This is a genomic window from Rhodovarius crocodyli (assembly GCF_004005855.1).
Lineage (GTDB): Bacteria > Pseudomonadota > Alphaproteobacteria > Acetobacterales > Acetobacteraceae > Rhodovarius > Rhodovarius crocodyli.
In genome coordinates this window covers 947,953-1,058,075 of sequence record NZ_SACL01000001.1, presented here as the reverse complement: position 1 = coordinate 1,058,075, position 110,123 = coordinate 947,953, and the positions used below count along the sequence as shown (strand labels likewise).

Below are 110,123 nucleotides of genomic sequence, written 5' to 3'. Positions count from 1 at the left end.
CCGCGCCATCATCCCCGCCAACATCAACCACCCCGAAGTCGAGCCGATGATCATCGGCCGCAACTTCCTGGTGAAGGTGAACGCGAACATCGGCAATTCCGCCGTCTCCTCCTCGGCCGAGGAAGAGGTCGAGAAGCTGGTCTGGTCGATCCGCTGGGGTGCGGACACCGTGATGGACCTCTCGACCGGCGGCAACATCCACAACATCCGCGGCTGGATCCTGCGCAACTCCCCGGTGCCGATCGGCACCGTGCCGATCTACCAGGCGCTGGAGAAGGTGGGCGGCGACCCGGCGGCGCTGACCTGGGAAGTGTTCCGCGACACGCTGATCGAACAGGCCGAGCAGGGCGTGGACTACTTCACCATCCACGCCGGCGTGCGCCTGCACCATGTGCCGCTGACGGCCAAGCGCGTGACGGGCATCGTCTCACGCGGTGGGTCCATCATGGCGCGCTGGTGCCTGGCGCATCACAAGGAAAGCTTCCTCTACGAGAACTTCGCCGAGATCTGCGAGATCATGCGCAAGTACGACGTGTCGTTCTCCCTCGGTGACGGCCTGCGCCCCGGCTCCATCGCCGACGCCAACGACGCGGCCCAGTTCGCCGAGCTGGAGACCCTGGGCGAGCTGACCCAGATCGCCTGGAAGCACGGCTGCCAGGTGATGATCGAGGGCCCCGGCCATGTGCCGATGCACAAGATCAAGGAGAACATGGACAAGCAGCTGCGCGAATGCGGCGAGGCGCCCTTCTACACGCTCGGGCCTTTGACCACCGACATCGCCCCCGGCTACGACCACATCACCAGCGGCATCGGCGCTGCCATGATCGGCTGGTTCGGCTGCGCCATGCTTTGCTACGTCACGCCCAAGGAGCACCTGGGCCTGCCGAACCGGGATGACGTGAAGACCGGCGTCATCACCTATCGCATCGCGGCCCACGCCGCCGATCTGGCCAAGGGCCACCCGGCGGCCAAGCTGCGCGACGACGCACTCTCCCGCGCGCGCTTCGACTTCCGCTGGCAGGACCAGTTCAACCTGGGCCTCGATCCCGACACCGCGCGTGCCTACCACGACGAGACCCTGCCGAAGGACGCGCACAAGGTGGCGCATTTCTGCTCCATGTGCGGGCCGAAGTTCTGCTCGATGAAGATCACGCAGGACCTGCGCGAGGAAGCGTCGCGCATGGAGGCGATGGCGGCCAAAAGCGTGGAGTTCAAGGAGAAGGGCGGCGGGCTGTACGTGGCTGGGGAGTGAGGAAAGGGGGCCTTGCCCCCTTGAACCCCGACCAGGGGCGCCGCCCCTGGACCCCGCCAGGAGATAATATCTCCTGGACCTGATAGGAGTTTGGCGCCCTACCTTCGCAGGTGGGGCGCCTTTTTATTATAAAAATCAATAAGAAACACCTTCCCAAGCGAAGGCGCCAACTCCCCTAGGTCCAGGACCGAGCACGGTCCTGGCGGGGGTCCAGGGGGCGGAGCCCCTTGGCCATCTTCCCCTTGCGCCCACCCCCACCCGCGCTACATCGGATCGTCCAAGGAGAGTTCCGCATGTCTCGCGACTTCGATCTGTTCGTCATCGGTGGTGGTTCCGGCGGCGTGCGCCTGGCGCGCATTTCGGCGGGCCACGGCGCGCGGGTGGGTGTGGCGGAGGAACGCTTCTGGGGCGGCACCTGCGTGAATGTCGGCTGCGTGCCGAAGAAGATCATGGTCAACGCCGCCGAATACGGCGCCTGGGCTGATGAAGCTGCGGCCTTCGGCTGGACCATCGAGAAGGGCGCGCATGACTGGGCCAAGCTGGCCGCCGCGCGCGATGCGGAAGTGTCGCGCCTGAACGGCATCTATGCGCGCCTGCTGGGCGGCGCGGGTGTCACCAGCTTCGACGCGCGCGCCACCTTCATCGACGACCACACGCTGCAGGTGGGCGACAAGACCATCACGGCGGACCGCATCGTGATCGCGACCGGCGGGCGCGCCACGCGCCTGACCATCCCGGGCGCGGAACATGGGCTGATCAGCGACGACCTGTTCACGCTGAAGGCCCTGCCGAAGCGCGTGGCGGTGTTCGGCGCGGGCTATATCGCGCTCGAATTCGCCTGCCTGCTTCAGGGGCTCGGCGCGCAGGTGGATGTGTTCTACCGCGCCTCCCTGCCGCTCACCGGCTTCGACCAGGACATCCGGGAGGTGCTGCCCGAGGCGCTGACCGCCAACGGCCTGCGCCTGCACCCGGGCGTGACCCCCACGGCCCTGTCCAAAAACGGCGAGGCCACGGTGGTGCACCTGCCCGGCGACGCGACGCTTGAGGTCGATGCCGCCTTCTTCTGCACCGGCCGCGTGGCCAACACGCGCGACCTGGGCCTGGAGAAGGCCGGCGTCGAGGTGAATGAGAAGGGTGCCGTCATCATCGACGACGACCACGCGACCAACATCAAGCACATCTACGCGCTGGGCGACGTGATCGACCGCATGAACCTGACGCCCATGGCCACCGCCGCCGGCCATGCCCTGGCGGACACGCTGTTCGGCAACAACCCGCGCAAGGTTTCCTACGAGAACGTTCCCACCGCCGTCTTCACCTCGCCCCCGATCGGCACGGTGGGCCTGACGGAGGCCGAGGCCGCTGCCCGCGGCCCCTGCGACATCTACGTCGCGCGCTTCACCCCCATGCGCCACACCATCAGCAAGAAGGAGGGCCGCAAGACCCTGATGAAGCTGGTGGTGGACCAGAAGACGCAGAAGATCCTGGGCGCCCACATGCTGGGCGAGGATTCCGCCGAGATCATGCAGGGCATCGGCATCGCCGTGGTGATGGGCGCCACCAAGCAGGATTTCGACCGCACCATCGGCATCCACCCGACGGCGGCGGAGGAGTTTGTCACGCTTCGCACGCGCACTAGGGTTGCGGGCGGCTGAGCAAGCCGAGAGTAGCGCGCGCCATATTTCCGCCATATGGTGCGCCCCTTGCCCAACTACTGGGCCCTCTAGGAGGAGCGCAAACAATGGCACGCGCATGGAGCCCGCAGAGCTGGCGGGACATGCCCATCCGGCAGGTGCCGGATTATCCCGACATGTCCGCCCTGACGGCCATGGAGAAGAAGCTCGCGTCGTTTCCCCCGCTGGTTTTTGCAGGCGAATGCGAACGCCTGAAGGCCGCGCTGGCGGAGGCCGGGCAGGGCCGTGCTTTTGTTTTGCAGGGCGGCGACTGCGCCGAGAGCTTCGGCGACTTCCGCGCCGACCCGATCCGCGACAGCTTCCGCGTGCTGCTGCAGATGGCCGTCATCCTCACCTTCGGCGCCACGGTGCCGGTGGTGAAGCTCGGCCGCATGGCCGGCCAGTTCGCCAAGCCGCGTTCGTCCGACACCGAGACGGTGGACGGCGTCACCCTGCCTTCCTATCGCGGTGACATCATCAACGGCCCCGAATTCAGCGCCGAGGCCCGCATCCCCGACCCGTCGCGGATGGAATTCGCCTACATGCAGTCGGCCGGCACGCTGAACCTGCTGCGCGCTTTCGCGACCGGCGGCTTCGCCGACCTGCACGAGGTCCATAAGTGGAACCTCGATTTCGTCGGCAAGAGCGACGCCTGGGCCCAGTACCAGGGCCTGGCGCACCGCATCGAGGAAACGCTCTCCTTCATGGCCGCCTGCGGCATGAACAGCGAGAACGCGCCCCAGATCCGCGAAACGGCCTTCTACACCAGCCACGAGAGCCTGCTGCTGCCTTACGAGGAAGCGCTGACCCGCATGAGCTCGACCCACAACAAGCACTACGCCTGCAGTGCCCACTTCCTCTGGATCGGGGACCGTACCCGCCAGCTGGACGGCGCGCATGTGGAGTTCCTGCGCGGGGTGGCCAACCCCATCGGCATGAAGGTGGGCCCGACCACCGAGGCCGAGGACCTGATCGCGATCACCGAACGCCTGAACCCCAACAACGAGATGGGCCGCCTCACGCTCATCACGCGCATGGGTGCGGCCAAGGTGGCCGAGAAGCTGCCCCCCCTGCTGCGCGCGGTGCGCGATGCCGGCCGCAACGTGGTGTGGCTGTGCGACCCCATGCACGGCAACACCACCACCCAGGCCGGCTACAAGACCCGGAACTTCGACGCCATCCTGGACGAGGTGAAGGGCTTCTTCGACGCGCATGAGGAAGCGGGCACCATCGCCGGCGGCGTGCATGTGGAAATGACCGGCCAGGACGTGACGGAATGCACGGGCGGCGCCAACCGCCTGACCGCCGCCGACCTGTCGGCCAACTACGCCACCACCTGCGACCCGCGGCTGAACGCCGCGCAGTCGCTGGAACTGGCCTTCCGCCTGGCGGAGGGCCTGAAGGCCCGCCGCCACCCGCCCATCGTCGCGGCCCGCGCCGCTGAATGAGCGACACTGAAGCTGAATCCGACGCGTCCATCCGGGCGCGCACGGATGCCTACTTCAACCGCACCCGGGCCATCGTCGAGAAATTCGGCGATGCCCAGGTGACCTACGCGGTGTTCCTGCGCCGGCCCGTCATCTCGGCGCCGCGCATGGCGGTGGACTGGCTGCGCGCCGTCGCCGCCCGCCGCGGCACCAGCATCAGCATCGAGGTGCTGCACGAGGAAGGCACCTGGGTCGGCGCCGGTGACCCGCTGCTGTACCTCAGCGGGTCCTTCGCGCAGCTGTCGGACCTTGAGACGCTGTACCTGCAGAAGCTGGGCGCGCCCTGCGTGGCGGCCCACAACGCCTATCAGATGGCCCTCGAACTGCCCAACGCCACCTTCCTGGCGATGGAGGCCCGGCACTGCGCCGGCGCCGAGATGCAGGACATGATGGGCTATGCCGCCTCCGTCGGCAGCCGCGCCGCCCAGAAGGAAGGTGCGAAGGGCTTTATCGGCAACGCCAACGACTTCACGGCCCACTGGTTCGGCCAGCCCAAGGGCTTCGGCACCATGCCGCATGCCCTGATCGGCTATGCCGGCAGCACCGTCCGCGCGGCCGAGATGTTCCACGAGGCCTTCCCGGACGAGAACCTGACCGTCCTCGTCGATTATTTCGGGCGCGAGATCACCGATGCGCTGGCCGTCTGCCACCGCTTCTCCGACCTCGCGAAGGCCGGCCGGATGTCCTTCCGCCTGGACACCCATGGCGGCCGCTTCCTGGAGGGGCTGGACCCCGCCGAGAGCTATGCCGTGCTGGAACGCCACGCGCCGGGCGCCGTGCGGCGCTACCGCTCCGAGACGGAGCTGCGCCACCTGGTGGGCACCGGCGTTTCCGCCGCCGCCATCTGGCGCATGCGAGAGGCACTGGACGAAGCGGGCTTCCCGGCGGTGAAGATCGTGGCTTCCTCGGGCTTCGGCGTGGGCAAGTGCCGCGTGATGCATGAGGCCAAGGCCCCCGTCGATGTGGTGGGCACCGGCAGCTTCATCCCCGAGATCTGGAACGAGACCTATGCCACCGCCGATATCGTCGAATATGACGGCGCGGCGCGGGTGAAGATCGGTCGCGAATTCCTGCTGCGCCACGCCCGGGCGCGCCAGAAAAAGGACGGCGGCGGCCAGTGATCACGAGGCCGCGAGCCACCGCCCGCGCCCCGCACCGCCTTGGAACCGCCGCAAAGCGTCCCTAACTCGGCACGGTAAACCCGTGTCGGCCCTGTAATTGTTGCAACCATCGGGGCCGGTATGGTGTTGTCTTTGTGATGCAACCGCGGCCCGTGGGGCCGCAATGGAGACGCCATGTTCCGCAAGCTCGCGCTGCCGCTGGTTCTGGTGGGCGCCCTGGGCGCCACCGCCTGCACCAATCCCTATGACCCCGGCCAGCGTGCCGCCGGTGGCGCCCTGATCGGCGCGGGCTCCGGCGCGGCGCTGGGCGCCATCGCCGGCGGTGGCCGTGGTGCGGCCATCGGTGCCATCGCGGGTGGCCTGGTCGGCGGCGCCGCCGGCGTCGTCACCACCCCGCAGGCCCCGCCGCCGGCCTATGCGCCGGCCCCGGCCTACTCCTCGCCCTACGGCAAGTAAGAACGGAAAAGGCCCCCTCGGGGGCCTTTTTTTATGGGCGCGCGTGGGGGCTTCGCCGTCTCAGAACGGCAGCTTGAACCCACCCGGCAGCCCGCCCGGCAGGTTCAGCCCGGCGGTGGCCTTCTGCATTTCCTCGGCCATCATGCCTTCCACCTTCTGCTTGGCGTCCGCATGGGCGGCCATGATCAGGTCTTCCAGCACCTCGCGCTCATCGGCCACCATCAGGCTGGGGTCGATGCTGATGCGCTTCAGGTCGCCCTTGCCGGTCAGCTTCACCTTCACCATCCCGGCGCCGGCCTGGCCTTCCACCTCGGTGGCCTCAAGCTTGGCCTGCATCTCGGCCATCTTGCCTTGCATCTGCTGGGCCTGCTTCAGCATGTTGGTCAGGTTCTTCATACCTCGTTCCTCATGGGCTCAGTCCTCGTCTGAAGGGGCTTCATCGTCATCATAGGCCGGCATGGCGTCCGGCGGGGCGAATTCGGGCAGGTCGTCGGGCGATTCAGCCACGCGCCCCAGCAGGGCCGCGCCGATCAGCCCGTAATTGTCGGCGCGGGTGTCGCGCACATTCTGCACCTCGGCACCCGGAAACGCCGCCAGAATGGCCTGCACGAAGGGATGAACGCGCGCGGCGGCCAGGCGTTCGGCCTCGGCGGCCTTGCCCTGGTCGCCCAGTGTCGCGGCGCCCTGGTCGCGGGAAATGGTGACCACCCAGCGCGTGCCCGTCGCCTTTTCCAGCAGCAGCGACAGCTTGCCCGCCAGGTCGCGCGGCGCGGCGGGGCGGGGCACGATCTCGATCTTGCCCGGCGCCAGGGAAACGGGATGCACCTCATGCCGCAGCTGGGCGTGCAGGGCAGGGTCCGGATCGGCGGCCAGGGCCACCACCTCCTGCCAGGTCGTGGGCATCGGCGCGAATTGCGGCGCGGCCTCGGGTTCCGCCACCACCACGGCACCGCCGCCCGCGATGGCGCGCAGGGTGGGGCCGCCGCCGCCGCCATTCGGGTTCGGGCGCGGCGCGGCGGGGGCACCGCCGCCCTCGGTCAGGCGCCGCACCAGATCACCCGGCGTGGGCATATCCGCCACATGCGCCAGCCGGATCAGCACCATCTCCAGCGCCGCGCGCCGGTCGGGGGCCTCAGCGATCTCTGGCACACCCTTCAGCAGGATCTGCCAGGCGCGGCCCAGCACGGGCACACTCAGCTTCTGCGCCAGCGCGGCACCGCGCGTGCGCTCATGCTCAGGCAAGGAAAGGTCGCCCGCCAGCCCAGGCACGGCGTGCAGCCGCGTGAGCGTGTGGGTCAGCTCCAGCATGTCCGCCAGCACCACCCCGGGCTCGGCCCCGCGCTCATGCGCGCGGTCCAGGTGGCCGATCAGCGCCGGCATGTCGCCGGTCAGCGCCGCCTCCAGCGCGTCCAGCACCAGGGTGCGGTCCGCCAGGCCCAGCATTTCCCGCACCGTCTCACCGGTCACGGCCCCGGCCGAGAGCGCGATCGCCTGGTCCAGCAGCGACAGCCCGTCGCGCACCGAGCCATCCGCCGCGCGGGCGATGATGGACAGCGCCTCTTCCTCGGCTTCCACGCCCTCTTTCGCGCAGATATTGCCGTAATGGGCACGCAGCGTCGCTTGCGGCACGCGGGGCAGGTGGAAGGTCTGGCAGCGCGACAGGATGGTCGCGGGCACCTTGCGCAGTTCCGTGGTGGCGAAGATGAACTTCACCGCCGGCGGCGGTTCCTCCAGCGTCTTCAGCAGCGCGTTGAACGCCGCGTTGGACAGCATGTGCACTTCGTCGAGGATATAGATCTTGAAGCGCGCCTGGGCAGGCCGATAGCGCACGGCCTCCCGCAGCTCACGCACATCGTCCACGCCGTTGTTGCTGGCGGCGTCCAGCTCCATCACATCCGGGTGGCGGTCGGCCAGGATGGCGGTGCAGTTGGCGCACACGCCGCAGGGCTCGGGCGTGGGCCCGCCATTGCCGTCCACGCCGATGCAGTTCAGCGCGCGGGCGATGATGCGGGCCGTGGTGGTCTTGCCCACGCCGCGCACGCCGGTCAGCATGAAGGCGTGCGCCACGCGGCCGGTGGCGAAGGCATTGCGCAGGGTGCGCACCAGCGCGTCCTGGCCCACCAGCTCCGAGAAATCCCTGGGGCGGTATTTCCGCGCCAGCACGCGATAGGGCTGGCCATCGGCGGCGGGCTTCGGCGCGGCCACCGGTGCCGGCGCCGCGGCAGCCACGGGCGGCGGCGGCGGATCGTCGAATCCGAACAGGCCGGGGCCTTCGGGGGCAGGGGGCTCGGGGATGGCGTCTTCCGCCGGATCCGGCGCATCGGCGCCGAACATGTCGCTCGTCATCGACCCCCGCTTGCAAAGCCATGTGCGTGGCCTGCTGATCCGCTCCGTTCGCTGCCAGCAGCGACCTGCGCGGGCAGGACACGGGTGGAAGGCCGGCTGAGCGACCCGAGCGAGAACCCGTTACGGCTGCTTCCTTCCGGACCTGACCGGGTTGGCGAGGAGCCCGTCCGCCGCCGACCTTCCGCCCCCCATATCGCGTGCCGTGCGCCTGAGGGCAAGGGCAGCGGAACCGATGACCGCCATTCGGCGTATAAGGGGCATGACCCGCATGATCCTCCGCCGCGCCGCGCTGGCGCTGCTCGCCCTGCTGCCCTCCACCGCCTTCGCGCGCCAGAACCTGACGCGCGGCCTGGCCATCCAGGGCTATGACCCCGTGGCCTATTTCACGGAAAACCGCGCCCGGCGCGGCCGGTATGAGATCAGCACCCGCTGGAACGGCGCCACCTGGCGCTTCGCCACGGCCGAGCACCGCCGGCTGTTCCTGGAGGATCCTGCCCGATATGCCCCCGCCTATGGCGGCTTCTGCGCCTATGCGGTGTCCGAGGGCTATACCGCCACCGTCGACCCCACCGCCTTCACCATCGTCGATGGCAGGCTGTACCTGAACTACAGCCACGGCGTTCAGGCCCGCTGGCGGGAAAACCGGGATGAACGCATCCGCCGCGCGGACGGGAACTGGCCGGGCCTGTCGCGCTGAGTTTACGTTGCCCCGGCCGGCGCGGGCGGGTTACACGCGACCATGAGCTTCATCCAGACCTTTGAATTATTTCAGTTTCTTGACAGCGTGATGAGCCTAGGCGCCGCCTTCATCCTGGGCGCGCTGATCGGGGCGGAACGCCAGTACCGCCAGCGCACCGCGGGGCTGCGCACCACCGTGCTGGTCGCCGTGGGTGCGGCTGCCTTCGTGGACCTGGCCCAACGCATCGCCGGCACGACAGAGGCCGTGCGGGTCATTTCCTATGTCGTCTCCGGCATCGGCTTCCTGGGCGCGGGCGTCATCATGAAGGACGGCCCGAATGTGCGCGGCCTGAACACCGCAGCCACCCTGTGGTGCGCGGCCGCCGTCGGCGCCTGTGCCGGCACCGACATGCTGGCCGAGGCCGCGCTGCTGACCGCCTTCGTCCTGCTGGGCAACACCGCGCTGCGCCATCTGGTGAACCTGATCAACCGCACCCCCATCAACGAACGCGACGGCGAGGCCAGCTACAAGGTCTCCGTCATCTCCACCCTGGATGCGATGCCCGAAGCCCGGGACCTGCTGGTGGACCGGCTGGAGGCCGCGAAGCTCGGCATCAGCGAGGTGACCGTGACCGAACGCGGCGAGGACAAGGCCGAGATCGCCGCCCGCCTGGTGCATCTGGCGCTGGAACCGGCGGAGCTGGACAAGGTGCTGGCCGAGGTGGACCGGGCACCCGGCGTGCTGCATTCGACCTGGGAAAGCAGCCGGCTGGGGTAGCCGGCGTCACACCCCCAGCAGGTTCGGCAGCGCCGCCATGCTGGTGAACACCTGCGCCCCGGCCGAGGCCAATGCCTCCGCCGGCGTTTCATGCGCGAAGCCCAGCACCCGGCACCCGGCCGCGCGCCCCGCGCGCACGCCGGTCACGCTGTCCTCGATCACCACACAGTCGCGCGCTTCCGCCCCGCAGCTTTTCGCCGCCGCCAGGTAGATGTCGGGGTGCGGCTTGGGGCGCGGCACGTCCTGGAAGCTGAACACGCGGCTGCCGAACACATCGCCCAGCGCCAGCACGCGGATCTTGGTCTCCAGCTCCTCACGCGAGGAATTGCTGGCGATCGCGACCGTATAGGCGCCCGCCACCTTCCGCAGCGCCTCCAGCGCGCCGGGAATGGGCATGGCCTCGGTCGCCAGCGTGCGCGACAGCTTGTGCGAGAAACTGCCCTCCCACCCCGCCGGCAGGGTGCCGGTATGCTTCTCGATCACCACGCGGATGTCGGGCCAGGCCATGCCCAGGAAGCGTTCCCGCGCCTCGGGGCCCTCCATGGCCCAGCCGCGCTGGGTCAATTCCTCGGCCAGCAGCCGGTTCACCAGCCCTTCGCTGTCGGCCAGCACGCCATCGCAGTCGAACAACACGGCAGCGGGGCGGATCATGCGGCGCGAACCTTGGCGTGGGGGCAGTCGGTATGGGTCTTGGGGCATTGGCGGCCGCCCCTGAAGCTGCACAGCGGGCGTTCGGCCGCCAGGGTGCGCCGCGCCAGCCCCGCCAGAGAGGCGATGAACGCCGCGTCGCTGTTCTGCGCCGGCACCCGGAAATAGCCCGGCACGCCCTTGTGGTCCGCGATCTCGCGGTATTCCACGTCCAGCTCCACCAGGGTTTCCGAATGCTCGGAGACGAAGGCGATGGGGCAGACCAGCAGCGCCACCTTCCCGGCCGCCGCGCGCTCGATCTCGGCTTCCGTGCTGGGCCCGATCCATTTCTGCGGCGTCACGCGGGACTGATAGCACACCACATGGTCCAGCCCGGGCTCATCCAGCGCCTTCACCACCGCGGCCACCGTCTGCTCGACCTGCCACTGATAGGGGTCGCCCTGCTTCACGATGGTCTCGGGCAGGCCATGCGCGCTGAACAGCACGCGCAGCTTCTGGCCGGGGGCCAGGCTTGCCTGGGCCTGGCGCAGGCTTTCGCGCACCATCGCGGCGGTGGCGGCGGCGAAATCATCGTCCGAATGCCAGCAGCACAGGGTCTGGCTCGGCACGGACAGGCCGATCTTCGCGGCGGCCTCATCCCAGGCGGTCTGGCTGCTGCCGGTCGTGGTGGTGGAATATTGCGGGTACAGCGGCAGCAGCAGCACCCGCGTGGCCCCCCATTCCTTCACCTGCCGGGCGGCCTCGTCGCTGAAGGGGTGCCAGTACCGCATGGCGACGAAGCAACGGTATTCGCGCCCTTCCTCACCCGCCAACGCGCCTTCCAACGCCTGTCCCTGCGCTACCGTCAGCTCCAGCAACGGCGAACGCCCGCCGATGATGGCGTAGTTCTCCTGCGCCGGCTTTTCGCGCCGCCAGGCGATGAACTTGCCCAGCCACGGCCGGATGAAGCCGGGCACGCGCAGGATGGCGGGGTCGGTGAACAGGTTTTCCAGGAAGGGCCGAACCGCCTGGGGGCTGTCCGGCCCACCCAGGTTCAGCAGCACGATGGCGACTTTTTCCATCAGCCGCCCCGCACCAGCCGCAGCGCCTGCACCACATGCTCGATCGGGGTTTCCTTCTCGATGCCGTGGCCCAGGTTGAAGATGAACGGGCGCCCACGCATGGTCGACAGCAGCGTCCGCGCCTCCGTCTCCAGCGCGATGCCGCCGGCCAGCAGCGCCAGCGGGTCGAGGTTACCCTGCAGCGCCATGTTGTCCGGCACCACCTGCGCGGCCCAGCGCGGATCGGTGTGGGTATCCATCCCGATGCCCTGCATGCCGGTCTTGGCCGCGTAATCCCCGAGCATGAGCCCCGCGAGGCGGGGGAACCCGATCATCGGGATATGCGGCGCGGCCTGGGCCACCGCGCGCCTGATCGCGGCCGTGGGGTCGATCACCCAGCGCCGGAACTGGTTGGGCGAAAGCAGCCCCGACCAGCTGTCGAACAGCATCAGCGCCTCGGCCCCTGCCTCCACCTGCGCCAGCAGATAATCCACCGTGGCGTCGGTCAGGATGCGGATCAGCCGCGCGAAGAAGGTGGGGTCGGCATAGGCCAGTTCCCGCGTCAGGGCGAAATCGCTGCCGCCCTTGCCCTCGACCATATAGCACGCGACCGTGAAGGGGCTGCCCGCGAAGCCGATCAGGCTGGTGCGGCTGCCGGCCTCGTCCAATGCCTCCCGCACGCGGGACACCGTCTCGAAGATCGGCGCGGCCGTGCCGCGCAGGGCTGCCGGGTTCAGGCGCGACAGCGCCGCCATGTCCTGGATGGGTTCCAGCCGCGGGCCCTCGCCCTCCGCCATCCACAGCTTCTGCCCCATGGCCCAGGGCACCATCAGGATGTCGCTGAACAGGATGGCGCCGTCCATGCCGTAGCGCCGCACGGGCTGCAGCGTGACCTCGGCCGCGAGCTCGGGCGTGGTGGCCAGCGCCAGGAAGCTGCCCGCCTGGGCGCGCGTGGCCTTGTACTCGGGCAGATGCCTGCCCGCCTGGCGCATCATCCATACGGGGGGCGGCCAGACGGGCTGGCCCTGAAGCGCGGCAAGGAGGGGTTTTTCGGTCATCGCGCTCCCCTTCTCTAACAATAAAGAGAATCTAGAAAGAGTTGGGTTGGTGGTGGTGCTGTGGATTATGTGAAACCCCACTCATCCGCGTTCCGCCATCAGGGATGTCCGTTTTGTTCACGTCGCGAACATCGAGGATTCCCCTGGGCTGGCGCAAGCTGTCCACATCATCCACATTTTCCCTCGGCGCCGCCGCCCGGGTTATCAAACTGTGCAATGGATGCCCAGGACTCCCGGCGGCGTGCCGGGCGGGGTGATTCCATCCCCGCTTTTCCACACCATTCACGGAATTCCCCATGGTGAACCGCAGCATCAACCTGCACCTGGTGTCCGACAGCACGGGAGAGACGCTGAACTCCATCGCGCGCGCCGTGCTGTCGCGGTTCGACAACCCGCATGTCATCCATCACCGCTGGTCGCTCGTGCGCTCCCGCATGAACCTGGACCAGGTGCTGGAGGGGCTGGAGGCCGAGCCCGGCCCCGTCATGTTCACCCTGGTGGACCGTTCCCTGCGCGCCGCGCTGGAGGAAACCTGCCACCGGCTGGATATCCAGTGCGTCTCGGTGCTGGACCCGGTGGAGGACATGCTGACCCATGCGATCGGCATGCCCGCCCGGCAGAAGCGCGCCGCCCAGCATGTGATGGACGCCGACTATTTCCGCCGCATCGACGCCATGCACTATGTATTGGCGCATGATGACGGCCAGGGCCTGACCGGCATCGCCAATGCCGATGTCGTGCTGGTGGGCGTGTCCCGCAGCAGCAAGACGCCCACCTGCTTCTATCTGGCCAATCGCGGCGTGAAGGCGGCCAACGTGCCGCTGGTGCCCGGCGCCGCCATCCCCGGGGAACTGGACGACCCCCCCTGCCCGGTGGTGGGCCTGACCATCGACCCGAAATCCCTGATCGACATCCGCCGCACGCGCCTCAAGATCATCGGCACCGGCGGCGTGCGCCAGGGCGAGACGGATTACGTGAACGAGGAAGCGGTGAAGGCCGAGATCATCGCCGCCCGCCGCCTCTGCGCCCAGCGCGGCTGGCCCGTCATCGACGTGACCCGCCGCAGCATCGAGGAAACGGCCGCGACCATCATGCAGCAGATGGAGCTGTGGCATAAGAAACGCGGCAACCACACGGACCACGCGCCCGAGGACCCCGCCGCTATCGTGCTCGGCCGCCCCGATGCCGCAGGCTGAATTTCCGCCGCTGGTCCTGGCCAGCCAGTCCTCCGCCCGGCGCGGCCTGCTCGCGGCCGCCGGCCTGCGCTTCACGGCGGAGGCCGCCCATGTGGATGAGGACGCGCTGAAGGCCGCCGCCCGCGCCGAGGAATACAGCCCCGAGGACGCCGCCGTGCTGCTGGCCGATGCCAAGGCCGAGCGTATCTCCCGCCGTCGGCCCGAGGCGCTGGTGCTGGGCGCCGACCAGATCCTGGAATGCGAGGGCAGCTGGTTCGACAAGCCGGCGGACATGGCCGGCGCCGCCGCCCATCTGCGCGCGCTGTCGGGCAAGCGGCACCGGCTGGTGAACGGCATCGTGGCCTTCCGGGGCGGCAGCCGCATCTGGACGCATCTGGACAGCCCGAAACTCTGGGTGCGCCCGCTGTCCGAAACCTTCATCGAGGAATATCTGGCACTGGAAGGCGAGGCGGTGCTCTCCAGCGTCGGCGCCTATCGGCTCGAGGGGCCGGGCATCCAGCTTTTCGACCGCATCGAGGGCGAACACAGCAGCATTCTCGGCCTGCCCATGCTGGCGGTGCTGGGCTTCCTGCGTCAGCAAGGGGTATTGCCGGCATGAGCGGCTATCGGAAGACCATGCTGCTGACCGGCGCCAGCCGGGGCATCGGCCATGCCACGGTCAAGGTGTTCCAGGCCGCGGGCTGGCGCATCCTCACCGTTTCCCGCCAGCCGTTTTCCGAGGAATGCCGCTGGCCCGAGGCCCGCGACAGCCACCTGCAGGCCGATCTGGAAAACCCGCAGGACGTGGCCTCGCTGGTCGATGTCGTGCGCAACCGCCTGCCGGACGGCAAGCTGCATGCGCTGGTGAACAATGCCGGCATCTCCCCCAAGGGGCCGGGCGGGTCGCGGCTGGGCGTGCTGGACAGCGACCACGACCTCTGGACCTCGGTGTTCAACGTGAACCTGTTCAGCACGGCGCTGCTGGCGCGCGGGCTGTTCCGGGAATTGAAGCTGGCCCAGGCCTCGGTCGTGAACGTGACCAGCATCGTGGGTTCGCGCGTGCATCCCTTCGCGGGGGCGGCCTATGCCTGTTCCAAGGCGGCGCTGGCCGCGCTGACGCGGGAAATGGCACATGAATTCGGCCCGCACGGCGTGCGCGTGAACGCCATCGCCCCTGGTGAGATCGACACCTCCATCCTGTCCCCCGGCACCGAGAAGATCGTGGAGGAGCAGATCCCGATGAAGCGGCTGGGCGAGGCCACGGAGGTGGCGCAGACCATCCTGTTCCTGTGCTCGGGCCAGAGCAGCTACATCAACGGCGCCGAGATCCACATCAATGGCGGCCAGCACGTTTAGGCATCCGGGGTAATCTTTCGACACAAGCCGGTCAAACCGCTGCCACACTTCGCGGGCTAACTCCCCTTCACCGCAACGGGAGTGGAAAAGATGGTCGCCTCGGGCACGCTCTGGCCGACGCTTCTGGCCACCTGGCTCAGTATTTCCCCGGTGCCTGTCAGCACCGGTTCGCAGACGGTGGCCGGCAATCCATCGGTGCCGGCCCTGCCGGTGACGCAGGCCCCGGCAACGCGGCCGGGCAGGGAATAGAAATCTTCTTTTTCTGAAGAAAAAGAAGCAAAAAGACTTTTCTATTTGGTACCCTGATGATGAAGGCGCCCCCCGGCCTCCATCACCCCCTTAAATTCCCAAAAGTTTTTTGGTTCTTTTTTCCAAAAAAGAACATCTACTCTTTCCACCTGCCCAGGGATTGAGGCCCCGCCTCGCCGCACCCATAAGGGTGCCCATGCCTGCCCTGATCCGCCACATCGAAGCCTGCAACAACCTGCGTGACTTCGCCCCCCGCCTGCCATGGCGCATCGCAGGGCGGAATGTCGGCTGGGTGCAGCCCGCCCTGCACCAGGCGCTGCGCGAATTTCCCGAGACCTTCGCGGTGTCCGAGACCGGCGCCGACCTCTCGCCCGCGCTGACCACGCCTGAGGCCCGCACCGCCGCCCTTGCCGCCGTCGCCGCCGCCCTGGCGCCGCGCCGCTTCTTGCGCATCCGGCGGGAATTGTTCGATGTCCGCCCCGATGCGCGCGCCGAGAGCCTGGCCGCGCTGGACCGCGGTGCCATCCCGGCCTTCGGCGTCATCGGCCAGGGCGTGCACCTGAACGGGCTGGTCCGCCGCGCGGACGGGCTGCACATCTGGGTGGGCGTGCGCTCCACCACCAAGGCCGTGGCCCCCGGCCAGCTGGACAATGTCGTGGCGGGCGGCATCCCCGCCGGCTACGCGCCGCTCGCCTGCCTCATCAAGGAAGCCGAGGAGGAAGCGGGCATGCACGCTTCCCTGCTCGACACCGTGCGCCCCACCGCCCGGCTGGACTACATGCTGGACGCGCCCGAGGGCATGCGCCGCGACATCCTGCATGTGTTCGACCTGGATCTTCCCGAAGATTTCATCCCCCGCCCCAATGACGACGAGGTGGAGCGCTTCGAGCTGTGGCCCGCCGCCCGGCTGCTGGAATGCCTGCGGGAGCAAGACAACATCAAGTTCAACGTGAATCTCGTACTGATCGATCTGTTCCTGCGGGAAGGTTTGATCGATCCGGAAAGCGAGGAAGGCAAGACGCTGCGCGCGGGTCTGACGCGGGGGCAGTAGTCCCCCCGCAGATGCGCCCCTGCCGCGCGGGTTTTGCGTTTGACCCTCGGGGGTTAACTGCCCAAAAGCCCGCGCCATGCCTTTCTCCCGTCTGCCTGCGCCGCTTGCGGCGGCCCTGACCGCGCGCGGTTACACGCCCACCCCCGTCCAGTCCGCCGTGCTGGAGGCGCCGACCGACCGCGACCTGCTGGTCTCCGCCCGCACCGGCTCGGGCAAGACGGTCGCCTTCGGCGTCGCCATCGCGGCGAACCTGCTGGGCGATGCCACGCGCCTGCCGCCCGCCGGCGCGCCGCTCGCCCTCGTCATCGCCCCCACCCGTGAGCTGGCCCTGCAGGTCCGCACCGAACTGACCTGGCTGTATGCCGAGGCCGGCGGCCGCGTCGGCGGCGCCGTGGGCGGCATGGACCCGATGACGGAACGCCGCGCCTTCCAGCACGGCGTGCACATCGTGGTCGGCACCCCCGGCCGCGTCCGCGACCATATCGAGCGCGGCAACCTGCCCACCGAGGGCCTGCGCGCCGTCGTGCTGGACGAAGCGGACGAGATGCTCGACCTCGGCTTCCGTGAGGAGCTGGAGGCGATCCTGGACGCCGCGCCGCCTGAGCGCCGCACCCTGATGTTCAGCGCCACCGTGCCGCGCCCCATCGCGCAGCTGGCCAAGTCCTATCAGAAGGACGCGCTGCGGCTCGAGGTGAACTCCGCCAACGAGCAGCACGGCGACATCACCTACCGCGCCGCCCTGATCGCCCCGCAGGACAGCGAGCGCGCGGTGGTGAACGCGCTGCGCTTCGAGAACCCGCGCCTGGCGATGGTGTTCTGCGCCACCCGCGCGGAAGTCGCGCGCCTGTCCTCCTCGCTGGCCGAGCGCGGCTTCCCGGCCGTGGCCCTGTCCGGTGAGATGAGCCAGGCCGAGCGCAACCGCGCGCTGCAGATGCTGCGCGACGGCCGCGCCAAGGTGTGCGTCGCCACCGACGTGGCCGCCCGCGGCATCGACCTGCCGGAGCTCGGCCTCGTCATCCACGCCGACCTGCCGCGTGACCCCGAGACCCTGCAGCACCGTTCCGGCCGCACCGGCCGCGCGGGCCGCAAGGGCGTTTCCATGATGCTGGTGCCCGTGAACAAGCGCCGGATCGCGGAGCGCCTGCTGGCCGCCGCCCGCGTCCAGGCCGAATGGGGCCCCGCGCCCGATGCCGAGGCCGTGCGCGGCCGCGACAATGAGCGCCTGGTCGAGGAAGCCAAGACCCTGCTGGAAACCCCGGCCGAGGAAAACGACGTGGCGATCGCGGGCTTCATCGATGCCCCGCGTGACGCGCTGGCCGCCGCCCTGATCAAGCTGCTGCGCGGCCCGCTGCCGGCGCCCGAGGAACTGGCCGACGTCTCCCCCAACGCCGCCCGGCCCGAGCGCGCGATGCGCCGCGAGGACAACCCGAACGCCGTGTGGTTCCACACCAATGTGGGCCGCCAGGACGGTGCCGACCCGAAGTGGCTGCTGCCCTTCCTGTGCCGCCGCGGCCACGTGACGCGCGACATGATCGGGCGCATCCGCATCCTGGGCAACGAGACGCAGTTCGAGGTCTCCGCCCAGGTCGCCCAGCGCTTCGCGGAGGCCGCCCGCAAGGGTGACGGCAAGGACGCCGATGTGCTGGTGGAGCCGATGGACGCGCTGCCGCGCGCCCCGCATTCCGGCCCCCGCCCGGAGTACCGCCAGCGTCCGCGCAGCGAGGGCGGCTATCCGCCGCGCGCCGCCTCCAGGGCGGAACCCAGGGGCGAAGGGCCGCGTCGCTACCGTAAGTAGTTCATTAGTGCAGGCGATTTCGTTCGGCGCCGATCCGGTCTATCCAGCGTGACCATGTCAGCCCTCGACTGGACAGATTTCCTGCCGGGTGCCTCCAGGGCACAGACGTTGCAGGCGCTGAACGCCCAGCGCGCGGTGGGTGACCGCCGCTACAGCCTGGGCGCGGTGCATCGCGTCAGCCGGGCGCTGATCGCGTGGCGCATGGCCTATGGCCTGCCCGCGCGCTTCCGCCCCGCCCGCATCGTGCAGTTCTGGGACGACGAGACCCCACCGCCCGACGTGCTGGAATGCATGGAATCCTGGCGCGCCACCGGCCTGCCCATCCAGCGTTTCTCCGAGGCATCGGCCCGCGCCTTCATGGCGGAGATCTACCCGCCCCAGATGCTGCAGGCCTTCGATGCCTGCCCGCATCCCGCCTCCAAATCCGACCTGCTGCGCCTGGCCGCGCTCTATCACGGCGGCGGGCTGTATGTGGATGCCGACGACCGCCTGGCCCCGGGCGAGACCGGCGCCGAGCTGCTGTTCGGTGCGCCCCTCGCGCTGATGCCCCTGGCGCATGAGGGGCTGACCATGCTGCCGGTGCGCGACACCCTGCGCGACCGCCCGGACGCGCCCTATGTCGGCTATTACTTCAACACCACGCCCCTGTTCGGCACCCGCGCCCACCCCCTGCTGAAGCTGGCGCTGGAGATGGCCATCATGAACGCGCTGGAATCGGTCGCGGCCGGCCGGTCCGTGGACCCGCATGAGGATGTGGGCCCCACCAGCCTGACCCGCGCCGTGACCGGCCACGCAATGGACATGCTGGAGGCAGGCCGCACGCCCGACCTCGACATCCGCATCGACTGGCCTGAACTGCGCCTGTTCGAGACGCTGGACTACAAGAGCACGAGCCGGAACTGGCGCAACGCCTGATGATCCGCCGGGCCGCCCCCTCCGACCTGGACGGCATGCGGGCGCTGTACCGCCACCTGAACGCCGAGGACCCGGTGCCCGACAACGCGGCGGCCGAGGCCGCCTGGGCCGCCCTCCTGGCCTCGCCGCTGATCCGGCTGCTGATCGCGGAGCGCGACGGCATGCCCGTCAGCTCCTGCACGCTGGTCATCATCCCGAACCTGACGCGCGGCGCCCGCCCCTATGCGCTGATCGAGAATGTGGTGACCCACGCCGATTACCGCCGCCAGGGCCTGGGCCAGGCCGTGCTGGCCGCCGCACTCGACACCGCCTGGGAACAGGGCTGCTACAAGGTGATGCTGGCCACCGGGTCGAAGCAGGCCTCAACCCTGCGCTTCTATGAGCGCGCGGGCTTCGTCACCGGCGAAAAGACCTTCTTCCAGGCCAGGCGGGGCTGACCCCCTTGCGCCCCGGCCGCCCGGCTGGGACAAGCCGCCATTCATTGCGAGAGTGAACCAGATGTCCGGCGACGACGACTACGTGTTCGATGAAGCGACCGGCGAATGGCGCCCCGCCGCCGAGGTCGCGGCCGCCGCCGTGGTCCAGGTGCGCGATGCCTCGGGCAATGTGCTGGCGGATGGGGATGCGGTGACCCTCATCAAGGATCTGAAGGTGAAGGGCGCCAACCAGACGCTGAAGCAGGGCACGGTCATCCGCTCCATCCGGCTGACGGACAACCCCGAGGAAATCGACTGCAGGCACGACACCATCAAGGGCCTGGTGCTGCGGACGGAATTCGTCAGGAAGCGCTGATCACCCCGCCTGCCACTGCCTGACGGCATCCACCGGCCACAGCAGCATCAGCACGTTCAGCGTCAGATTGTCCCGGATCGCCCACAGCGCCAGCAGTTCCAGCCCCAGCACGGTCGCGACCGACAGCCACACCGGCAACCGGCGCGCCAGCGCGAAGCCCAGCCACATCGCGACCACATCGGCCAGCGAATTCACCACGCTGTCGCCGGTATAGCCCAGCGCCATCGTCGCCTCGCGATAGCGGTTGATGACCATGGGGGTGTTCTCGACCACCTCCCACGCCACCTCCACCAGCGTGGCCAGCAGCGCGCGGGGTGCCACGCCCACGCGCCGGCCCATCAGCAGCCACAGCGCGCCATAGAACAGAAAGCCGTGCACGATGTGCGACGGCGTGTACCAGTCGCTCAGATGCTGCGAATTGCCCGAGGAGTTCACCTCCCCGTGCCACAGCTCGATGGTGCCGCAGGTGCAGATCAGCACCCGGCCCATGGCCAGCTGCACCGCCGCCTGCGCCGCCAGCAGCGCCGCCATCAGGGGCAATACCCAGTTCCAGCCCGTACCGCGTGCCATCATGACCTCAAGCGCCAACTGCTCTACACCGGGGGCTGAGACTGGACCGGAGCCCCCATGCGCCTCAACCCCATCCCCTTCTGGTTCCTGCGCCATGGCGAGACCGACTGGAACGCCGAGGGCCGTTCGCAGGGCAGGACGGACATTCCCCTCAACGCCGTAGGCCGCGCCCAGGCCGACCGCGCCGCGCGCACTTTGGCGCCCATCACCATCCGCACCATCGTGGCCTCCCCGCTGTCGCGCGCGCTGGTCACGGCGCAGACGGTGGCGGCCACGCTGAAACTGCCGGTCTCGACCGACATCGACCTGCAGGAAGTGGGCTTCGGTGAGCAGGAAGGCCTGCCGATGGGCGACTGGTACCAGGACTGGACCGACGGGCTGATGACGCCCCCGGGCGGCGAGAGCTTCCAGGCCCTGCGCGACCGCACGGTGGCGGCCATCAACCGCGCCACCGCCCTGCCGGGCCCGGTGCTGGTGGTGGCGCATGGCGCCCTGTGGCGCGCCTTCCGCGCGGAGGCCGGGCTTGAGGCCAATATCCGCACCCCCAACGCGCTGCCCCTGTTCGCGGAACCGCCCAAGGACGGTGCCGCCGCCTGGACACTGACGGCGCTGACCCTGGCGCCCGAGCAGGTTTGAACCTCCGGCGGCTTCTCCGCGGTTTTCTGGCCCGCAAGCCGTGGCGCTGGCGCAGCTTTGCGCTGCGCGCCAGGGCCGATACGGCACGCCGCGCCGAACGCTACGGCGCGGCGCTGGGCCTGTATGAGGAATACCTGAAGCAACGCCCCGACCACGCCATGGGCTGGGTCATGCTGGGCCATTGCCTGAAGGAGCTGGGCCGGCGGACCGAGGCGCTGGACGCCTATGCCCATGCCGCCTCCCTCGACCCGGCCGATGCGTTCATCCCCCTCCAGCGCGCGCATCTGCTCAAGCTGGAAGGCCGCGTGCGTGAGGCGCTGGACAGCTTCACCCATGTCGCCGCCATGGCCCCCGCAGGGTCGCCCATGGCCGAAGCGGCCCGGCGAGAGGCCACGGCCCTGCTGCTGCCGGGCAGCGACCCCGCCCCCGATGCCGGGGTGGGCCAGGCGCGCTGCTGGATCGATGTCTCCGACATCCTGGCCTATCTGATGCACAACCGCACGGTCTCGGGCATTCAGCGGGTGCAGCTGGAAATGGCCCGCCACGCGCTGGCTGCGCCCGACCGGCTGGCCTGTGTCATGACCCGGCCCTGGCACCCCGGCCTGTGGGCCATCCCGAGGGAGCCGCTGCGCGAGGTGCTGCGCCTGGCCGAAGCCGGGCAGGGCGCCAGCCCCGCCATGGCCCGGGCGCTGTCCCTGGCCGTGACGGGCGCGGCACTCGCGGCCCCGGTTCCCGGCGCGGTGCTGCTGTGCAGCGGCGCCTTCTGGCTGCATGGCGGCAACCTGCCCCTCTGGGCCGCCACCCGCCGGCAGGGCATGCGCTTCGTCGTGCTGGTGTATGACCTGATCCCGCTGACGCTGCCGCGCTTCTGCTCCGCCGCGCTGGTCGAGGAGTTCCACCTGGCCTGGGCCGAGCTGACCCACTTCGCCGACGGCTTCCTGGCCATCAGCGAGCACTCGCGCCAAAGCGTGCAGGACAATCTGGCCGAACACGACAGGCCCGCCCTGCCGGTCACGGCCGTGCCGCTGGCGCACGGCCTGTGCGCCGCCCCGCCCGCCCCGCACTGGACCCCCGCGATCCGCCAGCTGCGCGGCAAGCCCTTCGTGCTGTCGGTGGGCACGCTGGAAGGCCGCAAGAACCACGCCTTCCTGGTGCGGCTGTGGGAAGCCCTGCGCCAGGAAGGGCTGGCCCCCCCGCCCCTGGTCCTGGCCGGCAAGCCCGGCTGGCAGAAGGGCGAATTCGACGCCGCCATGGCCGAGACCCGCGCCGCCGGCGGGCTGGTGCGCCCCATCTCCTACCTCTCGGATGCCGAGATCGACACGCTGTACGGCGCCTGCCTGTTCACCGTCTTTCCCTCCCTGATGGAGGGCTGGGGCCTGCCGGTGGGCGAAAGCCTGGCGCGCGGCAAGCTGTGCGTCGCCTCCGACCGTGGCTCCCTGCCCGAGGTCGGCGGCGAATACGCTCTCTACATCGACCCCGATGACCTGCCCGCCGCCCTGCCGCTGTTCCGCCGCCTGCTGACCGACCGGGCCTTCCTGGCACAGGCCGAGGCCCGCATCGCCCAGGGCTTCCGCCCGCGCGACTGGCCGGAAGTGGCCGCCGCCATGATCACGGCCGCCGAGGCCATCCCGCCCTCTTCCCACCCGATCCCGGACTATCCGGCCCTGCCCGCCGGGCGCTTCCTGCGCATCCATCCGGCCACCGACGCCGACCCCTTCATCCACCCCCTGCGCGCCATGCTGCTGGAAGGCTGGGAACATCCCGGCAGCCACGGCACGCGCCTGTCCGGCAAGGACGCACCCCTGCGCTTCGCGGCACCCGGCGCCGGCACGCTGGTGCTGACCATGCAGGCCGGGGTGCTGGAACTGCCGGTCCTGCCCGGCGCACAGGAAGTGCGGGTGCCTGGCCCCGGCACCCTGGTGGGGCTGGAACTGCGCCTGGCGGAACCCGCATCGCCATGACCCGGCGCCCGGAACCCGCTCCCCGGCGGCGCGCCTCAGGGCCGAAGCCGCTCTCGGAGGATGACCGCAACCTCTGGGCCGTCTTCGCGCAGGCCATCACCCCCCTGCCCGGCCGCCGCCGCCCGGCCCTGCCGCCGGCTCCGCCCCCGGCCGCGCCCGCACCGGCAGACCCCGCCCCTGCCCCACGCCCGAAACCCGCGGCGCCGGCCGCGCTCTCCGTCGGCCTGCCCGCGCCCGGCATCGACCGCAAACGCTGGCGCGACCTGACACGCGGCCGCACCCGCGCCGAACGCACGCTGGACCTGCACGGACGCTTCGCCCAGGACGCCCACGCCCTGGTCCACCGCTTCCTGCTGAACGCCCTGGCCGACGGCATCCGCGTCGTCGCCATCATCACCGGCAAGGGCGGGCCCGACGGCGGTATCCTGAAACGCGAACTGCCCCACTGGCTGAACCACCCCCAACTGCGCCACCACATCCTGGCCGCCGCCCACCCCAGCCAGACCAACACCGGCAGCGTCACCCTGCTGCTGCGGCGGATGAAGGCATGAGGGCGGCACCGGACGGCGCGGTGGATGCGAGAGGGCTCTGCCCTCTCGCGCTCTCCCGCCAGGAGCCGAAAGGCCCCTGGACCCCATCTGGTTTTCTGAAAGTCTGGGGAAGGGGCAGCGAAGGCGCGCCGGGCCGAAGCGCGCCCGGTGCCCCTTCCCCAGACTTTCAGCCCCCGGTTTCCAAAGGCCCTTCGGCCTTTGGTGGGGGGAGCGCGAGGGGGGCAAAGCCCCTCTCGTGTCGCCCGTGCCGCCGGGAACCACCCCCATGACCCCATTCGGCCGGAAGCTGCGGGCGTTGCGGCAGGAGCGGGGGGTGACCTTGGCGGAGCTGGCGCGGGCGTTGCAGGTGTCGTCGGCGTATCTGTCGGCGTTGGAGCACGGGCATCGCGGCCGGCCCTCGGCCGGGTTGGTGCATCAGGTGAATGAGTTTTTCGGCCTGATCTGGGATGAGGGCGATGAGATGGGCCGGTTGGCTGGCGTGTCGCACCCGAAGGTGACGCTGGACACGGCCGGCCTCAGCCCCGAGGCGACGGAGCTGGCCAATCTGCTGGCGGAGCGGATCGGCCGGCTCTCGGCGGAGGAGTTGGAGGCGATGCTGGCCGTGCTCAGAGCTGGAGATCCACCCCGCGGGTGAGTTCCGCCCACATATCGCGGGACCGCACGACGGTCTGGCCGAATTCCTGGCTGCCTTGCCAGATCACTTCGGTATCCAGCTGGGCCAGGCGGTTGCGGACGTTCTCGCGCGCCATGGACTGGCGGAAGGCATCTTCCAGCCGGGCCAGGATATGGGGCGGCATGCGGGCGGGCCCCAGCAGCCCCACGAAGCCCGACCAGCCGCGCCCGATATCGGCCCCGTGTTCCACGAAGGTGGGCACGTTGGGCATGCTGGCGGGGCGGGTATCGCCCAGGGCCGCCAGCGGGATCAGCTTGCCGGCGTTCACGTGCTCGCGGCAGATGGTCAGGCTGTTGAGGCCGCAGTCGAGTTCGCCGCCCAGATAGGCCGTGACCATGGGGGCTTCGCCGCGATAGGCCACATGGGTCATGCCCAGGTTCAGCTTTTCGTTGATCAGCAGGCCGAAGACATGGCCGGTGGAGCCCGCGGCGTAGGAGCCGAGGGCCAGCCCGCGCCCGGCGCGTGCCCGTGCGCGGGCGAAGTCGATGAATTCGGGCATGGTGCGCGGCCCGAGGTTGGAGCGCGCCATGAACACCAGCACGGTGGTGCCCATCATGCCGATGGGCGTGAAGTCCCGCACGGCGTCATAGGGGGCGTTGCCCAGCACGATGGGGGCCTGCACCAGCGTGGTCAGGGTGAACAGCAGGGTATGGCCGTCGGGGGCCGCCTTCGCCACCACGTCGGACCCGATCATGGTGCCGGCGCCGGAGCGGTTCTCGATGACGATGGGCACGCGCAGGATTTCGGAGACGGGGTCCAGGCACAGCCTGGCCCAGACATCGGTGGCGCCGCCGGGCGCCAGGGGAACGACGACACGAATGGGCCGGTCCGGCTGCCAGGGCGCCTGGGCGAAGGCCGGGGTAGCCAAGGGCGCAGCCAGCAGCGCGCGGCGGGGCAAACGCATGAGTTCCTCCATCATTCGTATCGTTGTGCGAAACGATAGAGGGGTGCCTTCGCGAAGGGAACCGCAAAAGTTCCATAACCCCCGCGTATGATGCCGATGCCGAGGCTTGATTGGGAAAGCGCCGCGGAACGGCGCATCTCTGCGTCACCGAGAGGGCGGCAAGGCGCCGCCTTCCAGACAGAGACAAGAGAGACCAGAGCCATGAACAAGATCGCCATCGCCGCCGTCGCGGCCCTTCTGACCAGCACCGCTGCCTTCGCGGAGGAAGCCCCCCGCCTGACCGGTGACTTCGCCAGCCAGCATGTCGCCTACAGCGATGCGCAGCGCGGCAACATCGTGGGTGGCGGCGTGGCCGTCATCTCCGGCGTGGACGAGGGCCGGCCGGTGATCAGCTATATCGGTGCGACCGAAGCCCAGCAGGGCATCGCGGGCCAGGTGCCCGTGGTGCAGAACCAGGGCGGCCGTGACCGGACCATCTGGGTGCCCGCCGCTGGTCTCCGCGGGTAACCAGCGGGGGGCCAGCCCCCGCCAGGTGCCATGGACCCGGTGGGGTTCGCCCCCAACGGAACCGGCCCCTCGTCAGGGGGGCCGGTTTTTTATCGTTCGCGATACGGCGGCAGGGACCAGCCGAAGCGGATCGCCGCAGCCCTGATGCCGAAGGCCACCACCATGCCCGCCACCACCGCATGATCCCGCCACACGCCGGTCAACCGCAGGGACACGAAGCACGCCGCCCCGGCCAGCGCGGCCAGCAGATAGATCTCCCGCGTCAGCAGCAGCGGCACCTCGTTGCACACCACATCGCGCAGGATGCCGCCGAAGCTGGCCGTGACCACGCCCAGCAGCATGGCGGCCCAGGGGTCGGCACCCGCCAGCAGCGCGATTTCCGCCCCCAGCACCGCATACAGCGCCATGCCCAGCGCATCGGCCCAGACCAGCAGGCGTTCGCCCATGCGGAAGCGGGGTGCCGCCACGAACACCGCCACCGCCGCGATGGCGATGATGGCCAGCAGCTCCGGCGCGCGCAGCCAGAACAGCGGCAGCCGCCCCAGCAGCAGGTCGCGCAGCGTGCCGCCGCCCAGCCCCGTGATGACCGCGATCAGCACGAAGCCCACCACATCCATCCGTTGCCGCGCCGCCGCCAGCGCGCCGGAGATGGCGAATGCCACCATCCCCACCGTGTCGATCGCCGACAGCACGGAATCAAAGGACAGCATGTGCCTCTTCCCAATCAGGACCAACGCGGTAGGATAACCAGACCCGGTTTTCAAGTCCTTGACGGGGCGTGAAGTTGGGCGCCCCTTCCGATCTCCTTCCACACGCGGAACCTCTCTCCATGCTGGATTCGACGTCCATCGACGGGATGGATGCCTCGTCGCTGCGCGAGTTCCTGAGCCTGTCCGGCGGGGACGAGGCCTGGGGCCAGCGCCTGTCCGCCATCAGCCGCCAGGCGGGCTATACCGGCCGCGCCGCGCAGCAGCGCCACGCGGCGGAGCTGATGCTGCACCGGATGGCGGACCCCGCCCGGCTGCGGAAGGCCGGCGCGCCCGAGCGCCTGCTGCTGGGCTTCACCCAGGAGCTGACGGCCCTCGCGCGTTCCCTGCCCGATGCCCCGCGCTGCCGCCTGCGCCGCCAGCTGCGCGCGGGCCTGCAGGGTGAGGCCACGCTGATCCCGCTGTTCCACCTGGCCCGCACCGCCGCGCGCGCCCGCGCCCAGGGCTTCGACGTGCGCTTCGACGGGCTGCTGCACGGCACCCCCTGGGACCTGACGATCGAGCGTGAGGGCGTCTCGGCCGAGATCGCCTGCGCCACCGTCTCTGCCGAGGAAGGCCGCCCCTTGCAGAAGGGCGCCTGGTTCCAGCTGATGGACCAGATCAGCCCGGAACTGCAGACCTGGCTGGCCGCCCATCCCGGCCGCTACATCCTGAAGGTCACGCTGCCGGACGGCGCGCCGGTGGGCGGCCTGCACGGCCGCATCAGCGCGATGCTGGCCAGCCAGAAGCGCCAGGACAGCAGCGGCGAGGCGATGCTGAAGCTGGACCCGCTGCTGATCGCCGGCGCCCAGGCCGGGCTGCCCGCGGCCCTGCGCCAGCAATTCGGGCATGAGGCGCATCTGGCCGTGACCGCGGACAACGCCAGCGGCAGCGTCTTCGTCATGGCCGCCCGCGCCAGCCGCAGCAACGACATCGCCCTGGCGGTGAAAACCCGCCTGGCCGAGCACGCGGCCCGCCTCTCCGGCGAGCGCCCCGGTATTCTCAGCACCTTCATCGAGGACCTGGACCGCGCCGAATGGCGCGCCCTGCGCGACAGCCTGGAACTGGAAGGCACCGCGCGGCGCTTCCTGACCGAGGCCCCGGCACGCTCGGTGGTGGCCATCACCTGCGCCTCCCGCGCCGAGCTGTTCGGGGTGCCGGATGCGGCGCCGAACGGGGAGCTGCGGTTCCGGAACCCGGGGCACCCGAGTGCCAAGAACGCGGCGCTGGGGCCGGCGGTGGAGAGCTGGGGGTAAGGCCGGGGCAGCGCCCCTGACATGCTGCCAGCGCCCGTCAGCGCTCCCCACCCGGCACCCAAGCCACATCCTTCCGCCCGTCATCGTTCAGCTTCCGCCCTAGCACGAACAGGTGGTCCGACAGCCGGTTCAGGTACTTAACCGCATCAGGGTTAACCTCCTCCACGGCCGCCAGCGCCACCACCAGGCGCTCCGCCCGCCGCACCACAGTGCGCGCCACATGGGCATGCGCCGCCCCCGCGCTGCCGCCAGGCAGCACGAAGCTGCGCAGCGGCGCGATCACGGCGTTCATCGCGGCCAGCTCCTGTTCCAGCCGCAGCGACTGGCTTTCCGAGACGCGAAGCCTGTCGCCCCCCGTGCCCGGCACGCACAGGTCGGCGCCCAGGTCGAACAGGTCGTTCTGGATGCGCGCCAGCATCGGGTCGGCCTCGGCGCCCGCATGCAGGCGCAGCACGCCGATCGCGGCGTTGGCTTCGTCCACCGTGCCGAAGGCCTCCACCCGCAGCGCGTCCTTGCGCACGCGGCTGCCATCCCCCAACGAGGTCTGGCCCCCGTCGCCGCCGCGGGTGGTGATCACATCCAGTCTGACCATGGGTTTCCTCAGTTCAATGAGAAGCGGACATTCGTGTTGACCTGCGACGGCACGGGCATGCCGCGGTCCATGGCGGGCCGGAAGCGCCACTGCGCCACCGTGCGCCGCGCGGCCTCGTCCAGCGCCGGATAGCCCGACCCGCGCGTGACCTCCAGGGTGATGATGCGCCCGTCCGTGCCGATGTTCAGCAGCAGCGACACCACGCCCTGCTCCCCCCGCTCCCGCGAGCCGATGGGATAGGGCGGCGCCATGTTGCGGAACTCGGGGTCCAGTCCCGGCCCGCGCGTGGCGCCGGTGGCCGTGGCGCCGCCGCGCGGGCCGGCGGGGCTTTCCTGGGTGTTGGGGCCGCGCGGCCCTTCCTCCTCGGCCGGAGAGGGCGGGGCCGCCCGGCGTGGCCGGTTCCCCGGCCAGGGAGGCCTGGTCGGGCTGTTCCCAATACAGTTCCGCCTGCACATCCGGCAGGCGCGGCGCGGGCCGGGTCAGGTGCCACCACAGCAGCCCCGCCAGCGCCACCGCATGCAGCAGCAGCGAGGCACCGACCACCCCCACCCGGCGCCGAGGCCGGGAGAGGACGCTTTCCAGCTTCTGCCGGGGCTGGGTCAGAGCACCAGCACGCCGCTGTGCTTGGCCTTGCCCTCCGGCTCCACATGAATGGTGATCAGCGCCTCCCCGATCTCGGCGCGCAGCGCGGCCTCGATGCGGTCGCAGATCACATGGGCGGCGGCCACCGTCATGCCGGCATCCACCACCAGGTGGAACTCCACGAAGGTGCGGCGCCCGGCGCGGCGCACCCGCAGGTCATGCGCCTCGATCGCGCCCTCCGCGCTCTCGCCCACCACCTGGCGGATGCGGTTCAGCTCCTCGCCCGGGGGCGCCTCGTCCATCAGCGCGCCCAGGCTGTCCCGGATCAGCCCCACGCCGGACCACAGGATGTTCAGCGCCGTCAGCGCCGCCAGGGCGGGGTCCAGCCAGTTCAGCCCGGTGGCGGCGGCGGCGATGATGCCCGCCAGCACGCCCGCGCTGCTGACGATGTCGGTCAGCAGATGCTTCGCATCGGCCACCAGCGCGGGAGAGCGCAGGCGCCGCCCGCGCCGGAACAGCAGGAAGCACCAGATGCCGTTCAGCGCGCTGGCCGCCGCGGAAAACGCCAGCGCCGCCGGCCCCAGCTCCAGCCCGCGCGGGGCCTGGAACGCGCCCCAGGCCTCCTGCAGGATCAGGATGGCGGCGGTCAGGATCAGCCCGCCTTCCAGCACGGCAGAGAAATACTCGGCCTTGTGGTGGCCATAGGGGTGGTTGGCATCGGCCGGGCGCGCGGCGAAGCCCACGGCGGCCACGGCCGCCAGCGCGGCCGCGATGTTGACGATGGATTCCAGCGCGTCGGCATACAGCGCCACGCTGTCCGTCAGCTGCCAGGCGACCAGCTTCAGCGCGAAGACCGCCACGGCCACGCCCACGCTGCCCCACGCCATGCCGATAGCGCCGCTCACATTCCCACTCCGGTCGGTGAGAGCGCTGCATAGCCCAGCCGCTGTGCATCGCGAAACCGCAAGTGATGTCATGGAAGCGTCTCGCGCCCGTCATGCCAGTGGAACCCGTCGGGACTAAGCCGCGCCCGTCTGGAATGGGGGTGCGCGTGGCGGGCCTGGTTGTTGAGGATATCCGCAAGGGCTTCGGTGCCACCCCGGTGCTGAAGGGCGTGTCCCTGCGTGTGGAACCCGGCGAGTTCGTCGCCGTGCTCGGCCCCTCGGGCTGCGGCAAATCCACCCTGATGCGCATCGTGGCGGGCATCGAGACGCCCGACGCCGGTCGCGTCACCATCAAGGGCCGCGACGTGACGCGCGCCCATCCCGGCGCGCGCGACGTGGCCATGGTGTTCCAGTCCTATGCCCTGTACCCGCACCTGACGGTGGCCGAGAACATCGCCGTGCCGCTGACCATGCGGCGGCTTTCCGCGCTTCAGCGCGCGCCCTTCATCGGCGGGCTGTTCAGCGGCGACCGCCGCCGCGCCATCCAGGCGGATGTGGAGCGCGTGGCCGGCCCGCTGGGCCTGACGCCGCTGCTGGGCCGCCGCCCCGGGCAGCTTTCGGGCGGGCAGCGCCAGCGCGTGGCCCTCGCGCGGGCCACCGTGCGTGAGCCGCATGTGTTCCTGCTCGATGAGCCGCTGTCGAACCTCGACGCCGCGCTGCGCGTGGCGACGCGGCGAGAGATCGTGGAGGTGCATCGCCGCGTCGGCGCCGCCACCCTGTACGTGACGCACGACCAGGCCGAGGCCCTGACCATGGCCGACCGCATCGCCGTGATGCAGGGCGGCGAACTGCTGCAGCTGGCCCCGCCGGCCGAGATCTACGACAACCCAGCCGACATCCGCGTGGCCGGCTTCATCGGCAGCCCGCGCATGAACCTGCTGCCCGCCGAGGTGCGGGAGGACGGCATGGTGATGCTGGCCGGCCGCGCCACCGGAATGGCGACCCGCGCGCGCGGCCCCGTCACGCTCGGCATCAGGCCAGAGGCGCTGTGCATCGATTCCACCGGCTGGCCGGTGCGCGTGAACCACACCGAATACCTGGGCGAATCCCTGCTGCTGCACACCCGCCTGGGTGAGACCGAGCTGCTGCTGCGCGCCGAGCCCGGCACCCGTGCCGCCCCCGGCGATGTGCTGCACGTGGATTTCTTCCGCGCCGTGCTGTTCGGCGCCGACGGCAAGCGGCTGACCCCTCACACGGCGGCCTTGCAGCATGCGTGAGAGCGCCACCGGCTGGCTGCTGACGCTGCCCGCCGCTCTTGCCTTCATCCTGCTGCTGCTGGTGCCGACGCTCGCGGCGGTGGGCTTCGCCTTCACCGATTTCGAGCTGGGCGCCGGCCCGCCATCCTGGATCGGCCTCGAAAACTTCTACGAGCTGCTGGACGACCAGGGCTTCCTGAAAAGCTTCCGCAACACGCTGCTGTACGTCGGCATCGTCGCCCCGGTGAGCGTGCTGCTGGGGCTGGTGCTGGCGCTGCTGATCGAAAGCCGCGCGCCGCTGCGCGGCTTCTTCCGCGCCGTGTTCTTCCTGCCGGTGGTGTCGCTGACGGTGGCCATGGCTTCGGCGTGGCAATACCTGCTGCACCCCACCATCGGCCCGATCAACGCCATGATCCGCGCCGTGGGGCTCACCGGCCCCAACTGGCTGTCGGACAGCGGCACGGTCATGCTCTCGCTGTCGGCCATCGGCATCTGGGAAGGTGCCGGCTTCAACATGGTGCTGTTCATGGCGGGGCTGACCGCCATCCCGAAGGAGCTGCGCGAGGCCGCCCAGGTGGACGGCGCGCGCAGCGGCTGGGAACGCTTCCGCCTCGTCACCTGGCCCCTGCTGGGGCCGACCACTTTGTTCGTCGTCACCATCAGCCTGATCCGTTCCGTGCGGGTGTTCGACACGGTGGCGGTGCTGACGCGCGGCGGCCCGAACAAGGCCAGCGAGGTGCTGCTCTACACCATGTACACGGAGGGCTTCACCTTCCTCCGCCTCGGCTATTCCGCCGCCATCACCCTGGTGTTCCTGGTGATCGTGCTGGCGCTGATGTGGATCCAGACCAAGGTGCTGGACAAGCGGGTGCATTATGTCTGACGCGGCCATCAGCACCCCAGCCCCGCGCGAGGCGAGTGCCTTCTGGCGCGAGGTCCCGCGCCTTCTCATCCTCTCCGTGCTGGGGCTGGTGTTCCTCGCCCCCTACATCTGGATGCTCTCCGCCTCCGTGAAGCAGACGGACGAGATCTTCCGCGCCTCCATGACGCTGCTGCCGGAAAGCTGGGCCATCATCCAGAACTACGGCCGCGTGCTGCGAGAGGTCGATATCGCCCGCTACCTGCTGAACGGGCTGATCATGTGCGGCGGGATCCTGTTCTTCCAGCTGCTGTTCGCCATCCCGGCGGGCTATGCGCTGGCCAAGCTGCGCTTTCCGGGGCGTGAGTTCGTGTTCGGCTTCGTCATGCTCGGCCTGCTGGTGCCCGCGCATGTGCCCGCCCTGCCGCTCTATATCGGGCTTGCCTCCATCGGCTGGCTGGACACCTTCGCCGCGCTGATCGTGCCTTCCACCATCTCGGTCTTCGCGATCTTCCTGTTCCGCCAGTTCTTCAAGCAGCTGCCCGACGAGATCATCCACGCCGCCCGCCTGGACGGCATGCGAGAGGGCACCATCGTCTGGCGCATCATCCTGCCCAATGCCTGGCCGGCCGCCACCGCCTTCGCGATCTTCTCCGTGGTGGCCCATTGGAACGACCTGTTCTGGCCGCTGATCGTCGTCACGGGCCATGAGCACGCGACGCCTGCGCTCGGCGTGCTGCACTTCCGCACCGAGGAAGCGGGCGACGATTTCGGCGCCCTCATGGCCGCCTCCGTCCTCATGACGGCGCCCCTGCTTCTCGCCTTCCTGTTTGCCCAGAAACGCTTCGTCGAGGGCATCGCAACCACCGGACTCAAAGGCTGATCATGATCGACCGCCGCACCCTGGCCGCCTCCACGGCCGCCCTGTTCGCCCCGCGCGTGCTGCGCGCCCAAGGCGTGACCGAGATCACCGTCCATTACGCCCAGCCGGTGATCTACAAGGAAAGCTACGACGCGATCGCCGCCGAATTCGCGAAGCGTGAGCCCAACATCCGCATCAACTGGGTGACGACGCCGAACTACGAGGAAGGCATGCAGCTGGTGCTGCGCCAGCAGGCGACGAACCAGACCATCGACCTGTCCTACCAGGCGTTCAACCGCCTGCGCCTGTTCGCGGAACGCGGCATCGCGCAGGACCTGCTGCCGATGCTGCGCGCAAGCGGCGATTATGCCGCCGAGGGCTATTCACCCAACATGCTGGCGCTGGCGCATTTCGGCGGCATGCAGGCGGGCCTAGCCTACGCCGCCTCCAACCCCATCATGTACTACAACGCGGACCTGGTGCGCCGCGCCGGTGGCAACCCCGATGCCATGCCCACCAGCTGGGACGGCATCATCGAGCTGGCGAAGAAGATCGAGGCGCTGGGCAACGGCATCGAGGGCATGTGGTATTCCTGGCCCGGCGACGACTGGATGTTTTCCGCCCTGCTGTTCGGCTATGGCGGCCGCATGCTGACCGAGGATGAGCGCGATGTCGCCTTCACCGGTCCCGAGGGGCTGAACGCGCTGAAGCTGCTGGACCGCATGGTCAAGGAAGGCGGCATGCCGAACCTGACGCGCGACGCCGCCCAGCAGGCCTTCGCCGCCGGCCGCATGGGCATGACCTTCTGGACCACCGCCGCCGTGCGCGGCACCATCCAGCAGGTCGGCCGCAACTTCGAGCTGCGCACGGGCCCGATGCCCATCATCGACGCCGAGCGCGGCCGCCTGCCCACCGGCGGCGCCGCCGGCATGCTGATCACGAAGGACGCCGCCAAGCGCGAGGCCGCCTGGAAGTTCCTCCGCTTCTCCACCAGCGCCGAGGGCACCGCGCTGATGGCCCGCAACACCGGCTATGTGCCCACCAACCAGCTGGCCATCGACCAGGACCGCTACCTGGGCGAGTTCTACCGCGCCAACCCGCTGTTCCAGGCCGCCACCCGCCAGGCCTCGCTGATGATCCCCTGGTACGCCTTCCCGGGTGCCAATTCCGTGCGCGTGACGCAGACCATGGTGGACCAGCAGGCCCGCATCGTGGAGCAGTCCGCGACGCCGGAGCAGGTGCTGGCCGACATGGGCCGCGAAGTGCGCCGCCTGCTGCCGCGCCCGCGGGGCTGAGCCGATGCAGCGCCGCACCCTTCTCGCCTCCGGCGCGGCGCTCGCCGCGCCTGCCGTGGTCCGCGCCCAAGGCGTGACCGAGATCACCGTCCATTACGCCCAGCCGGTGATCTACAAGGAAAGCTACGACGCGATCGCCGCCGAATTCGCGAAGCGCGAGCCCAACATCCGCATCAACTGGATCACCACGCCCAACTACGTGGAGGGCATGCAGCTGGTGCTGCGCCAGCAGGCGACGAACCAGACCATCGACCTCTCCTACCAGGGCTTCAACCGCCTGCGCCTGTTCGCGGAGCGCGGCATCGCCCAGGACGTGCTGCCCCTGCTGCGCGCCGAGGGCGACTACGCCGCCCAGGGCTATTCCCAGCGCATGCTGAACTTGGCGCATTTCGGCGGTATCCAGGCGGGGCTGGCCTATGCGGCCTCCACCCCCGTGATGTTCTACAACGCCGACCTGGTGCGCCGCGCCGGCGGCAACCCCGATGCCATGCCGACCGACTGGCCCGGCGTGCTCGCGCTCTCGGCCCGCATCAAGGCGCTGGGCAACGGCATCGAGGGCATGTGGTACGCCTGGACGCAGGATGAGTGGATGTTCTCCTCCCTGCTGCTCGGCCATGGCGGGCAGTACCTGACCGAGGACGAGCGCGACGTCGCCTTCAACGGCCCCGAGGGCCTCGCTTCCCTCACGCTGCTGGGTGACATGGTGAAGGTGGGCGGCATGCCCAACCTGACGCGTGACGCCGCCCAGCAGGCGCTGGCCGCCGGGCGCCTGGGCATGTTCTTCTGGACCACGGCCGCCATCCGCGGCACCCAGCAGCAGGTCGGCCGCAACTTCGAACTGCGCACCGCCCCCATGCCCGTGATCGACGCCGCCAAGGGCCGCCTGCCCACCGGCGGCGCCGCCGGCATGCTGATCGCGAAGGACGCGGCGAAGCGCGAGGCGGCGTGGAAGTTCCTGCGCTTCTCCTCCTCCGCCGAGAGCACCGCCATCATGGCGCGCAGCAGCGGCTATGTGCCGGTCAACCAGCTGGCGGTGGACGACCCGCGCTACCTGGCCGACTTCTACCGCGCCAACCCGCTGTTCCAGGCGGCGACCAGCCAGGCCAACATCATGGCGCCCTGGTATGCCTTCCCGGGCAGCAACACGGCGCGCATCACCCAGGTGCTGGTGGACCAGCAGGCGCGCATCGTGGAACAGACCGCGGCGCCGGATGTGGTGCTGGCGGAGATGGCCAGGGAAGTGCGCAGGTTGCTGCCTCGGGCGCGGGGTTAGTCATTGTTCTTTTTTATAAAAAAGAACCAAAAAATTTTTGTCAGCTGGGGGTGAAGGGGTAACCTTCACCTCCGGCGACCGCCCAGTTCGAAAAGTCTTTTTGCTTCTTTTTCTTCAGAAAAAGAAGGCAAAGGAGCCACCCATGACCGTCCGCATCGCCCAGATCAGCGACGCCCACCTCTCCCCCACCCGGCCCTATTTCAACGAGAATTTCGCCCTGGCCCAGCAGTCGGTGCGCGACATGAAGCCCGACCTGCTGCTGGCCACCGGCGACCTGTCGCTGGACGGTGCCGACAGCGATGAGGACCTGGCCCACGGTGTCGCCGCCCATGCCGAGATCGGCGTGGAGTGGCTCAGCATCCCCGGCAACCATGATGTGGGTGACGAGGCGGTCCTCGGCGGCAAGCAGCCCGTGAATGCGGAGCGCATCGCGCGCTGGAACCGCCTCGCCGGCCCCTCCGCCTGGGTGCATGACATCCCCGGCTGGCGCCTGATCGGCCTGGACACGCAGAGCCTGTCGCTCGGTACCCAGTGGGAGACGATCGAGCGCGGCATCCGCGATGCCGGCGCGCGGCGCATCGCCATGATCCAGCACAAGCCGATGGCCGAGCAGCGGCTGGACGACACGGCCATCAACTACTGGCCGGTGCTGCCGGAACTGCGCGCGCATCTGCTGGGCCTGTTCCGCGGCGCGCTGCCCGCGCTGGTCATCAGCGGCCACATCCACCAGTGGCGCGACCGCCAGGTGGACGGCATCCGCCAGGTCTGGGGCCCCTCCACCGGCTTCGTGGTGGGCGACGGCTTCCAGGAGACGATGGGCAACAAGCTGGTCGGCTGGGTCGAGCACGCCTTCCACGCCGACGGCACGCATGACGCCCGCCTGCGCGCGATCGAGGGCCTGCGCCTGCACGACATCAAGACGATGCCGGAAATCTACGGCGCCCAGAAGAAGGTGGCCGAGGCCGCGCAGTAACGGCGTTAAGCCGCCGCTAACCCACCGATGCGACAGGGATGGCGTGAGCAGCCCCCTGTCCATCGGCGGATCTTCCGCCAGCCCCGCCCCGCAGCCCGCCCGCCGGGCCGCCGCGCAGGGGCAGCAATTCGCGGCGCTGGTCGGCCAGCGCGCCGCGGCCGCCCAAGCCGCGCGCACCGATGCCGCCCAGCCCTGGCGCGGCACCAGCAATGCCGGCTTCCGCGCGCTGATCGCCCAGGCCGAAGGCAGCACCCGCGCCGCGAATGGCGGCTATGGCCTGCGCAACGCCACCTCGGGCGCCCTCGGCCGCTATCAGTTCCTGCCCAGCAGCCTGCAGGACATCGGCTGGCGCAACAGCGCCGGCGGCTGGACCTCACTGGCCGAGGCCCAGGGCGTGCGGTCCGAGGATGACTTCCTGGCCAACCCCGCCGCGCAGGAGGCCGCCATGGGCGCCTATCTGCGCCGGGTGGACAATGCGCTGGACCGCAACGGCAGCCTGGCCCGCGCCGGCACCAGCGTGACCGGCACGGATGGCGAGGCCGTCCCGCTGACCGAGGCCGGGCTGATGGCCGCCGCCCATCGCCGGGGCGCGGGCATGGTCGCGCGCTGGCTGCGCAACCGCACCGAAACGCCCGACGCCACGCTGACGGCGCGCGAACGCCTGGCCTTCGCCCAGGTCGAACGCCGCATCCGCGATTTCGCCGCCACCGCCTATGCCAGCGACCGGCGCCCCACGCCCCGCGCGGTGGCGGCCCTGCCCAGCCCGGCCTCGTGAAGCGCCTCGGCCAATCCCGACTGCCGCCCCTGCTGATGGCGGCCATCATGGGGCTCGGCACGCTGGGCTCCGCCGGCGCCGTCCTGGGCCATCTGCGCATGACCCAGCTGGAGGCCGAGGCCCAGGCGCTGGACAAGGAACGCGCCCAGGCCAGCAACCTGCGCCGCCATCTGCTGCAGGCGGAAAACGGCCTCAACGCCTATGTGCTGCTGGGCCAGACGGACGGGCTGCGCCACTTCCAGCTCGCCTTCGCCGAAATCGAATCACCCCCGGGCCAGGCCAGCCTGGAGCGCCTGCGCGCCTTCGCGGGCCCCGGGGCGCCCGATCTGCTCGTCGCCACCCTGCGCGATGCGGCAGAGGCGCTGCGCCGGCCCGGCGGCGCCCCGGCCTGGCCCCTGCGTGACGAGGCGGCGACCGTCCCCGCCCGCGCCCAGCACGCCATCGAGGACTATGTGGAGGACCGGCGCCACCGCCAGCAGGCCGAGATGGCCCGGCTGCGCCCCCTGCAGGATGGGGTGCTGGCGCTGGTGCTCGGCTCCTCGGTGCTGGCCGGGCTCGGCATCGCCATCGCCTGGGTGCTGGTGCTGCGCGCCGTGGCCCGCGCCCGCCGGCAGGAGGACGCGCTGGCCGCGCGGTCCGAGGAACTCTCGGCCCTGCTGCGGATGAACCAGGCGCTGCAGGCCGCGCAGACCCGCGCCGACGTCCAGCGGGTGGTGGCCGACACCGCCGCCCAGCTGATGGCCGGCGTGCCCGGCAGCCTGTACCTCAAGCCCGGTGAGACGCCCGACTGGCTGGAGCGCGCCGTCTCCTGGGAAGGCTCGCCCGAAGGGCCCGTGCTGCTGGATGCGCTGCATTGCTGGGGGGCGGCCAACGGCTCCGGCATCGGCTGCGAGGGTGTGGGCTGCCATGGCGACACGCTGTGCGTGCCGGTGGCCGCCGGCGGAGAGCTGTTCGGCATGCTGCGCTTCGCCCTGCCCGCCGCCCAGCCGCCGGGCCCCGCCACCCAGCTGCAACGCCGCACCGCGGAGGCCCTGGCCGACGGCGCGGCCCTGGCGCTGGCCAACATCACCCTGCGCGAGAAACTGCACGCCGAGGCCCTGCGCGACAGCCTGACAGGCCTCTACAACCGCCGCTTCCTGCAGGAGGTGACGCCCACCCTGCTGCGGCAGCTGGAACGGCGCGGCGCGGATCTGTGCGTGGCGCTGCTGGACATCGACCACTTCAAGCAGGTGAACGACCGGCTGGGCCATGCCGTGGGCGATGCCGTGCTGCGCCGCGCGGCGGGCGTGCTGACGGCGGGGCTGCGCCGGGGGGACATCTGCTGCCGCCATGGCGGCGAGGAGTTCCTGCTGCTGCTGCCCGACTGCGACATCGGCGGCGCGTATGAGCGCCTGGACGAGCTGCGCCGCCGCCTGTCCGTCCAGCACGAGGGGCTGCCCGTCATCACCGCCAGCTTCGGCGTGGCGGAGCTGCCGCGCGGATCGCACGGCCTGGAACAGACCATCCGCGACGCGGATGAGGCGCTGTACGCGGCCAAGCAGGGCGGGCGGAACCGCGTGGTCAGCGCCGCCCTGTTGAACCGGCTGCGGGCAGGGGGCGTGGCCCCCTGATGCCTTACAGCGACTGGTAGGCCGCCAGGCTCGCCATATCCAGCAGCTGGCTGACACCCAGCTGCATGGGCACGATCTGCGCCGGCTTCTCCAGCCCCATCAGGATGGGCCCGATGGTGGTGGCGCTGGTCAGGTGCGGCACCGCCTTGGTCAGGATATGGGCGGCGTGCAGGCCCGGCATCACCAGCACATTGGCGGGGCCCGTCAGGCGGCAGAACGGGTACAGCGCCCCGCGCAGCGCGGGGTTCAGCGCCACGTCGGCCGCCATCTCGCCGTCATACTCGAAGTCCGGCTGCTCCTGGTCCAGCAGCTTCACGGCATCGCGCACGCTGCCGGGAATGCTGCCCTTCGGGTCACCGAAGGTGGAGAAGGACAGGAAGGCCACGCGCGGCGTCAGCCCCATGCGGCGCGCGGCGCTGGCGGCATCGCGCGCGATCTGCGCCAGGGTCGCGGCATCCGGGCGCTCGTGAATGGCGGTGTCGGCCACCAGCACCGTGCCGGAACGCCGCGCCACCATCATGGTCAGCCCGAACAGCACCTTGCCCGGCGCGGGCTCGATGGCCATGCGCACGCCTTCCAGCGCGACCGAGAAGCTGCGCGTCTCACCCGTCACCAGCGCGTCCACATCGCCGGTGCCGACCATGCAGGCGGCGAACACGTTGCGGTCCTGGTTCACCAGGCGCTGGATGTCGCGGAACAGGAAGCCCTCGCGCTGGCGCTTGGCATACAGCCATTCGGCATAGCGCGTGGTGTTGCCGGAAAGCCGGGCGTTGATGATCTCCACCCCCGGCGGCAGGCCGATGCCGAGTGCGGAGACCACCGCCGCGATCCGGTCCTCGCGCCCCACCAGCACGGCGGTGCCCAGGCCCGCATTGGCATAGGCGATGGCGGCGCGGATGATCCGCTCCTCCTCGCCCTCGGCGAAGACCACGCGGCGCGGGTTGGCGCGCACGGCCTCATGGATGGTCTCCAGCGCATTGGCGGCCGCATCCAGGCGCAGCGTCAGCTCGCGGGAATAGCGCGCGAGGTCCGCGATGGGCTTCTGCGCCACGCCGCTTTCCATCGCGGCCTTCGCGACAGCAACGGGCACGCGGGAAATCAGGCGCGGGTCGAAGGCGTTGGGGATGATGTATTCCGGGCCGAAGGCCAGGCGCCGCCCGGTGCCGGAACGCGCCACTTCCTCGGGCACTTCCTCGCGCGCCAACTGCGCGAGCGATTCAGCGGCGGCCACCTTCATCGCATCGTTGATGGTGCGCGCGCGCACATCCAGCGCGCCGCGGAAGATGAACGGAAAGCCCAGGACGTTGTTCACCTGGTTCGGATAGTCGCTGCGGCCGGTGGCCACGATCGCATCCGGGCGGATGGCGCGGGCTTCCTCCGGGGTGATCTCCGGGTCCGGGTTGGCCATCGCGAAGATGATCGGGTTCGGCGCCATGCGCTGCATCATGGCCGGTGTCAGCGCGCCCTTCACCGACAGGCCGAAGAACACATCGGCCCCCTCCAGCGCGTCGCTCAGCGTGCGCGCGGCGGTGGAGACGGCATGGCCCGACTTCCACTGGTTCATGCCCTCCGTCCGGCCGCGATAGACGACGCCCTTGGTGTCGCACAGGGTCACGTGCTCGGGCTTCATGCCCATGGCCTTCACGAGTTCCGCGCAGGCGATGGCGGCGGCACCCGCGCCGTTGATGACCAGGCGCGTTTCGGACAGCTTGCGCCCTGTCAGGTGGCAGGCGTTGATCAGGCCGGCGGCGGCGACGATGGCGGTGCCGTGCTGGTCGTCATGGAACACCGGGATGTCCATGATCTCCCGCAGGCGCTGCTCGATCACGAAGCACTCGGGGGCCTTGATGTCCTCCAGGTTGATGCCGCCGAAGGTGGGGCCCAGGTACTTCACCGCGTTGATGAACTCGTCCGCGTCCTCGGTGGACACGCACAGGTCGATGCCGTCCACATCAGCGAAGCGCTTGAACAGCGCGACCTTGCCTTCCATCACGGGCTTCGACGCCAGCGCGCCCAGATTGCCCAGCCCCAGCACGGCCGTGCCGTTGGAGATGACGGCGACGAAATTCCCCTTGGACGTGTAGTCGTAGGCGAGCGCCGGGTTTTCCGCGATGCGCAGGCAGGGCTCCGCCACGCCGGGGGAATAGGCCAGCGACAGGTCGCGCGCCGTGATCAGCGGCTTGGTCAGGCGGATCTCGAGCTTGCCCGGCCGGCCTTCTGCATGCATGGCGAGCGCTTCCTCGGCGGTCACGCGCGCGGTGCGGGTATCAGGCACGGGGTTGTTGCGGGTGTCGTCCATGGAATGAGTGCCTTGCATGCAAGTTGCGCCAGAGGCGCGAGGGTCATTCCCTTTGTTGCACAGCAAGGGCCAGCGGCGAAAGCTCGTGGCGGGAAGTGGGTTCGCGGGTGCGAGATAGAAAAACAGGATATTCTTTTCTATAAGAAAGAACCCATAAACTTCTTATTATTAAACAGATAAAAGTCTTTTTGCTTCTTTTTCTACAGAAAAAGAAGATACCCTAAACTAACCCATCAAACAACCGCACCCCAAACCCGGTCGGCACACCTTTCGCAGCCAGGGCCGTATCTTCCTCCGCCGTCTCAACCCCCGCGATATCCAGATGCGCCCAGGGCGTGCTGCCCACGAATTCCCGCAGGAATGCCGCCGCGTGGCAGGCATCGGCCAGCAGCTTGCCGGCCGGCGCGCATTGCTTCAGGTCCGCGATGTCGCTGTCGATGTCCCGACGATGTGCCTCACCGATCGGCATGGGCCACAGCGGCTCGCGCACGGCCATGGCGCCGGCCATCAGGCGGTCGCGCAGCGCCTCGTCATTGCCGAACAGCCCGGCGCGGTGATGGCCCAGCGCCGTCACGATGCTGCCGGTCAGGGTCGCGATGTCGATCACGGCGCGCGGGGCGTGATGGGTGATGGCGTGATGCAGCGCATCGGCCAGCACCAGCCGGCCCTCGGCGTCGGTGTCGATGATCTCGACCGTGCGGCCGCTGGCGGTCTTCAGCACATCGCCGGGGCGATAGGCATCGGCGCCGATCGCGTTCTCGGCCACGCCCAGCACGGCTACCGCCGCGCCCTCGGCATCGCGCAGCGCGAGCGACAGCATGGCCCCGGCACAGGCGGCGGCACCGGCCATGTCGGCACGCATCGCCTCCATGCCGGCGGCGGGCTTGATGGAGATGCCGCCATTGTCGAAGCACAGCCCCTTGCCGACGAAGGCCAGCGGGGCGCCCGCGCGCTTCCACTCCAGCGTGACCAGATAGGGGCCGGTGGGGGCCGCGCGCCCCACGGCGGAAATGGCGCCATAGCCCCGGCGCTCCAGCTCCTCCGGCCCCAGCACGGACACGGCAAGGCCATGCTCCGACAGGCTGCGCAGCCTGTCCACGAAGGTGGCGGGGGTCAGTCGGTTGGCGGGCTCCGCCACCAGCCAGCGCGCGAACAGATTGCCGGCCACCGCGGCCGCCAGGCGCGGCCAGTGGCGGTTCGCCGCATCCGGGTCCCGGCACAACACCAGCAGCTGCGGCTTGCGCGGCGGGGGTGCCGCCTTGGGCATGCGCCAGGCGCGCAGGGCCACCCCGGCCGCGATGCTGGCCGCCGCCATGTCGGGCCATTCGCGCGCGTCGATCTCCAACCCGCGTGAGGGCTCGGCCAGCTTCGCCCAGGCGCGCGCGCCCATCTCCTCGTCCCCTTGGGCGGGGTCGAGGGCGATGGTCTGCCCCAGCCCGTCGAAGCCATCCTGCATTCCCACCCCGGCGCGGGCGGAGAAATGCTCCGTCTCGGTGGCGAAGCGCACCGAGACGGGCAGGAAGGCGTCAGCCTTCGTAATGGTCGGCCACCAGGCGGTCGAGCAACCGCACGCCATAGGCCGTGGCGCCCTTGGGCGTCGTCGCCGTATCCTTGCCCGCCCACGCGGTGCCGGCGATGTCCAGATGCGCCCAGGGGCGGCCCTGCACGAAGCGCTGGATGAACTGCGCGGCGGTGATGGACCCGCCCGGCCGCCCGCCGACATTCTTCATGTCCGCGATGTCGGACTTCAGCTGCTTGTCATAGGCATCGCCCAGCGGCATGCGCCAGCAGGCCTCGCCCGTGGTCTTGCCCGCTTCCAGCAGCTGCGCGGCCAGCTCGTCATCGTTGCTGAAAAGGCCCGCATGCTCATGGCCCAGCGCGATGATGATGGCACCCGTCAGCGTCGCGAGGTCCACCATCCACTTCGGATCGAACTGCGTGATCGCGTAGTGGATGACGTCCGCCAGAACCAGGCGGCCCTCGGCGTCGGTGTTGATCACCTCGATGGTCTGGCCGGACGCGCTGGTCACCACGTCACCGGGGCGCTGCGCGGTGCCGCTCGGCATGTTCTCGACCAGGCCGACCAGGCCCACCACGTCGGCCTTGGCCTTGCGGCCGGCCAGGGCCGCCATCAGCCCGATCACGGTGCCGGCGCCGCCCATGTCCCACTTCATGTCCTCCATGCCGCCGGCGGGCTTGATGGAGATGCCGCCGGTGTCGAAGGTCACGCCCTTGCCGATGAAGCAGATGGGCTTGTCGCCCTTCTTGGGGGTCACGCCCTTCCAGCGCATGGCCACCAGCCGGGCCTCGACCGCGCTGCCCTGGGCCACGCCCAGCAGCGCGCCCATGCCCAGCTTCTTCATCTCCTTCGGGCCCAGGATCTGGACGGTGACGCCCAGCTTTTCCAGCACCTTGCAGCGTTCGGCCATCTCGACCGGGTTCAGCACGTTGGGCGGCTCGGACACCAGGTCGCGGGTCAGGAACACGCCCTCGGCCACGGCGCGGAAGGGGGCGAAGGCGTTCTTCGCCGCCGTGGCGTTGGCCACCGCGACCGACAGCTTGGCCAGCTTCGGCTTGTCCTCGGGCTTCTCGGTGGTGCGGTACTTGTCGAAGCGATAGCTGCGCAGCAGCGCGCCCATGGCGGCGCGCACGGCCACCGGGGCCTCCAGCGCGTCGGTCGCCAGCAGCGCGGCGGCTTCACCGCTGATGGCGGGCCAGGCATTGCCGCCGGCGGCCTCGGCCTGTTCCGGCGTCAGCTTGTCGAGCGCGCCGAGCCCGATGGCCAGCAGCTTGGTCACGCCCGGCACGGGCGCCCAGATGGTGGCGGACTGGCCCTTGCGGCCCTTGAAGCCCGCCGCATCCAGCGCGCGGGCCACATTGCCGCCCGAGGCCTCGTCCAGCGCCTTCAGCAGGCCGGCGGGCTCCGCGCCCTCGGGCAGCAGCGCCACGATCGCGCCCGCCTTGGGCAAGGCAGGCTTCACGAAGGAGATGTCGAGCATCGGTTGATCCATGCTGTTGCCGTTACAGACTGAGAATAGGCCGGTTTGCGGCGCTGCCTACCCTTGCGCGCCCGCACGGCTTGGCGCAACGAAGGAGGCATGGAAAACGCCCACGCCCTGCTGGAACTGGCCGGCACCCTGGCCCGACAGGCCGGACACGCCATCATGGGCGTGCGCGCGCAGGGTTTTTCCGTGACCCACAAGCCCGATGCCAGCCCCGTGACCGTGGCCGACACGATCGCGGAGGCCCTGATCACCGAGGGGCTGCTGCCCACCGGCATCCCCATCGTGGCCGAGGAAGCGGCGGCCGACGGCATCTGCCCGGAACCCGCGCCGCTGTTCTGGCTGGTGGACCCGCTGGACGGCACCAAGGAATTCGCCAAGGGCCGGGACGAGTTCTGCGTCTGCATCGGGCTGGTGCGGGGCGACACCCCGCTGCTGGGCGTCCTCTACCTGCCCGTGACCGGGGAACTGTTCGGCGGGCTGGTGCCCGAGCGCGCGGCCTGGAAGGAAACCAGCACCGGCCGCCACCCCATCAGCACCCGCCCCGCCCCGCCCGAGGGCCTGCACGTGCTGGACAGCCGCAGCCACGCGAAGCCCGAGGCGCTGGCGAAAATGCTGGGCGGCACCAAGGTGGCGGAAACCCGCCCCATGGGCTCCGCCATGAAATTCGCCCGCGTGGCAGAGGGCGCCTATGACCTGGCCCCCCGCCCCGGCCCGACCATGGAATGGGACACGGCGGCCGGCCAGGCGGTGCTGGAGGCCGCCGGCGGCCGCGTCACCACGCTGGACGGCGCGCCCATGCGCTACGGCAAGCCCGGCTATCTGAATGCGGGCTTCATCGGCTGGGGCCGATGACCGCGCTGCTGACCGATGTGGCGGAGGCCGCCCGCCTGCTGCGCGACGGCCAGCTCGTCGCCTTCCCCAGCGAGACGGTCTACGGGCTGGGCGGGGACGCCACCAACGACCACGCGGTGGCCGGCATTTTCGACGCCAAGGGCCGCCCGCATTTCAACCCGCTGATCTGCCATTACCCGGATGCCGAGGCCGCCTTCGCCCATGTGGTGGCCGATGAGCGCGCCCGGAAACTGGCCGCCGCCTTCTGGCCCGGCCCGCTGACCATGGTGCTGCGCCGCCGCCCCGAATGCCCGGTGGCGCTGCTGGCCGGCGCGGGGCTGGATACGCTGGCCGTGCGCGTGCCCGCCCATCCGCTGACGCAGGCGCTGCTGCGCGAAACCGGGCGCCCGGTGGCGGGCCCCTCGGCCAACCGCTCCGGCCGGGTCAGCCCCACCGCCGTCGCGCATGTGCTGGAGGAACTCTCCGGCCGCATCGCCGCCGTGCTGGATGGCGGCGACTGCACGGTGGGGGTGGAAAGCAGCGTGCTGGACCTGTCCTCGGGCGGGGCCGCGCTGCTGCGCCCCGGCGGCATCACGCGTGAGCAGATAGAGGCCGTGATCGGCCCGATCGGCACCGCCCTGCCCATCGCCGCCGCACCCGAGCCGACCCTGCGCAGCCCGGGCATGATGCTGTCGCACTACGCGCCCGGCCTGCCGGTGCGCCTGAATGCCGCGCAGGTCGGCCCCGATGAGGCGCTGCTGGCTTTCGGCCCCCCGCTTCCCGGCGCGGCACTTGTATGGAACCTTTCCCCCGCGGGCGACCTGCGTGAGGCCGCGGCACGGCTGTTCGCCGGGCTGCGCCGGCTGGACGAGGAAGGCACCCGCCTGGGCTGCAAGGGCATCGCGGTGCAGCCCATCCCCGAGACCGGGCTCGGGGTCGCGATCAATGACCGGCTGGGGCGTGCGGCCGCGCCCCGGGAATAGCGTCCTGCCCCCGCCATCGGCGCGGATCGGCAGGGCGCGCAGATAGTTGGGGTGGGGGCGCCATGACGGAACGACATGTGCCGACGACAGGGGAGCTGTTCCTGGCTTTCCTGCAGATCGGCGGACTGGCCTTCGGGGGCGCTGTCGCCTTCGCGCGGTCGGTGCTGGTGGACCAGCGCAAATGGCTGACCGAGCGTGAATACGCCGAGCTGCTGGGCCTGGGCCAGGTGCTGCCCGGCCCGAATGTGGGCAATTTCGCCGTGATCTACGGCCGGCAATGCCGGGGGCTGATGGGCTCCGTCGCAGCCATGGGCGGCTTCATCCTGCTGCCGCTGTTCATCGTGCTGGGCCTGGTCGCGCTCTGGATGGAATACGGCCAGAACCCCTGGCTGGACGCCTTCATGAAGGGGGTGGCCGCCGCCGCCGCCGGGCTCGCGGTGGGTTCCGCGCTGAAGTCGCTCTCGAAGCTGACCCTGCCGGTCGAGCAGCTGGTGGCCGTGGGCGTCATCTGCCTGCTGGCCGCCTGGGCGCGGGTGCCGCTGGGCTGGATCATCCTGTTCTGCACGCCGGTCACGCTGGCGCTGTCGCTCTATCGCGGCTGGAAGAAGAGGAAGGCGGCATGAGCCCGACACCGCTCGATATCCTGCTGCAATTCGCGCTGCTCTCGATCCTGGCGGTCGGCGGTGCCAATGCCCTGTCGCCCGAGATGCACCGCCTGCTGGTGGACAGCCTGCATTGGATGGACGACCAGACCTTCAGCCAGCTGTATGCGCTGGCCCAGGCCGCGCCTGGCCCGAACATCCTGTCGGCCAGCGTGCTGGGCATGCATCTGGGCGGCTTCATGGGCATGCTGGCGGCCACCGTGGGCATCCTGGGCCCGGCCGCCTGCATCGCCTTCGCGGTGGGCGGTGCCATCGACCGGCTGAAGAACGCCTGGTGGATCAAGCCGGCCCAGGCCGGGCTGGTGCCGGTGGCGCTGGGGCTGATGCTGGCCAGCGGCTACATCCTGGGCGACGCCGCCTTCACCTTCTGGGCCGCGCCGCTGATCACGGTGGCGATGGCGGTGTTCGTGTGGCGCAGCAACCGGAACCCGCTGTGGATGTTGCTGGCGGGCGGGATCGTGGGAATGATCTTCGCCAGGTAAATGTTCTTTTTTGGAAAAAAGAACCAAAAAAATTCTGTGAGTCTGGCGCGCGCCTGGGGCCAGGGCGCGCCAAACCCGAAAAGTCTATTTGCTTCTTTTTCTTCAGAAAAAGAAGATTAATACTCAATCATACACCAGCGCCATCGTCTCCGCGACCAGGCAAGGCCGGTCCGCGCCTTCCAGCTCCATCTCATTGGTCATCGTCACCCGCACGCCGCCCTTGATGGGTTCCACCCCCGCGATGGTCAGGTGCAGCCGCACCCGGCTGCCGGCCGGCACCGGCGAGGTGAAGCGCACCTTGTTGCTGCCGTAGTTGATGGAGCGGCTGCGGTTCACGACGCGATAGATGCTGGGCGTCAGGCGCGGCAGCAGGGAGACGGTCAGGTAGCCATGCGCGATGGTCTTGCCGCCCGGCATTTCCTTCGCCGCGCGCTCCACGTCGATGTGGATCCACTGGTGGTCGCCCGTCGCCTCGGCGAACAGGTCGATGGTCTTCTGGTCCACGGTGAACCATTCGCTGGTGCCCAGCTTCTTGCCCACCCATTCGGCGATGGCGCTGGGGTTCTGGATCTCGATCATGGGTTTCCTCCTTGGCGGCGCGGTGAGCAACCGATTGCGCAAGGCTGCATGGGGCACGGCCCTTCGTCCAGTGGGGCGATTTTATCCTGGGGCCGAAAGGTTTCGTTTACCCGGCGCGACTCACACTCTGCCTGCCCGGCAGGATGTCCCGGGCGGCCATTCGTCAACCTGTCCGGTTGGCACGCGGCCCCGCATCACGCGGGGCTCGTCGCCCGTCGGGCCTGCCCTGGGAAAAGCCCATGCCGTTGAACTCGATCAACACCAATATGGGCGCCATGGTGGCGCTTCAATCGCTGAACCGGACCAACGATGAGTTGTCGTCCGTCCAGAAGCGCATCTCCACCGGCTATCGCGTCGCCGACGCGAAGGATGACGGCGCCGCCTTCGCGGTGGCGGAGCGCATCCGCGGCGACATGGCCGCCACAACCTCCGCCAACCAGCAGCTGGGCGGCGTGAAGGGCCTGCTGGAGGTCAGCAACTCCGCGCTGGAGAACGTGTCCACCTCGCTGAACAAGCTGAAGGAGATCACGATCAAGCTGGCCGACGGCGCGATCACCTCCGAACAGCGCACCCAATATCAGGCGCAGGTGAAGGAGCTGACGAACAACATCAAGTCCTTCATCACCGATGCCAGCTACAACGGGCTGAACGTGCTGAATGACCCGGCGGCGCTGGGCGTGAAGGTCGTGAGCAACGGCCAGGGCGGCTACTACACCTTCAGCGGCTACAGCGCCGTGACCAACGTGTACAACGGCGTCTCGGACGCCAACACCTACACCACGGGTGGGGCGGCGGCGGCGCTGACCACCAGCGGCGCGCTGAGCACGGCCATCACCAACACGCTGACGCAGCTGAACAGCTTCGGCAGCTACTCGAACTACATCGAGAACCAGATCAGCTACAACAAGGACATCCTGGACGCGCAGGAAAGCGGCCTTGGGTCACTGATCGACGCCGATCTGGCCAAGGAATCCGCGCGCCTGCAGGCGCTGCAGATCCGTCAGCAGCTGGGCAGCCAGGCGCTGGGCATCGCCAACCAGTCGCCGCAGCTGCTGCTCAGCCTGTTCAAGTAAGCCTTACTGAAGGACCGGCGGCGGCGGCAGCGGCTGGAAGCCGGTCGGTGCCGCCGGCACGCTCGCGGCGCCCCGGTTGGGCGAGGCCACGGGCTGCAGCGCGCTGCGCGCGCCCGGCAGGGGCTGGAAGCCGCTGGGGGCGGCGGCCGGCGCGGCGGCGCCCGGTGGCGGGCTGGTCAGCGGCGCGAAGCCACCAGACGGAACAGAGGCACCACCGGCGGCCGGCATCGGCGGCAGGGGGGCGGCGCTGGGCGCCGGCGCGAAGCGCGGCGCCTGATAGGCGGGCGCGGCCGGCGCGCTGGCCAGCGGGCTGCTCAAAGGCTGGAAGCCAGCCGGAACCGCGGGGGCCGCGGCCACGGGCGCACCCCCACCCAGGATCGAGGAGGCCGGCGGCAGGTTCAGCCCACCCGCGGCAGGGGCGGCGGCCGGCGCCGCGAAGGGGTTGCCCGGCACATTGGCCGTGCGCGCGGGCACGCTGCCCACCGTGCCCAGGTCCAGCGGGCCCGGGGGCGGCGGCGCCTGGCGGAAGGCCTGGCCCGACAGGACGGGCGCATTGCTGTAGCCACCCGGCAGCGGGTTGCTGACCGGCACGCTGCCCAGCGCGGATTGGCGCGTCGCATAGCCTGCGGGCGCCTGGCGCCCGGCATAGCCCGCCGGCACCCGGCCCAGCACACCGCCGGAGGGATTGTTCGCGAAGCCCGCGCCCGTGCAGCGGAAGGCCACCTGGTAGTTGGACGGGTTGATGCGGGTGCCCAGCAGCTCGGTCTGCTTGCTCTGCGCGGCGCAGAAGCTGGTGGCCTCGGTCAGGCCGCGTTCCACGGCGGTGGACAGGTCACGGCCGCGCGTCTCCACGGCGAAAGTGTCCGGCCCGATGGCCACGATGCCCGTCGTCTGCGGATTGCCGCAGGCTGTCAGCAGGCCCAGGCCCGCCAGCACGCCCATCTTGGTCACCATCGCGCGCGCCATTCCAGTCAGCCTCCAGCCTACCCGCAACGATCTATTAGCCTCACGGGCGCGTCATGCCAAACGCCGCTGGCAAGAAACCGCGATATCGGGCATGGAACTGCACAGATTCATACCGAGGAAACATCCGAATGAGCACCCGTCGCGCCTTTCTGGCCGCGCCGGCAGCCGCATTGGCCGCCCCGGCATATGCCCAAGCCCCCGCCTGGCCCGGCCGCGCCGTGACCATGATCGTGCCCTATGCCGCCGGCGGGTCGAACGACGTGGTGGCGCGCATGCTGACCCCCACGCTGGAAGCCAAGTTCCGCCAGCCCTTCGTGGTGGAGAACCGGGCGGGCGGCGGCGGCTCCGTCGGCATGACCATGGTGGCCCGCGCCCGGCCGGACGGGCTGACCATGCTCATCTCCTCCGCCTCCAACCACCTGTTCCACCCGCTCGCCTCGCATGAGCAGCCCTATGACGCGCGGGAGGCCTTCGACGGCATCTCGATGCTGACGGACGTGCCCAATGTGGTGGCCGTCCATCCCTCCGTCCCCGCCAACAACATCCAGGAGCTGATCGCCTGGATCCGCACGCAGGACCGCGGCGTGTCCTATGGCTCCTCGGGCGTCGGCACCTCCAACCACCTGGCGGGTGAGCTGTTCCGCATGCGCACGGGGCTGGAGATGACGCATGTGCCCTATCGCGGCGGCGGGCCGGCCATCACGGACCTGATCGCGGGCAATGTGCTGCTGTGCTTCATGAATCTGCCCACCGTGGCGCCGCCCGCGGCATCCGGCCGGGTGCGCATCCTCGCGGTCTGCACGCAGAACCGCGTGGCCCTGCGGCCGGACCTGCCGACGGTGACGGAACAGGGGGTGGAGAACTATGCCGTGCGCAGCTGGACCGGCGCCTTCGTGCCGCGCGGCACGCCCCGCCCGGTGCTGACCGCCGTGTCCGATGCCATCAAGGAAGCGCTGGAAAGCGATGCCGTGAAGCGCCGCCTGGTCGATATCGCCAGCGAGGCGATCTGGACCGACCCCGCCGGCACCGACACCTTCGTGCGGCAGGAATATGAGCGTTGGACCCCCGTGGTCAGGGCCGCGAATATCAGGCTGGACTAGAAACGCCGGGGGCATGGCCCCCGACGCGGGATCGGGGCGCTGCCCCGATCAGGTGTTCATGGCATCGAAGAAGTCCTGGTTGGTCTTGCTGTACTTCAGCTTGTCGACCAGGAATTCCATCGCGTCCTGCGTGCCCATCGGGTTCAGGATACGGCGCAGCACCCACATCTTGGACAGCGTGCCGCGATCCACCAGCAGCTCCTCCTTGCGGGTGCCGGACTTGGTGATGTCGATCGCGGGGAACACGCGCTTGTCCGACAGCTTGCGGTCGAGGACCAGCTCGCTGTTACCCGTGCCCTTGAACTCTTCGAAGATCACCTCGTCCATGCGGCTGCCGGTGTCGATCAGGGCGGTCGCGATGATGGTCAGGCTGCCGCCTTCCTCGATGTTGCGGGCCGCGCCGAAGAAGCGCTTGGGGCGCTGCAGGGCGTTGGCGTCCACACCACCGGTCAGCACCTTGCCCGAGGACGGCACGACGGAGTTGTAGGCACGGCCCAGGCGCGTGATGCTGTCCAGCAGGATCACCACGTCGCGCTTGTGCTCGACCAGGCGCTTGGCCTTCTCCAGCACCATTTCCGTCACCTGGACGTGGCGGGTCGCGGGCTCGTCGAAGGTGCTGGCCACCACCTCACCGCGCACGGTGCGGGCCATGTCGGTCACTTCCTCCGGGCGCTCGTCAATGAGCAGCACCATGAGGAACACGTCCGGGTTGTTGGCCGTGATGGACTTGGCGATGTTCTGCAGCATCACCGTCTTACCGGTGCGCGGCGGCGCCACGATCAGGGCGCGCTGGCCCATGCCGATCGGCGCCACCAGGTCGATCACGCGGTGGGTGTAGTCCTTGGTCGGGCCCTTGCCCACGCTCTCCAGCTCCGGGTTCTCCATCTGGAGGCGGCGGGTGGGATACAGCGGCGTGAGGTTGTCGAAGTTGATGCGGCTGCGCAGCGCTTCGGGGGGCTCGAAGTTGACGTGGTTGACCTTGAGCATGGCGAAGTAGCGCTCGCCATCCTTCGGCGCCCGGATCTGGCCTTCGACCGTATCGCCCGTGCGCAGGCCGAAGCGGCGCACCTGGGCGGGGGAGACGTAGATGTCATCGGGGCCGGGCAGGAAGTTCGCCTGCGGGCTGCGGAGATAGCCGAAGCCGTCCGACAGGATTTCCAGCGTGCCTTCGCCGTAGATGGCCTGGTCGTTGTCGGCCAGCACCTTGAGGATGGCGAAGAGAATGTCCTGCTTGCGCAGGGTGGAGGCGTTCTCGACACCCACTTCCTCGGCGAAGGCGAGAAGGTCGGGCGGGCTCTTGGCCTTGAGTTCGGAGAGATGCATCGCTGATGGATGTTCCGGAGCATGGGCCGCGCGCAACCTGGGGCGGGGTCCGGCCTGGTTCCCGTAGTGGAAACCGTACCGGCATGCGGCCGCTGCGCTGGCGTTGGGAAGGGCGAGGCCCGAAGGGCGTCGCTGCGCTATGGATTAGGGACGCGGGGGCCCCGCGTCAATGAGTGGTTGTGGTGCGGGGCGTGGTTTTCGCGAAGGAAACCGCCAGGATGGCGAAGGCGATGCCGGCGGTGAGCCAGCTGGAGACATCCCCCACCAGATGCTGCGCCACCACGCTGAACCCGTTATAGGCGGCGTGAATGAGGATGACGGCCCCCATCGGCCAACGCCCGGGCCAGGAGACGCGCCCGAGGCCCCAATGGAAGGCGAGGGAGGCAAGCCCGCCCAGCAGTGCCTGGCTTTCCATCAGCAGGGGTGAGTCGAGCTTGCCCAGCCCCTCATACACACCGAAAACCAGCCCGGTGGCGCCCCAGCGGGCGCGCAGGATATCAGCGAACAGCCGCTTGGCGGCTTCCTCGATGATCGGGCCCAGGATGACCGCCATCATGATGACGGCGAGCACCGGCCCCACCGCGCCGCGCGAGAGTTCCGTGAGCGCCAGGGTCTCGATGAACAGGGAGAGCCCGATGGCGAGCAGGCCGGCGATGAGGGCGCGGATCAACTGCCGGCGTGGCCCGGATTGTCGCTGTGGGAAGAAGGGGATGGCCCGCCCTGGGGCGGTGCCGCCGCGCGCAGGCTGAAGCGCACGGGCAGTATCAGGTTGCGCGCGTTCTGGTGAAGATCGGCCGGCGGCACGGGCAGGGGCGAGGACCGCCGCACCAGCTCCACGGCCTCCTCGTCCAGGCGCTGAAAGCCGGATGAGCGTGACAGGTGCAGGTTGCTCACCTGGCCATCGGCCGCCACCCGGAACGCCACCATCACAACGCCTTCCTCCCGGGCGCGGCGGGACTCCTCCGGATACTGGCGGTTCCGCTGGAACAGCGCCTCGATATGGCGCAGCCAGTCAGGCAGTTGCGGTCCGGGTTGGACCTGCGCGGTGCCCCGGCTCTGCGCCGCGCCGGACGTCGGCTGCGCGGGTGCATCGGGGATGGCGACGGCCATCACCGACAGGAACGCCGCAGCCCGCAGGATCAGTCGCAGCACGTCCGAAAGCCTTTCGAGGTAGGTAGTCGCAGCGGGTCGAAGTCTCGCACGGCCGACATGGCGTTGCGTAGGTCAAAAGATCGGGGGCGTACCGATCCTCAGAACGGCCGCACGATCACCATGATGACGATCACGATCATCAACAGCGTCGGCACCTCGTTCATGAAGCGCCAGTAGCGGCCATTCTTGACCCGCTCCCCCTTCGCAAACCGCCTCTGCGACCTTGCCAGCACGGTATGAAACACCGTCATCCCCACCACGCTCGCGAACTTCACGTGCCACCACCCCGCACCCCAATCCACCACCCCCGGCGTCAGCACCAGCATCAGCCCGAAGGTCCAGGTCGCGTGCATCGCCGGCCCCATGATGGCGCGGGCCAGCCGCCGCTCCATCACCACGAAGCGCGCTTCCTCGGCCGACCCCGCCGCGGTCTCGTGGTGGTACACGAACAGCCGCGGCAGATAGAACAGCGCCGCCATCCAGGCGATCACGCTGATCACGTGCAGCGCCTTGGTCCAGGGGTAGAAGTGGCTGAGGAAATCGAGGGTCATGCCCTCATCTATTCGTCAGCCCGAGTTCCGCCAACAGCCCCCGGTTCACTTCCGCCTCCGCCAGGAAGCGCGCGCGGAACGCCGCCCCGGGCAGGAAGGCCACGCCCGCGTTCAGCCGCTCCGCCGCACTCCGAAAACCTTCGCTCGCCACCGCGCGCTCGCACGCGCGCTCGATGGTGGCTGCCACATCGTCCGGCAGGCCCGCAGGGGCCACCAGCCCGCCATAGGTGCTGCCCACCATTGCAATCCCGGCCTCGGCGGCCGTCGGCACGTTGGGCATGCCCGGCAGGCGCCGCTCACCCAGCACCGCGATCGCCGTCAGCCCCGTGCTGGTCGACACCGCCGCACTCTCCACGAACATCATGATCTGCCCGCCGAGTGCTGCCGTCGCGATCGGCCCCGCGCCCGTGAATGGCACCGCCAGCGCCTGCACGCCCGCCGTGCGCAGCATCTGCGCGGTCAGGATATGCTGGGTGCTGCCCATGCCCGGCACGCCATAGGTCAGCGCATCCGGCCCGCGCCGGGCCTGGCCCAGCATGCCGCGCACATCCTCGAACGGCGCGCCGCGCCCCAGGATCACGACCTGCGGGTTGTCGTACACCTGGCACAGATACCGGAACCCGTCCGCCTGGTACGGCGTGGCCTGCATGAAGGGCTGGGTGGTGATGGCGTTGTTGGGCGACAGCGCGATGGTCGTGCCGTCCGGCCGCGCGCGGAATGCCTCCGCCACCCCGATGGCGCCGGCGGCCCCGCCCCGGTTCACCGCGACCACGGTCTGCCCCAGCGCGCGGGTCAGCTCGGCCTGAAGCGCGCGGCCCATCAGGTCCGTGTTGCCGCCGGGCGGGAAGGGGATGATCAGCTGGATGGGGCGGTTGGGGGTGGCGTCCTGCGCGCGGACAGGCGCGGCAAGACACAGCAGGGCGAGGGCGGCCGTTAAGGCTCTGATGGGACGTTCCATGCCGTGATCAGAGGCGAAAACGCGGCCCCCGAAAAGAGGAAATCCGGGCGGCCGAAGCCACCCGGATGACAGTCGAGGGAAGTAGTAGGTCCGGACGATAGGCGGCCCGGGGTAGTGATCCTCAGAAGCTGAGGATGGTGCCGAAGCTGATCGCCTGGAAACCACGGTTCTGCGTGGTCTGGGCGATGTTGCCGACCTGGTACTGCACCGTGAACTTGATGTTGGAGATCGGGTACCAGTTCAGGGCAGCGGTATAGATTTCCTGGCTGCCGCCGCGCGTCGGCGCGTCGTGCAGGTTGGCGTAGCTGTAGCCGAAGGCCGCCTCCAGCCCGCCCCAGTTGCCGTTGAAATCCAGATCGCGCGAGCGGCCCCGGCGCCAGGTGGCGTTGGAGTTGTTGCGCGTGCGCGGCTCACCCATCAGCGGGATGGCGGTCTGGATGTACCAGCCATTGAAGTTGCGCTCGCCGCCCGTGTTGGCGTTGATGCGGATGTGCTGGTACTCGGCCGCGAAGTGCATGCGCCCGATCATGCCCGACACTTCCGGGCCGACCGCCCAGGCGGAGCTGGCGGGGATGGTGCCGGTGTCGAGGTAGCGGAAGCTGTTCAGCCGCAGCTCCGGGTAGTCACGCAGGCGCTGGGCCTCGCGGTTGTTGCTGCCGGGGCGGTCCTGATAGGCGAAGTTGGCGCCCAGCTGCAGCTTCACGAAGCCGTCGAGCGCGAGGCCGGCCACACGGCCCACCACGCCGCGCTGGCGGTCGTCATGCAGGGTGGAGAGCACGCCCTGGGTCAGGAAGGCCGCGCCGTACAGGCGGCTGTTGAACGCCTCGGCGCCCACGGCCAGGCGGGTATCGCCCGAGGCCAGGCTGGTCGCCATCGCGGCGATCGCCGGGCGCTCCAGCATCATCATCTCGGAGGAGGAGGAGGCGTAGGCGAGGGTGTGCGGCAGCGTCCAGGCGCCGGCCGAAATGCGCAGGCCGCGGATGCCGGTATAGGACATCGACGCCTCGAAGATGCGGCCCCCGCGCGAGGGATCCTGCGGGGTCGAGGGCGCCAGCTCCCAGGTGAAGTTGTAGCTGATGTCCTTCAGGATGGTGCCGCGCACGCCCACGCGCGCCCGGCGGACATTGGCGCCGCTGGAGAAGCGGTCGGACACGTCGCGGTCCTGGTCGAAATAGGAACCCGCATGCAGGTCCAGCCGCGCGACGGGCGTGATGGTGAAGTTGCCGTCAGCCAGGTTCAGCTGCGGGCGGATGCCCGACCAGCTGATGCCGTCGCCCGTGGTCTGGGCCATGGCGGCACCGCTGGTTGAAAGGACAAGCCCTGCGAGGAGGCAAGAACGGACCCGCATAACCCTAGTTCCCGGATGTGTTGTGGCCGCTGTCTACGGATCCGGGCCGGGAAGACCAATGCCATCATGAAGTCAGTTTCATGAAGAAATCGACGTGCAAATAATAAACTGACACCAACCGCAATGAAGTGACATAAACAATATTTCTTGCGTATTCATAAAATGCAGATTGTCCGACTATCGGTCGCGCGGTCAGTGAAAAATTCCATCGTTTCTTTGTGGCGGATTCACCTGGCGGCCCCTGCCATGTCTGGGGCCTGCCCTCGCCTGACCAGCGATGTTGCGGCGCAATATCCGGCGCTTCTCCGCCCGCCCGCCACAGCAGCGATTACATGGACGTTGTGTAATTCCAAGGAAAGGATTCTGGCAGACCCGTGATCGCCAATATTCCGTCACGCGAAAAAAGAACAGCCGGAGGGCGACCAGCGCCCCCCGGCTGACATGTCGCCGCCCCTGTTCAGGCGGTGGGCGCGCGTTGCCCGATCAGGCGGAAGGACCCGTTCTGGATCTCCAGCACATAGGCGGTCTTGAGCGCATCACCGCCATCGGTGAAGCGCGCCAGGCGCCCCTCGATGGTGTCCACGTCGCGCATGGCGCGCAGCGCATCGCGGATGGCGGCACGCTCGGCCGCCAGCTTGCCGCGCTCACCGGTCACGCGGGCGCTGGCCATGGCGCGGGCATAGAAATGCACGATGCTGTGCGCCGTCGCGTCATACATGCCCGGGCGCAGCTCGCCCGTCTCACCGGCGGCGCGGGCGCGCTCGACGAACTTGTCGCTGAACGCCTTCGCAGCGGGGGTGTCGAAGTTGTAGAAGTGGGTGGAGCTGATGAGCGTGCCGTTGCCGTCCGCGCCCATGCGCTCGGGCAGGTTCACGTCCATGATGGTGGTGCCGCCCACCAGACGCGCGGTCATGCCCTGGCGGCGCATTTCCTTCACCAGCGCGATCGCGGGCTCCGGCGGGCCGCCCATGCACACGATATCGGGGTTCTGCGCCTTCAGCTGCGCCACTTGGGCCGACATGTCGAAGGCCGCGACCGGGAAGGACACGGTGCCCGCCACCGGAATGCCGGCCGCCTGCAGCAGCTTGGGGTACACATCCGTGCCCATGGACCGGCCCACCACCTCATCGGTGGTATAGGCGATGGAGGCGCGGCGGATCTGGATGCCGGCCTCACGCGAGACAGGCAGCAGGCGCTCGAACAGATAGGCCTCGTCCGAGGTATTGCGGAAGGCGAAGCGGAACGGCGCGGACAGGCCGGGCGCGGAGCTGGCGATGGCCATCTGCGGGATGCCCAGGCGGTCACCCACCGGGAAGGCCACGCGGCATTCGCTGCTGCTGAACGGGCCGATGACGGCCAGCGCGCCGTCATCCTCGGCGAACTGCCGGGTGGCCACGGCGGCCTGCTCGGGGCGCGACGCGCAGTCGAACATCTTGATCGCGATGGGGCGGCCATTCACGCCGCCGGCCGCGTTCACTTCCTCGACGGCCAGCGAGACCGCGATCTCGTTGCGGCGCGTCAGCGTGACCCAGTTGCCGGACTTGCTGGTGGTGAAGCCCAGCAGCAGCGGCGCGCCCTGCGCACGGGCCGAGACCGCCGGCAGAGCCAGGCCGGCAGCGAGTAGCGGACGACGGGAAATCATGTTGTTAGCCTCCTTGTGATGTTGCACGCGGGGGGCTTTGCCCCCGGAAACCCCCATTGAGGGGCGCCGCCCCTCAAACACCCCGCCAAAGGCCGAAAGGCCTTTGGAAACCGTGAGTGCGGCGCCCGTGCCGGGCAGGCGGCGCGCCATCAAGCCGCCGCCCCCAGATAGGCACCCCGCACCCGGTCATCCTTCAGCAGCGCGGCGGACGTGCCGGCCACCACTTCGCGCCCCAGCTCCAGCACCAGGGCGCGCTGGCTGGCTTCCAGCGCCAGCAGCGCGTTCTGCTCCACCAGCAGGATGGACATCCCCTCCGCGTTCAGTGCCGCGATCAGCGCGAACACCTCGGACGTCAGGCGCGGCGAGAGGCCGAGCGAGGGCTCGTCCAGCATCATCAGCTTGGGGCGGGCCATCATCGCGCGGCCGATGGCCAGCATCTGCTGCTCGCCGCCCGACAGCACGCCCGCCTTCATGTGCCGCCGCGCGGCGAGGTTGCTGAAGCGCCCGTAGATCGCGTCCAGCTCGGCCGCACCCGGCGTGTCGCGGCGCGGATAGGCGCCCATCAGCAGGTTTTCCTCCACCGTCAGCCCGGTCAGCACGCGGCGGCCTTCCGGCACCAGCACCAGGCCGCGCCGCACCCGCTCCGGCGTCGAGAGCTTCGAGATATCCTCGCCGCAGAAACGCACGGTGCCGCCCGCGCCCGGCATCAGCCCCAGCAGGGTGCGCAGCAGGGTGGATTTGCCGGCGCCGTTGGCGCCCAGCACGGCGGCCACCTCACCCTGCGCGACCGTCAGGGAGACCCCGTCCAGCGCCTTCACGGGGCCATAGGCGGCGGCAAGGCCAGTGGCCTCAAGCATGGGCGTATTTCTCCGGCTCATGGCCCAGATAGGCCTCGATCACGGCGGGGTCGCGGGCGACCTCGGCGGGGGTGCCCTCGGCGATCTTCTCGCCGAAGTTCAGCACGATGGCGCGGTCGCACAGGCCGCCCACGAAGTGCATGTCGTGCTCGACCACCATCATGGTCACGCCGCTGGCCGCGATGCGCTGCAGCTCCTCCATCAGCACGCCGCGTTCCTGGGTGTTCAGGCCCGCGCAGGGCTCATCCAGCAGCAGCAGGCGGGGGCGGGCCATCAGCGCGCGCACCACCTCCACCCGCTTGCGCAGCCCATAGGCGAGAGAGCCCGCCAGCGCGCCGCGATGCGCGGTCAGCCCCGCATCCTCCAGCAACCCGCGCGCCTGTTCGCGCAGCTTGCGCCCGCGCCCCATGAACAGCGGCAGCGCCTGCGCCAGCATGCCGCCGGCGTGGATATGCGCGCCGAGCAGCACGTTCTCCTCGACCGTCAGATGCGGGATCAGCCGGATGTTCTGGAAGCTGCGCGCGAGGCCATGGCGGATGCGCAGGCGCGGCGCCATCGGCACCAGGTCCTGGCCATCCAGCAGGATGCGCCCCTCATCCGGCCGGTAATAGCCGTTGATGAGGTTGAACACGGTGGTCTTGCCGGCGCCGTTCGGGCCGATCAGCGCCAGGCGCTGGCCTTGCGCCACCTCCAGCGACACGCCCCGGATCACTTCCAGGCCGCCGAAGCTTTTGCGCAGGTTTTCGATGCGGAACAGGGTCATGCCGCCCTCCGCAGCCGCATCAGCGCGGCACGGGTCACGATGCCCTGCGGCCGCAGCGCCATGATGGCGATGACCCCCGCCGCGAACAGCACGTAGCGCCAGTTGGAGGCACCCCGGAACAGCTCCGGCAGCAGGGTGAAGAAGGCGGCGCCGACCAGCGGCCCCCACACCGTCTGAACACCCCCCAGCACCACCGACAGCACGATGGTGACGGACATCAGCACGGTGAAATACTGCGCCTCGATATAGGAGAAATGATGCGCGTAGAGCGCGCCGGCCAACCCCGCCATCACGCCGCCGATGGTGAAGGCCGCCAGCTGCACGCGCGACACATGCACGCCGAACAGGCCGGTCATGGTCTCGTCCTGCTCGATGGCGTGCAGCGTCATGCCGAAGCGGCTGGCGCCCAGCCAGGCCGCCACCAGGAACACGCACAGCGCGGCGATGGCGATCGGCAGCAGCTCGATATGCGCGATCACCGGATAGCCGGAGGCACCGCCCACCGCATCCCAGTTCAGCAGGATGCCGCGCACCACCTCATTCACCGCCAGCGTGGCGAGTGCCAGATACAGCCCCCGCGTGCGCAGCACGGCAGAGCCCACCAGCAGCGCCAGCAACCCGCTGGCGACTGCACCGGCCGCGATGGCGGCACCCACCGGCCATTCATAGTCGCCGCTCAACACCGCGCCCGCATAGGCGCCGACTGCCATGAAGCCCGCGGTGCCGAGATTCACCTGCCCCGCCGCCAGCGGCAGCCAGGCGGAATAGGCGGCGATCACGTTGATCGCCAGGATGACGAGAATGCCCGCCCAATAGCCGCTCATAGCTTCTGCTGCCCCAGCCCGGCGTCACCAAACAGGCCCGTGGGCCGCACGATCAGCACCGCCAGCAGCAGCCCGTAGACCACCACGCTGACATGGTCGGCCGACAGCGCGCTGATGGCGAAGATCTCGATCAGCCCGATGACCAGCCCGCCGATCACGGCGCCCCACACGCTGCCCATGCCGCCCAGCACCATGGCGGCCAGCCCCTTCAGCGCCACCTGGTCCCCCATGAAGGGCGAGACCAGCTGGTAGCTGAGGGAGAACATCACCCCCGCCAGCGCGCAGAACAGGCCCGCCAGCAGGAACAGCCGCGGCACCACCTTGTTGACCTCGACACCCAGGATGGTCGCGGTCTCGGGGCTTTCGGCCACGCTGCGGATGCCGCGCCCCAGCTTGCTGCGCGCCAGCAGGAACTGCAGCCCGAACACCAGCCCGATCGCGACGACCAGGCAGGCCAGCTGCGGCACGCCCAACACCACCTCGCCGATGCGGATATTGGCGTCGCCGAAGGGTGAGGGGATGGAGCGCGCATCGGAACCCCAGCGCACCAGCACCAGGTTCTCGAACAGGATCAGGAAGCCCAGCGAGGACACCAGCGGGATCAGCGGCGGCCCGCCGCGCTGGATGCGCCAGGTCAGGCGTTCCACGATCAGCGATGCCACCGCCGCCACGGCCAGCGCGCCCAGCACCGCCACCACCCAGGGCATGCCCATCTGCACGAAGGCCCAGGTCAGGAACCCGCCCAGCATGAACAGCGCGGGCACCGAGAAATTCAGGAAGTTCAGGCACCCGAAGAACAGCGTGAAGGACACCGCCACCATCATGTAGATGGCGCCGAGCATGAGGCCGTTGACGAGCTGCTGCGCGACCATCAGGCCGCCCGCCACTGGATGGGCGCCATGGCCGGCCGGTCGTAGCTGGCCATCAGATCATCCACCATCGCCGTCGCCCGCGCCCAGTCATAGGTGCGGAAGCTGTGCCCGCGCGTGACGAAGTTCGCCCCCGCATAGAACATCTCGTATTGCAGGTGCCGCGACGCGAATTCGCTGCCCACCGCATCCCAGGCCAGCTTCATGAACTTCACCTTCTCGTCGCTGCCGGCGGCGGGCGACTGCTGGGTGGTGCGGATGATGCGGGCCATCTCGTCATTGCCGTAATCGGCGGCGCTGGACGGCAGCATGATCAGCCCGCCGCCCGACAGCTCACGCACGATGTTCGCGATCTCGGGGTACAGCGTCTGGGTGATGACCTGGGCGGAATACATCATGTGCTTGTTGGGCACGAACCATTCGCCCTGCTGGCTGCCGCTGGCCTCCATGCCGTGCAGCATCGCCTCCACCATCGCGGTCTGCGCCGCGAGCTTGCCCAGCGCATCCCGCACCGGCGGCATGTTCACCGTGCCGATGGTCTCGGTCACGCGGCGGGCGAGGCCGGTCAGGAAGCGCAGCTTCTCCACCAGGCGGATTTGCGCCTGGTAGTTCTGCATGGTGTGGGCCCAGGTGTCGTGGAACATCGCGCGGCACATGTCAGTGTTGCGGTGAACGAACACGCGCTCCCACGGCACCTTCACGTCCTCGAACCACAGCACCGCGTCATTCTCATCGAAGCGCGAGGAGAGGGGGTTGTCCCACTCGCTGACCGCATGCGCCTCATACGACTTGCGCGAGAGCACCTTCAGCCCCTTCGCGTTCATCGGCAGGCAGCAGGAGAAGGCGAGGTCTTCCTCACCGGGGCGCAGCGGCTGCAGGGAGGCGACGAGCACCTCATTGGCCATGATGGCGCTGGTGCCCAGCATCTTGCCGCCGCGGATGGTGATGCCCTCGGCATCCTCATCCACGATGCGGGCCGAGAGATCGGGCTCCGCCTGCTCGCCCCAGCCCTTCGACTTGTCGGCCTGCGGGTTGATGATGACGTAGGTCAGGAACCAGTCGTTGCGCGTGGCCTCGGCCACATAATCCCGCAGCGCCTTGGCACGGGCGGGGCTGTAATTCTCGAACACGTCGCCGGCCATCACCTGGCCGATCATGCAGGACGCCACATGGTCCGGGCTGCGGCCGATGAAGCCGCAGGAGCTGGCCGCCCAGGCCGAGAGCGACTTGCGGCGGGACACCAGCTGCTCATAGCTGCGCGGCATTTCCCAGGCGCGGGACACCCGCCGCCCGCCGCCGCAATCGAAGGTCATCCAGTCGATGTTCTCGGGCTTGGACTGGATGTCGTAGAAATTCGCCGCCGAGGCCACGGCGCCCCGGAAGGCGGGGTGGGTCGTCACATCGCTGACCAATGTGCCGTCCAGATAGACCTGGCGGCCATCCTTCAGGCTGGCGATGTGCTGTGCGCCGTTCTTGACGTCGGCCATGAGGGTTTCCTTTGTCATGCGACGCCTCGGGCATCGCCGGCGGCCATCGCCGCCTGGAGTTCGAGCGCGCGGTCGGCGGCCGGGATCAGCCGTTCGATCACGCGCAGCATGGTGCGGAATTCGGCGCGGGTGAGCGGGCCGAACTCCACGTCGTTCAGGATGGTCTGCACCGGGGCGAGGTCCGCCAGCAGCGCGCGCCCGGCCTCGGTGACGGAGAGCAGCACCCGGCGCCCGTCCTCCGGGTGACGCGTCTTGGTGACCAGGCCGCGCGTTTCGAGCTTGTTGGTCTCGGCGGTGATGAAGGCGCCGGAGACCTTCAGGTGTTCGGCCACGCCCGAGACGGTGATCGGCCCCTGGGCCGCCAGGTCCCGCACCGAGATCAGGATGGTGTAGGCCGGGCCCGCCAGACCGATGCGCGCGCCATGGCCATCGCGCAGTGCCTCATGCCGGGTGCTGAGGGCGAGCAGCCCGTGCACCAGCTTGCGGAACTCCGCGTCGGACCCGTCGATCAGCAGCGCATCGCGGGATGTCGTGCGCGGGATCGCGGGGGTCGGTGTCGTCTTCAGGCCCATGGACGGAGCCTAGGCTAAGCTACTTCGCAATCTCAATCTGAAATTTCACAGTAGGTTCGCGCCTGCGAAACGAAGGTTGCACGGATTCCGGGCGACCGCGTGCGGCCCTGCATCGGGCGTGGGCAGATAATGTCTAACTTACTTCGCTAATACGGCCGCGCGGAAACCGCTTGACCCAGCCCCTGGGGCAGCGTGGATAGAGCGAGCGCCACCACAGGAGTGCCGCACCATGTCTCTCAGCCTGTCCCAGGCTGCCGCCCGGCTGGGTGTCTCCGTCAAGGCGCTGCGCCTGTATGAGCAGGCAGGGCTGCTGACGCCCGGCCGCACCGCCGCCGGCTGGCGCGCCTATGGCCCCGCCGAGACGGCGCGGGCGGCGGAGATCGCGGCGCTGCGCGCGCTCGGCCTGTCGCTGGCGCAGGTGGGCCGCGTGCTGGCCGGCGACGAGGCGGCATGGACCGCGGCGCTCGATGCCCATGAGGCCGCGCTGAAATCCGAGGCCGCGCGCATCGCCGGCAGCCTGGCGAAGCTGCGTGCCCTGCGCCTGGCGCCCGGCGCGCTGTCCGGCCTGCTGGAAACCGGCCCGTCGCTCGCCTTCGACCTGCCCTGGCCCTGGGGCGGCGAGCCCTTCTCGCTGCCGGCCATCGCCCCCATCACCTGGATCACGGGGCCCCTGGGCAGCGGCAAGACGCGGCTGGCGCAACGCATCGCGGAGGTGCTGCCGGACACGCGCTTCCTGCCGCTGGACCGCCCGCCCGGCCCCTCCGCACGGATGGAATGGCTGCTCGGGGAGGGTGCCACCCCCTCCGACGCCTTGTCGGCCGTCCTGGCCGCGCTGGACAGCCCGGGCGAGAACCTGGTGATCGACCTGGTGGAACAGGGCTGGATGCCGTGACCCAGCAGGCGCTTTCCGCCCATCTGCGCCTGCGCCCCACGGGCAAGCGCTGCCTGTTCCTGATGACGCGCTCGACGGCCATGCTCGACCTGGGCGCGCTGACGGCGCGTGAGGACATCCTGTTCTGCCCCGCCAACCACAGCCCACCGATGCGGGTGACGGCGCAGCCGGGTGCGCCGGGCTATGAGGCGGTGGAGAGTTGTCTGGCGGCGCCCGATGTCCGGGCGCGCACCGAGGATGTGATCGCGGTCAGAACTGCAGCCGTCCGCGTCAGGGAGAGATAGCCCCGCGACCCAGGCGCTGCTGCAACATCATGGTTTCCGGCGTAGTGCGGAGAGGCCCCCCTCCTCCCAACGGTCCCAATGGTCCCGTATGCCCTCCGCCACGCTGAAGTTCATCACGTGCGGCGCAACGAAGTCGCTCGATGTCGGTGCGAGGCGGATCGCATTGCCAGCTGGCCGACAAGCGGTTGGCTGGTGTCAGGGTTGGCGGATCGGCGCTGATGGTGATTATCTCCGCCACCTCTTTAGGCTGAGGCGTTTGCCGGGCTTCGAGAGCGTCGGCCAGTCTGTTCCATAGCTGGTCAAGGCCGTAGCGGTAGGAGACGTGCACGCCGAATGCCAGTGGGCGATCGAATGCCTGCCGCAGCACGAGCGATCCGGAAGTCCCCACCGCTATCGTGGAACTGACACCGGGGACAGTGCCCGAGGACAGTGTCGTGAGCGCCGTGAGAATCTCATTGGCATCGGTTTCCAGGCTTTGCACAAGGCCATTGGCGGCGCTCGGCGTCGCCGCGACCGAGATCCGGTTTCTGATCGCTCTCTGCGACAAAGCGACCGCGGCCTCCGCGACGAGAGCGGTGCGCTGGCCGAAATCATAATCGATGGCCCGGGCATAGAAGACGCGGTTGACGAAAACGACCGTCGAAGGCGGGTACTGGCCTTCTCTACAGGGAACAGCGGCGCCCTGCAGCCGCATCGCACTTTCCATCTCACGAATGCGCTCGGGGTTGAAGGTTTCCAGTGCCTCGGGTCTGTTCAGGTACTGGGCGATCATGTTCAGCATGATGGGCCCAGGTATTTCCAGTTCCTCCACCTGCGAGACGGTAATGGAGGTGCGTTGCTGCCTTTCGCCGCTCAGGCCCAGAAAGCTTCCGAGGCCTCCTCCGCCGCCCAAGGTTCCCGTCAGGGTAGCGCGCTGGAAGCTTGCCACCTCGACACCCGGGAAGGCAGCCAGCCTGCCGCGCAGCACGGTGCGTGGCGTGGCGTCATCAGGCAGGAAGGTTTGCGCCACGGAACCGTCGAGCACGGGCTGCGAGAAGATGGGCAAGGCCTGCGTCGTTGCATCCGGCCTGTTGGGAGCGGGTGCGGATGTTCGGGCTGCGGTAAAACTCGGCGCGAATTGCGGCTGTGTACCGTATGCGCCCAGCAAAGCCTGCCGCAGCAGTGGTAGCGGTACGGAACCCAACCTGGCGGTCTCCGGGGACCGGGAAACGTTCTCACCGCAGGAATTTGGCGTGTAGAGCAGGATGTCTCCCGGATAGAAGCTTTCCCGCATCGGGTAGACGGCCTGTATGCCGAGCGGGGTTAAGGCTCGCCCCCATTGATCTCGCACATTCAGATCTGGTGGTGATACACAGCCAAGTAAGAGAGATGCTGAAATCCCAAGCGTGACGTATTTTAGCATAATCCCCTTCCTTTTGCGGAGGAGATACATTGCGATGGTCACGCTAAGATGATCAATGATAATTGATATGTAAAACAGTGACGAATAATATAGTATTTCATTGATATTAAAGGAAAAATTAATATATTAAATAATATTAATATAAACAGTAACGACTTTTCTTCTCTTGAGTGTCGATATCATTAAAATGAATGATACTCATCCTGAGAGCGAAAACAAAAAACCCGCCCAGGCTCTCGCCGGGCGGGTTCTTCGTTACCGTTGCCGATATTAGCGGCGCAGGCCCAGGCGCTGGATCAGGCTCTGGTAGCGAGCCATTTCCTTGCGCTTCACATAGTCCAGCAGGCCACGGCGCTGACCGACCAGCACCAGCAGGCCGCGGCGCGAATGGAAGTCCTTCGCGTGGGTCTTCAGGTGCTCGGTCAGGTTGCTGATCCGCTCCGTCAGCAGGGCGACCTGCACTTCGGGGCTGCCGGTGTCACCGGGCTTGGTCGCGTATTCGGCGATGAGCGCGGTACGGCGCTCGGCTGTGATCGACATCGTGCCAGATCCTTCAGGGTGCGGACGCCCGAAAGCGTCCTTTGTTGGTGTTATTCCGGCACCGCCATCAACCGCTCGGGGACGAGCATGCCCTCCTCGAGCCGGCACAGGCCGACGAACCGGTCCCCTGCCATCACGCGCACCAGGCCCCCCATGGGGTCGGCGGCGTCAGGAACGCGGCCCATGAAGTCCACCAGGCTGAGGGCCTGGCCTTGCATGAGCCTCGTGGCCTCCTGTTCCGTAACGGCCAGTGCCGGGATGTCGTCCAGCGCGGTCGCGAGCGGAAGCAGAAGGTCCAGGGACGGGGGCGTATCGGCGCTTTCGAGCAGCTTGTCCAGCGAAACCGCATGGGCTTCCTTGAACGGGCCCACGGAAAGCCGCCGCAGCACGATGATATGGCCGAGCGAGCCCACCGCCTTCGCGATGTCGCGCGCCAGGCTGCGCATATAGACGCCCTTGCCGCTCTCCACCTCGAAGGTGGCGGTGTCGGCGTCGGGGCGCTCGACCAGCTCGAAGCGGTCCACGCGGGCGGGGCGGGCCTCCAGCACCACTTCCTGGCCGTCGCGGGCCAGGTCATAGGCGCGTTCGCCGTTCACCTTGATGGCGGAATAGATCGGCGGCACCTGCATGATGTCGCCGATGAACTGCGGCAGGGCAGCGCGGATGGCGTCGTCGGTCGGGCGGGCGTCCGTCGTCTCGATCACCTGGCCGTCCGCGTCGTCGGAATCGGTGGCGATGCCGAAGCGCAGGGTGAAGCGATAGGTCTTGGCCCCGTCCATCACGTAAGGGACGGTCTTGGTGGCCGCGCCGAAGGCCACGGGCAGCAGGCCGGTCGCCAGCGGGTCCAGCGTGCCGCCATGGCCCGCCTTCTGCGCGTCGAAGGCGCGCTTCACCTTGTTCACGACATCGGTCGACCCGATGCCGGAGGGCTTGTCCACGATCAGCCAGCCGTCGATCGGCCGGCCCTTGGGCTTCTTGCGGAAATGGCGGGGCATAGTGTCCGGCGCAGTGATGGAGCGGGGGGTTCTACGGGATACGCCGCGAAAGGGAAGGGCGTTCGTGGCGCAGGGCAGGGCCGCACGCCACGCTGGACTTATCGGCCCGGCATGGCCATGTCTGAAGGCGATGCTGGACCGCCCGACTCACATCCCCGGTAAGCGATCCCTGATCCTGCTGGACGATCCCGCCCTCAACGCCGAAACCCCGGCGCCCCTGCTGGACACGGCTTTGACCCCCAACGAGCTGTTTTTCCTGCGCAACAACGGCACCGTGCCCGAGGAAGTGCCCGGCGACTGGATGCTGAATGTGGAGGGCGCGGTGCGCCGCCCCCTGCGCCTGACGGTGGACCAGCTGCGCACCGGCTTTCCCGTGCATGAGGTCGTGGCCGTGCTGGAATGCGCGGGCAACGGCCGCGCCACCTTCACCCCGCCCACGGACGGCCTGGCCTGGGGCCCGGGTGCCGTGGGCTGCGCGCGCTGGCGCGGCGTGCGGATGGCCGATGTGCTGCGCGCGGCGGGCCTGCTGCCCGGCGCCCTGTACATCGCCCATGAAAGCCCCGACCACGCGATCGGCAAGCCGGACAGGCCCGCCCTGTCGCGCGGGATCCCGCTGGACAAGGCGCTGGCCCCCGAGACCCTGCTGGCCTTCGAGATGAACGGAGAGCCCCTGCCCCGCCTGCATGGCGCGCCGCTGCGGGTGGTCGTGCCCGGCTATCCGGGCAGCGCCTGGCAGAAATGGCTGAACCGGCTGTGGGTGCGCGACTGCGAGCATGACGGCGCCAAGATGACCGGCACCGACTACCGCATGCCCACCCGCCCCTATGCCCCTGGCGAGGCGATGGACCCCGCCGATTTCCGCGTGATCACGGACATGCCGGTGAAGTCGCTGATCACCCACCACGCCCGGCAGGGCGACCAGGTGGCGCTGCGCGGTTTCGCCTGGTCCGGGCATGTGCCCGTGGCGTCGGTCGTGGTGTCGGGCGATGGCGGGGCCAGCTGGGCGCCGGCGGTGCTGGAACCGGGCGAGGGGCCTTGGGCGTGGCGGCGCTTCCGGGGGCTGGTGCCCCTGGGCGGCACGCTGATGGCCCGGGCTACGGACTCCCAGGGCAACAGCCAGCCGATGGCGCCGCCCTGGAACCCGCGTGGTTATCTCAACAATGCGGTGGTGGCGGTGGGGATCTGAAGCTCAGATCTCCCCCTCAACCTTCAGCGCCTTCAGCGTGTTCCGGAAGGCGTCGGTGATGGCCGCCACCTCCGCCTCGCCGTGCTCGGCCGACAGGATGCCGCCCCGGAAGCCCATCGGGTCCACCCCGTTGGTGATCATCCCCAGGTGCAGCTTCTGCGTCAGCGTCTTGCGCGTATCCGGCACGAAGGTGCTGGACGGCACGCTGAACCCGTCGAAGGTCATCGGGTCGATGTCGAGCTTGGCGCCGTTCATGTAGATGAAGAAGAAGCTGAACTCGCCATAGATGCCCCAGGGCACATTCTCCTCGGCCAGCACCTTGCGCAGGTTCCGGCGCACCGCCTCCGCGGCGGCATTGGCCCGCGCGCAGGCGTCGGTGTCGCGGATGGCCTTCAGCGTGACGATGCCGGCCGCGGCCGAGACCGGGTTGGCGTTGTAGGTGCCGGGGTGCTTGATCTTCTCGCGGCCCTTGGCGGCCGAGACGTCGAAATCCAGCTCGTCCAGCAATTCCTTGCGGCCGGCCACGGCACCACCCGGCATGCCGCCGGCCACGATCTTGGCCAGGGTGCACAGGTCGGGCGTGACGCCGCGCGCTTCCTGCGCGCCGCCGGGTGCCAGGCGGAAGCCGGTCACCACCTCGTCCATGATGAGCAGCACGCCGTATTCCTGCGTCACGGCGCGCAGCGCCTTCAGGAAGCTGCCGGGGATGGGCACATTGCCGGTGTTGGCGCCGATCGGCTCGATGATGACGGCGGCGATGTCGTTGTCACGCTCGAACAGGGCGCGCACGGCGTCGATGTCATTGGGCGGCAGCAGCACCACGCCGTCCGCCACGGCCTCCGTCACGCCCGGGGTGGGGGTGCCGTCGAAATGCCCGTCCACGCCGAAGGCCATGGCATCGTGCCAGCCGTGGAAGTGGCGGTGGAAGCGGGCGATCTTGCGCCGGCCCGTGTGCGCGCGCGCCAGGCGCACGGCCATATGCGTGGCCTCGGTGCCCGAGGAGGTGAAGCGAACGCGCTCCGCCGCCGGCACCATTTCCTGGATCAGGTTGGCCCATTCGATTTCCAGCGCGTGGCTGGCGCCGAACTGGCTGCCCTTGCGCATCTGCTCGATGGTGGCTTCCACCACCGCATCCGGGCAGTGCCCCAGCAGGTGGGAGCCATGGCCGCCGAACAGGTCGACATAGCGGTTGCCGTCCACATCCCACTTGATGGCGCCCTTGCCGCGCTCGCAGGACAGCGGATAGGGCTTCAGCCAGCGGCTGTCATGCGTGATGCCGCTGGGGAAGGCGCCGAGAGCCTTGCTGTGCAGCGCGGCACTGCCCGGGGTGGCCGCCATATAGGCGTTGATGATGGCGCTGTTGGACAGGTTGGTATCGGGCATCGGCAAGGCACTCCTTATCCGGCCAGCGCAGCATGGGCCGTGCCGCTCTGCAAGGCCCGGATCAGCGCCGAATGGTGTTCCAGCACCTGCTTGCGCCTGGTTTTCATGCTGGGGGTCAGCAACCCGTTCTCGATGCTGAAGGCCTCATCCAGCTTCGCCCAGCGGCGGATGCGCTCATGGCCCGCCAGGCGCTTGTTCACGCGGCTGACGGCGGCTTCCAGCTCATCGGCGCGGCCCTCTGCCGGAACCAGCAGCGCCACCAGCGCCGCCTCTCCCTCACCGGCCACCACGGCCTGCGCGATGGCGGGTTCGGCCGTCAGCAGGGCTTCCACGCGGGCGGGGGCCACCATCATGCCGCCCACCAGCTTGATGAAGTCCTTCTTGCGGTCCGTGATGCGGATGCGCCCCGCCTCGTCCAGCACGCCGATATCGCCGGTATGCAGCCAGGTTTTCCCGCCGGCATCCGGGCGCAGGGCCTCGGCCGTGGCTTCCGGCGCGTTCCAATAGCCCTGCATCTCCAGCTCGCCGCATACCAGCAGCTCCCCGTCCTCGGCGATGCGCGCCTCCACCCCCGGCAGCGGCTTGCCCACGGTGTGGCGGTCGTTGCTCCAGGGAAGGTTGACGGAGACCACGGGCCCGGCCTCGGTCTGGCCATAGCCCTGCAGCACGGTCAGCCCCATGGCCAGGAAGAAGCCGGACAGTTCCGGGTCCAGCCGCGCTCCGCCCGAGATCATCGCCACCAGTTCCCCGCCGAAGCGCGCGCGCACCTTGGCGCGCACCAGCCGGTCCAGCACGGGGTCCAGCAGGCGTTCCAACGGGTTCAGCGGCGGACCGTCCAGCCGGCGCAGCCCCTGCGACAGCGCGCGGTCGAACAGCCAGCGCTTCACGCCGCCGCCCTCCACCTGGGACAGGATGCGGGTCTTCAGTACCTCGAACAGGCGGGGCACGGTGGTGATCAGGGTGGGGCGGTGCTCGGCGAATTCGCGCACCAGGTGCTCCGCCCCGCGTGACAGCACCAGCTCCATCCCCAGCGCCGGCAGGATGAAGCCGCCCACCGTATGCTCATAGCTGTGCGACATCGGCAGGAAGGACAGGTAGCGCCCGCCCTTGAAGGGAATGCCGCGCCCGGCCAGCCGCACGCCCTGGGTGTTGGACAGCATGGCGCGGTGCGGCAGCATGGCCCCGCGCGGCGCGCCCCCGGTGCCCGAGGTATAGATGATGCAGGCCGTGGCCTCGCCGTCGGTGGCCATGGGCGGCGGCTGGTCGCCGAAGCTCATCACCTCGTCCCAGGCGGAGAAATTCTCCATCCCCGCCTTTTCCATCAGCACCACCGGCAGCGTCACGCCGGCCTGCGCCGCCGCTTCCTTCAGCTTCAGGCCGTTGGCGTGGGTGTCCGTGATGGCCAGGGAAGGCGTGCAATCCCCGATCACATGCGCGTGGTGGCTGACGGTATTGGCCACATAGGTGGGCACCGTGATGGCGCCCAGCGCCATGACGGCATTGTCCGCGATCAGGAATTCCGGCCGGCTGGCGCTGACCAGCAGCACGCGCTGCCCGGGCTGCACGCCCATGGCATGCAGGCCGGCGGCGGCGCGGCGGATGGCGGCGCCGAATTCGCCCCAGCTCATGCTGTTCCAGGCGCCGTCGCGCCAGTGGCGCACATAGGTCGTGCCGGCCTCGCGCTCCGCCAGGGCCAGCATCATGCCGTGCAGGGTGGTGGCGCCCGTGGGGGCGAATTCCTGTGCCGCTCGTTCTGACATAGACTTGCCGTATCCCCCGCTTGGCCGTGGCCCTTTCGGGCATATATGGAAGCTTATGCAGATGTCCCAAGCTTTTCGCCCCCTGCCCCATGCCCCCCTGGATGCTTCCGCCGGCGGCGGCGAGGCATTGCCGGTCTGGGACCTTTCCGACCTGTATGCCGGCCAGGACGACCCCAGGCTGAAGGCTGACCTGGAGAAGGCAAACCAGGACGCGGCGCAGTTCAAGGCGCGGCTGTCGGGCAGGCTGGCGGGCCTCGGCGGTGACGCCCTGGCCGCCGCCATCGCGGAATATGAGGCGATCGAGGAAGTGCTGGGCCGGGCCATGAGCTTCGCCAGCCTGATCTATGCCGGTGACGCGCAGAACACCGCCAACGGCCAGTTCTACCAGTCGGTGCAGGAAAAGGTGACGGAGGTCTCCTCCAACCTGGTGTTCTTCACCCTGGAGGTGAACCTGCTGGACGAGGCGCTGCTGGAAACCTGGCAGGAAGCCAGCCCGGATCTCGCCGGCTGGGCCCCCTGGATCCGTGACCTGCGCCTGTTCCGCGACCACCAGCTGTCGGATGAGCTGGAGCGCCTGCTGCACGAGAAGGACATCTCCGGCCGGTCGGCGTGGTCGCGCCTGTTCGACGAGACGATGGCCAACATGACCGTCACCGTCTCCGGCAAGGAGGTTTCGGTCAGCGCCGCGCTGAACCAGCTCTCGGACCGTGACCGTGAGAAGCGCCGCGCCGCGGCCGAGGGCGTCTCGGCCGCCTTCGCGCAGCGGATCAAGCTGTTCAGCTTCATCACCAACACGCTCGCCAAGGACAAGGAGGTGATGGACAAGTGGCGCCGCTATCCCACCCCCGCCTCCTACCGCAACCGCGCGAACATGGTCGAGGACGAGGTGGTGGAGGCGCTGGTCTCCTCCGTCTGGGCGTATCTGCCCAAGCTCTCGCACCGCTACTACGCCATGAAGGCGAAGTGGCTGGGCATGGAGAAGATGCAGCACTGGGACCGCAACGCGCCCCTGCCTTCCGATGCCGACACCACCATCGCCTGGCCCGATGCGGTCAAGCAGGTGCGCGCGGCCTACCACGCGTTTTCGCCCAGGCTGGCCGAGGTCGCGGCACCCTTCTTCGAGAAGAACTGGATCGACGCCGCCCTGCGCCCGGGCAAGGCGTCCGGCGCCTTCGCGCACCCCACCGTGCCCTCGGCGCACCCGTATCTGCTGCTGAACTACCACGGCAAGGCGCGGGACGTGATGACGCTGGCGCATGAGCTGGGCCATGGCGTCCACCAGCGCCTGGCGGCGGACCAGGGCTACCTGATGTCCTCCACCCCGCTGACGCTCGCCGAAACCGCCAGCGTGTTCGGGGAGATGCTGACGTTCCAGGCCATGCTGGCGGCGGAAACCGACCCGGCGAAGAAGCGCATCCTGCTGGCCGGCAAGGTCGAGGACATGCTGAACACGGTGGTCCGCCAGATCGCGTTCTACCAGTTCGAAACCCGCCTGCACGCGGCGCGCCGCAACGGCGAGCTTTCGCCCGAGGATATCGGCAAGATCTGGATGAGCATCCAGACCGAGAGCCTCGGCCCCGCCTTCGACTTCACCGAGGACTACAACGTCTATTGGGCGTACATCCCGCACTTCATCCACACGCCCTTCTACGTCTATGCCTATGCCTTCGGGGATTGCTTGGTGAACGCGCTCTACGGCGTCTACAAGGACGGCCAGGTGGCTGATTTCGAACAGAAATACCTGGACATGCTGGCCGCCGGCGGCACGCTGCGCCATCAGGAGCTGCTGGCCCCCTTCGGGCTTTCGGCGGCCGATCCGGAGTTCTGGAAGCGCGGCCTCGATGTGATCTCGGGCTTCATCGACCAGCTCGAAGCCGCCGATGGCTGAGGAAAAGCAGCTGTTCGGAGAAGTGCGGCGCTTCGTCCGCACCTCCGGCGCCGTCACCGGCATCGCGGCGCGCGTGGCGGGCGAACGCTTTCTCGGCATCAAGACCGACAAGGCCGCCCATGCGGCGGACCTGAAGGCCGTGCTCGGCGGGCTGAAGGGCCCGCTGATGAAGGTCGCGCAGTTCCTGTCCACCGTGCCCGACGCGCTGCCCGAGGAATACGCGCAGGAACTGGCCGAGCTTCAGTCCAACGCCCCGCCCATGGGCTGGGCCTTCGTGAAGCGCCGCATGACGGCGGAGCTCGGTCCGCACTGGCAGTCGAAGTTCAAGGAATTCGGCCAGGATGCGGCCGCGGCCGCCTCTCTGGGCCAGGTGCACCGCGCCATGCTGCCCGACGGCACGCCGGTGGCCTGCAAGCTGCAATACCCCGACATGCCCAATGTGGTGGATGCCGATCTCAGGCAGCTGCGCATGGCGCTCGGCCTGTATCAGCGCATGGACTCCACGCTGGAGAACAGCGAGGTCTTCCAGGAACTGTCGGACCGCCTGCGGGAGGAGCTGGACTACACGCGTGAGGCCAAGCACCAGAAGCTGTACGGCATCATGCTGCGCGGCTCCACACAGGTGCGCGTGCCCCAGCCGGTCGAGGATCTGACCACCCAGCGCCTGCTGACCATGTCCTGGCTGCCCGGCCGCCCGCTGCTGAAGCGGCTGGAGGAAGACCCCTCCGCCGAGGAGCGCGGCGTCTATGCCCGCGCCCTGTTCGAGGCCTGGTACAAGCCGCTGTATGTCTGCGGCGTGATCCACGGCGACCCGCATCTGGGCAACTACCTGGTGCGCCAGCCTGACGACATGGGCCCCGGCGGCATCAGCCTGCTGGATTTCGGCACCATCCGCGTGTTTCCGCCGCGCTTCGTCGGCGGGGTGGTGCGGCTGTTCGAGGCGATCCGCGACGGCCATGACGCCCGCGCCTATGAGGCGCTGGAGGATTGGGGCTTCACCGGCCTGTCCCAGGAAACCCTGCGCCTGCTGAAATCCTGGGCCGAGTTCCTCTACGACCCGCTGATCGAGGACCGGGTGCGCCCGATCCAGAAATCGGACGACCCGAATTACGGGCGCAGCGTGGCCCAGGCCGTGCACGCCGGGCTGAAGGCCGAGGCCGCGCGCACCGGCAAGCCCGTGAAGGTGCCGCGCGAGTTTCCCTTCATGGACCGCGCGGCGGTGGGGGTCGGCTCCGCCTTCATGCGGCTCAAGACCGAACAGAACTGGCACCGGCTGTTCATGGAGCTGATCGACGGGTTCGATGAGCAGGCGCTGGCCGACCGCCAGGCCGCCGCCCTGGTCGAGGCGGGGCTGGAACCCGCCTGATTATTGGGCGGGGCGCCCAGCCATCCGGCGCCCCGCACCCAGTCCTGCGCAAATTGCACAGCATTCGGGCTAACGGTTACCGGCCCACCATGTTTATGCTGCACCGCAACGAGGGAACGTCCCGCCCGGCTTGGTCGCCGTGGCGTGCCAGCGTTTGTCCTTGGAGCATTCATGCCGTCAGCCATTACGTCCGACGCCCTGGCCGGCGCCACTTCCCGCCGGCGCGGAAACTCAGACCTGCGCTTCATGCTGGTTCTGGCGGCGCTGATGGCCTTCGCTTCCATCTCCACCGACATCTACCTGCCCGCGCTGCCGACGCTGGCGGTCGAACTCAACGCCACCCCGGGCCAGATCCAGCTGACCCTTTCGGGCTTCCTGATCGGCTTCAGCCTGGGCCAGCTGTTCTGGGGGCCGGTGGGCGACCGTTTCGGCCGGCGCGTGCCCGTCATGATCGGGCTGGCCTTGTTCTGCCTGGGCTCCATCGGCTGCGCGCTGTCGGGTTCCGCCGCCGAGATGATCGCCTGGCGCGTGGTCCAGGCGCTGGGCGCCTGCTGCGGCCCGGTGCTGGCCCGCGCCATGGTGCGGGACCTCTATGCCCGCGAGCGCTCGGCCCAGATGCTGTCCACCCTGATGCTGGTGATGAGCGTGGCCCCCCTGCTGGGCCCCATCGTCGGCGGGCAGATCGTCCATTTCTGGTCCTGGCAGGGCATTTTCTGGCTGCTGGCCGTGCTCGGCGTGGCGGTGCTGTTCGGCGTGGGCTCACTGCGGGAAACCCTGCCGCCGGAGCGCCGCCTGATGGAGCGCCCGGCCGCCGTCATCGTCACCTACATCCTGCTGCTGCGGGACCGCCGCGTGCTGGGCTATGCCGTCGCCGGCGGCTTCCTCTATGCGGGCGTCTATACCTTCCTGGCCGGCTCGCCCTTCGCCTATATCGAGTTCTACGGCATCAGCGAGCGCGCCTATGGCCTGCTGTTCGGCATCAACATCATGGGCATGATGCTGGCCAACTGGCTGAACACCCGCCTGGTGCCGCGCTTCGGCACGGATGGGGTGCTGCGGGCGGGCGCCGTCATCGCGGGCATGGCGGGCGTGGTCATGATCATCACCAGCTACACCGGCTTCGGCGGCATCTGGGGGCTGATCGTGCCGGTGTTCTTCCACATCGCCATGCTGGGCTTCATCGTCGCCAACTCCCTGGCCGGCGCGCTGGCGGGGTTTCCGCAGCGGGCGGGGGCGGTCTCGGCGCTGGTGGGCGCGCTGCATTATGGCTCGGGCATGGTCACCACCGCGCTGATCGGCTGGTGCGCGGACGGCACGCCCTGGCCCATGGGCCTGATCATCGGTGCCTGCGGCATCGGGGTGCTGGTGAGTGTGCTGGCGCTGGTGCGGGGAAAATAGCTGTTCTTTTTTGGAAAAAAGAACCAAAAAACTTTTGAGGGTTTAATGGAGTTCCTGACCAAAGGCAGGATGCACTAAACTCGAAAAGTCTTTTTGCTTCTTTTTCTTCAGAAAAAGAAGGCTATTCTATCGGGCCTCATCCCGTCCCATCACCCCACCCATGCGCGATCCCAGGTTGCGCCTGGGCTTTTCCCCCGCTACACCGCCCCCGCGCTGGCACCCCTGGAGGCCGGCGCGATCGCCCATGCTCGCGAGGCAGGGCGGTTTCATTCGTATTTGAGGAGCAACCGCAATGGTCCAAACCGTTCGGATCGAAGCTGCGGCGCGCGCGAATGCTGGTAAGGGGGCAGCGCGTGCGACCCGGCGTGAGGGCTTTGTGCCCGGTGTCATCTATGGCGCCAAGAAGGATGCGGCGCTGATCCAGCTGGATCCCCGCGTCATCATGAAGGAAATGCACAAGGGCTCCTGGCAGTCCCACCTGTATGAGGTGGTTGTCGAGGGCGGTGAGACGGAAACCGTGCTGATGCGCGATATCCAGTTCCACCCGGTGACGGATCGCCCGATCCACATCGACTTCCAGCGCCTGTCCGCCGGCGCCCGCCTGAAGATCCGCGTGCCGGTCGTCTTCCTCAACGAAGACACCTGCCCCGGCATCAAGCAGGGCGGCACGCTGAACGTCGTGCGCCGCGCGATCGAGGTGATGGCCGCGCCCGCGAGCGTGCCCGAGCACTTCGAGATCGACCTGGCCGAGGCCGAGATCGGCGCCACCCTGCGCTGGTCCGCCGTGAAGGACCAGGCCGGCACCAAGGCGACGATCAACCGCGACTTCGTGGTGGCGACCATCGCCGCGCCGGTCGTGGAAGAGATCGTGGCCCCGCAGGCCGCCGCCCCCGCCAAGGGCAAGGGCAAGGGCAAGAAGTAAGGGGTTCCCCCCATGATGCTTTGGGTCGGGCTGGGTAATCCCGGCCCGGAGCATGCACGCCAGCGCCATAACATCGGGTTCATGGCGCTGGACGAACTGGCCGGCCGCTATCGCTTTCCGGCGTGGCGGCGGCAGTTCAAGGGCGAGGCCACCCTCGGCCAGATCGGCACCCAGCGCGTGCTGCTGCTGAAGCCCCAGACCTACATGAATCTGTCCGGCGACGCCGTTCAGGCCGCGGCCTCCTTCCACAAGATCCGTCCCGACGCCATCTGGGCCTTCCATGATGAGCTGGACCTGGCACCGGGCAAGCTGCGCGTGAAACGCGGCGGCGGCACGGCCGGCCACAACGGCCTGCGCGACATGCAGCGCGCCATGGGCAGCGCCGATTTCTGGCGTGTGCGCATGGGCATCGGCCACCCGGGCGACAAAAGCCGTGTAACGGGGCATGTTCTGGGCAACTTCGCCAAGGACGAGACCTGGCTGGCGCCGGTGCTGGAAGCCACCGCCGATGCCGCCACGCTGCTCGCCGAGGGCAAGCCCGAGGAATTCATGACGCGCGTGGCGTTGCTGACACAGGAGCGGTGAATGGAAGAGGATTTCGGTTTCGGCGGCCCCGGCCCTGAGGATCGCGCCAACGCGGCTGCCGCCCTTTCCTCCGCCCTGCGGCGAGAGGCCGCGACGCTTGCCCAGGCCGCCGGTTCCTTGCGCGCCTGCCTGCCCGGCCCCACCGATGGCGGCCCGATCAGCGATGTGCGCCGCGCCCGCTGCGTGGCCGAGGCCGCATCCGAGGCCGCACTCCTCGCTTCCCTGCTGCTGGAGGCCGCGTCCGCCATCGCGGAACTGCCCTCCGACCTGCCGGCGCGGCTGCACAAGGCAGCGAGCCGCGTGGGCCTCGGCCCCGCCCTGCTGGTGCCGCCCATCCGCGCGGCGGCCCTCGCCCTTCCCACCGATGACGGCTCGGCCCGCATCGCGGCCGCCCTCATCGCCGACGAACTCGGCACCGCCCTCTCTCCTCAAGGCTGATTTTCCATGGGTTTCAACTGCGGCATCGTCGGGCTTCCCAATGTGGGCAAGTCCACCCTGTTCAACGCGCTGACGGAAACGGCGGCGGCGCAGGCGGCCAACTACCCCTTCTGCACCATCGAGCCGAATGTCGGCCGCGTGGCGGTGCCCGACCCGCGCCTGAATGAGCTGGCGCGCATCGGCAAGAGCCAGAAGATCGTCCCCACCAGCCTGGAATTCGTGGACATCGCGGGCCTGGTGCGCGGTGCCAGCAAGGGCGAGGGCCTGGGCAACCAGTTCCTGGCCAACATCCGTGAGACGGACGCGATCATCCACGTCCTGCGCTGCTTCGAGGACGGGGACATCACCCATGTCGAGGGCAGCGTGGACCCGATCCGCGACGCCGCCACCGTCGAGACCGAGCTGATGCTGGCCGACCTCGACAGCCTGGAGCGCCGGGCCCAGGGCCTGGTGAAGCGCGCCCGCGGCGGCGACAAGGAAGCCCAGGCCCAGATGGCGCTGATCGAGCCGCTGACCAAGGCGCTGTCCGAGGGGCTGCCCGCCCGCGTGGCCGTGCCGAAGGGTGAGGAGGAGGCCGCCGCCCGCCTGCAGCTGCTGACCACCAAGCCCGTGCTGTATGTGTGCAATGTCGAGGAAGCCTCGGCCGCGACCGGCAACGCCCACAGCGCCCGCGTGATGGAGAAGGCCAAGGCCGAAGGCGGCCGCGCCATCATCGTCTCCGCCGCCATCGAGGCCGAGATCAGCCAGATGCCGCATGAGGACCGGGCCGAGTTCCTGTCCTCGCTCGGCCTGGAGGACAGCGGCCTGGACCGCATCATCCGCGCCGGCCACGACCTGCTGGGCCTCATCACCTACTTCACCGTGGGCCCGAAGGAGGCCCGCGCCTGGACCATCATCAAGGGCATGAAGGCCCCCCAGGCGGCCGGCGTGATCCATGGCGATTTCGAGCGCGGCTTCATCGCGGCCGAGACCATCGGCTATGCCGACTACGTCGCGCTGGGCGGCGAGCAGGGCGCGAAGGAGGCCGGAAAGGCCAAGGTGGAAGGCAAGGAATACGTCGTGAAGGATGGCGACGTCATGCTTTTCCGCTTCAACGTGTAGACATCGCACGTTGTCTCAGGGGAGGATCGGCGGATGAGAAGGATGCTGACGATCGCGGGGATGGGCACGCTGCTCCTCCTCGGCGCCACTCATCTGGCACCTGCCGCCGACGACCATGAACGCGCCCGCCGCGCCTTCGAGGCCGGCGAGATCCGCTCCCTCGCGGAAATCCTGACCACCGTCGAGGAACGCTACCTCGGCCGCGTGATCGAGGCCGAGCTGGAGCGCGAGGACGGCATCTGGCAGTACGAGATCAAGGTGCAGCCCCCCACCGGCCGCCCCTACAAGGTGGAGGTGAACGCCACCACCGGAGAGATCCTGCGCGCCAGCGGCCAGGCGCAGGAACGCCCGCGCTGATCCTTTCCTGTTCAAGGGTTTAAGCGCAGTTCATCAGCCTGCTCACCATTCGTTAGTGATGCCTGCGCCATCTGCTGCCTCATTCAACGGAGGTACGCATGCCCGCCTGGTTCTCCCATTCCCTGTCCCGCCAGATCGGGGCCTTGCTCGGTCTCATGGTCCTGGTCAGCCTCGGCAGCGCCGTCGCCGCCTGGGTGCAGGTCGGCGAGCTGGCCGAGGATCTGTCCGAACAGCGCCGCGCCTCCTCCATGGGCCAGCACATCCAGGCGGTGAACGGCGCGGTGTTCGCCGTGGTGGCCGAAAGCCGCGGGCTGTACATGGCCCGCTCCGCGCCCGAGATCGAGCGCTTCGGCCGTGGTCTGACCGGCCAGCTGGACCGGCTGGACCACCATGCCCGGGACCTGGCGGCCCTGGCCCTTCCGGCGGAGCGCGAGGCGCTGGCCCCGCTCGGCCGCGCCATCGCGGAGTTCCGGCGCTTTCGGATGGAGGTGCTGGACGCCGCCCGGCGCGAAGGTGCCGCCGCCGCCGACCGCATGGGCAACAACGACCTGAACCGCGCCAACCGCCAGGCGCTGAACGCGGCGCTGGAGGCGGCGCTCACCCGCATCGACAGCGACGGCGCGGCCGCCCTGGCCGCCGTGACGCAGCGCGCGGCGCTGACGCGCGTGCTGCTGCCCGGCACGGTCACGGTGCTGGCGCTCGGCCTGTTCGCCCTGGCGCTGGCGGTGCTGCGCCGGCGCGTGGCGGCCCCGCTGGCCACCGTCACCACCCATATCCGCGCCATCGCCGCCGGCGACCTGGCCGAGCGCGCCCAGCCCCCCCGGCGCGAGGATGAGGTCGGCCAGCTGCAATCCGCCGCCGAGGCCCTGCGCGCCCGCCTGGCGGAAGTGCGCCGCGAGGAACAGGCCGCCCAGGCCCGCCAGGCGGAGGCCGAGCGCCGCCGCGCGGCACGCGAAGCCGCGATGACCGCCTTCGAGGGCGACATCGGCGGCGCGATGGACCGGCTGCAGGCCCAGGCCGGCACGCTGGAAGGGCTCGCTGCCTCCCTGACCGGTGCGGCGCGCAGCGGCAGCGAGGCCGGCGCTGGCATGAGCCGCGCGGCTGACGGCGCCGCACAGGAGGTCGGCACCGTCGCCTCCGCCGCCGAGGAACTGACCGCCAGCATCCAGGAGATCGCGCGCCAGGCCGGTTCCGTCGCCGCCGCCGCCCGAGAGGCCAGCCGCGCCGCCGAGACCAGCGACGGCACCGTGCGCGCCCTGGCCGAGGGCGCGGACAAGGTGGGTGAGGTGGTGCGCCTGATCGAGAGCATCGCCGCCCAGACCAACCTGCTGGCGCTGAACGCCACCATCGAGGCCGCCCGCGCCGGAGAGGCCGGCAAGGGCTTCGCGGTGGTCGCCGGAGAGGTGAAGGCGCTCGCCGCCCAGACCGCCCGCGCGACGGAGGAGATCGGCAACCAGATCACCACCATGCGCGACGCGACGGGTGCCGCCGTCCAGGCCATCCAGGGCATCAGCCACACCATCGCGGAGCTGGGCAGCATCAGCCAGGGCATCGCCGATGCGGTGGACCAGCAGCGCGAGGCGACGGCCGAGATCGCCCGCGCCGCCGCCGCCGCGGCCGAAGGCACCAGCCAGGTCAGCGGCCAGGTCCTGTCCCTGCGCGAGACCACCGGCACGACGGAAGGCAATGCCGGAGAGGTGCTGAACGCCGCGAGCGCGCTTCAGCAGGATACCCGCAGCATGGCGGGCATCGTGCAGCGTTTCCGGGCCGCGCTGGCGGCCTGACGCTCAGGCGGTGGGCCGGGCCAGCAGCCGCGCGGTCTCGGCCTCGATCGCTTCCTCCAGCCCGCGCATCAGGGCCGCGCGGGGGGTGCCCGCCGGGATCGGCGGCAGCACTGAAACGGTCAGCGTGCCGCCGCGCTTGGCGAAGGCGTTCCTGCCCCAGAACAGGCCGCTGTCGGTGGCCACCGGCACCACCGCCACCTTCAGCGCGCTGGCCAGGGCGGCCACGCCGGGCTGATAGGCCACGCGCTCTCCGGGGGCGGTGCGGGTGCCCTCGGGGAAGATCACGATCTGGCGGTTGTCGGCCAGCGCGGCCTCGGCATCGCGCACCATCTGCTTCAGGGCGCTGGCGCCGCCGCTGCGGTCCACCGCCACCATCTTCGAATGCCGCGCCAGCCACCCCCAGACCGGGATCTTCATCAGCTCCGCCTTCAGCACGTAGCAGGGGTCGGGCAGGCGGCTGAGCCAGAACACGGTGTCGAAGGCCGACTGGTGCTTGCTGGCGATCAGCACGGGCCCCGCCGGCAGGTTCTCCATGCCCTCGACCCGCACGCGCAGGCCGCAGATCACGGCCAGCATCCCCTCCACCAGCCGGGCATAGAAGGCCAGCATGGCCATGAAGGCCCCGCGCGGCAGCAGCATCAGCGGCAGCGACACCAGGCACAGCACCGTGGTCGCGCCGAAGAAGGCGATGTTGAACAGGATGGAACGCAGCATTCAGGGCAGCCTTTTCAACCACATCCGCACGGCGCTCAGTGCCGTGAACCAGGCGATCAGCGCCGCCGCCGGGATCAGCGCCAGCAGCGCCAGCCAGGGCATCTCCAGCCCGTCACCCAGCAGGGGCGATGCCATGCGCCCCAGGGCGAACAGCAGGGGCAGCGCCTCCGCCACGCCGATCGAGGCCCCGCAGGCGGCCAGCCAGGCCACGCGCTTGGCGAAATGCCGCGCGATGGTGCCGTCGGTCGCGCCCAGCTCATGCAGGATGGTGATGGTGTCCCGCCGGGCGGCGATGCCCGCGCGCGTGGCCACCGCCAGGATGGCCGTGGCCAGCCCGCCCACCAGCGCCAGCGTCATCCAGGCCATGGCCTGCAGGCTGCGCGCCAGGGCGGACAGCCGCGCCACCCACACGCCATGCTGTTCCACCTGCGCACCGGGCAGCATTTCCGCGATGCCCTGGGCCACGATGTCGGCCTCCCGCACATGGGTCAGCCGCACCTCGATCATCGGCGGCAGCGGCAGGCCGGAGGCATCGCCCAGCCACGGGTGCAGCAGGGCCGAAAGCCGCTCCCGGTCCATCGCGATCGCCTCGGCCACGCCGGGCAGGGTGGCGACCTGTTCTGCGGCCGGCACCGGATCCAGCCCGGGTTGCAGCTGCACCAGCATGGCCGCCGCCGCCCCGCCTTCCCAGCGGCGGGCCAGCGCCTCCGCGGCCTCGGCACCGCCGAGCGCGATGGCGGCCAGCAGCGCCATGGCCGCCACCAGCGCCGGCAGCAGCCAGCCCGAGACGGCCCGGCGAAGGCCCAGCGGATCGCGGACGCGCGCGGGCTTAGCCATGGGACAGCAGCCTTCCCTGGTGCAGCTGCAGAATGGGCGCCGGGAAATCCTGGATCAGGTTCGGGCTGTGGGTGGCCACCACCACCGTGGTGCCCAGCCGCTGCATCTCCTGCAGCAGGGACACCACGCGCCGTGCCTGGGGTTCGTCCAGGTGGCTGGTGGGCTCATCGGCCAGCAGCAGAGCGGGGCGGGCGACCACGGCGCGGGCCAGGGCCACGCGCTGCTGCTCCCCGCCCGACAGCGCCTCGGGCCGGTCCTCCATGCGGTGGCCCAGGCCCACCCAGCGCAGCATCTCCTCGGCATCCGCGCGCAGCTGCACTTCGCGCCTGCCGGCGATGCGCAGCGGCAGGGCCACATTCTCCAGCACGGACAGGTGCGGCAGCAGGCGGAAATCCTGGAACACGATGCCGATGCGCCGCCGCAGCCCCGGCAGGGCGCGCCGGCGCGCGGTGTGCACGGCCGTGCCCAGCACCGTCAGCCGCCCGGCCGTGGGCCGCACCGACAGCTGCAACAGCTTCAGCAGCGAGGATTTCCCCGCCCCCGAGGCCCCCATCAGCCAGGTGAAGCTGCCTGCCTCCAGCGCGAAGCTCAGCCCGGCCAGGGCGGGGTTCTCCCCGCGGCGGTAGCTGAGCGTGATGTCCTCAAGCCGTACCATACCCCCTTGTGCCAGCCGGGGGCCGTGCTCGCCAAGCCGTGCGAGGGCATGGGTCGACCCGCGCCGCTTCCCGCCCGATAATGCGCCCGACGCGGTGGAGGCCGCGGCGGCACCCACCAGGCCGGGTGCCGCCCCGTCGATCGCTATCCCGGCACACCACCGCCATTCCCCGCAGGAGCCCGCCCCGATGCCCCATCTGTTCGATCCCCTGACGCTGCGCGGCGTCACGCTGCGCAACCGCGTCGGCATCTCTCCCATGCAGCAGTACTGCGCGGCCGAGGACGGCCGGCCCACCGACTGGCACCTGGGCAACCTGCTGCCGCGCGCCCTGGGCGGCGCCGGGCTGGTCTTCGTGGAGGCCACCGCCATCAGCCCCGAGGGCCGCAGCGGCAACGGCGACATCGGCCTGTGGGAGGACGCGCAGATCCCGGCGCATGCGCGGCTGGCCTCGGCCATCGCGGCGGCCGGCGCGGTGCCGGGCGTGCAGCTGGGCCATTGCGGCCGCAAGGGTTCCCGCCCGCCGCAGTGGCAGGCGCCGCCGCTGACGCCGGGCTGGACCACGCTGGCCCCCAGCGCCGTGGCCTTCGGCGACTATGACGCGCCCCAGGCGATGACGGAGGCCGACATCGCCAAGGTGCTGGCCGACATCGCCGCCGCCACCGCCCGCGCCGTCGCCGCCGGGTATCGCGTGATCGAGCTGCACGCGGCCCATGGCTATCTGCTGCACCAGTTCCTGTCGCCGCTGTCCAACAGGCGCACCGATACCTGGGGCGGCAGCTATGAGAACCGCAGCCGCATCGTGCTGGACGCCATGCGCGCCGCCCGCGCCGCCATGCCGGACGACCATGTGCTGGCGCTGCGCGTCTCCCACACGGATTGGGTGGAAGGCGGCTGGACCACGGAGGAGACGGTGCGCCTCGGCCAGGACTGCAAGGCGGTGGGGGTGGACCTGTTCGATGTCTCCTCCGGAGGCCTGTCGCCCGAGCAGAAGATCCCGATGGGCCCCGGCTATCAGGTGCCGGGGGGCGAGGCGGTGCGCCAGGGCTCGGGCATCGCGGTGGCCACTGTCGGCATGATCACGGAGGCCGGGCAGGCCAACGACATCGTCGGCGCCGGCCGGGCGGACATGGTGCTGATCGCCAAGGCCTCGATGCGCGACCCGTACTGGCCGCTGCGCGCGGCGGCCACGCTGGGCTGCCTCGATCGCATCGGCGTGGCGCCGCAGTATGAGCGCGGCTGGCTCGCCTTCGGCGCGCTGACGCTGGACAAGTCCATCACCGCGCCCCTGCCCGCGCTGGGCTGAGGCGAGGGTTCAGCCGGGCAGCACGGCCGCCAGCACGCGCGCCTGGTTGCCGCCCATCAGCTTGGCCACGCCCGCCGCGTCCATGCCGGTCTCCAGCAGCGCCTGGGCCAGCTCCGGCGCGGCGTCGTAGTTCTCCAGCGCGCCGCGCCCCAGCAGGCCGCGCATGTCGCTGCCGATGCCCACATGGTCGATGCCCACCGCATCCACCATGCGGGCCATGCTCTCGGCATAGCGGCGGGGGGTGGGGTCGCCGTTCACCAGCGGCCAGATGCCGACCACCCCGCCGGTGGCGGCCACCACCCGCGCATGCTCGGCCGAGATCAGCCGGCTGTAGGGGCGGGGCTGGCTGGACAGCGCGGTGTGGGACAGCACGATGGGCTTGCCGCTCACCTCCGCCACGCGGCGCACCATGGCCAGGGTGGCGTGGGCCACATCCACCACGATGCCCAGCTGGTTGCAGCGGCGCACGACCTGTTCGCCGAAGGCGGTCAGGCCGTTGTGGACGGCGTTCACGGTCTGGATGTCGCCCAGCTCGTTCACCCGGTAATGCGTCAGCTGCAGGTGCCGCAGGCGCTGCTCGCGGAAGGCCCAGTCGAGGCGCTCGATCTGCCCCTCCATGAAATCCCCGCCCTCGGAGGAAACCACGACGGCGGGCGTGCCCCCGGGGCGGCGGGCGCGTTCCAGCCCGGCGCGGTCCGTCACCACGGCCAGGCCTTCCTGCGCCACCAGCCGCTGCAGCCGCGCGAAGGCGCGCTGGCCGTGGGCCCACAGCTCTCCGGGGTCCGGCGTGCGATAGGGGGTGATGTAGCGATCGACCACGCGGGTCGCCGGGCTGTCGGGCACGATGGCCAGCGCGATCAGCCCCATCCCGCCCTCCCGCATCGGCGCCGCGACCGGGATGAAGGGCCGGTCCGGCTGGGCGGGGGCCAGGATGACGCGCCCGGCATGGGTGTGCAGGTCCATGCCCGGCTGGGCGGCCAGCAGCGCGCGCCCCGCGCCGGGGGCGGGCTGCGCCCCGGCCTGGCGGGGGGCGGCACACAGCAGGGGCGATGCCGCCAGCAGCGCGCGGCGGCCGGACCATGGCCCGTTCGCCGCATGGGCGGCCAGGCGCGTGGCCTCGATGCGCCAGGGCCAGGGGGCGCCGGGGGCATCGCGCCAGATGCCCGTCACGCGCAAGGCGCGGGCGGCCAAGGTGGTGGCAGGGGTGTCGAAGCGCACCTCCACCGTGCTCTCGGGCGCGGGCACGCAGCCCAGGCAGCAGGCGGCCTCCGGCACCAGCAGCAGGCGGCCGGGCATGGCGCTGCCGGGGAACACCTCCCCTTCCAGCACCACCGTGTCCCCGTCGGCGGGGCGGGTGCGGCCGCGCAGCAGCCGGTTCCAATCGAGCTTCATGGCCTGAGCCTAGAAGCGCCCCGGCGTGCCGGGGAAGCGGAATCCGGCGTCGTCAGGCCGGCTTGAACGGGTCCGCCTCGGTGTTCGGCGCCATCACGAACTGCACGGGTGCCGCGGGCTTCGGCGCCACCATCAGCCCGATGCCCCGCTCCTCGCAGTACCGCTTCACGCGCAGGTTCAGCTCCCGCAGCACGGCCCAGCGCTTGGCGGGCTCGGTCTTGAGGCGCGAGCGCAGGATCACGCCGGCATCCACCAGCTTGTCCACGCCCATGATCTCGATCGGCGCCAGGATGAAGCTGCCGAACTTCTCGTCCTGCCGCAGGTCGTTGCTGACCTGCTTCAGCGCCTCGGAGACGCGCTCCACGTCCTCGCCGTAGTCCACGCCCAGGTCCAGCACGGCATAGCCGTAGTCGCGGGTCTGGTTGGTCACGGTGGTCACGGCGCTGAAGGGCACGATGTGGATGGAACCGTCCAGCGCCCGCAGCCGGATGGAGCGGATGGACAGCTGTTCCACCGTGCCGGACAGCCCGCCCAGCGTCACGGTATCGCCCACCGCCACCGCATCCTCGAACAGCAGGAAGATGCCGGTGATGACGTCGCGCACCAGTGTCTGTGAACCGAAACCGACGGCCAGACCGATGACACCGGCACCGGCCAGCAGCGGTGCGACGTTCACCCCGATTTCCGACAGGATGGTCAGCCCCGCCGTGACCAGCACGACGACGGCGAAGGCCGTGCGCAGCATGGGCAGCAGCGTGCGCACGCGGGCGGAACGCGCGGTGGCGGCGTCGGCCGACAGCTTGGCCAGGTGCCGCTGGATGGCGGAATTCGCCGCCTCCCACACGGTCAGCGACACCGCCAGCGTCAGCAGCACCGACACCACCGAGGACAGCACACGGGACCCGATCTTGCCTTCCCCGAACCAGGAGAAGGCGCCGAGGCCCCAGATCTCCAGCAGCACGATCAGCGTGGCGAGGGCGATGGCGCCGCCCACCGTGCCGCGCAGGGCAGGCAGATAGCGGTTGGCCCGCGCCTCCAGCCCCGGATAGCGGCGGGCCAGGTCGGGGCTGATGCGGAAGGCGCGCTTGATGAGGCGCCGCGCGCCCTCGTCCATCGCCTTCGCGATGGAGAGCACGATCAGCGTGAAGAAGCTGGCGCGCAGCAGCCGCTCGAACCCATGGTCGATGTTCAGCGCCCAGCCGCCCCACAGCGCGACGATCCAGAGGATGGCCAGGATGTGCCAGATATCGGCCAGCCGGTCGCGCACCAGCCGCAGCAGCCGCCGCGCGCGGTCCGGGTGGTCGGTCGGCTTCAGGTTCGGCGCGGCCAGGAACTGCGCCACGCCCAGCTTGTTCTGCAGCACCACGATCACGAAGAAGATCGAGGCGATGAGCAGCCCGGTGCGGAACAGCCCCGACTGCACGCCGCGCGGCAGGCCCAGCAGCAGGGCGAATTCGCTGCTGGCATAGGCGATGACGATGACGAGCGCGATGCGCCGCAGCCAGACCGTGGCATAGGCCGCCGTCTCATCCGCGCAGGGCAGCAGGCGCAGGTGGTTGGAGGCGGGGCTGAACACCAGCCGCACGATCACCATGAAGCCGCGCGCATACAGATAGGCCCGCGCCACCGTCCACATGATGAAGCGCTGGGAAGGCCAGCCCGGCAGCAGGGAGATGGCGACCTTGGCCACCACGCCGAAGGCCACGACCGGGATCAGGTCCAGCAGCAGCCGCACGGCGATATAGGGCAGGCGCCGGAGGAAGGCGTGGCGCACGTCCTCGGGCGGGGTGGCGGCGTCCAGGCGCTCCGTCCAGCGCCGCAGCAGGCGGGTGGCCAGCATCTCGGCCGCGATGCCGGCGCCGAACACCAGCAGCAGCTTCCAGGCCAGGCCCAGGATGCGCGCGCGCGTCAGGTCGTCGGTCAGGGCATCGCTGAACCATTGCAGCACGGCGGGCAGGTCCGCCGCGATCTTGATGGTGTCGATGATGCGGTTCACCGCCTCTCCGATCCGGGCGGAGAGGAAATTCAACGGGTCCGAGGCCTCGGCCGGGACGGTGGCGCCCGGGGTGGCCGGGGTTCCGGCGGCGGCAGCAGGCGCGGCAGCAGGCGCGGCAGCAGGCGCAGCGGTGGCCGGCGTGGGGGCGGCCGCGGGTGCGGCGGCGGCCGGGGCCGCGGGCGGCAGGGGCTGGCCCCGGGCGGCGGCCAGCGCCTCCAGCATGCGGATCAGCTCTGCCCGCTTCGCGTCGTCGCGCAGGGCCGTCACGGCGGCCGCGATGTCGGCATTGCTGGGGCCGCCGGTGGCGGCGGCGGCGGGTGGCGGCGCCGCGGCGGGCTGGGTTGCGGCGGGTTGGGCGGCGGGCGCCGCATGGCCGCGCGCGGGTTGGCCCTGCGCGAGGGCCGGGGCAGCGCCCAGCATCAGGCACAGCAGCGAAATCACGAGCTTCATGGACAATGCAATTCCTTCCGGCAGCCGCCCGGGTCAAGCCATAACCCGGCCGCTCCGTCAGGCGGAAGATGGGCCGGATTCAGGGCTTCCGTAAGGCAGGGCCGCCGCATGGCGCAGGATCGCCTCCGCCTCCGGCGTGAAGCCCGTGCCCTGGTGCAGCACCAGCCCCGGCAGCACCGCGTCGGGCCCGCGCCCGCCCTTGATGGCGTGCAGGATGACGCGCTTGGCCTGCACCCCCGCGCGCGGCCACAGCGGCAGCAGTCGCACCGTGCCGAAGCGCGCGGCCTTCAGCGCGGCCATGGCTTCCGCCACGCGCTGGGCCGGCAGCACCAGCGTGGCCCCGCCCCGGTGGCGCAGCCCGCGCGCCAGGGCATCCGCCCAATCGGCCAGCGTGGCCTCGCCCTCATGCGCGGCGGAACGGCGCAGCGCGTGCGGGGATGCCGTGCCGCGCGACCAGTAGGGCGGGTTGGCGAAGGCCTGGTCGAAGCGCGGCTCCAGCGCATCGCGGATGTCGGCCTGCGAAATGGTGGCGGCCAGCCCGGCTGCCTCGGCGTTATGGCGGGCCAGCGGCACCAGGGCGGGGTCGGCCTCCACGGCCTGGATGGTCAGGCCCGGCACCCGCGCGGCCAGGCACAGGAAGGCCGGGCCGGTGCCGCAGCCCAGTTCCAGCACCGCCTGGCCCGCGCGCGCGGGCACGGCGGCGGCCAGCAGAACCGCGTCGATCGCGGCCCTCAGCCCGCCCGCCGGCTGCAGCAGCCGCACCCGGCCGCCCAGCAGCGTGTCTTCCGTCCATGATTCCGCCCGATTGTCAGTCACAATTCCTCACGGTTCCGGCGCGCCTCTGTAACAGGCAACACCCAGTATTATCCCGTGAGCAAAACCCCAAGGGAGTCTCGCCAAATGACCTACCGATCCACTCTCCGATACCCGCTGGCCCTGGCCGCGATGATGATGGCGGTGCCGGCCTTCGCGCAGGCCCCCGCCGCACCCCCGCCGGCCCCCCCGGCGGCGGCCCCCGGTGCCCCGGCGCGCCCGAACCCCGCGATGCGGATGTTCGAGGCGCTGGACACCAACCGCGATGGCCGCGTCACCTTCGAGGAGACCTGGGCAGGCGTCCAGGCCCGCTTCAGCCAGGCCGACGCGAACCACGACGGCTACCTGACGCCCGAGGAATTCCGCGCGATGCGCCCGGCCCGTCCGCCGCGCCCGCCGCGTGGCGAACCCCGCGCTGAGGGTGAGCGCCGCCCGATGCCCGAGCACTTCCAGCGCATGGTGGAGGCCCGCTTCCGCGCCGCCGACGCCAACCGCGACGGCCGTGTGACGCTGGAGGAGCTGCGCCCGGGTGCCGAGGCCCGGTTCCGCGCGATGGATGCGAACAGCGACGGCGCCATCACGCCGGATGAGCTGCCGCGCCATCCGCCCCGTGGCCACCACCACCACCGCCGCGGCGGGCCTGACGCGCCCCCGCCGCCGGCGCCCGCCCAGTAACCGCGTGCAGTAACCTCGCGCGGCGGTGATGCTGCGCCGCACAGCTATGACGCGGCGCAGCACGGCCATTCCTTGACCCCTCCTTGGCGCGGCGACCAGCATGCAGCTGGCTCAACGCGAGAAGGAGGGGTTTTCCATGATCGGTTCCATCCTGAGGCAGAAGGGCGCGCAGGTCGTCGCGGTCGCGCCCTGTGACCAAGTGGCCTCCATCACCCGCACCCTGGCCCAGCACCGCATCGGCGCCGTGCTCGTGCTGGAGCGCGACCGCAGCGTGGCGGGCATCGTCAGCGAGCGCGACATCGTCCGGGCCCTGGCCGGCGGCGGCGAAGCCACCCTGAACATGACGGCAGGGCAGCTGATGACGCGGGTGCTGCACACCGTGACGCCCGACACCACCGTGCAGGAGGCCCTGCGGGTGATGACCGACCGCCGCATCCGCCACCTGCCCGTGCTGGACCACGACGGAAAGCTGGCCGGCATGGTCTCGATCGGGGACCTGGTGAAGGCCCGCATCGCCGATGCGGAGCGTGAGGCCGAAGATCTGAAGGCCTATGTCAGCACGGCAGGCTGACACCGCGCTGCATCATTATTAAAAATCAGCAAGAAGGCCGGCCTCCGCGCCGGCCTTTTTTGCTGCGTGACTTGGGCAGGCACTGGGCGTTGTGCCCGATTCAGCGCCAGACCGCCGTGCCCGACCCCGGCGGGCGGCCTCACGGCCGGGCTTGCCATCGCACCGCGAAGCAAACGATCCTCCCTGCCAATTCCTGCAGGGAGCAGTTTCATGGACATGACCCGCCGCGCCGCGCTTGCCGCTGGTGCCTCCGTTGCCGTTGCCGGCGCTGCTGCCGCCCCCGCATCGGCGCAGACCCGCTGGCAGATCGCCTGCGCCTATCCGGACAACAACTACTTCACCCGCACGCTGCGCCAGATGGCCACCGACATCGAGGCCGCGACCAATGGCCGCCTGGCCTTCCAGCTGCACACCAACGGCAGCCTGCTGCCCATGCCGCAGATCAAGCGCGGCGTGCAGCAGGGCCAGGTGCAGATCGGTGAGATCCTGCTGAGCGCCTATGGCAACGAGGACCCGTTCTTCGAGCTGGACGGCATCCCGCAGCTGGCCCGCAGCTTCGACGACGCCAAGCGCCTGATGACGCTGACCCGCCCCTTCATCGAGGAGCGTTTCAACCGCCAGGGCCTGTCCCTGCTGTACCTCGCGCCCTGGCCGCCGTCGGGCTTCTACACCAACACGCCGCTGACCAGCCTTGAGGGCCTGCGCGGTTCGCGCCTGCGCACCTACAACGCGATGACCAACCGCTTCGCCACCCTGATCGGCGCGGTGCCCACCCTGGTGCAGGCGGCCGAAGTGCCGCAGGCCTTCGCCACCGGCGTGGTGAACGCGATGGTGACCAGCGCCACCACGGGCGTGGACAGCAGCGCCTGGGACTATGCGCGCATCTTCACGCCCATCGGCTTCACCTACACGAAGAACGCGATCTTCGTGAATCGCCGCGCCTTCCAGGCGCTGTCCGCCGCCGACCAGGCCGCGGTGCGCACCGCCGCCGCCGCCGCCGAGACGCGCGGCTGGGCCGCGGCCGCCGACGCCCAGACCAGCCAGGAGGCCATCCTGGGCCAGCGCGGCATGACGGTGGCCCAGCCCACCCCCGCGATGCTGGCCGAGATGGACCGCGTGAGCGCGACCATGGTGACCGAATGGCTGGCCAAGGCCGGCGAGGAAGGCACCCGGGTCATCAACGCCTATCGCGCCCGGACCTGACCCATGGCACTGCGGCGGGCGCTCGACGCCCTGTACTGGTGCAGCGCGGCGCTCGCCGCGCTGAGCCTGTTCGGTATCTTCGTCATCATGATCGCGCAGATGGTGCTGCGGCAGTTCAACATCCCCCTCATGGGGGCGGACGACGTCACGGCATTCCTGTGTGTCGCCAGCGCTTTCTTCGCGCTGGCCTATACGTTCCGCCGCGGTGAACTCATCCGGGTGGGGCTTTTCATCGAGAAGCTCTCCCCGCAGGCACGCCAGTGGACGGAGGGCGGCGTGCTGCTGCTGGCCGCCGTCCTCACCGGCTACATCACCTACTGGTGCCTGAACGACGTGCTGTTCAGCTACGAGATCGACGACATGGCCCAGGGCTCTGTCGCCTTCAAGCTCTGGATCCCGAAGCTGGCCATGCCGCTCGGCGCCGGCATCCTGCTCATCGCCATCATCGACGAGTTCGTGCGCGTCGCGCGCGGGCTGAAACCCAGCTACCAGGTCGCAGCGGAAGACCGTGCCGCGCGCGGCGATTTCTCGGCGGAGGTCTGAGACCATGGACCTCATCACGATGTCCCTTCTGCTGCTGTTCGTGCTGTGTCTTCTGCTCGGCAGCGGCCTCTGGATCGCGCTCTCGCTGGCCGGCGCCGGCTGGCTGGCCATGACGCTGGTGAACCCCAACCCGGGCCTGTTCCTGGCCAGCGCCTATTGGGAGGCCACGGGCTCCTGGACGCTCGCCGCCCTGCCGATGTTCGTCTGGATGGGTGAGATCCTGTTCCGCACGAAGCTGTCCGAGGAACTGTTCAACGGCCTGGCCCCCTGGGTGCGCCGCATCCCCGGCCGGCTGCTGCATGTGAACATCCTGGCCTGCGGCATCTTCGGCTCGGTGTCGGGTTCCTCGGCGGCCACCTGCGCCACCGTCAGCCGCATCGCCCTGCCGGAGCTGCGCAAGCGCGGCTATGACGAGAGCGTGGCCATCGGCAGCCTGGCCACCGCCGGCACGCTCGGCATCATGATCCCGCCCTCCATCATCATGGTGGTGTACGCGGTCGCGGCCGAGGTCTCGATCGTGCGCGTCTTCATCGCGGGCTGCCTGCCCGGCCTGCTCGTGATGATCCTGTTCAGCGGCTACATCGCCATCTGGGCCAAGCTGAACCCGGAAAAGCAGCCCCCGCTCGACCCCAAGATCTCCTTCATGGAGAAAATGCGCCAGTCCGCGCAGCTGATCCCCTGCGCGATCCTCATCATCGTCGTCATCGGTTCCATGTTCGTGGGCTGGGCGACGGCGACGGAGGCCGCGGCCTTCGGCGTGCTGGGCAGCCTGGTGCTGGCCGCCGTCACGCGCACGCTGTCCTGGTCCAGCTTCTTCGAGAGCCTGGCCGCCGCCACGCGCCTGTCCTGCATGATCCTGTTCATCCTGGCCGGTGCCGCCTTCCTGACCAAGGCGATGGCGCTGACCGGCATTCCGGCGGCCCTGGCGCAGCTGGTGGCCGAGGCCGGCCTCGGCCCCTATTCGATCATCGCGATCCTGACGCTGGTCTATGTAGTGCTGGGTGCCGCGCTGGACGGCGTGTCGATGATCGTGCTGACCACCTCGGTCGTGGTGCCCATCGTGCAGCATGCGGGCTTCGACCTGGTGTGGTTCGGCATCTTCATCGTGCTGCTGGTGGAAATCGCGGAGATCACCCCGCCGCTCGGCTTCAACCTGTTCGTGATGCAGACCATGACAGGCAAGGAACAGACGGAGGTGGCCTGGGCCTCCATGCCGTTCTTCCTGATGCTGGTGGTGACGGTGGCGCTGATCACCATCTTCCCGGTCACGCTGGTGACGGGGCTGCCGGACTGGCTGCTGTCGCGCTGAGCGATCTTCAGGGGCTTCGCCGCGAAGCCCCTGAACCTGTCATCCTTACCAGGCCGGCGGCAGGTCCAGCCGCATGACCCGGCCTTCCAGCCCGGGTGCCGAGGCCGGAAACGCCTTCGTCACCCGCGCATCATGCCCCGCGATCAGCAGGTCCCGGTGCCCGGCCAGCCGGTTCAGCCGGCGATAGCCTTCGATCATCGCCTGCAGGTCGTGGAAGATCGCGAAGGGCCGCTCGAAGTCGGTCTCGTCATAGACATGCACGGCATCCGAGGCGAGCACGACCCAGCCGCGCTGCGTATGTACCCGCAGCACCGCCTGGCCCCGCGAATGCCCGCCCACCAGGATGAACTCGATGCCCGGCGCGATCTCGACATCGCCTTTGTGGAACACCATCCGGTCGGCATAGAGCAGGTCGATCAGCTGCTTCACGTCATCGGGGTGATAGGCGGCGCGGAACGGCCTGATCGTCATGTCGCGGCCGGTGACGTGGATCATCTCCTCGTCCTGGATATGGAAGCGCGCCTTCGGATAGTCCTCCAGCGTGCCGACATGGTCGAAATGGGCGTGGGTCAGGATCACGTCGGGCTCGGAGGCGGCGTCGATGCCGATCTGGGCCAGCGCCTCGGACGGGCGGCAGATGAAGTCATAGGCGCGGCCCATGCGCTTCGAACTCGCGGCCGTCATGCCGGTGTCCACGATCCAGTTCCGGCCGCCGCCCTTCAGCGCATAGGTGAAGAAGTCCAGCCCCTGCACCATCTTCCCGTGCTGGCCGCCCAGGAACATGTGGCTCTCATCCCGCAAATCCTGCGTGGCATAGCGGATGGCGTGGATTTCGTAGGTCGGCAGGCTCATCGGGCGTTTCCGTGTTTGTCGTTGATGCCGCCAAGCTAGAGCAATATCCGGTCGGATTGAATCAATCCCACCGGATTTCTTTCTCTAGAAAACGTAGCTTCTAGAGCAGCTTATCTTTGATCGGGCGGATCACGGCGTGATCCGTCGGATCGAAGGCTGCTCTAGCGCCAAGAGCGCCGCCGGGTAGCAGGCCGGTTGCACAGGAAACGGGCGGAACCATTCCCACCCCTCAGCACACCGCGTATTTTCGGCCTTGCCCTGTATACAGGGGTGCATAAGCATCCCGATGCGATGCCTGCCATTACCGCCGCCGATGCCGCCTATGACGCCCTGCGCGCCATGCTTCTCTCCTTCGAGCTGCGGCCGGGCGAACGCCTGAACGAGGTCCAGCTGGCGGACCATCTGGGCCTGTCCCGCACGCCCCTGCGTGAGGCCCTGAACCGCCTGGTGGCCGAGCGCCTGCTGGAAGTGCGCCAGGGCCAGGGGTTCTTCGTGCGCGACCCCGACCTGGCCGAGGCACGGGACCTGTATGAGCTGCGGGAGGCGCTGGAGGTCACGGCCTTCCGCCTGGCCTGTGAGCGCGCGACACCCGCCCAGCTGCAGCGCCTCTCGCGCGCCTGGGCCACCGGCAGGCGCGCCCTGAAGCGCAGCGAGGACCGCGCGACCATGGTGGCGGAGGACGTGGCCTTTCACGAGGCCATGGCGGCCCTGTGCGGCAACGGGGAAATCCTGCGCGCGCTGGCCGACGTGAACGCCCGCACCACCTATATCCGCTGGGCCTACACCACCGGGCCCAAGCCCGAGCTGAACTTCGACGAGCACGACCTGCTGCTGGATGCCCTCTCGGCGCGCGACGCGGCGCGTGGGGCGGAGATCCTGAACGGCCACATCACGCGCCGCATGCAGGCACTGACCACGCTTCTCTCACCCACGCCGCGTTTCAGACAGGGAAGGCCCAAATGACCACACCCCTCGTGATCGTCCCGCCCGAGGGCGGGCAGAGCTTCTGGCAGCCCGTTCCCGCCAACGGCTTCGTGCGCTGCATCCTGGCCTCGAAGGATTTCGGGGGCGAGACGCCCTTCGCCATGGGCACCCAGACGGTGGCGGCCGGCTGCTTCGTGCGCGAACACGTCCACCCGGACAATGAGGAGATCATCTTCGTGCTGGAGGGCAGCGGACAGGCCCTGATCAACGGCACCGAGACGCACCCGATGGAAAAGGGCGCCTGCTTCTTCTTCGGCCGCGGCCAGACCCACCGCTTCCAGGCGGCCGAGGACGGGCCGCTGACCTTCATGTGGCTGATGATGCCGGGCGGGCTGGAGACCTTCTTCTCCCGCATCGGTCGCGAGAAGTTTCCCGGAGATACAACCCCATCCCCCTTTCCACGACCTGAGGATGTGTTGAAGATCGAGGCCGAGACCGTTTTCGCCTCGCTGCCCGGAAAGGCCTGACCCATGCTGGTCGAGGAACGCGACTATCGCATCAGGCCCGGGAAGCTGGGCCAGTTCGTGTCGACCTATGAGGAACACGGGCTGCCGCTGCAGAAGCACTACCTGGACCGCTTCCTGGGCTATTTCACCACCGAGATCGGGGAGCTGAACCACGTCGTCGCCTGGTGGGGGTATGAGGGGCTGGACGACCGGCTGCGCCGCCGCGGCGCCATGCTGGCCGACCCGGCCTGGACCGCCTACCTGTCCATGGTGACCGATCTGGTCGACACCCAGAACAGCCGGATCCTGCTGCCCGCCGGCTTCTCTCCCATCAAATGATCACGGGCCGTCGCCTGCTCGGCCTGGCGGTGCTGGCCGCGCCCGCCATCCGCCCCGGCGCGGCGGAGGCGCTGATCGAGCTCAAGCTCGGCCATGTGCTGTCGGAGCAGTCCTCCTATCACATCGCGGCCACCAAGCTGGCGCGGCTGGTGGATGGGCATTCGGGCGGGCGGGTGCGCATCGCGGTCTTCGCCAATTCCGCGCTGGGCGGGGAATTGCGGCTGATCCAGTCCGCGCGCAACGGCGCGGTGGACCTGATGTTCAACTCCCAGCCCTCGCTGGAGAACACGCTGCGCGACTATGGCGTGCTGTCCCTGCCCTGGCTGTGGGACAGCCATGAGCAGGCGAACCGCGTGCTGCAGGGCCCGGTCGGCCGGCGGCTGCTGCACCCGCTGGACGGCATCGGGCTGATCGGCCTGTCCTGGTTCAACCTGTTCGAGCGTTCGGTGCTGACCAACCGCCGCTTTTCCACCCCGGCGGAGGCGCGGGGCCTGCGCATCCGGGTCATCCAGTCGCCGGGCTATGTCGAATCCTATCGCGCGATCGGGATGGTGCCCACGCCCACCGCCTATGCCGACCTGCTGCGCGCGCTGCAGACCGGCCGGGTGGACGCGGCGGAACTCGCGCCGGACCAGGTGATCGCGGACCGTTTCGTGGAAGCGGTCCGGTATTATGTGCTGACGCGCACCCACCAGCTGCCGGCTGTGCTCATCGCCTCGCGTTCCCGCTTCAACACCCTGCCGGAGGAAGTGCAGGAGATCATCCGCGCCAGCGTGCCGGAGGCGATCACGATGGGGCTGACCTATTACCAGCGCTTCCGGGAGGACAGCTTCGCGGAGCTGCGTCGGCGCGGCATCGAGATCATCGAGCCCGATGTCGGGGCCTTCAAGGCGGCCGCGCATCTCGCCTACGACAACATCCTCAACAGCGCGCCGAACGGCCGCCAGGTGCTGGCCGAGATCGAGGCGGCGAAGGCGGCGGGCTGAACCCGGCTGCCCGCCGGCACTACCGCTTGAAATAGCGGTAGCGGTACATCTCACCCATGCCCATCCGCGCATTGAGCGCGAGGGAGGCGGTGTTGCTGGCCGAGACCTGGCTCCATTTCCAGATCGCGCCGCGCTGGGCGGCCCAGGCGGCACCCGCGCCCATGATGCGGGCCGCGATGCCGCGGCGGCGGAATTCGGGCCGCACCGCCAGGTCGAACATGCCGCACAGCGTGCCGTCGGCCACGACGAACAGGCTGGCGATGGCCATGCCGTCTTCCTCCAGCACCAGCCAGGCGGCGGGCACGGCCAGAAGCTCCGGCATGCGGGCCTTCTCCGCGCGGCGGGCGTCCACCTGGTATTCGGCGGTGCCCACCACCTCCATCCAGGCGGGGTCGGGGCCGGAAAGCGCGCGCACCGCCGTATCGGGCCGCACCATGCCGCCCAGCGGGCCCAGCAGCACCAGCGTCTCGTCATGGTCGGTATAGCCACGGGCGCGCAGCAGGGCCTCCAGCCCTGGCGGGTCCAGCGGGGTGGAGCGGAAGCGGCAGGTGATGCCGCGCGCGGCCGAGCGCGCCTCCATCCGCGCGATGCGCGGCTGCAGCCCGGCATCGCTCTCCGGGCTCAGGGAAACGATGGAATTGGCGCGCCCGGTGCCGCCCAGGAAGGCGCGGAACAGCAATGGCCCGTCGAAGGCCTGATAGGGCGCCGGAACGGCGTTGAGGCAGGCTTGCTCAAGGGCGCGCAGATCAGGCGGTGCGCCCGGCACGGACCAGATGGTGGAAGCGAAGTCCTGAATCACAGGGCCCGCCCACCGCGCTGGAAGGATTTTTCCATACGCAATGATACCGGGCCTTCGATCAGGATGCACACCCCCGGGGGGGCTTGCATCCGGGAAACTTTCTTCAGCATTGTTTTATGATGCGCCAAGTCAAAACCCCGGCGCATCACTCATTCACGCTATGGGCGGACTTTGTCATCGGCCGCCTTGCCCTAGAATTACCTGTAATACATGTAACACTTTGTTGTTGGTGCGCCCGCTCACATCACGCGGTTCGCCACCAGATCATCGACCACGGCGGGGTCCGCCAGGGTCGAGGTATCGCCCAGCCCGTCCAGCTCATTGGCCGCGATCTTGCGCAGGATGCGGCGCATGATCTTGCCCGAGCGGGTCTTGGGCAGGCCCGGGGCCCACTGGATGGCGTCCGGCGTCGCGATAGGCCCGATCTCCCGCCGCACCCAGTTGCGCAGCTCGGCCAGCAGGGCGTCGCTCGGCTCCTCGCCGGCGTTGAGGGTGACATAGCAGTAGATGCCCTGGCCCTTGATCTCATGCGGCATGCCGACCACCGCGGCCTCGGCCACCTTCGGGTGCGCCACCAGCGCGCTCTCGACCTCGGCGGTGCCCATGCGGTGGCCGGCCACGTTGATCACGTCGTCCACGCGGCCGGTGATCCAGTAATAGCCGTCCTCGTCGCGGCGGGCGCCGTCGCCGGTGAAGTACATGCCCTTGAAGGTGCTGAAATAGGTCTGGATGAAGCGCTCATGGTCACCGAACACGGTGCGCATCTGGCCCGGCCAGCTGTCGGTGATGACCAGGTTGCCCTCGGTCGCGCCCTCCAGCAGCTTGCCGTCATTGTCGACCAGCGCGGGCTTCACCCCCGGCAGAGGCAGCGTGGCGGAGCCGGGCTTCTGCGCCACGGAACCGGGCAGGGGAGAGATCAGGATGCCGCCCGTCTCGGTCTGCCACCAGGTGTCCACCACGGGGCAGCGTTCCTCGCCCACCACGCGGTAATACCACAGCCAGGCCTCGGGGTTGATCGGCTCACCCACGCTGCCCAGCAGGCGCAGGCTGTCGCGGCGCCAGCGCTTCACGGGCTTCTCGCCCTCTCGCATCAGGGCGCGGATGGCCGTCGGCGCGGTGTAGAAGATGTTGACCTGGTGCTTGTCCACCACCTGCCAGAAGCGGCTGTTGTCCGGGTAGCTCGGCACGCCCTCGAACATCAGCGTGGTGGCGCCGTTCGCCAGCGGCCCATAGACGATATAGGTGTGCCCCGTGACCCAGCCGACATCGGCCGTGCACCAGTAGATTTCACCGGGGCGGTAGTCGAACACCACCTCATGCGTGAAGCTGGCCCAGACCATGTAGCCGCCGGTGGTGTGCAGCACGCCCTTGGGCTTCCCGGTGGAGCCGCTGGTGTAGAGGATGAACATCGGGTCTTCCGCGTTCATCGGCTCGGGCTGGCACACGGGGTCGGCGTGGCGGGCCAGTGTCGCCCACCAGTGGTCGCGGCCCGGATGCATGTTGACGGGCGCATCGGTGTTGCGCGCGACGATCACGTGCTTGACCGTGGGGCATTCCAGCAGCGCCTGGTCGGCATTGGCCTTCAGCGGCACGCTGCGCCCGCCGCGCCGGCCTTCATCGGCCGTGATCAGCGCGACGGAATTGCCGTCCTGGATGCGGCTGGCCAGGCTGTCGGGGCTGAAGCCGCCGAACACCACGGAATGGATGGCGCCGATGCGCGCGCAGGCCAGCATGGCCACCGCCGCGTCCACGATCATCGGCATGTAGATGGTGACGACATCGCCCTTGCCGATGCCCAAGCGGCGCATGGCGCTGCCCAGGCGGCAGACGCGGTTGTACAACTCCCGATAGGTCACGCGCTCATCCATCGAGGGGTCGTCGCCTTCCCACAGGATGGCCACGCGGTCGCCGCGCCCTTCCTCCAGGTGCCTGTCGAGGCAGGAGACGGAGGCATTCAGGATGCCGTCCTCGAACCACTTGATCTGAACGTCGTCGTGGAAGCTGGTGTTCTTGATCTTGCTGGGCTTCACCATCCAGGAAATGCGGTTGGCTTCCTTGCCCCAGAACCCGTTGGGGTCCACCGCGGCTTCCCGCACCATGGCCTGTCGCCGCTCCACCGACACATGGGTGCGCGCGGCGGCATCGGCCTTGATGCCGATGACCTCGTCATGGTGCGCGTGCAGATGGGTGTCCATGGACAGCAACTCCCTGTGTGACTTTCTTGCTCTGGTTATCTCGGCCCGTGCGGCATTGCGTCAACAGGCAAAAAATTACCCCGCGGAATGGTTCCGCGGGGCCAAGTTTCGTCAGTCCGGGAGAAAGCGGCCAACCGCCCGATGGTGAGGGCTGAAGGCCGGTAGTACCCGCCCGGGGATCGAGGTCCGGGTGGGGATCTGGTGGGCCGTTCGCGGCCCGGAGGGGCATCGGTGGTTCAGGCGATCGTTCCGGCGCGCCCCAGGTGAGGGCCTGAAGAGGCGCGCCGGTCGCCTTCCCCCGCCGGTGCCGGATGCCACGGCCGGCGGGGGAAACTGTTCACCGGATCAGTTGGTCCGGGGCGCCGCGGGATGGGCCGGGCGGGCCGCCTGCGTCGGCGCGGCGTGCGCCGGGCGGGTGGTCGCATGGCCGCTCACCGCGCCACCGGGCTGGGCCGGGGTGGCGGGCCGGGCCGCCTGGCTGGACGGCACCGCCGGGGTGGCGGGCGTGGCCGGGCGCTGGGCCTGGGTCGCGGGCGTCGCGGGCACCGCCGGGGTGGCGGCGTTGGGCGAGGCAGGGGCCTGGCTGGTCACCGCGGGGCGCTGGGCCGGAACCTGCTGGGTGCTCCCGCTGGAGACCCCGCCCTGGGCGAAGGCCGGAAGGGCCGTACCCATCAGCAGCGCGGTGGCGAGAGAGTAGCGAGAGAAGGTCTTAAGCACCGTTTCCTCCTATGAGCTTGGGGTGCGAGGAGGATATTCGCCACGGCCAGGGGCACGGATTAGGCGCTGCCGGGGTGATGTGATGGCAGGCGCGGCCTTTTGGTGGCGAGTGTGGCGCCGCGCCGCATTCGGGAAACGCCGCCGTTACACCCGAAGGCTAACCCATTGATTTCACGGGGCCGAACTGCATCCGATACTCATAGCGTTCCGGGATGTAGAGCACTTCCATGCGCTCGATCGGCACGCCGCGCGGGTCGCGGCTCAACCGGCGCACCCGCAGCAGCGCCGAGCCCGGCGCCACGCCCAGGGCCCGCGCGGCCTCGGGCGTCGCGGCCTCGGCGCCCAGCACCTGCTCGGCCGATCCGAACTCCGCCCCGGCGCGTTCCAGCAGCTGCACCAGGGGGGTGTGCATCATGTCCTCGCGGCTGAAGCTGCGGCCCAGGGCCTCCGGCACCCAGCTGCGCGCCAGGGAGAAGATGTCGCCGCCCTCCCGCCGGATGCGGACGGCGTGCTGCACGGGCGCGCCCGGCGCGATGTCCAGCGCCGCCGCGATGTCGGCCGTGGCGGGGATATAGGCGAAGTCCAGCAGCTCCACCGCCGTGTCGCGGCCCATCACCAGGCTGGCTTCCACCAGCCCGTCGATATGGGCCAGCACGGGGCGCTGCTCCGGCCGGCGCAGCACCTCGGTGCCGCGCCCGCGGCTGCGGCGCACCAGCCCGGCGGCGGCCAGATCATCGAAGGCGCGGCGCATGGTGATGCGCGAGACGCCCAGCGCCTCTCCCATCTCGTTCTCCGAGGGCAGGAGCGAGCCCTCCGGGCAGCGCCCGTCCAGGATGCGCCGGCGCAGCGCGCGGTGGATCTGCGCATGCAGCGGCAGCGGATGCTCTGGGCGCAGCACAATACCCAAGCCGGCGCCCAACCCGGCAGCACCGGAACGGCTGGCCTGGCTCATCGCCGTGCGGTTTCCAATTGATATATCATTTGCGCTGTCTCACACTCGCCACAGCGACGTAACGGAGGCGAGTATGACCGACAAGCTGGAGAAATGGCGCGGCTATGTGCCGGATGAGGAGCTGGAGACCTATCGCAAGGGCGGCTTCGCCCGGCGCATCGGCTTCGGCCGCAAGGCCGCGCTGCTGAACATCGACACGACCTGGATGTTCGTGGACCCGGCCTTCGCCATGTGCGGCCGCGACATGCCGCAGATGATGGATGACCTGACGCGGCTGACCGAGGCATTCCGCGCGCTGGACCTGCCCATCTACTACTCGCGCCGCGACGACCGCTCCCACCCCACCTACCGGGGCCTGTGGAACGAGAAGCTCGGCACCTCGGGCGAGTACCAGTACACCTCGGACCCGCGCGCGGATCAGTGGCCGGAAGCCTATGCCCCGCGCAAGCAGGACCGCGTGATCCTGAAGAACAAGCCCAGCTGCTTCTTCCAGACGCCGCTGGATACCTTCCTGCGCTATGACGAGGTGGATACGCTGGTGATCTGCGGCATCTCCACCAGCGGCTGCGTGCGCGCGGGGGCGGTGGACGCGTTCTCGCACAACTTCCGCCCCATCCTGGTGGATGAGGCCTGCGGCGACCGCAGCCCAAGCGCCCATAAGGCCAACATGTTCGACATGGACATGAAGTTCTGCGACGTGGAGAGCCTGGATTACGTCCTGGCCGAGCTGAAGGCCCGCTATGGCCGCAAGGCCGCCGCCGAATGAGGGCCACCCGCCGCGCGGTGCTGCTGGCGCCGCTGGTTGCCCCTTTGGCCACGCCTGCCCTGGCGCAGGATGGCTTTCCGAACCGCCCCATCCGGCTGGTGGTGCCCTTCCCGCCCGGCGGGTCCACCGACGTGGTGGGCCGACTGGTCGCGGCCGGGCTGCAGCAGCATCTGGGCCAGAGCGTGATCGTGGAGAACCGCGCGGGCGCGCAGGGCGGGCTGGCCTCGGCCGCCGTGTCGCGCGGCACGCCGGATGGCTACACGCTGCTGCTGACCAACGGATCCTCGCAGGGCATCCTTCCGGCGCTGGCGCCGCAGGCCGCCCCATACGACCCCGTGGCGGGCTTCACCCATATCGGCCTGGCGGGGCTGTACTGGGGCACGCTGCTGATCAACCCGTCCTTCCCGGCGCGAGACCTGGCGGGCTTCATCGCCGAGGCGAAACGCCGCCCCGGGCAGATCAACTACGCCACCAGCGGCAGCGGCTCCTCCCCGCACATGTTCGTGGAGCTGCTGAAGATCGAGGCAGGGATCGACATCGTCCATGTCTCCTACCGCGGCTCCGGCCCCGCGCTGACGGCGGTGCTGGCCAATGAGGTGCCCGCCATGGGCGACAGCCTGCCGAGTGCCACCCCGCATATCCGCAGCGGCGCCCTGCGGCCGCTGGGTGTGTCGAGTGCCACGCGCGTGGCGGCGTTCCCGGACGTGCCGACCTTCGCCGAGCAGGGCTTTCCGAGGCTGGCGGTGGATAGCTGGTACGGCGTGGCCGGCCCGCCGGGCATGGCGCCTGCCGTGACGGCAAAGATCGCCCAGGCGCTGGAGGCCACCATGTCGGACGCCGCGCTGGCGGAACGCATGGCGGGCATGGGCTTCGAGGCCAAGCCGATGAGCGGGGAACCGTTCAAGGACATGGTCGCGCGGCTGTATGCGCTGTGGGCGGAGACGGTGAGGGTGTCAGGGGTGAAGCCGGAGTAGGCAGACCAGGGGGCGCTGCCCCCTGGACCCCAGGCACTTGGCACCCAACCCTGCCAAGATTTTTCCGATTGATTTTAATAATAAAAAAGGCGCCCCGCTTATCCAGCGAAGGCGCCAAACTCCTATCAGGTCCAGGAGATATTATCTCCTGGCGGGGTGCAGGGGCAGCGCCCCTGCGCGGGGGCTCCGGGGGCAAGGCCCCCGCAGCGCCTACTTCTTCGCCGGCGGCATCTTCACTTCGATCGACAGTTCCTTCAGCCGGATCGGCTCCACCTCGGACGGCGAGCCCATCATCAGCTCCTCGCCCTGCTGGTTCATCGGGAACAGGTTCACTTCGCGCAGGTTCGGCTCATCGGCCAGCAGCATCACGATGCGGTCGATGCCGGCGGCCATGCCACCGTGCGGCGGGGCGCCGTAGCGGAAGGCGTTGAGCATGCCGCCGAAGCGCTCCTCGACCGTCTCAGGCGGGTAGCCCGCGATGCCGAAGGCCTTCACCATGATCTCCGCCTTGTGGTTGCGGATGGCGCCGGAGGCCATTTCGTAGCCGTTGCACACCACGTCGTACTGATAGGCGCCGATGGTCAGCGGGTCCTTGGTTTCCAAAGCCTCCATCTCGCCCTGCGGCATCGAGAACGGGTTGTGGCTGAAGTCCACCTGGCCGTTTTCCTCGTTCAGCTCATAGAACGGGAAATCGGTGATCCAGCAGAAGCGGAACACGTTCTTCTCGACCAGGCCCAGCTCATTGCCCAGGCGCAGGCGCGTCTGGCCGGCGAATTTGGCGGCGTCGGCTTCCTTGCCGGCGGCGAAGAACACGGCGTCACCGGCCTTCAGCCCGCAGATCTGGCGGATCGCCTCGGCGCGGTCGGCTTCCAGGTTCTTCGCGATCGGGCCCTTCGGGCCTTCGGCGTCAAACGTGATGTAGCCCAGGCCGCCGGCGCCGCTCTCGCGCGCCCATTCGTTCAGCTTGTCGAAGAAGCTGCGCGGGTTGCCGCCCGCACCCGGCGCGGGGATGGCACGCACCACGCCGCCATTCGCCGCGATCTTGGCGAACAGGCCGAAGCCCGAGCCCTTGAACTGCTCGGTCACGTCGCTGATCACCAGCGGGTTGCGCAGGTCCGGCTTGTCGGAGCCGTATTTCAGCTGCGCCTCGGCATAGGGAATGCGGATCCAGGAGGTGCCGTCGGACCCGTCCACCTGGCGGCCCTCGGCGAATTCCTCGAACACGCCGCGGATGACGGGTTCCATGGTGGTGAAGACGTCTTCCTGGGTGACGAAGCTCATCTCCACGTCCAGCTGATAGAACATCAGCGTGCGGTCGGCGCGGCCGGCCTCGTCGCGGAAGCAGGGGGCGATCTGGAAATAGCGGTCGAAGCCCGCGACCATGGTCAGCTGCTTGTACTGCTGCGGGGCCTGCGGCAGGGCGTAGAACTTGCCCGGGTGCAGGCGGGCCGGCACCAGGAAGTCGCGTGCGCCCTCGGGGCTGCTGACCGTCAGGATCGGCGTCTGGAACTCGTTGAACTGGGTCGCGATCATGCGGCGGCGGATGCTGTCGATGATCTGCGCGCGCAGGATCATGTTCCGCTGCAGGCGCTCACGCCGCAGGTCCAGGAAGCGGTAGCGCAGGCGCATGTCTTCCGGCGCCTCCTGCTCCTGCGCCACCTGGAACGGCAGCACGTCGGCGGCGGATTGCAGCACCAGCTCCTTCACCCGCAGCTCGATGGCGCCGGTGGGCAGCTTGTCGTTCACCAGCCCCGCGTCGCGCAGCACCACTTCGCCGGTCACGGTGATCACGCTCTCGACGCGCAGCGCCTCGGCGGCCGCGAACACTGGAGAGCCGCTGGCGATCACGCACTGGGTCAGGCCGTAATGATCGCGCAGGTCGATGAACAGCACGCCGCCGTGGTCACGCTTGCGGTGCACCCAGCCGGAGAGGCGGACGGTGCTGCCGGCCTGCTCGGCGCGGAGGGCGCCACAGGTATGGGTGCGATAGGCGTGCATAAGAGATGGCCCTGAACTGCTCGGAAGGCGCCCTAGAGGCGGCAGAGAGCCGCCTCTGTCAACCCGGTGACGTCTTGCAACACGCCCGTCTTCGGTCCAATCGGGAAAACATGCAGCCTCGCCGCCCCGAATTCCCGCCCACCCAGTTCATCACCACCAGCATGGAGCTGGCGGAGCTGTGCGACAGGCTCGCGAAGGAACCCTTCGTGACGGTGGATACGGAGTTCATGCGGGAACGGACCTACTGGCCCGAACTCTGCGTGGTCCAGCTGGGCGGCGCCAACGATATCGCGGTGGTGGACACCCAGGCCGAGGGGCTGGATCTGCAGCCGCTGGGCCATCTGCTGGCCAACCCCGCCGTGATGAAGGTGTTCCACGCCGCGCGGCAGGATGTGGAGATCTTCCTGCTGCGCTTTGGCGCCGTGCCCACCCCCATGTTCGACACCCAGGTGGCCGCGATGGTCGCGGGCTATGGCGACCAGGCGAGCTATGACAGCCTGGCGCGCGGCCTGGCCAATGCGCAGATCGACAAGGCGCACCGCTTCAGCGACTGGTCGGCGCGGCCGCTCTCGCCCGCCCAGGTCAACTACGCCGCCGCCGACGTGACGCATCTGCGCGTCATCTATGAACGGCTGGTCGCCCAGCTGAAGCGCGAGAACCGCCTGGAATGGGTGGCCGACGAGATGGACGCGCTGATGGACCCCTCGGGCTATGTCACCGCCCCCGACAGCGCGTGGGAGCGCCTGCGCCCCCGCACCACCAACCGCAAGTTCCTGGGCATCCTGCAGGCCATCGCCGCCTGGCGTGAGCGCGAGGCCCAGCGCGTGAACATTCCGCGTCAGCGCCTGGTGAAGGATGAGACGCTGCTGGAGATCGCCGCCACCACCCCCGGCAATGTGGCCGAGCTGGCCCGCGCGCGCGGCATCTCGGAAGGTTTCGCCAAGGGCAAGTCCGGTGCCAGCCTGCTGGCCGCCATCGCCGAGGCGAAGAAGCTGCCCGAGGACGCGCTGCCCGTGCCGAAGGAAGAACGGCGTGGCCCGGGCGCATCCCCCGCGCTGGTGGCGCTGCTGAAGGTGCTGCTGGCCGCGAAAAGCGAGGAAGCCCAGGTGGCCCCCAAGCTGCTGGCCAATTCCGAGGACCTGGACCGGCTGGCGACCGAGGAAAACCCGGATATCCCCGCGCTGTCCGGCTGGCGGCGGACGGTGTTCGGTGAGGCCGCGCTGGCGCTGAAGGGCGGGAAGCTGGCGCTGGGCGTGGACGGGCGGAAGGTGAAGCTGATTCCGTCGGCCTGAAGCGCCGTCACCCAGGGGACGCCATGATTGATTTCAAGAACGGATCGGTCTTCAAGCTCAAGAAGAACGATGACTACGCCAAGCGAGTAACCGATCTGCTTATCAATGGAGAGCAGGTCATCAGCTCGTTCAAGGCGATGCGCGATGGCGTCGTATTTACCAACAAGCGCATCATCGTGGTCAATGTGCAGGGTATCACCGGCCGTAAGATCGACTATACTTCCCTGCCATACAGCAAGATCGTCGTTTTTTCGGTCGAAACCGCGGGAACCTTCGATCTGGACTCCGAGCTTGAGATGTATTTCTCCGGTCTCGGCGCGGTGAGGCTGGAGTTCACCGGCGAGACCAACCTGGCCGAGATCTCGCGCATCATCGCCGGCTATGCGCTGTAGCCTCAGGGCTGGATATCAACCCTGAACCTGAACAACCTCGTCAACTTATCCGCCACCGGCGCCGGCATCAGCTCCAGCAGCCGCAGCATCATCCCGAACCCCCAGGGAAACACGCAGCGCCCCGCCCCGCGCGCCACCGCGCGGCGGATCTTCGCCCCCGCCGCTTCCACCGAATACTCGAACGGGTGGCCGCCCTTGAACCGCGCGCTCATCTCGCTGCGGAAGAAGCCCGGGGCCACCATCGTCACCCCCACGCCGCGCAGGGCCAGCAGCGCCCGCAGCGCCTCGCCATAGGCCCAGAGCCCGGCCTTGCTGGCGGAATAGGCCGGGCTGTCCGGCAGGCCCCGGAATGCCGCGACCGAGCACACCAGCACCAGCCGCCCGGCGCCCCGCGCCACCAGCCGAGGCAACAGCGGCTCCACCAGGTTCACCGCCCCGGTCAGGTTCACGCCCAGCACGCGCAGGGTGCTGTCATGGCCCTCCATCGACCCGTCCGGGCGGGTGCCGCCGGTCACGCCGGCATTGGCGACCACCAGTGTGAAGGGCGAGGCATTGTCCCAGGCCAGCACCTGCGCCGACAGGGCAGGGGCGTCGCGCACATCCAGCAGGGCGGTGTGCACCAGGGCGCCGCGCGCGCGGCAGTCCGCCGCCACCCCTTCAAGCGCCACGGCATCCCGCCCGATCAGGTGCAGCGCCACGCCTGGCCCGGCCCAGCCGCGCGCCAGCTCCGCCCCCAGCCCCCGAGAGGCACCGCTGATCACGATGGAGCTCATCGCCGCCACACCCCCGTCTGCCGCGCCAGCTTCAGCAGGCGGCCCTGGAACTTCCACCACAGCAGATACGCCCGCCTGCCGGCCGGCAGGGCGGGCCAGGCGGCGGGATCAGCCAGGCGCGCCAGCACGATCTCGGGCGTGCAGGGCAGTTGCGTCACCGGATCATGATAGCGCGGGTACAGGATGAGGCAGCCGGCCACCAGCGCGTCCAGGCTCAGCGCGCGGCCCCGTCGCGGGGGCGGCGCCATGTCCGTCGTCAGCCCCCAGCCGGCATAAAAGGGCCGGCCCCAGCAGGTGACGGAAAGCCCGCGCAGCAGCGCCTCGAACCCCGCCAGGCTGGTGATGGAATGCAGCGCCTGCACCTGGCCGAACAGGCCGCCGATGGGGGCGCGTGTCACGGTGTCGGCGTATCGCAGCGCCGCACGGTCAGGGACGTAGCCGCGGCGATAGCCGGTCTCGACATCCGGGTGCGGCTTGAAGGCGATGAACGCGTCGGGGTTGGCCGCGCGCACGGCGGCCAGCAGGCCGAGGTTGGTGCGTATCTCGGCCGCGCCCAGCCGGATGGAGGCATCATCCTCCACCTGCCCCACCACCAGCAGCCGGGCGCGCCCGGGGCTGGGGGGCAGGGGCACGGCCTGGCCCGCGACATTGTATTTGGTGATGTTGCGGGCCGCGATCGCCCCCCGCAGCGCCGCCGCGCGGGCCTGCAGGCCGGGTGTGAAGTCGGTCTGCGCCAGGATCGTCTCCAGCAGGGATGGCCGGGACGGATCGTAATGAATGCCCAACGGGTCCACCGCCAGCGAGGCAGCGGGGGCGAAATTCACCCCGAGCCCCACCGAGCGCAGGAACCCGTCCTCCACCCGCCAGATCTCGGTGCCCTGACGGGCGGCCAGGGCCTCATCCTGCGCCGTTACGCGCGCGGCCCAGGCGGCGACCACGGCGCCCGGGCGCATCGCCTCGGCGGGAGTTTCGGCGAAGGGCGGGTGCCCGGCGCCGGTGCCGAACACATGGCCGATGTCGCGCCGCTTCCACTTCTGCATGTGCAGCAGGAATTTCACACGATGGTTTTCCGCCGCCCGGCCGCGCCACAGCGCCAGGATGGCCACCGCCTCCTCCGCCGCCAGGGGGCGGCCGGTAAAGGGGCAGGCGAAGCGGGTATAGGGCAGCGCGGCGGCCAGGGGCGCGGGGTCGCAGCCCAGCATGGCGGCCAGCAGATCGGGGTCGGGGGTGGCTTCCGTGCGGGGAAGGCCCGGAAAAACGAGGGCCACCGGCCGCTGCGCCCCGGCGAAGGCGGGGGCGGTCCAGGGCTCCTCGAGGATCTCGCCCGCGACCAGGCCCGGCCCGGCCCCCGGCACCACGGCATAGTCGGGCAGAAAGCCCGGCAGATGTGGCCAGCGCCGCAGCAGTGCCGCCGGCACACCAATTTGTGGGCGGTGCAATATGTCGTGCTTTTCCACGGCTTCCTGTATAAGGGCGCGGCGGCGATGGCCAACCTGCATTTGCGTGTCAGCGCAACCCGGGGCTGTATCGCCGCCCTGTTACATGAGGTGTTACGGAATGGTGCGAACCGGAACTGGCCTTTCGCGCGGCTTTCTGCTGCTGGCCGTGCTGCCCCTGATCGGCTGCGACACCCTCAGCAGCGTGGGCGCCGGCTTGACCTCCGCGGCGGTGCCCGCGCCCCTGGGTGCCCCCATCGCCACCCCCGCCCCGCCGACCGACCCGCTGGCCGTCTTCGCGCTGGCCGCGACCCCGGGCACCGAGAGCATGGTCACCCTGGCCGACGGCACATCCGTCCGGGCGCGCGTGCAGCGTCAATACGCCGCCGCCTCCGGTCGCAACTGCCGTGAGGTGATCCTGGGTTCCGGCCTGCAGGAGCGCACGCAACTGGTCTGCGCGGGCCCCGAGGGCTCGCACCTGACGCCGCCGCTGCTGCGCGGCGGCGGTATCTGACCATG

111 protein-coding genes and 1 other RNA gene (2 of these 112 only partly in view) are annotated in these 110,123 nt (G+C 69.5%); 63 read left to right on the top strand and 49 right to left on the bottom strand.

Features of this window, described 5'->3' with window-relative positions:
* The 5 genes from thiC to EOD42_RS05060 all read left to right on the top strand — a co-directional run.
* Window positions 1-1,252, top strand: the 3' portion of a protein-coding gene (gene thiC, locus EOD42_RS05080; protein ID WP_127786358.1) for a phosphomethylpyrimidine synthase ThiC. It extends 554 nt beyond the left edge of the window; 1,252 of the gene's 1,806 nt are visible here — the last part of the coding sequence; the start codon falls outside the window, past its left edge; it ends in the stop codon at window positions 1,250-1,252.
* 293 nt (window positions 1,253-1,545) lie between these two features.
* Complete coding sequence (gene gorA / locus EOD42_RS05075) at window positions 1,546-2,907, top strand: glutathione-disulfide reductase (protein ID WP_127786357.1); 1,362 nt, start codon at window positions 1,546-1,548, stop codon at window positions 2,905-2,907.
* Between the two features lie 86 nt (window positions 2,908-2,993).
* The gene (locus EOD42_RS05070) at window positions 2,994-4,373 is read left to right on the top strand and encodes a class II 3-deoxy-7-phosphoheptulonate synthase (protein WP_127786356.1); all 1,380 of its coding nucleotides are present in this window, start codon (window positions 2,994-2,996) and stop codon (window positions 4,371-4,373) included.
* Window positions 4,370-5,533: a nicotinate phosphoribosyltransferase gene (locus EOD42_RS05065; RefSeq protein ID WP_127786355.1), complete on the top strand. Its 1,164-nt coding sequence runs from the start codon at window positions 4,370-4,372 to the stop codon at window positions 5,531-5,533. Before EOD42_RS05070 ends, EOD42_RS05065 begins: the two co-directional genes overlap by 4 nt.
* Window positions 5,534-5,707: 174 nt before the next feature.
* The gene (locus EOD42_RS05060; RefSeq protein ID WP_127786354.1) at window positions 5,708-5,989 is read left to right on the top strand and encodes a YMGG-like glycine zipper-containing protein; all 282 of its coding nucleotides are present in this window, start codon (window positions 5,708-5,710) and stop codon (window positions 5,987-5,989) included.
* A gap of 60 nt (window positions 5,990-6,049) precedes the next feature.
* On the opposite strand, the gene EOD42_RS05055 is transcribed toward EOD42_RS05060, so the two are convergent.
* From EOD42_RS05055 to ffs, 3 genes are all read right to left on the bottom strand, one after another.
* A complete protein-coding gene (locus EOD42_RS05055) occupies window positions 6,050-6,385 on the bottom strand; it encodes a YbaB/EbfC family nucleoid-associated protein (protein WP_127786353.1) in 336 nt (111 codons plus the stop codon).
* An 18-nt stretch (window positions 6,386-6,403) separates the two neighbouring features.
* Window positions 6,404-8,335, bottom strand: a complete 1,932-nt coding sequence (locus EOD42_RS05050) for a DNA polymerase III subunit gamma/tau (RefSeq protein ID WP_240654897.1) — start codon at window positions 8,333-8,335, stop codon at window positions 6,404-6,406.
* A gap of 84 nt (window positions 8,336-8,419) precedes the next feature.
* Window positions 8,420-8,517: signal recognition particle sRNA small type (gene ffs, locus EOD42_RS05045), an RNA gene on the bottom strand.
* A gap of 86 nt (window positions 8,518-8,603) precedes the next feature.
* On the opposite strand from ffs, the gene EOD42_RS05040 reads away from it, so the two are divergent.
* Together EOD42_RS05040 and EOD42_RS05035 are read left to right on the top strand one after the other, a co-directional pair.
* Window positions 8,604-9,032 carry a YHS domain-containing (seleno)protein gene (locus EOD42_RS05040; protein ID WP_206020238.1) on the top strand — a complete coding sequence of 143 codons (429 nt, stop codon included), beginning with the start codon at window positions 8,604-8,606 and terminating at the stop codon, window positions 9,030-9,032.
* Window positions 9,033-9,122: 90 nt separating this feature from the next.
* A complete protein-coding gene (locus tag EOD42_RS05035) occupies window positions 9,123-9,791 on the top strand; it encodes an MgtC/SapB family protein (RefSeq protein ID WP_240654893.1) in 669 nt (222 codons plus the stop codon).
* Window positions 9,792-9,797: 6 nt separating this feature from the next.
* Here the strand turns inward: EOD42_RS05035 and EOD42_RS05030 are convergent, their stop codons facing one another.
* Genes EOD42_RS05030 through hemE form a run of 3 tightly spaced genes read right to left on the bottom strand, consistent with a single transcriptional unit; the run spans window position 9,798 to window position 12,537 of the window.
* On the bottom strand, window positions 9,798-10,442 hold the full coding sequence (locus EOD42_RS05030; protein WP_127786350.1) for an HAD family hydrolase: 645 nt from the start codon (window positions 10,440-10,442) through the stop codon (window positions 9,798-9,800).
* Window positions 10,439-11,500 (bottom strand): ferrochelatase, encoded by a 1,062-nt coding sequence (gene hemH, locus EOD42_RS05025; RefSeq protein WP_127786349.1) that lies wholly within the window; start codon window positions 11,498-11,500, stop codon window positions 10,439-10,441. The genes EOD42_RS05030 and hemH overlap by 4 nt, the downstream gene beginning before the upstream one ends.
* Entirely contained in the window at window positions 11,500-12,537 is a 1,038-nt protein-coding gene (hemE, locus tag EOD42_RS05020; protein WP_127786348.1) for a uroporphyrinogen decarboxylase, read from the bottom strand. Before hemE ends, hemH begins: the two co-directional genes overlap by 1 nt.
* A 296-nt stretch (window positions 12,538-12,833) precedes the next feature.
* Here hemE and EOD42_RS05015 point away from each other — a divergent pair, with 296 nt between their 5' ends.
* From EOD42_RS05015 to EOD42_RS04980, 8 genes are all read left to right on the top strand, one after another.
* Window positions 12,834-13,733: a pyruvate, water dikinase regulatory protein gene (locus tag EOD42_RS05015; RefSeq protein WP_127786347.1), complete on the top strand. Its 900-nt coding sequence runs from the start codon at window positions 12,834-12,836 to the stop codon at window positions 13,731-13,733.
* Window positions 13,720-14,331, top strand: a complete 612-nt coding sequence (locus EOD42_RS05010) for a Maf family protein (RefSeq protein ID WP_127786346.1) — start codon at window positions 13,720-13,722, stop codon at window positions 14,329-14,331. The genes EOD42_RS05015 and EOD42_RS05010 overlap by 14 nt, the downstream gene beginning before the upstream one ends.
* Window positions 14,328-15,068 carry an SDR family NAD(P)-dependent oxidoreductase gene (locus EOD42_RS05005; RefSeq protein WP_206020237.1) on the top strand — a complete coding sequence of 247 codons (741 nt, stop codon included), beginning with the start codon at window positions 14,328-14,330 and terminating at the stop codon, window positions 15,066-15,068. The genes EOD42_RS05010 and EOD42_RS05005 overlap by 4 nt, the downstream gene beginning before the upstream one ends.
* Before the next feature lie 445 nt (window positions 15,069-15,513).
* The gene (locus EOD42_RS05000) at window positions 15,514-16,368 is read left to right on the top strand and encodes an NUDIX hydrolase (protein WP_127786345.1); all 855 of its coding nucleotides are present in this window, start codon (window positions 15,514-15,516) and stop codon (window positions 16,366-16,368) included.
* A gap of 76 nt (window positions 16,369-16,444) precedes the next feature.
* Window positions 16,445-18,163: a DEAD/DEAH box helicase gene (locus EOD42_RS04995; RefSeq protein ID WP_127786344.1), complete on the top strand. Its 1,719-nt coding sequence runs from the start codon at window positions 16,445-16,447 to the stop codon at window positions 18,161-18,163.
* Window positions 18,164-18,217: 54 nt separating this feature from the next.
* Window positions 18,218-19,078 carry a glycosyltransferase family 32 protein gene (locus EOD42_RS04990; RefSeq protein WP_127786343.1) on the top strand — a complete coding sequence of 287 codons (861 nt, stop codon included), beginning with the start codon at window positions 18,218-18,220 and terminating at the stop codon, window positions 19,076-19,078.
* A complete protein-coding gene (locus EOD42_RS04985; protein ID WP_127786342.1) occupies window positions 19,078-19,515 on the top strand; it encodes a GNAT family N-acetyltransferase in 438 nt (145 codons plus the stop codon). The genes EOD42_RS04990 and EOD42_RS04985 overlap by 1 nt, the downstream gene beginning before the upstream one ends.
* Before the next feature lie 61 nt (window positions 19,516-19,576).
* Window positions 19,577-19,870, top strand: coding sequence for an alkylphosphonate utilization protein (locus tag EOD42_RS04980; RefSeq protein ID WP_127786590.1), 294 nt, complete (start codon window positions 19,577-19,579; stop codon window positions 19,868-19,870).
* Here the strand turns inward: EOD42_RS04980 and EOD42_RS04975 are convergent, their stop codons facing one another.
* A complete protein-coding gene (locus EOD42_RS04975; RefSeq protein ID WP_127786341.1) occupies window positions 19,871-20,443 on the bottom strand; it encodes a DUF2585 domain-containing protein in 573 nt (190 codons plus the stop codon).
* Between the two features lie 54 nt (window positions 20,444-20,497).
* Between EOD42_RS04975 and EOD42_RS04970 the strand changes: the two genes are divergently transcribed.
* The 4 genes from EOD42_RS04970 to EOD42_RS04955 all read left to right on the top strand — a co-directional run bounded on the left by EOD42_RS04970 (window position 20,498) and on the right by EOD42_RS04955 (window position 24,222).
* A complete protein-coding gene (locus EOD42_RS04970) occupies window positions 20,498-21,076 on the top strand; it encodes a histidine phosphatase family protein (RefSeq protein WP_127786340.1) in 579 nt (192 codons plus the stop codon).
* Window positions 21,073-23,037, top strand: a complete 1,965-nt coding sequence (locus EOD42_RS04965; RefSeq protein ID WP_127786339.1) for a glycosyltransferase family 4 protein — start codon at window positions 21,073-21,075, stop codon at window positions 23,035-23,037. Before EOD42_RS04970 ends, EOD42_RS04965 begins: the two co-directional genes overlap by 4 nt.
* Window positions 23,034-23,588 carry a Smr/MutS family protein gene (locus EOD42_RS04960; protein ID WP_127786338.1) on the top strand — a complete coding sequence of 185 codons (555 nt, stop codon included), beginning with the start codon at window positions 23,034-23,036 and terminating at the stop codon, window positions 23,586-23,588. Before EOD42_RS04965 ends, EOD42_RS04960 begins: the two co-directional genes overlap by 4 nt.
* Before the next feature lie 265 nt (window positions 23,589-23,853).
* Complete coding sequence (locus EOD42_RS04955; RefSeq protein ID WP_127786337.1) at window positions 23,854-24,222, top strand: helix-turn-helix domain-containing protein; 369 nt, start codon at window positions 23,854-23,856, stop codon at window positions 24,220-24,222.
* On the opposite strand, the gene EOD42_RS04950 is transcribed toward EOD42_RS04955, so the two are convergent.
* On the bottom strand, window positions 24,194-25,165 hold the full coding sequence (locus EOD42_RS04950) for a Bug family tripartite tricarboxylate transporter substrate binding protein (RefSeq protein WP_164867789.1): 972 nt from the start codon (window positions 25,163-25,165) through the stop codon (window positions 24,194-24,196). The two genes, EOD42_RS04955 and EOD42_RS04950, sit on opposite strands and share 29 nt — an antisense overlap.
* A 201-nt stretch (window positions 25,166-25,366) precedes the next feature.
* Here EOD42_RS04950 and EOD42_RS04945 point away from each other — a divergent pair, with 201 nt between their 5' ends.
* Window positions 25,367-25,672 carry a hypothetical protein gene (locus EOD42_RS04945; RefSeq protein WP_127786335.1) on the top strand — a complete coding sequence of 102 codons (306 nt, stop codon included), beginning with the start codon at window positions 25,367-25,369 and terminating at the stop codon, window positions 25,670-25,672.
* A gap of 89 nt (window positions 25,673-25,761) precedes the next feature.
* Here the strand turns inward: EOD42_RS04945 and EOD42_RS04940 are convergent, their stop codons facing one another.
* Window positions 25,762-26,382, bottom strand: a complete 621-nt coding sequence (locus EOD42_RS04940) for a trimeric intracellular cation channel family protein (RefSeq protein ID WP_127786334.1) — start codon at window positions 26,380-26,382, stop codon at window positions 25,762-25,764.
* A gap of 119 nt (window positions 26,383-26,501) precedes the next feature.
* Between EOD42_RS04940 and EOD42_RS04935 the strand changes: the two genes are divergently transcribed.
* Window positions 26,502-27,674 (top strand): hypothetical protein, encoded by a 1,173-nt coding sequence (locus EOD42_RS04935; RefSeq protein WP_127786333.1) that lies wholly within the window; start codon window positions 26,502-26,504, stop codon window positions 27,672-27,674.
* A gap of 37 nt (window positions 27,675-27,711) precedes the next feature.
* Here the strand turns inward: EOD42_RS04935 and EOD42_RS04930 are convergent, their stop codons facing one another.
* From EOD42_RS04930 to EOD42_RS04920, 3 genes are all read right to left on the bottom strand, one after another.
* On the bottom strand, window positions 27,712-28,266 hold the full coding sequence (locus tag EOD42_RS04930) for a cob(I)yrinic acid a,c-diamide adenosyltransferase (protein WP_127786332.1): 555 nt from the start codon (window positions 28,264-28,266) through the stop codon (window positions 27,712-27,714).
* Window positions 28,267-28,274: 8 nt separating this feature from the next.
* A complete protein-coding gene (locus tag EOD42_RS25815) occupies window positions 28,275-28,517 on the bottom strand; it encodes an energy transducer TonB (RefSeq protein ID WP_164867788.1) in 243 nt (80 codons plus the stop codon).
* 348 nt (window positions 28,518-28,865) lie between these two features.
* Window positions 28,866-29,753: a cation diffusion facilitator family transporter gene (locus EOD42_RS04920; RefSeq protein WP_276318126.1), complete on the bottom strand. Its 888-nt coding sequence runs from the start codon at window positions 29,751-29,753 to the stop codon at window positions 28,866-28,868.
* A 146-nt stretch (window positions 29,754-29,899) separates the two neighbouring features.
* Between EOD42_RS04920 and EOD42_RS04915 the strand changes: the two genes are divergently transcribed.
* From EOD42_RS04915 to EOD42_RS04880, 8 genes are all read left to right on the top strand, one after another.
* Window positions 29,900-31,009: an ABC transporter ATP-binding protein gene (locus EOD42_RS04915; protein ID WP_127786329.1), complete on the top strand. Its 1,110-nt coding sequence runs from the start codon at window positions 29,900-29,902 to the stop codon at window positions 31,007-31,009.
* Window positions 31,002-31,871, top strand: coding sequence for a carbohydrate ABC transporter permease (locus EOD42_RS04910; protein WP_127786328.1), 870 nt, complete (start codon window positions 31,002-31,004; stop codon window positions 31,869-31,871). The genes EOD42_RS04915 and EOD42_RS04910 overlap by 8 nt, the downstream gene beginning before the upstream one ends.
* Window positions 31,864-32,730, top strand: a complete 867-nt coding sequence (locus EOD42_RS04905; protein WP_127786327.1) for a carbohydrate ABC transporter permease — start codon at window positions 31,864-31,866, stop codon at window positions 32,728-32,730. Before EOD42_RS04910 ends, EOD42_RS04905 begins: the two co-directional genes overlap by 8 nt.
* 2 nt (window positions 32,731-32,732) lie before the next feature.
* On the top strand, window positions 32,733-34,004 hold the full coding sequence (locus EOD42_RS04900; protein WP_127786326.1) for an ABC transporter substrate-binding protein: 1,272 nt from the start codon (window positions 32,733-32,735) through the stop codon (window positions 34,002-34,004).
* Window positions 34,005-34,008: 4 nt separating this feature from the next.
* Window positions 34,009-35,277, top strand: coding sequence for an ABC transporter substrate-binding protein (locus EOD42_RS04895; protein ID WP_127786325.1), 1,269 nt, complete (start codon window positions 34,009-34,011; stop codon window positions 35,275-35,277).
* A gap of 142 nt (window positions 35,278-35,419) precedes the next feature.
* Window positions 35,420-36,250 carry a metallophosphoesterase family protein gene (locus EOD42_RS04890; RefSeq protein ID WP_127786324.1) on the top strand — a complete coding sequence of 277 codons (831 nt, stop codon included), beginning with the start codon at window positions 35,420-35,422 and terminating at the stop codon, window positions 36,248-36,250.
* Between the two features lie 43 nt (window positions 36,251-36,293).
* Window positions 36,294-37,025, top strand: a complete 732-nt coding sequence (locus EOD42_RS04885; protein ID WP_127786323.1) for a hypothetical protein — start codon at window positions 36,294-36,296, stop codon at window positions 37,023-37,025.
* On the top strand, window positions 37,022-38,635 hold the full coding sequence (locus EOD42_RS04880) for a GGDEF domain-containing protein (protein WP_127786322.1): 1,614 nt from the start codon (window positions 37,022-37,024) through the stop codon (window positions 38,633-38,635). The genes EOD42_RS04885 and EOD42_RS04880 overlap by 4 nt, the downstream gene beginning before the upstream one ends.
* Window positions 38,636-38,639: 4 nt before the next feature.
* Here EOD42_RS04880 and EOD42_RS04875 read toward each other — a convergent pair whose 3' ends face one another.
* The 3 genes from EOD42_RS04875 to EOD42_RS04865 form a co-directional block, all read right to left on the bottom strand.
* On the bottom strand, window positions 38,640-40,934 hold the full coding sequence (locus tag EOD42_RS04875) for an NADP-dependent malic enzyme (protein ID WP_127786321.1): 2,295 nt from the start codon (window positions 40,932-40,934) through the stop codon (window positions 38,640-38,642).
* A 220-nt stretch (window positions 40,935-41,154) separates the two neighbouring features.
* Window positions 41,155-42,510 carry a leucyl aminopeptidase family protein gene (locus EOD42_RS04870; RefSeq protein ID WP_127786320.1) on the bottom strand — a complete coding sequence of 452 codons (1,356 nt, stop codon included), beginning with the start codon at window positions 42,508-42,510 and terminating at the stop codon, window positions 41,155-41,157.
* Entirely contained in the window at window positions 42,461-43,933 is a 1,473-nt protein-coding gene (locus EOD42_RS04865) for a leucyl aminopeptidase (RefSeq protein WP_127786319.1), read from the bottom strand. Before EOD42_RS04865 ends, EOD42_RS04870 begins: the two co-directional genes overlap by 50 nt.
* A gap of 99 nt (window positions 43,934-44,032) precedes the next feature.
* On the opposite strand from EOD42_RS04865, the gene EOD42_RS04860 reads away from it, so the two are divergent.
* The 4 genes from EOD42_RS04860 to EOD42_RS04845 all read left to right on the top strand — a co-directional run bounded on the left by EOD42_RS04860 (window position 44,033) and on the right by EOD42_RS04845 (window position 46,897).
* On the top strand, window positions 44,033-44,791 hold the full coding sequence (locus tag EOD42_RS04860) for a 3'(2'),5'-bisphosphate nucleotidase CysQ family protein (RefSeq protein ID WP_127786318.1): 759 nt from the start codon (window positions 44,033-44,035) through the stop codon (window positions 44,789-44,791).
* A complete protein-coding gene (locus tag EOD42_RS04855) occupies window positions 44,788-45,753 on the top strand; it encodes an L-threonylcarbamoyladenylate synthase (RefSeq protein ID WP_127786317.1) in 966 nt (321 codons plus the stop codon). Before EOD42_RS04860 ends, EOD42_RS04855 begins: the two co-directional genes overlap by 4 nt.
* Before the next feature lie 62 nt (window positions 45,754-45,815).
* Window positions 45,816-46,376, top strand: a complete 561-nt coding sequence (locus tag EOD42_RS04850; protein ID WP_127786316.1) for a chromate transporter — start codon at window positions 45,816-45,818, stop codon at window positions 46,374-46,376.
* Window positions 46,373-46,897, top strand: a complete 525-nt coding sequence (locus tag EOD42_RS04845; RefSeq protein WP_127786315.1) for a chromate transporter — start codon at window positions 46,373-46,375, stop codon at window positions 46,895-46,897. Before EOD42_RS04850 ends, EOD42_RS04845 begins: the two co-directional genes overlap by 4 nt.
* Before the next feature lie 123 nt (window positions 46,898-47,020).
* Here the strand turns inward: EOD42_RS04845 and EOD42_RS04840 are convergent, their stop codons facing one another.
* Window positions 47,021-47,476: a MaoC family dehydratase gene (locus EOD42_RS04840; RefSeq protein ID WP_127786314.1), complete on the bottom strand. Its 456-nt coding sequence runs from the start codon at window positions 47,474-47,476 to the stop codon at window positions 47,021-47,023.
* Between the two features lie 239 nt (window positions 47,477-47,715).
* On the opposite strand from EOD42_RS04840, the gene EOD42_RS04835 reads away from it, so the two are divergent.
* Window positions 47,716-48,549, top strand: a complete 834-nt coding sequence (locus EOD42_RS04835; RefSeq protein ID WP_164867787.1) for a flagellin — start codon at window positions 47,716-47,718, stop codon at window positions 48,547-48,549.
* Between the two features lie 3 nt (window positions 48,550-48,552).
* On the opposite strand, the gene EOD42_RS04830 is transcribed toward EOD42_RS04835, so the two are convergent.
* Window positions 48,553-49,515 (bottom strand): hypothetical protein, encoded by a 963-nt coding sequence (locus EOD42_RS04830; RefSeq protein WP_127786312.1) that lies wholly within the window; start codon window positions 49,513-49,515, stop codon window positions 48,553-48,555.
* Between the two features lie 128 nt (window positions 49,516-49,643).
* Here EOD42_RS04830 and EOD42_RS04825 point away from each other — a divergent pair, with 128 nt between their 5' ends.
* The gene (locus EOD42_RS04825) at window positions 49,644-50,615 is read left to right on the top strand and encodes a Bug family tripartite tricarboxylate transporter substrate binding protein (RefSeq protein ID WP_164867786.1); all 972 of its coding nucleotides are present in this window, start codon (window positions 49,644-49,646) and stop codon (window positions 50,613-50,615) included.
* 48 nt (window positions 50,616-50,663) lie between these two features.
* Here the strand turns inward: EOD42_RS04825 and rho are convergent, their stop codons facing one another.
* The 13 genes from rho to EOD42_RS04760 all read right to left on the bottom strand — a co-directional run bounded on the left by rho (window position 50,664) and on the right by EOD42_RS04760 (window position 62,961).
* Window positions 50,664-51,938, bottom strand: coding sequence for a transcription termination factor Rho (gene rho, locus EOD42_RS04820; RefSeq protein WP_127786310.1), 1,275 nt, complete (start codon window positions 51,936-51,938; stop codon window positions 50,664-50,666).
* A 166-nt stretch (window positions 51,939-52,104) separates the two neighbouring features.
* Window positions 52,105-52,608 carry a hypothetical protein gene (locus tag EOD42_RS04815; RefSeq protein WP_127786309.1) on the bottom strand — a complete coding sequence of 168 codons (504 nt, stop codon included), beginning with the start codon at window positions 52,606-52,608 and terminating at the stop codon, window positions 52,105-52,107.
* A complete protein-coding gene (locus tag EOD42_RS04810; protein WP_127786308.1) occupies window positions 52,605-53,090 on the bottom strand; it encodes an energy transducer TonB in 486 nt (161 codons plus the stop codon). Before EOD42_RS04810 ends, EOD42_RS04815 begins: the two co-directional genes overlap by 4 nt.
* A gap of 98 nt (window positions 53,091-53,188) precedes the next feature.
* Window positions 53,189-53,641 carry a protoporphyrinogen oxidase HemJ gene (gene hemJ, locus EOD42_RS04805; protein WP_127786307.1) on the bottom strand — a complete coding sequence of 151 codons (453 nt, stop codon included), beginning with the start codon at window positions 53,639-53,641 and terminating at the stop codon, window positions 53,189-53,191.
* 4 nt (window positions 53,642-53,645) lie between these two features.
* Window positions 53,646-54,599: a tripartite tricarboxylate transporter substrate binding protein gene (locus EOD42_RS04800; RefSeq protein WP_127786306.1), complete on the bottom strand. Its 954-nt coding sequence runs from the start codon at window positions 54,597-54,599 to the stop codon at window positions 53,646-53,648.
* A 121-nt stretch (window positions 54,600-54,720) separates the two neighbouring features.
* A complete protein-coding gene (locus EOD42_RS04795; RefSeq protein WP_164867785.1) occupies window positions 54,721-55,890 on the bottom strand; it encodes an OprO/OprP family phosphate-selective porin in 1,170 nt (389 codons plus the stop codon).
* 514 nt (window positions 55,891-56,404) lie between these two features.
* Window positions 56,405-57,589 carry an ABC transporter substrate-binding protein gene (locus tag EOD42_RS04790; RefSeq protein ID WP_164867784.1) on the bottom strand — a complete coding sequence of 395 codons (1,185 nt, stop codon included), beginning with the start codon at window positions 57,587-57,589 and terminating at the stop codon, window positions 56,405-56,407.
* Window positions 57,590-57,738: 149 nt separating this feature from the next.
* A complete protein-coding gene (locus tag EOD42_RS04785) occupies window positions 57,739-58,446 on the bottom strand; it encodes an ABC transporter ATP-binding protein (RefSeq protein WP_127786303.1) in 708 nt (235 codons plus the stop codon).
* On the bottom strand, window positions 58,439-59,209 hold the full coding sequence (locus EOD42_RS04780) for an ABC transporter ATP-binding protein (RefSeq protein ID WP_127786302.1): 771 nt from the start codon (window positions 59,207-59,209) through the stop codon (window positions 58,439-58,441). Before EOD42_RS04780 ends, EOD42_RS04785 begins: the two co-directional genes overlap by 8 nt.
* Window positions 59,206-60,033 carry a branched-chain amino acid ABC transporter permease gene (locus tag EOD42_RS04775; protein ID WP_127786301.1) on the bottom strand — a complete coding sequence of 276 codons (828 nt, stop codon included), beginning with the start codon at window positions 60,031-60,033 and terminating at the stop codon, window positions 59,206-59,208. The genes EOD42_RS04780 and EOD42_RS04775 overlap by 4 nt, the downstream gene beginning before the upstream one ends.
* On the bottom strand, window positions 60,030-60,905 hold the full coding sequence (locus EOD42_RS04770; RefSeq protein ID WP_127786300.1) for a branched-chain amino acid ABC transporter permease: 876 nt from the start codon (window positions 60,903-60,905) through the stop codon (window positions 60,030-60,032). The genes EOD42_RS04775 and EOD42_RS04770 overlap by 4 nt, the downstream gene beginning before the upstream one ends.
* Window positions 60,905-62,389 carry a 4-hydroxyphenylacetate 3-hydroxylase family protein gene (locus EOD42_RS04765; RefSeq protein ID WP_127786299.1) on the bottom strand — a complete coding sequence of 495 codons (1,485 nt, stop codon included), beginning with the start codon at window positions 62,387-62,389 and terminating at the stop codon, window positions 60,905-60,907. The genes EOD42_RS04770 and EOD42_RS04765 overlap by 1 nt, the downstream gene beginning before the upstream one ends.
* Window positions 62,390-62,403: 14 nt before the next feature.
* Window positions 62,404-62,961 (bottom strand): MarR family winged helix-turn-helix transcriptional regulator, encoded by a 558-nt coding sequence (locus tag EOD42_RS04760; protein WP_127786298.1) that lies wholly within the window; start codon window positions 62,959-62,961, stop codon window positions 62,404-62,406.
* 229 nt (window positions 62,962-63,190) lie between these two features.
* Here EOD42_RS04760 and EOD42_RS04755 point away from each other — a divergent pair, with 229 nt between their 5' ends.
* A complete protein-coding gene (locus EOD42_RS04755) occupies window positions 63,191-63,853 on the top strand; it encodes a MerR family transcriptional regulator (protein WP_206020236.1) in 663 nt (220 codons plus the stop codon).
* Window positions 63,850-64,137, top strand: a complete 288-nt coding sequence (locus EOD42_RS26135; protein WP_206020235.1) for a hypothetical protein — start codon at window positions 63,850-63,852, stop codon at window positions 64,135-64,137. Before EOD42_RS04755 ends, EOD42_RS26135 begins: the two co-directional genes overlap by 4 nt.
* On the opposite strand, the gene EOD42_RS04750 is transcribed toward EOD42_RS26135, so the two are convergent.
* The 3 genes from EOD42_RS04750 to truB all read right to left on the bottom strand — a co-directional run bounded on the left by EOD42_RS04750 (window position 64,124) and on the right by truB (window position 67,074).
* Window positions 64,124-65,581: a hypothetical protein gene (locus tag EOD42_RS04750; protein WP_127786297.1), complete on the bottom strand. Its 1,458-nt coding sequence runs from the start codon at window positions 65,579-65,581 to the stop codon at window positions 64,124-64,126. The genes EOD42_RS26135 and EOD42_RS04750 overlap by 14 nt on opposite strands.
* A 228-nt stretch (window positions 65,582-65,809) precedes the next feature.
* Complete coding sequence (gene rpsO, locus EOD42_RS04745) at window positions 65,810-66,079, bottom strand: 30S ribosomal protein S15 (protein ID WP_127786296.1); 270 nt, start codon at window positions 66,077-66,079, stop codon at window positions 65,810-65,812.
* A gap of 50 nt (window positions 66,080-66,129) precedes the next feature.
* Window positions 66,130-67,074 (bottom strand): tRNA pseudouridine(55) synthase TruB, encoded by a 945-nt coding sequence (gene truB, locus EOD42_RS04740; RefSeq protein ID WP_127786295.1) that lies wholly within the window; start codon window positions 67,072-67,074, stop codon window positions 66,130-66,132.
* Between the two features lie 130 nt (window positions 67,075-67,204).
* On the opposite strand from truB, the gene EOD42_RS04735 reads away from it, so the two are divergent.
* The gene (locus EOD42_RS04735; RefSeq protein ID WP_164867783.1) at window positions 67,205-68,260 is read left to right on the top strand and encodes a sulfite oxidase; all 1,056 of its coding nucleotides are present in this window, start codon (window positions 67,205-67,207) and stop codon (window positions 68,258-68,260) included.
* A 3-nt stretch (window positions 68,261-68,263) separates the two neighbouring features.
* Here EOD42_RS04735 and EOD42_RS04730 read toward each other — a convergent pair whose 3' ends face one another.
* Window positions 68,264-69,643 carry an aspartate aminotransferase family protein gene (locus tag EOD42_RS04730; RefSeq protein ID WP_127786293.1) on the bottom strand — a complete coding sequence of 460 codons (1,380 nt, stop codon included), beginning with the start codon at window positions 69,641-69,643 and terminating at the stop codon, window positions 68,264-68,266.
* Window positions 69,644-69,657: 14 nt separating this feature from the next.
* Window positions 69,658-71,403: an AMP-dependent synthetase/ligase gene (locus tag EOD42_RS04725; RefSeq protein WP_164867782.1), complete on the bottom strand. Its 1,746-nt coding sequence runs from the start codon at window positions 71,401-71,403 to the stop codon at window positions 69,658-69,660.
* Window positions 71,404-71,458: 55 nt separating this feature from the next.
* On the opposite strand from EOD42_RS04725, the gene EOD42_RS04720 reads away from it, so the two are divergent.
* The 9 genes from EOD42_RS04720 to EOD42_RS04680 all read left to right on the top strand — a co-directional run bounded on the left by EOD42_RS04720 (window position 71,459) and on the right by EOD42_RS04680 (window position 81,242).
* A complete protein-coding gene (locus EOD42_RS04720) occupies window positions 71,459-73,291 on the top strand; it encodes a M3 family oligoendopeptidase (protein WP_127786292.1) in 1,833 nt (610 codons plus the stop codon).
* The gene (locus tag EOD42_RS04715) at window positions 73,284-74,657 is read left to right on the top strand and encodes an ABC1 kinase family protein (protein WP_127786291.1); all 1,374 of its coding nucleotides are present in this window, start codon (window positions 73,284-73,286) and stop codon (window positions 74,655-74,657) included. The genes EOD42_RS04720 and EOD42_RS04715 overlap by 8 nt, the downstream gene beginning before the upstream one ends.
* Before the next feature lie 171 nt (window positions 74,658-74,828).
* Window positions 74,829-76,055 carry a Bcr/CflA family multidrug efflux MFS transporter gene (locus EOD42_RS04710; RefSeq protein WP_127786290.1) on the top strand — a complete coding sequence of 409 codons (1,227 nt, stop codon included), beginning with the start codon at window positions 74,829-74,831 and terminating at the stop codon, window positions 76,053-76,055.
* A 292-nt stretch (window positions 76,056-76,347) separates the two neighbouring features.
* A complete protein-coding gene (locus EOD42_RS04705) occupies window positions 76,348-76,977 on the top strand; it encodes a 50S ribosomal protein L25/general stress protein Ctc (RefSeq protein ID WP_127786289.1) in 630 nt (209 codons plus the stop codon).
* Window positions 76,978-76,989: 12 nt separating this feature from the next.
* Window positions 76,990-77,562, top strand: a complete 573-nt coding sequence (gene pth, locus EOD42_RS04700) for an aminoacyl-tRNA hydrolase (RefSeq protein ID WP_127786288.1) — start codon at window positions 76,990-76,992, stop codon at window positions 77,560-77,562.
* A complete protein-coding gene (locus EOD42_RS04695) occupies window positions 77,563-78,000 on the top strand; it encodes a hypothetical protein (protein ID WP_127786287.1) in 438 nt (145 codons plus the stop codon). It abuts the gene before it with no gap.
* A gap of 6 nt (window positions 78,001-78,006) precedes the next feature.
* A complete protein-coding gene (gene ychF / locus EOD42_RS04690; protein WP_127786286.1) occupies window positions 78,007-79,101 on the top strand; it encodes a redox-regulated ATPase YchF in 1,095 nt (364 codons plus the stop codon).
* Window positions 79,102-79,143: 42 nt separating this feature from the next.
* On the top strand, window positions 79,144-79,458 hold the full coding sequence (locus EOD42_RS04685; protein ID WP_164867781.1) for a PepSY domain-containing protein: 315 nt from the start codon (window positions 79,144-79,146) through the stop codon (window positions 79,456-79,458).
* Window positions 79,459-79,556: 98 nt separating this feature from the next.
* Complete coding sequence (locus EOD42_RS04680; protein WP_127786284.1) at window positions 79,557-81,242, top strand: methyl-accepting chemotaxis protein; 1,686 nt, start codon at window positions 79,557-79,559, stop codon at window positions 81,240-81,242.
* Window positions 81,243-81,245: 3 nt separating this feature from the next.
* Here EOD42_RS04680 and EOD42_RS04675 read toward each other — a convergent pair whose 3' ends face one another.
* From EOD42_RS04675 to EOD42_RS04665, 3 genes are read right to left on the bottom strand one after another with little or no spacing between them, the layout of a single operon-like run.
* Window positions 81,246-81,956: a lysophospholipid acyltransferase family protein gene (locus EOD42_RS04675; RefSeq protein WP_127786283.1), complete on the bottom strand. Its 711-nt coding sequence runs from the start codon at window positions 81,954-81,956 to the stop codon at window positions 81,246-81,248.
* A complete protein-coding gene (locus tag EOD42_RS04670; RefSeq protein WP_127786282.1) occupies window positions 81,957-82,793 on the bottom strand; it encodes a cell division protein FtsX in 837 nt (278 codons plus the stop codon).
* Window positions 82,786-83,448, bottom strand: a complete 663-nt coding sequence (locus tag EOD42_RS04665; protein ID WP_127786281.1) for a cell division ATP-binding protein FtsE — start codon at window positions 83,446-83,448, stop codon at window positions 82,786-82,788. Before EOD42_RS04665 ends, EOD42_RS04670 begins: the two co-directional genes overlap by 8 nt.
* A gap of 187 nt (window positions 83,449-83,635) precedes the next feature.
* Between EOD42_RS04665 and EOD42_RS04660 the strand changes: the two genes are divergently transcribed.
* Window positions 83,636-84,751, top strand: a complete 1,116-nt coding sequence (locus EOD42_RS04660; RefSeq protein ID WP_127786280.1) for an oxidoreductase — start codon at window positions 83,636-83,638, stop codon at window positions 84,749-84,751.
* Between the two features lie 9 nt (window positions 84,752-84,760).
* Here EOD42_RS04660 and EOD42_RS26130 read toward each other — a convergent pair whose 3' ends face one another.
* The 3 genes from EOD42_RS26130 to EOD42_RS04645 are packed head-to-tail and all read right to left on the bottom strand — an operon-like array spanning window position 84,761 to window position 89,405.
* The gene (locus EOD42_RS26130) at window positions 84,761-86,143 is read right to left on the bottom strand and encodes a dipeptidase (RefSeq protein WP_206020233.1); all 1,383 of its coding nucleotides are present in this window, start codon (window positions 86,141-86,143) and stop codon (window positions 84,761-84,763) included.
* Window positions 86,144-86,195: 52 nt separating this feature from the next.
* Window positions 86,196-88,589 (bottom strand): mechanosensitive ion channel domain-containing protein, encoded by a 2,394-nt coding sequence (locus tag EOD42_RS04650; protein ID WP_127786279.1) that lies wholly within the window; start codon window positions 88,587-88,589, stop codon window positions 86,196-86,198.
* A 57-nt stretch (window positions 88,590-88,646) separates the two neighbouring features.
* Entirely contained in the window at window positions 88,647-89,405 is a 759-nt protein-coding gene (locus EOD42_RS04645; RefSeq protein ID WP_127786278.1) for a tRNA1(Val) (adenine(37)-N6)-methyltransferase, read from the bottom strand.
* Window positions 89,406-89,489: 84 nt separating this feature from the next.
* On the opposite strand from EOD42_RS04645, the gene EOD42_RS04640 reads away from it, so the two are divergent.
* From EOD42_RS04640 to EOD42_RS04620, 5 genes are all read left to right on the top strand, one after another.
* Window positions 89,490-90,077 carry an EF-hand domain-containing protein gene (locus EOD42_RS04640; protein WP_127786277.1) on the top strand — a complete coding sequence of 196 codons (588 nt, stop codon included), beginning with the start codon at window positions 89,490-89,492 and terminating at the stop codon, window positions 90,075-90,077.
* Window positions 90,078-90,213: 136 nt separating this feature from the next.
* A complete protein-coding gene (locus EOD42_RS04635; protein WP_127786276.1) occupies window positions 90,214-90,648 on the top strand; it encodes a CBS domain-containing protein in 435 nt (144 codons plus the stop codon).
* Window positions 90,649-90,858: 210 nt separating this feature from the next.
* A complete protein-coding gene (locus EOD42_RS04630) occupies window positions 90,859-91,851 on the top strand; it encodes a TRAP transporter substrate-binding protein (protein ID WP_127786275.1) in 993 nt (330 codons plus the stop codon).
* A 3-nt stretch (window positions 91,852-91,854) separates the two neighbouring features.
* Window positions 91,855-92,394 carry a TRAP transporter small permease subunit gene (locus EOD42_RS04625; RefSeq protein WP_127786274.1) on the top strand — a complete coding sequence of 180 codons (540 nt, stop codon included), beginning with the start codon at window positions 91,855-91,857 and terminating at the stop codon, window positions 92,392-92,394.
* A 4-nt stretch (window positions 92,395-92,398) separates the two neighbouring features.
* Complete coding sequence (locus EOD42_RS04620) at window positions 92,399-93,703, top strand: TRAP transporter large permease (RefSeq protein ID WP_127786273.1); 1,305 nt, start codon at window positions 92,399-92,401, stop codon at window positions 93,701-93,703.
* 45 nt (window positions 93,704-93,748) lie between these two features.
* On the opposite strand, the gene EOD42_RS04615 is transcribed toward EOD42_RS04620, so the two are convergent.
* Window positions 93,749-94,555, bottom strand: a complete 807-nt coding sequence (locus EOD42_RS04615; protein ID WP_127786272.1) for an N-acyl homoserine lactonase family protein — start codon at window positions 94,553-94,555, stop codon at window positions 93,749-93,751.
* A gap of 291 nt (window positions 94,556-94,846) precedes the next feature.
* Here EOD42_RS04615 and EOD42_RS04610 point away from each other — a divergent pair, with 291 nt between their 5' ends.
* Genes EOD42_RS04610 through EOD42_RS04595 form a run of 4 tightly spaced genes read left to right on the top strand, consistent with a single transcriptional unit; the run spans window position 94,847 to window position 97,310 of the window.
* Window positions 94,847-95,518 carry a GntR family transcriptional regulator gene (locus tag EOD42_RS04610; RefSeq protein ID WP_127786271.1) on the top strand — a complete coding sequence of 224 codons (672 nt, stop codon included), beginning with the start codon at window positions 94,847-94,849 and terminating at the stop codon, window positions 95,516-95,518.
* Window positions 95,515-96,006, top strand: coding sequence for a cupin domain-containing protein (locus tag EOD42_RS04605; protein ID WP_127786270.1), 492 nt, complete (start codon window positions 95,515-95,517; stop codon window positions 96,004-96,006). Before EOD42_RS04610 ends, EOD42_RS04605 begins: the two co-directional genes overlap by 4 nt.
* Before the next feature lie 3 nt (window positions 96,007-96,009).
* Entirely contained in the window at window positions 96,010-96,324 is a 315-nt protein-coding gene (locus tag EOD42_RS04600; RefSeq protein WP_127786269.1) for an NIPSNAP family protein, read from the top strand.
* Window positions 96,321-97,310: a TRAP transporter substrate-binding protein gene (locus tag EOD42_RS04595; protein WP_127786268.1), complete on the top strand. Its 990-nt coding sequence runs from the start codon at window positions 96,321-96,323 to the stop codon at window positions 97,308-97,310. Before EOD42_RS04600 ends, EOD42_RS04595 begins: the two co-directional genes overlap by 4 nt.
* Before the next feature lie 19 nt (window positions 97,311-97,329).
* Here EOD42_RS04595 and EOD42_RS04590 read toward each other — a convergent pair whose 3' ends face one another.
* From EOD42_RS04590 to EOD42_RS04575, 4 genes are all read right to left on the bottom strand, one after another.
* Window positions 97,330-98,109 (bottom strand): GNAT family N-acetyltransferase, encoded by a 780-nt coding sequence (locus EOD42_RS04590; RefSeq protein WP_240654890.1) that lies wholly within the window; start codon window positions 98,107-98,109, stop codon window positions 97,330-97,332.
* 239 nt (window positions 98,110-98,348) lie between these two features.
* Window positions 98,349-100,304 carry an acetate--CoA ligase gene (gene acs / locus EOD42_RS04585; RefSeq protein WP_127786267.1) on the bottom strand — a complete coding sequence of 652 codons (1,956 nt, stop codon included), beginning with the start codon at window positions 100,302-100,304 and terminating at the stop codon, window positions 98,349-98,351.
* Window positions 100,305-100,649: 345 nt separating this feature from the next.
* Window positions 100,650-101,021 carry a hypothetical protein gene (locus EOD42_RS04580; RefSeq protein WP_127786266.1) on the bottom strand — a complete coding sequence of 124 codons (372 nt, stop codon included), beginning with the start codon at window positions 101,019-101,021 and terminating at the stop codon, window positions 100,650-100,652.
* A gap of 157 nt (window positions 101,022-101,178) precedes the next feature.
* The gene (locus EOD42_RS04575) at window positions 101,179-101,973 is read right to left on the bottom strand and encodes a GntR family transcriptional regulator (protein WP_127786265.1); all 795 of its coding nucleotides are present in this window, start codon (window positions 101,971-101,973) and stop codon (window positions 101,179-101,181) included.
* Window positions 101,974-102,046: 73 nt separating this feature from the next.
* Between EOD42_RS04575 and EOD42_RS04570 the strand changes: the two genes are divergently transcribed.
* Window positions 102,047-102,739 carry an isochorismatase family protein gene (locus EOD42_RS04570; protein WP_164867780.1) on the top strand — a complete coding sequence of 231 codons (693 nt, stop codon included), beginning with the start codon at window positions 102,047-102,049 and terminating at the stop codon, window positions 102,737-102,739.
* On the top strand, window positions 102,736-103,713 hold the full coding sequence (locus EOD42_RS04565) for a Bug family tripartite tricarboxylate transporter substrate binding protein (RefSeq protein WP_127786263.1): 978 nt from the start codon (window positions 102,736-102,738) through the stop codon (window positions 103,711-103,713). Before EOD42_RS04570 ends, EOD42_RS04565 begins: the two co-directional genes overlap by 4 nt.
* A gap of 210 nt (window positions 103,714-103,923) precedes the next feature.
* Here the strand turns inward: EOD42_RS04565 and aspS are convergent, their stop codons facing one another.
* Window positions 103,924-105,711 carry an aspartate--tRNA ligase gene (gene aspS, locus EOD42_RS04560; protein ID WP_127786262.1) on the bottom strand — a complete coding sequence of 596 codons (1,788 nt, stop codon included), beginning with the start codon at window positions 105,709-105,711 and terminating at the stop codon, window positions 103,924-103,926.
* Between the two features lie 110 nt (window positions 105,712-105,821).
* Here aspS and rnd point away from each other — a divergent pair, with 110 nt between their 5' ends.
* Together rnd and EOD42_RS04550 are read left to right on the top strand one after the other, a co-directional pair.
* A complete protein-coding gene (gene rnd, locus EOD42_RS04555; protein ID WP_127786261.1) occupies window positions 105,822-107,003 on the top strand; it encodes a ribonuclease D in 1,182 nt (393 codons plus the stop codon).
* Between the two features lie 23 nt (window positions 107,004-107,026).
* Window positions 107,027-107,395 carry a PH domain-containing protein gene (locus EOD42_RS04550; RefSeq protein WP_127786260.1) on the top strand — a complete coding sequence of 123 codons (369 nt, stop codon included), beginning with the start codon at window positions 107,027-107,029 and terminating at the stop codon, window positions 107,393-107,395.
* A 2-nt stretch (window positions 107,396-107,397) separates the two neighbouring features.
* On the opposite strand, the gene EOD42_RS04545 is transcribed toward EOD42_RS04550, so the two are convergent.
* Window positions 107,398-108,168, bottom strand: a complete 771-nt coding sequence (locus EOD42_RS04545; protein WP_127786259.1) for an SDR family NAD(P)-dependent oxidoreductase — start codon at window positions 108,166-108,168, stop codon at window positions 107,398-107,400.
* Window positions 108,165-109,586 carry a capsular polysaccharide export protein, LipB/KpsS family gene (locus EOD42_RS04540; RefSeq protein WP_164867779.1) on the bottom strand — a complete coding sequence of 474 codons (1,422 nt, stop codon included), beginning with the start codon at window positions 109,584-109,586 and terminating at the stop codon, window positions 108,165-108,167. Before EOD42_RS04540 ends, EOD42_RS04545 begins: the two co-directional genes overlap by 4 nt.
* 139 nt (window positions 109,587-109,725) lie before the next feature.
* Between EOD42_RS04540 and EOD42_RS04535 the strand changes: the two genes are divergently transcribed.
* Entirely contained in the window at window positions 109,726-110,118 is a 393-nt protein-coding gene (locus EOD42_RS04535; protein ID WP_164867778.1) for a DVU3141 family protein, read from the top strand.
* Between the two features lie 2 nt (window positions 110,119-110,120).
* Window positions 110,121-110,123, top strand: partial view of an ABC transporter permease gene (locus EOD42_RS04530; RefSeq protein WP_127786256.1) — the beginning only. The gene runs 828 nt beyond the window's last position; 3 of the gene's 831 nt are visible here — the first part of the coding sequence; the start codon lies at window positions 110,121-110,123; the stop codon falls past the right edge of the window.

Bases quoted from the DNA above. Each gene is read 5' to 3' on its own strand.
- gorA (WP_127786357.1), top strand. From the start codon at position 1,546: ATGTCTCGCGACTTCGATCTGTTCGTCATCGGTGGTGGTTCCGGCGGC.
- EOD42_RS05070 (WP_127786356.1), top strand. From the start codon at position 2,994: ATGGCACGCGCATGGAGCCCGCAGAGCTGGCGGGACATGCCCATCCGG.
- EOD42_RS05065 (WP_127786355.1), top strand. From the start codon at position 4,370: ATGAGCGACACTGAAGCTGAATCCGACGCGTCCATCCGGGCGCGCACG.
- EOD42_RS05060 (WP_127786354.1), top strand. From the start codon at position 5,708: ATGTTCCGCAAGCTCGCGCTGCCGCTGGTTCTGGTGGGCGCCCTGGGC.
- EOD42_RS05055 (WP_127786353.1), bottom strand. From the start codon at position 6,385: ATGAAGAACCTGACCAACATGCTGAAGCAGGCCCAGCAGATGCAAGGC.
- EOD42_RS05050 (WP_240654897.1), bottom strand. From the start codon at position 8,335: ATGACGAGCGACATGTTCGGCGCCGATGCGCCGGATCCGGCGGAAGAC.
- EOD42_RS05040 (WP_206020238.1), top strand. From the start codon at position 8,604: ATGATCCTCCGCCGCGCCGCGCTGGCGCTGCTCGCCCTGCTGCCCTCC.
- EOD42_RS05035 (WP_240654893.1), top strand. From the start codon at position 9,123: ATGAGCCTAGGCGCCGCCTTCATCCTGGGCGCGCTGATCGGGGCGGAA.
- EOD42_RS05030 (WP_127786350.1), bottom strand. From the start codon at position 10,442: ATGATCCGCCCCGCTGCCGTGTTGTTCGACTGCGATGGCGTGCTGGCC.
- hemH (WP_127786349.1), bottom strand. From the start codon at position 11,500: ATGGAAAAAGTCGCCATCGTGCTGCTGAACCTGGGTGGGCCGGACAGC.
- hemE (WP_127786348.1), bottom strand. From the start codon at position 12,537: ATGACCGAAAAACCCCTCCTTGCCGCGCTTCAGGGCCAGCCCGTCTGG.
- EOD42_RS05015 (WP_127786347.1), top strand. From the start codon at position 12,834: ATGGTGAACCGCAGCATCAACCTGCACCTGGTGTCCGACAGCACGGGA.
- EOD42_RS05010 (WP_127786346.1), top strand. From the start codon at position 13,720: ATGCCGCAGGCTGAATTTCCGCCGCTGGTCCTGGCCAGCCAGTCCTCC.
- EOD42_RS05005 (WP_206020237.1), top strand. From the start codon at position 14,328: ATGAGCGGCTATCGGAAGACCATGCTGCTGACCGGCGCCAGCCGGGGC.
- EOD42_RS05000 (WP_127786345.1), top strand. From the start codon at position 15,514: ATGCCTGCCCTGATCCGCCACATCGAAGCCTGCAACAACCTGCGTGAC.
- EOD42_RS04995 (WP_127786344.1), top strand. From the start codon at position 16,445: ATGCCTTTCTCCCGTCTGCCTGCGCCGCTTGCGGCGGCCCTGACCGCG.
- EOD42_RS04990 (WP_127786343.1), top strand. From the start codon at position 18,218: ATGTCAGCCCTCGACTGGACAGATTTCCTGCCGGGTGCCTCCAGGGCA.
- EOD42_RS04985 (WP_127786342.1), top strand. From the start codon at position 19,078: ATGATCCGCCGGGCCGCCCCCTCCGACCTGGACGGCATGCGGGCGCTG.
- EOD42_RS04980 (WP_127786590.1), top strand. From the start codon at position 19,577: ATGTCCGGCGACGACGACTACGTGTTCGATGAAGCGACCGGCGAATGG.
- EOD42_RS04975 (WP_127786341.1), bottom strand. From the start codon at position 20,443: ATGATGGCACGCGGTACGGGCTGGAACTGGGTATTGCCCCTGATGGCG.
- EOD42_RS04970 (WP_127786340.1), top strand. From the start codon at position 20,498: ATGCGCCTCAACCCCATCCCCTTCTGGTTCCTGCGCCATGGCGAGACC.
- EOD42_RS04960 (WP_127786338.1), top strand. From the start codon at position 23,034: ATGACCCGGCGCCCGGAACCCGCTCCCCGGCGGCGCGCCTCAGGGCCG.
- EOD42_RS04955 (WP_127786337.1), top strand. From the start codon at position 23,854: ATGACCCCATTCGGCCGGAAGCTGCGGGCGTTGCGGCAGGAGCGGGGG.
- EOD42_RS04950 (WP_164867789.1), bottom strand. From the start codon at position 25,165: ATGCGTTTGCCCCGCCGCGCGCTGCTGGCTGCGCCCTTGGCTACCCCG.
- EOD42_RS04945 (WP_127786335.1), top strand. From the start codon at position 25,367: ATGAACAAGATCGCCATCGCCGCCGTCGCGGCCCTTCTGACCAGCACC.
- EOD42_RS04940 (WP_127786334.1), bottom strand. From the start codon at position 26,382: ATGCTGTCCTTTGATTCCGTGCTGTCGGCGATCGACACGGTGGGGATG.
- EOD42_RS04935 (WP_127786333.1), top strand. From the start codon at position 26,502: ATGCTGGATTCGACGTCCATCGACGGGATGGATGCCTCGTCGCTGCGC.
- EOD42_RS04930 (WP_127786332.1), bottom strand. From the start codon at position 28,266: ATGGTCAGACTGGATGTGATCACCACCCGCGGCGGCGACGGGGGCCAG.
- EOD42_RS25815 (WP_164867788.1), bottom strand. From the start codon at position 28,517: ATGGCGCCGCCCTATCCCATCGGCTCGCGGGAGCGGGGGGAGCAGGGC.
- EOD42_RS04910 (WP_127786328.1), top strand. From the start codon at position 31,002: ATGCGTGAGAGCGCCACCGGCTGGCTGCTGACGCTGCCCGCCGCTCTT.
- EOD42_RS04905 (WP_127786327.1), top strand. From the start codon at position 31,864: ATGTCTGACGCGGCCATCAGCACCCCAGCCCCGCGCGAGGCGAGTGCC.
- EOD42_RS04900 (WP_127786326.1), top strand. From the start codon at position 32,733: ATGATCGACCGCCGCACCCTGGCCGCCTCCACGGCCGCCCTGTTCGCC.
- EOD42_RS04895 (WP_127786325.1), top strand. From the start codon at position 34,009: ATGCAGCGCCGCACCCTTCTCGCCTCCGGCGCGGCGCTCGCCGCGCCT.
- EOD42_RS04890 (WP_127786324.1), top strand. From the start codon at position 35,420: ATGACCGTCCGCATCGCCCAGATCAGCGACGCCCACCTCTCCCCCACC.
- EOD42_RS04875 (WP_127786321.1), bottom strand. From the start codon at position 40,934: ATGGACGACACCCGCAACAACCCCGTGCCTGATACCCGCACCGCGCGC.
- EOD42_RS04870 (WP_127786320.1), bottom strand. From the start codon at position 42,510: ATGGCGTGCGGTTGCTCGACCGCCTGGTGGCCGACCATTACGAAGGCT.
- EOD42_RS04865 (WP_127786319.1), bottom strand. From the start codon at position 43,933: ATGCTCGACATCTCCTTCGTGAAGCCTGCCTTGCCCAAGGCGGGCGCG.
- EOD42_RS04860 (WP_127786318.1), top strand. From the start codon at position 44,033: ATGGAAAACGCCCACGCCCTGCTGGAACTGGCCGGCACCCTGGCCCGA.
- EOD42_RS04855 (WP_127786317.1), top strand. From the start codon at position 44,788: ATGACCGCGCTGCTGACCGATGTGGCGGAGGCCGCCCGCCTGCTGCGC.
- EOD42_RS04850 (WP_127786316.1), top strand. From the start codon at position 45,816: ATGACGGAACGACATGTGCCGACGACAGGGGAGCTGTTCCTGGCTTTC.
- EOD42_RS04845 (WP_127786315.1), top strand. From the start codon at position 46,373: ATGAGCCCGACACCGCTCGATATCCTGCTGCAATTCGCGCTGCTCTCG.
- EOD42_RS04840 (WP_127786314.1), bottom strand. From the start codon at position 47,476: ATGATCGAGATCCAGAACCCCAGCGCCATCGCCGAATGGGTGGGCAAG.
- EOD42_RS04835 (WP_164867787.1), top strand. From the start codon at position 47,716: ATGCCGTTGAACTCGATCAACACCAATATGGGCGCCATGGTGGCGCTT.
- EOD42_RS04830 (WP_127786312.1), bottom strand. From the start codon at position 49,515: ATGGCGCGCGCGATGGTGACCAAGATGGGCGTGCTGGCGGGCCTGGGC.
- EOD42_RS04825 (WP_164867786.1), top strand. From the start codon at position 49,644: ATGAGCACCCGTCGCGCCTTTCTGGCCGCGCCGGCAGCCGCATTGGCC.
- rho (WP_127786310.1), bottom strand. From the start codon at position 51,938: ATGCATCTCTCCGAACTCAAGGCCAAGAGCCCGCCCGACCTTCTCGCC.
- hemJ (WP_127786307.1), bottom strand. From the start codon at position 53,641: ATGACCCTCGATTTCCTCAGCCACTTCTACCCCTGGACCAAGGCGCTG.
- EOD42_RS04800 (WP_127786306.1), bottom strand. From the start codon at position 54,599: ATGGAACGTCCCATCAGAGCCTTAACGGCCGCCCTCGCCCTGCTGTGT.
- EOD42_RS04795 (WP_164867785.1), bottom strand. From the start codon at position 55,890: ATGGCCCAGACCACGGGCGACGGCATCAGCTGGTCGGGCATCCGCCCG.
- EOD42_RS04790 (WP_164867784.1), bottom strand. From the start codon at position 57,589: ATGATTTCCCGTCGTCCGCTACTCGCTGCCGGCCTGGCTCTGCCGGCG.
- EOD42_RS04785 (WP_127786303.1), bottom strand. From the start codon at position 58,446: ATGCTTGAGGCCACTGGCCTTGCCGCCGCCTATGGCCCCGTGAAGGCG.
- EOD42_RS04780 (WP_127786302.1), bottom strand. From the start codon at position 59,209: ATGACCCTGTTCCGCATCGAAAACCTGCGCAAAAGCTTCGGCGGCCTG.
- EOD42_RS04775 (WP_127786301.1), bottom strand. From the start codon at position 60,033: ATGAGCGGCTATTGGGCGGGCATTCTCGTCATCCTGGCGATCAACGTG.
- EOD42_RS04770 (WP_127786300.1), bottom strand. From the start codon at position 60,905: ATGGTCGCGCAGCAGCTCGTCAACGGCCTCATGCTCGGCGCCATCTAC.
- EOD42_RS04765 (WP_127786299.1), bottom strand. From the start codon at position 62,389: ATGGCCGACGTCAAGAACGGCGCACAGCACATCGCCAGCCTGAAGGAT.
- EOD42_RS04760 (WP_127786298.1), bottom strand. From the start codon at position 62,961: ATGGGCCTGAAGACGACACCGACCCCCGCGATCCCGCGCACGACATCC.
- EOD42_RS04755 (WP_206020236.1), top strand. From the start codon at position 63,191: ATGTCTCTCAGCCTGTCCCAGGCTGCCGCCCGGCTGGGTGTCTCCGTC.
- rpsO (WP_127786296.1), bottom strand. From the start codon at position 66,079: ATGTCGATCACAGCCGAGCGCCGTACCGCGCTCATCGCCGAATACGCG.
- truB (WP_127786295.1), bottom strand. From the start codon at position 67,074: ATGCCCCGCCATTTCCGCAAGAAGCCCAAGGGCCGGCCGATCGACGGC.
- EOD42_RS04735 (WP_164867783.1), top strand. From the start codon at position 67,205: ATGCTGGACCGCCCGACTCACATCCCCGGTAAGCGATCCCTGATCCTG.
- EOD42_RS04730 (WP_127786293.1), bottom strand. From the start codon at position 69,643: ATGCCCGATACCAACCTGTCCAACAGCGCCATCATCAACGCCTATATG.
- EOD42_RS04725 (WP_164867782.1), bottom strand. From the start codon at position 71,403: ATGTCAGAACGAGCGGCACAGGAATTCGCCCCCACGGGCGCCACCACC.
- EOD42_RS04720 (WP_127786292.1), top strand. From the start codon at position 71,459: ATGCAGATGTCCCAAGCTTTTCGCCCCCTGCCCCATGCCCCCCTGGAT.
- EOD42_RS04715 (WP_127786291.1), top strand. From the start codon at position 73,284: ATGGCTGAGGAAAAGCAGCTGTTCGGAGAAGTGCGGCGCTTCGTCCGC.
- EOD42_RS04710 (WP_127786290.1), top strand. From the start codon at position 74,829: ATGCCGTCAGCCATTACGTCCGACGCCCTGGCCGGCGCCACTTCCCGC.
- EOD42_RS04705 (WP_127786289.1), top strand. From the start codon at position 76,348: ATGGTCCAAACCGTTCGGATCGAAGCTGCGGCGCGCGCGAATGCTGGT.
- pth (WP_127786288.1), top strand. From the start codon at position 76,990: ATGATGCTTTGGGTCGGGCTGGGTAATCCCGGCCCGGAGCATGCACGC.
- EOD42_RS04695 (WP_127786287.1), top strand. From the start codon at position 77,563: ATGGAAGAGGATTTCGGTTTCGGCGGCCCCGGCCCTGAGGATCGCGCC.
- ychF (WP_127786286.1), top strand. From the start codon at position 78,007: ATGGGTTTCAACTGCGGCATCGTCGGGCTTCCCAATGTGGGCAAGTCC.
- EOD42_RS04685 (WP_164867781.1), top strand. From the start codon at position 79,144: ATGCTGACGATCGCGGGGATGGGCACGCTGCTCCTCCTCGGCGCCACT.
- EOD42_RS04680 (WP_127786284.1), top strand. From the start codon at position 79,557: ATGCCCGCCTGGTTCTCCCATTCCCTGTCCCGCCAGATCGGGGCCTTG.
- EOD42_RS04675 (WP_127786283.1), bottom strand. From the start codon at position 81,956: ATGCTGCGTTCCATCCTGTTCAACATCGCCTTCTTCGGCGCGACCACG.
- EOD42_RS04670 (WP_127786282.1), bottom strand. From the start codon at position 82,793: ATGGCTAAGCCCGCGCGCGTCCGCGATCCGCTGGGCCTTCGCCGGGCC.
- EOD42_RS04665 (WP_127786281.1), bottom strand. From the start codon at position 83,448: ATGGTACGGCTTGAGGACATCACGCTCAGCTACCGCCGCGGGGAGAAC.
- EOD42_RS04660 (WP_127786280.1), top strand. From the start codon at position 83,636: ATGCCCCATCTGTTCGATCCCCTGACGCTGCGCGGCGTCACGCTGCGC.
- EOD42_RS26130 (WP_206020233.1), bottom strand. From the start codon at position 86,143: ATGAAGCTCGATTGGAACCGGCTGCTGCGCGGCCGCACCCGCCCCGCC.
- EOD42_RS04650 (WP_127786279.1), bottom strand. From the start codon at position 88,589: ATGAAGCTCGTGATTTCGCTGCTGTGCCTGATGCTGGGCGCTGCCCCG.
- EOD42_RS04640 (WP_127786277.1), top strand. From the start codon at position 89,490: ATGACCTACCGATCCACTCTCCGATACCCGCTGGCCCTGGCCGCGATG.
- EOD42_RS04635 (WP_127786276.1), top strand. From the start codon at position 90,214: ATGATCGGTTCCATCCTGAGGCAGAAGGGCGCGCAGGTCGTCGCGGTC.
- EOD42_RS04630 (WP_127786275.1), top strand. From the start codon at position 90,859: ATGGACATGACCCGCCGCGCCGCGCTTGCCGCTGGTGCCTCCGTTGCC.
- EOD42_RS04625 (WP_127786274.1), top strand. From the start codon at position 91,855: ATGGCACTGCGGCGGGCGCTCGACGCCCTGTACTGGTGCAGCGCGGCG.
- EOD42_RS04620 (WP_127786273.1), top strand. From the start codon at position 92,399: ATGGACCTCATCACGATGTCCCTTCTGCTGCTGTTCGTGCTGTGTCTT.
- EOD42_RS04615 (WP_127786272.1), bottom strand. From the start codon at position 94,555: ATGAGCCTGCCGACCTACGAAATCCACGCCATCCGCTATGCCACGCAG.
- EOD42_RS04610 (WP_127786271.1), top strand. From the start codon at position 94,847: ATGCCTGCCATTACCGCCGCCGATGCCGCCTATGACGCCCTGCGCGCC.
- EOD42_RS04605 (WP_127786270.1), top strand. From the start codon at position 95,515: ATGACCACACCCCTCGTGATCGTCCCGCCCGAGGGCGGGCAGAGCTTC.
- EOD42_RS04600 (WP_127786269.1), top strand. From the start codon at position 96,010: ATGCTGGTCGAGGAACGCGACTATCGCATCAGGCCCGGGAAGCTGGGC.
- EOD42_RS04595 (WP_127786268.1), top strand. From the start codon at position 96,321: ATGATCACGGGCCGTCGCCTGCTCGGCCTGGCGGTGCTGGCCGCGCCC.
- acs (WP_127786267.1), bottom strand. From the start codon at position 100,304: ATGGACACCCATCTGCACGCGCACCATGACGAGGTCATCGGCATCAAG.
- EOD42_RS04575 (WP_127786265.1), bottom strand. From the start codon at position 101,973: ATGAGCCAGGCCAGCCGTTCCGGTGCTGCCGGGTTGGGCGCCGGCTTG.
- EOD42_RS04570 (WP_164867780.1), top strand. From the start codon at position 102,047: ATGACCGACAAGCTGGAGAAATGGCGCGGCTATGTGCCGGATGAGGAG.
- EOD42_RS04565 (WP_127786263.1), top strand. From the start codon at position 102,736: ATGAGGGCCACCCGCCGCGCGGTGCTGCTGGCGCCGCTGGTTGCCCCT.
- aspS (WP_127786262.1), bottom strand. From the start codon at position 105,711: ATGCACGCCTATCGCACCCATACCTGTGGCGCCCTCCGCGCCGAGCAG.
- rnd (WP_127786261.1), top strand. From the start codon at position 105,822: ATGCAGCCTCGCCGCCCCGAATTCCCGCCCACCCAGTTCATCACCACC.
- EOD42_RS04550 (WP_127786260.1), top strand. From the start codon at position 107,027: ATGATTGATTTCAAGAACGGATCGGTCTTCAAGCTCAAGAAGAACGAT.
- EOD42_RS04545 (WP_127786259.1), bottom strand. From the start codon at position 108,168: ATGAGCTCCATCGTGATCAGCGGTGCCTCTCGGGGGCTGGGGGCGGAG.
- EOD42_RS04535 (WP_164867778.1), top strand. From the start codon at position 109,726: ATGGTGCGAACCGGAACTGGCCTTTCGCGCGGCTTTCTGCTGCTGGCC.